Below are 111,753 nucleotides of genomic sequence, written 5' to 3' on the forward strand. Positions count from 1 at the left end.
TTCCCGCTCTGATAATTTCAGAGACGTAAGCGGCTGAATTGAGCGATAATGCGGTGACCGCCGCCCAAAATTGATCGATCTGAAAGCCGAGGAGCTGCGGCATACCAAAATAGATGATCATCAGCTGCAGCACGAGCGGTGTGCCGCGGAATATCGAAGTATAAAAATCCGCAATCCATTTCAGCGGACTGATCGTGCTGATTTTAAATAAGCTGAGCACGATGCCTAATACAAGACCGATGACCGCCGAAACGAGCACAATTTTCAATGTGACCGCAAGGCCTTCCAATATAAAAGGAATTTGGGGGATTGTTGCTGAGAAATCCAAATTCATACGTGTGATCTCCTTTGTCTTTATTCAAGATAAAAAGCTCAACGAAAAGTTGAGCTTTCTTTTATTTCTCGTTGGTGAACCATTTTTTCTTCAGTTTTTCGATTTCTCCGTTTTTCTCCATTTCTTTCAGCGCTTTGTTGAACTTCGCTGTCAGATCACTGTCTTTGCGGAACGCAATCGCGGAGCCCGATTCGTCTGATTTCGCATCTGCTGACGCAAAGCCCTGCAGATCTTGATTTGAACTGAAATAGCCTTGTGCTACGATGTCTTCGATAATCGCGGCATCAAAACGCCCGGATTTGATCTCTTCGGTTAAGTCTGAGATCCGGTTGCGGTCTTCGAGCTGAAAACCGTATTTCGAAGCGAGCTTCTTGCCTTTTTCCTCTTGAATGGAGCCGAGCTGAACACCGACGGTTTTGCCTTTCAGATCATTCAGGGATTTCATGCTGCTTCCCTTTTTCGTAACGATCATATTGTTAGCAGTATAATAAATATCAGAAAAATCAACTTGCTTTTTCCGTTCCGGCGTAGGTGTCATTCCAGATAAAATCATATCTACCTGCTTGGACTTCAAGGCTGTAATCAGGCTGTTGAAGTCCATGTCCTGCACCTCAACGTCATAGCCGGTCTTTTTGCCTAGAGCTTTTGCCAGATCAACGTCAAACCCGGTGATCTGATCGCCGTCTTTATATTCAAATGGTTTATAGTCAGCCGATGTACCCATAATCAGCTTGTTCTTTCCGCCCTCTGAGCCTGAATTGCCTGATCCGCAGGCGGACAGCGCAAAGGTGATACATGCGGCAGCTAATACCAACAGCCATTTCTTCATGATTCATTTCCCCCATATCTACTGATCTCTTAAATTTGAATATTTATTCGTTAACTTGTATTTTAAACACTTTTTAATTGTGATGCAATACTATTTTCGAAAAATATATTTTCCTTTCTGTGTTTATTATAGTCATTGTTTTTCAGATTAGTGACAGCTGAACGCCGATGTATATATATTTATATTTATACAGATTCCATATAAAAAAACCCCGCAAGCGCTTGGCTCCGGGGTTTTTCTTTCACTTATACTTCTTCACAATATTCTTCAAATGCTTCCTGCAGTTTTGTGACGACGGCCATCGGCTCATGGCCTTCAATTTCATGGCGTTCCACCATTTTCATGATTTTCCCGTCTTTTAAAATGGCAAATGACGGAGAGGACGGCGGATAGCCTTCAAAGTATTCTCTCGCTTTGGCTGTCGCTTCTTTATCCTGTCCGGCAAATACCGTCACAAGCTGATCCGGGCGTTTATCGTAATGTACGGAATGGTACGCGGCAGGCCGTGCAATACCGCCTGCGCATCCGCACACAGAGTTGACCATGACGAGTGTCGTTCCTTTTTTCGAAAGCGCATCGTCCACTTCCTCAGGGGTTTTCAGCTCTGTATACCCGGCGGCCGTGATTTCCTGGCGGGCTTGACGCACGACATCATTCATAAATAAATTAAAATCCATATTCAACTGGGACATCTCCTTTTTGATCATCTCTTCTTATGATAGCAAGGAACCTCCCTATCGGCAAATGACACCGCTCATATCCAATTGTTTTTTGTCCCTTTTATGTTCCCGATGTAAGTTTATGACCCTTTAAAAACGGGAAACTTGTTAAGGAGATTGTCTGAAATAAAGGAGCAGTCATATGAGCCAACGGAAAGCAGTTTTAATTTATAACGGAAACGCCGGTCAAAAACAGATTGATAAAACGCTCGGCACGGTCGTCCCCATTTTGGCCCAGTCAGCTGATGAACTTTTGATTAAACCGACCAAACATCAGGATGATGCCCGTCAGTATTGTGAAAATCTCGACAGTTCAGTTGACCATTTATATATTTTAGGCGGAGACGGCACTGTGCATCAATGCATCAACAGCATCAGCAAGCTTGATCACAGACCCGCTGTCGGCATTTTGCCGGGAGGAACGTGCAACGATTTCTCACGGGCGCTCGGCATCCCGCAAAACCTTCAAAAGGCCGCTGAAGCGCTCGCGGCCGGACATAAACGGATGATTGACGTCTGTAAAACGGATGACGGCTATTTTCTGAACTTCTGGGGCATCGGACTGATCACCGAAGCATCAAGCCATATTAATGAAACTGAAAAAGCATGGCTTGGTAAAATCAGCTACTTCACGAGCGCCTTGCGGACGATGACAAGCGCGAACCCGTTTCCTGTCAAATTGACGATTGACGGCGAGGTGAAAGAAGACGAAGCCGTAATGGTGCTTGTCATGAACGGGCATTATATCGGGACAAACAGAGTTCCCCTGCCTGATGCCAGCCTCCAGGACGGCTTAGCCGATGTGTTAATCTGCCGCAACACAAGCCTTGCTGCGCTGCGGGAGCTGATGACGATGGAGCAGGGTTCGTTTGATGATTTCGAAGGGGAGCTGTCCTATATTCAGGCCTCCAGAATTGAAATCGAAACCGGACGTGAGATGGACGCGGATACAGATGGTGAGGTATACGGAACAACACCTTGTACGATCGAAGTGAAAAAACATCATCTCACTATGATTGTTCCCGAGGATTCACAATGAAAATAAAAAAGCTCCTTTTGCCGCCCAGGCAAAAGGAGCTTTTTTTAATAGACGGAAGTATGTTCATCAATGTTTTCTAAGATCTCTTTGACGCGTCCGAGGAATCGGCCGCACACTAGCCCGTCGAGCACTCTGTGATCTAAAGACAGGCAAAGATTAACCATATCACGAACGGCGATCATCCCGTTATTCATGACAACCGGACGTTTGACGATAGATTCTACCTGAAGAATCGCCGCCTGCGGATGGTTGATAATGCCCATAGATTGAACTGAGCCGAAAGATCCCGTGTTATTGACGGTAAATGTGCCGCCCTGCATATCTTCCGCGGTAAGTTTTCCGTTTCTCACTTTTTTCGCAAGGTCTGTTATTTCTCTGGCTATGCCTTTAATCGTTTTTTCATCAGCATGCTTAATAACCGGAACAAACAGCGAATCTTCCGTGGCAACGGCAATGGAGATGTTGATGTCTTTCTTTTGGACGATTTTGTCTCCCGCCCACATGCTGTTCATCTGCGGGAACTCTTTGAGAGCCTGCGCCGCCGCTTTTACAAAGAAAGCGAAAAACGTTAAATTGAAGCCTTCTTTTTGTTTAAATGAGTCTTTAATGCTGTTTCTGTACGCCGTCATGTTCGTGACGTCGACTTCCATCATCGTCCAGGCATGCGGAATTTCTGTTTTGCTTTTATGCATATTGGCGGCGATGGCTTTTCTGACGCCTGTAACCGGAATTTCAATATCACCGGCTGACAGAGCGGGTGCCGGTGCTTGTTTTTGCTGTTGTTTCGGCGCTTGTTGCGTTGTTTGAACGGCAGCCGGCGCCGGTGCTTCCGACTTCTGCTTCATTCCCGAATCAATGATCTTTTGAATATCTTTTCGCGTAATTCTTCCGCCTGCACCCGTTCCTTCAACTTTTTCAAGCTGAATGCCGTGTTCTCCCGCTAATCTGAGCACGGCCGGCGAATAACGCGCTTTATTTGACTGATCTTTACCTTGACGGTTTGCATCAGTGTCTGAAGGGCTATTCTGCTCTTCTTCCCGCTTCGGCGCCTCTTCCGTTTCCGTTTCTTCTGTTTCAATTTTGCAGATGATCTCGCCGACTGCAAGAGTCTGGCCTTCTTCTCCTACAAGTTCTGTAATCGTACCGGTAAAAGAAGACGGCACCTCCGCGTTCACTTTATCCGTCATGACCTCCGCGATGGGGTCATATTTATTCACTTGATCACCGGGGGATACCAGCCACTTGCTGATCGTCCCTTCCGTCACGCTCTCTCCGAGCTGAGGCATAGCCATTTGTTCAATCGCCATGTCAAAAACCTCCTTACGTCTTTAAAACTCCGCTAATTCTCTCATCGCGGCTTCTGCTTTGTCAGGATTCATCATGAAGTATTTTTCCATTGTCGGCGCATAAGGCATTGCCGGAACGTCAGGACCTGCAAGCCGCTTGATCGGCGCGTCTAAATCAAATAAGCAGTTTTCAGAAATAATGGCGGCGACCTCGCTCATAATACCGCCTTCTTTCGTATCTTCTGTGATCAGCAATACTTTTCCCGTTTTAGACGCGGCTTCAATGATGGCTTCTTTATCTAACGGATAAACCGTACGCAAGTCTAATACGTGTGCGGAAATTCCATCTTTTTCAAGGCGCTCGGCAGCCTGCAGAGCAAAATGGACGCATAATCCGTACGTAATAACAGTAATGTCGCTGCCTTCGCGTTTTACATCCGCCTTTCCGATCGGAAGGACGTAATCATCCGCAGGGACTTCGCCTTTAATCAGACGGTACGCTCTCTTATGTTCGAAAAACAGCACCGGATCTTCGTCACGGACTGCAGCTTTCAACAGCCCTTTTGCGTCATAAGGAGTTGAAGGCATGACAATTTTAAGGCCCGGCTGGTTGGCAAAAATGGCCTCCACAGATTGGGAATGATACAACGCGCCGTGCACACCGCCGCCGTAAGGCGCTCTGATGACCATCGGACAGCTCCAATCATTGTTTGAACGGTAGCGTATTTTTGCCGCTTCTGAAATGATTTGGTTGACCGCAGGCAGAATGAAATCGGCAAACTGCATCTCGGCAATCGGGCGCATGCCGTACATCGCGGCGCCGATGCCGACACCGGCAATCGCTGATTCAGCAAGCGGCGTATCCATCACCCGCTCTTCTCCGAACTGTTCATAGAGACCCGCCGTGGCTTTAAACACGCCGCCTTTTCTCCCGACGTCTTCCCCGAGAACAAACACGCGCGGATCTCTTTCCATTTCTTCTTTCATTGCTGCATTAATACTGTCAATATAAGACATTACAGACATAAGTATTCCTCCCTACTTCGCATAAACGTGATCAAGCGTTGATTCAGGAGATGCGTATGGCGCTTTCTCCGCTTCGTCTGTCGCTTCGTTTACGATAGCCATGATGTCATCCAGCATGGTCTTTTCTTCTTCTTCACCTAGAAGCCCGGCTTCTTGCAAGTATGCTTTGTATAAAAGAAGCGGATCTTGTTTCTTTGCTTCTTCTACTTCTTCGCGTTCTCTGTAGCTGCTGTCGTCGTCATCACTGGAATGCGGCGTCAAACGGTAGGAAACCGTTTCTATTAATGTAGGGCCGTCGCCTTTAGACGCCCGTTCGCGCGCTTCTTTTACGGCCCGGTAAACTTCCAGCAGGTCGTTTCCGTCAACAGTGACTCCCGGCATGCCGTAGCCTGCCGCCCGGTCGGATATTTTCTCGCACGCCACCTGTCTGTCATACGGGACAGAAATGGCATACTTATTGTTTTCACACATGAAAATGACCGGCAGTTTATACACGGCGGCAAAGTTTGCCCCTTCGTGAAAATCCCCCTGGTTGGAAGATCCTTCTCCAAAGGTAACGAAAGAGACGATATCCTTTTTATCCATGCGTCCCGCAAGCGCGATTCCGACTGCGTGAGGCACCTGCGTCGTAACAGGGGATGAGCCCGTTACGATTCTGTTTTCCTTTTGCCCGAAGTGGCCCGGCATCTGCCTTCCGCCTGAGTTCGGGTCAGCTGCTTTCGCAAAACCCGACATCATCAAATCCTTTGCAGTCATACCGAATGCAAGCACAACCCCTATATCTCTGTAGTACGGAAGCACATAGTCGGTATCACGGTTTAAGGCATAGGCCGCGCCTACTTGCGCCGCTTCCTGTCCTTGACATGAAACAACGAACGGAATTTTGCCCGAGCGGTTTAAGAGCCACATTCTTTCGTCGATTTTTCTGGCTAACAGCATGGTTCTATACATTTCAACGGCTTCTTCGTCAGAGAGCCCTAATGCTTGATGGCGGTTTGTAGTCATTCAAACCCCTCCTTCTTTCCTTTTAAAAATGAATCGCGTTTCCGTCTGCGGCTAACGCAGCTTCTCCAATCGCTTCTGACAGCGACGGATGCGGATGTATGGACTGGCCGATTTCCCAAGGCGTCGCGTCGAGCACCTTGGCAAGCCCCGCTTCAGAGATCATATCGGTGACGTGCGGACCGATCATATGAACACCGAGAATATCATCTGTATTCCGATCAGCGACGATTTTGACAAAGCCGTCGCTTTCTCCGTATACAAGAGCCTTTCCGATCGCCATGAACGGAAACTTCCCGATCTTCAGTTCATGCCCTTTTCGAAGAGCTTCCTCTTCTGTCAGACCGACGCTCGCCGCTTCCGGATTTGAATAAATACATTTCGGCACAAGAGCGGCATCAAGCGGAGCCGGATTAAGACCCGCCATATGCTCAACGGCAATGATGCCCTCACGGGAGGCCACATGCGCAAGCTGCAGCCCGCCGACAACATCACCGATCGCATAAATGTGCGATTCCTTCGTCTGCCCGGCTTCGTTCACGATGATAGAACCGTTTTCCGCTTCAATATCCGTGTTTTCAAGTCCGATCCCTTCAATGTTCGGCTGGCGGCCGATGGAAACAAGCATTTGTTCCGCGTGATACGTTTCTTTTTTTCCATTCATTTCAGCGGCAATTGAAACGCCGTCCGCTTTTTCCAATGTATCCGGAAGCACTTTCGCACCCGTCACGATCTTAATTCCTTTTTTCGTTAACAGTTTTTCCATCTCGCTTGAAATATCACGGTCTTCCGTCGGCAAAATGCGATCCGCATATTCAATCACAGTGATATTGACGCCGAAATCGTTCAGCATGGATGCCCATTCAATTCCGATGACACCGCCGCCGACGATCATCATGGATTGGGGCAGACGTTCAAGCTCTAACGCTTCATCTGATGTCAGAATATATGTACCGTCTGCTTCTAAACCCGGCAGCATTTTCGGCCTTGAACCGGTTGCGATAATCAATTGTTTCGGTATCAGCATGTCGTTTTCTTCACCATTTGCGTATTCGACGGAAACCGTACCGGGAAGAGGTGAGAAGATGGAAGGGCCGAGCATACGTCCGTACCCGTTGAATACATCAATCTTCCCCTTTTTCATCAAGTGGGCGACACCGCCGGCCAGCCGGTCAACGATTCCCTGCTTTCGTTTTTGCACGCTGTCAAAGCGGAGGGAGACACCTTCCGTTTCAATGCCGAATGCTGCCGCTTCCTTTGCGGTTCGGTACACTTCCGCGCTTCTTAACAGCGCTTTACTCGGGATACATCCTTTATGCAGGCATGTTCCGCCGAGCTTTTCTTTTTCTACAACGGCCGTTTTTAAGCCGAGCTGGGCCGCTCTGATGGCGGCTACATAACCGCCCGTGCCGCCGCCCAGAATGACCACATCATACTCAGTCGCCATTTGTTTTCACTCCTTCGCCGATCTGATATTGCTTTGACTGCTCCTCACCGGCTAAAACCCGAAGCGCGCCTTGCGCGAGAGATTGCAGTTCATTTTCTCCCGGGTACACCAGTACATCCGAAATCCAATCTATGTACGATCTGATGGCGGATACGAAACTTTTCCCGTACGCCAATCCGCCCGTCAGGACGATAATGTCTACTTTTCCTTTTAAAACGGCGCTTGCCGCCCCGATTTCTTTTGCTACTTGATAAGCCATGGCGTCATAAATGAGACGCGCATGCTCATCTCCGGCCTGAATGCGTTTTTCCACCTTCACCGCGTCCGTTGTCCCCAGGTAGCCGGAGAGTCCGCCCGTGCCGACAAGTTTTTTCATCATATCGGCTTTTGAATACTTGCCGGAAAAACACATTTCTACCAAATCACCCGCCGGAACAGTTCCCGCGCGCTCCGGGCTGAAGGGTCCTTCTCCGTGAAGCCCGTTGTTGACATCCGTCACCCGTCCGCAATCATGGACACCGACTGTGGTGCCGCCGCCCATATGAGTGACGATCATCTTCATCTGTTCATACCGTTTGCCCAGGGACGCCGCCGCCTGACGGGCAACAGCTTTTTGGTTCAAAGCATGGAAAATGCTTTTCCGCTTGATCTCAGGCATTCCTGATACTTTAGCGAGCGGAGTCATCTCATCCACCACGACCGGATCGACGATATACGCGGGGATATTTAATCCGTCAGCTATTTCCCTGGCAATAATTCCGCCCAGATTAGAAGCATGCTGGCCGTTGTAGCCGTTTTTCAAATCAGTGATCATGGCGTCATTCACTTCATATGTGCCGCCCTCAATCGGTCTGAGCAGGCCGCCCCTGGCACAAACGGCATCGAACTTTGAAATGTTGATGCCCTGTTCGTGCAAAGACTCAAGAATGCTTATTTTTCGAAATTCGTATTGGTCGATGATGCTGTTAAATGTTTTCAGCTCTTCTTCGGGATGCCGCAGCGTCTTTTCAAAGATACAGCGTTCATTGTGAAAGACACCGATTTTCGTTGATGTTGAGCCTGGATTCAGAATGAGAATGCGTTTTTCCTTTTCGAACATTTTCATACCTCCAGATCAAATTCCTATCGTCTGCTTAATATACTTTGGCCGTTTTGCAGAAACTGGCTTCTTGAACGGCGCATGCGCTCAATTCGTTCCTCAGCCAGACGGTCGGCCGCTAAGTATGTCGGAATGCCGTCACGCGCGGAAATATCGAGCACCCGCTCAATGTTTGCATAGATGCCTTCAACTTTTTTCAAAGCCCGCTCAGCATTGTAGCCGTAAAGCTCATCGGCCACATTGATGACGCCGCCTGCATTGATGACATAATCCGGAGCGTACACGATTCCCATTTCATGAATGGTATCGCCGTGACGTGTTTCTTTCAGCTGGTTATTGGCCGCTCCCGCAATGACTTTCGCCTTCAGCTGTTTAATCGTGTCATCGTTAATGACGGCGCCGAGAGCACATGGGGCATAAATATCGCACGCCTGTGAGTAAATGTCGCCGGGATCAACTGCGCGGGCGCCGAAATCCTCAACGGCACGTTTAACAGATTCTTTATTGATATCCGTTACGATTAAAGAAGCGCCTTCTTCGTGAAGGTGGCGGCATAGATTGTAAGCCACATTTCCCACGCCTTGCACGGCAATTGTTTTACCTTCCAGTGAATCAGTGCCAAACGCCGCTTTCGCTGCGGCTTTCATCCCTTTGTAGACGCCGTACGCCGTAACGGGAGACGGATTTCCTGATGAACCGAATGCCGGAGAAATTCCGGTTACATAGTCTGTTTCATCATGAATGATGTCCATATCTTCAACGGTCGTGCCGACGTCTTCCGCCGTAATATACCTTCCGTTTAAGCCTTGGATGTACCGGCCGAACGCGCGGAACATTTCTTCATTTTTATCTTTGCGCGGGTCTCCGATAATAACGGTTTTCCCGCCGCCTAAGTTTAAACCGGCAGCCGCATTTTTATAAGTCATGCCTTTTGCAAGTCTTAGTGCATCTTCAATCGCCGCTTCTTCACTGTCATATGTCCACATTCTTGTTCCGCCGAGTGCGGGGCCGAGCGTCGTATCATGAATCGCGATGATCGCTTTTAATCCGGATTGTTCATCTTGGCAAAATACCAATTGTTCGTAATCATAAGTCTCCATATATTTAAAAATTTCCATTGGTTCGTTCCTCCTACTGTTCTTGTGATGCGCAAATCGCAAGCGCAATTGAATACAGTTTATTTTCTGCGGTATCCGCTCTGCTCGTTAATGCGATCGGCGCTTTTGCACCGGCGATGACGGCAGCAACACTTGCTTTCGCAAAATAAATCATTGACTTATAAAGCATATTTCCGGCCTCGATTGAAGGAACCAAGAGAATATCCGCCTGGCCCGCTACGCTTCCGGAAATTCCTTTTTGCAGCGTAGCCGCTTGGGATACGGCATTATCCAAAGCAAGCGGTCCGTCCGCAATGCAGCCGGTAATCTGTCCTCTATTGCACATCTGGACGATCGCAGCCGCGTTCAGCGTTGCCTCCATTTTCGGATTAACCGTTTCAATAGCGGCAAGGACTGCGGCTTTCGGCATAGGATTCCCTACTGAATGTGCGACATGAACCGCATTTTGCAGAATATGCCCGAGCTCTTCAAGAGACGGGGCAATGTTCAGCGCTGAATCAGTCACATACATCAGCCGGTCATAGTCCGGCACCTCAAAAACAGCTACATGTGATAACACCCTTTTTGAACGAAGCCCTTCATGGCGGTTTAAAACCGATTTCAGAAGAGTAGAGCTCGGGAGATTCCCTTTCATTAAAACGTCCGCCTCTTGTTCACGCACTGCGCGCACTGCTTTTGCCGCAGATTCTTCGGGTGAATCGGCGTGGATGATTTCAGCATTGAACTTCGGCTCATTTGCCAGAAGCTCTTTCAGCTTTCCGCTGTCACCCGTCAGTAAAAATCGTGCCGACAAGTGTTCTGCCGCCATTTTGACGGCCTGGATCACTTCTTTATCTGCTGCGTGGGCCACTGCAATGGTTTTTGCGTTTTTTGCCGCGGCTTTTTCAACTAGGTCTCTCAGCTTCATTTTTTACCACCTTCCTTGTGCGAATCCGCTTTTAACAATGCAAGTTCCGTGCCAAATATGCGGGAGGGTTTATTCCGGCTTTCTTCAAGAAAACATGCAGCTGTTTGCGCTTTCTCTGCAATTTATTGCATGCCGTCATTTGCAAGGCCGTACTTATCCATTTTGTAGTACAGATTCCGAATACTGACACCAAGCGCTTTTGCCGTTTTGGTTCGGTTGAATTTATGCTTTTCAAGCGTTTTTTGAATGACGTGCGCTTCAAATTTTTCAACAGCCTGAGACAGCTTTTCCCCTTCCACATCCGGAAAATCACTTTGGGTGCCGTTTTTTTCATTCAGCTCTGATTCAAAAACAGGCAGGTGCTGCTGTTCGATCCGTTCCATGTGCGGCTCTAAAAATATCATTGCCCGTCCGAGAACATTTTCAAGCTCCCGGACGTTTCCCGGCCAGCTGTAGGCTGATAAAGCTCGCAGCGCGTTCGGCGTGAGCCCCTTTACATTGCGGCCGTAATCCTGATTGATTTTTTCAATGAGCCGAATGCTCAGCGCTTCAATATCTTCTTTGCGCTGCCGAAGCGGCGGGATTGAGATCGGATAGCGGTTAATCCGGTAATACAGGTCTTCACGGAACGCGCCTTCCGCCATGGCCTTTTCGATGTTGACGTTTGTCGCTGCGATAATTCTGACATTGACAGAAATCGCTTTAGCGCCGCCGACTCTGATAATTTCTTTTTCCTGCAGAACTCTGAGCAGCTTTGCCTGGGTGCTTTGGGTCAGCTCTCCGATTTCATCTAAGAAAATGCTGCCGTTATTCGCTTCCTCAAAAAGTCCTTTTTTGCCCCCGCGCCTCGCGCCCGTAAACGCGCCTTCCTCATAGCCGAAAAGCTCGGATTCTAGCAGTGATTCAGACAGGGCCGCACAATTGACCCGAATGAACTTATTGTATTTTCGGTCGCTTTCATTATGGATGGCGTGGGCGAAAAGTTCTTTTCCTGTGCCGGATTCTCCCCGCAGCAGAATCGTCGCCGGCGTTTTCGCCCCGAGCTTCGCCTGTTCAAGGGCGACCAGCATTTGTTCACTCGTGCCGATAATGTCGTCAAACGTGTATTTCGCTTCAAGCGTGCGGATGATCTGGCGCGCCCGATTCAGCTCAGCAGTCAGCGTTTTAATTTCTGACACGTCGTGGATGACGCCGACGCTGCCTTTTAAAATACCGTCCACAATAACGGGGGCAACATTTACGATAACATCCTTTTTATTGGGGCCGACCTTCATTCTCACACCCCGCACGGGCCGCCTTGTCCCCAATACTTTCAGGTGCATGCTCTCCCCTTCTGAGATATCGGTGGAAGCGGGTTTTCCGATGACTTCGCTTTCTGACAGCCCGGTCATTTTTGTATACGCTTTGTTGATTAACATTCCGATGCCGTTTTCATCAACGACAGAAATGGCCTCGTCTGACGATTGTATAATCGCTTCAAGCATGGTGCGGATTTGTTTTAAGTTCGTGACCTCTTCCGCCAGTTCAACTGCGTCGGTGATGTCTTTAAACACGCATAACGCGCCGAGAAGTTTTCCGCCTTCATCAATGATCGGCAGTCTTGTCGTGACAATCTGCAGGTGCTTTCCGAGAAGCTGCTTCTGGTTATATTCCGGCTCTCTCGTTTCCAGAATTCGCGGCAGCTTTGTGTTCGGCACTACATCTTTAATTTGGCGGCCAATGACATCCTCCCGTTTTTGGCCGACCATTTTTTCTGCCATCTGATTAAATAAAATGATCGTTTCGTTGACGTCTATAAAAATCATGCCGTCGTGCGTTGAATTAAAAATCCGGTCATGCTTATACGTCTGCGACTTCAGCATTTGGATAAGCTGCTGTTTTTCCTCCATCAGCTGAAACACCATGTACGCCAATTTTCCCGGCATGACGATGGTTTGTTCTTTTTTCTCATGGAGCAGCTCATCCATGACCGCTTTATCGCCTGTTGTATGGATGATAATATCTATATCTTCAGTTATGTAGGGTTTCCAATCTGATGAGGTTGCAATTCCATATCTCCGGGCTTCTTGCAGCCCTTGCGCCTCCGGATCTTGATCAACCACCGCAATAATCCGGATCAGCTTTGTTTTCATCAAAATCTGTAGGAGCGCCGTGCCTCCTTTACCAGCACCTATAATCAGCACCTTCTGCATCCCGATACCCCTTTATATGAAAAAATTTGCACACCTGTATTTCCCGTTGCAATAATTTGCACAACCCCTATGTTACCACGTTTTGATCTCTTGACAAAATATTTTTTCGATTGGACAATAAAGGAAAACAAATCGTAAAGGGGTTTTCTGAATATGAGCCGGCTTGTTGCGCTTTTGATTCTGGTCCTCCCCGGCGCTGTCGCGGCGCTCGGCATTAAGCTGATGAGAGATGCATTATTCGGGCATGCGTTTTCCCCGTTTCCGTCCCTTTTTCTTCAGGGGGCGGCCGGATTGGCGTTTTTTTTGTTCGGCCTTTATGTTCTGGCCGGGTTTATTCTGTACAGAGATCGAAAACGCAATCAAGTCAGCCCGCGGTTCAGGAAAAAAAAGCTGTAAAAAAAGCCCTTGCAAAAAAAGGGCTTTTTCAGTCGTCCGGCAGTATCGTTTTGGCAATGGATTGATCCAGTTCTTCATAGTCATCGTAAGCGATCGTTTCATATAGTTCTTTTCTCGTCTGCATATCCGAAAGCCCCTCTTTTTGCGAGCCTTCTTCTTTCAGAAGGCGGAAAATGCGCTCAAAAGCCTTGGCCGCCGTTCTGAGTGACGTGACCGGGTAAATGACTATCTGACAGCCCATATCGGAAAATTCATCAGCACTGTAATACGGCGTTTTTCCGAATTCAGTCATGTTTGCGAGAATCGGCACACTGATTTGTTTGGAAAACGCTCTGAATTCACTTTCGGATTGGAGCGCTTCCGGAAAAACAGCGTCAGCACCCGCTTTTATATAAGCGGACGCCCTTTTTAATGCCCCCTCCAATCCTTCCTGCTGTCTGGCGTCTGTTCTCGCAACAACAAGAAGAGTCGGCGCGGCCCGCTTGACCGCTTGGATTTTTTGCGCCATTTCTTCAATCGGCACGAGCTGCTTCCCATTCAGATGTCCGCATTTTTTCGGCAGGCGCTGATCCTCCATCTGGACGGCGGCCGCGCGCGCTTCATACATTTCTTTCGCCGTCCGGGCGGCATTCAGCACTCCTCCGAAACCCGTGTCAATATCGACAAGGACGGGCAGATCAGACGAGCGGACCAAATCTTTAACCCGTTCAGCCATTTCCGCCGACGTGATGATCCCTAAATCGGGCAGCCCTCTGCTCGCCGTGTAAGCCGCACCTGATAAATAAAGAGCCGAAAACCCCGTTTTCTTGGCGATAAGAGCGGCCATCGCATCGTGAGCGCCGGGGATCTGCAATAGATCCGGCGCTGCCATCAGCGTACGGAACCGCTCTGCAAGCTCCTCTTGAGACGACTGCTTGCTGACGATCCACGTCATGTTTGTCACCCTCCTATTTTATACGAGAAATAAGTCCATAAATTCACTGACGCTGAGCTTCTGCATTCGGCCGCTGTGTTCGCAGGCCTCTTCGATTTTACGCTGCTGCTTCAATGAAAAATGAGTGCTGATGTTTGCTGAAAACTTGGCAAGAATCTTCGGAACGGCTTCTTTTCTGCGGAACCGGTGCCCGAGCGGGTATTCACATTCAATCCGTCCCGTAGCCGTGCCGTCTGTAAAATGCACCTGTACGGCATTTGATATGGATCGCTTATTCGGGTCTAAGTAATCTTTTGAGTACGCTTTGTGTTCCGTCACCTCCATTTTACTCCGCAATGTATCAATTCGCGGGTCAGACGCCGTTTCCTCTTCATAATGATCCGCCGTGATATCTCCGAAAAGCAGCCCGATTGCCGTAATGTACTGGAGGCAGTGATCCCGGTCAGCCGGATTGTGAAGCGGCCCTTTTTTATCGATAATCCGGATTGCCGACTCATGGGTCATAATCGTGATCCTATCAATGTCTTCGATGCGGTCTTTCACCTCCGGATGAAGCCGGACCGCGCATTCCGCCGCTGTCTGGGCGTGAAATTCAGCCGGGTAGGATACTTTAAACAAAACATTCTCCATCACATAGGACCCAAGCGGGCGGGCAAGCTTTATTTCCTGCCGGTTAAATAATACGTCTTGAAATCCCCACCCAGATGCGGTCAGAGCCGTCGGGTACCCCATTTCACCTTTGTGTGCCATAAGGGCCAAATATACCCCTCTGCTCGTCGCGTCGCCGGCCGCCCATGATTTGCGTGATCCGGTATTCGGCGCATGACGGTACGTTCTGAGGCTTGAATTATCAATCCAGGCATGAGATACGGCGTTATTGATTTCCTCTTTTGAGCCGCCCAGCATTTGCGCGCAAACAGCCGCAGTCGCCACTTTCACAAACAGCACATGGTCAAGCCCCACTCTGTTTAAGCTGTTTTCCAAAGCGAGAATTCCTTGAATTTCGTGCGCTTTGATCATTGCGCAAAGCACATCGCGCACGGTAAGCGGTTCTTTCCCTTCTGAAATCCGCACTCTGGATATATAATCCGCACAAGCCAATATGCCTCCGAGATTGTCAGACGGATGACCCCATTCCGCCGCAAGCCACGTATCATTATAATCGAGCCACCTGTTGATACAGCCGATATTAAAAGCAGCCGTGACCGGGTCTAAAACAAAAGGCGTGCCCGGGACTCTGCTGCCGTTGGGGACGGAGGTTCCCGGGACAATCGGGCCGAGCAGCTTTGTACATTCGGGATAACTGAGCGCCAAAATCCCGCAGCCTATCGTATCAAGAAGCACATGTCCTGCCGTAGTAAAAGCTTCTGAACTGTCAATCTCCTGATGGAGCACGTAGTCAGAAATCTCTTCGATTACAGCGTCCATTCGGCGGGGTTCTGTCATGTTTTCATCTTCCTTTCTCATCTGTTTACAGGCGCGCTCCGGTATAGCGGACACGCGGGCGGAAAAGCCGGTTTCGGCTGTGCTGTTCAATGACGTGGGCACACAATCCGACCGTCCGTGCACTGAAGAATATAGGCGTGTACAGCGATATTGGGATGCCGAGCATGTAATAGACCGGCGCTGCGTAGTAATCTAAATTCGGATAAAGGCCTTTTTTCTCCCGCATGACGGTTTCGCCGGCTTCACACATATGATAAAGACGGAAATCACCTGAAAGATCAGACAGCTTTTTTAACGCTTCTTTCATCATGAGCGCCCTCGGGTCCATTTTTTTCATGTAGACACGGTGGCCGAAGCCCATGATTTTTTCTTTGTTTGCGAGTTTTTGAGTTAATAATTGTATAAACCCGTCTGTATCCTTCGCTTCCTCAAGCATGTACATAACCGCTTCGTTCGCTCCGCCGTGAAGATTTCCCTTAAGCGAGGCGACGGCTCCGGTCAGCGCACCGTAAATATCCGATTGCGTCGAAGCGATGACACGGGCCGTAAACGTTGAGTTCGGCAATTCATGCTCACTGTATAAAAGAAGCGACCGGTCGAAGATTTCTTCTTCCAAAGATGACGGTGTTTTTCCGGTAATCATATATAAAAAGTTTGCGCTGTATGATAAGGTTCCGACCGGCGCCAAAGGCTCCAGCCCGTTGATGACTCGATAGCTGTTGACCGTCAGATTCGGCATTTTGCCTATCAGTCCGCGTACGCGGTGCTGATTTACGGAAGATGAACGGTCATCGATGTCCTTGTCAAAGCCTCCAAGCGCGGACAAACCCGTCCTCAGTCCGTCCATCGGGTGAGTATGTTCAGGCAGCAGACGGCATATGTGCAAGATTTCCTCGGGAAGGTGCCCGCTGCGCCGAACGTCTTCTTCAAGCGCCGCCTTCTCTTTCGCATCAGGAAGTCTGTCTTCCAATAAGAGATGAACAATGTCCATATAGCCGGCCGTTTTAGAAAGCTCAATCAGATCGTGGCCTTTGATTAAAATACTGCCCTGCTGTGTATCCAGGAAAGAAATCCCCGTTTCCACCGCAATGACGCCATCTAAACCGGGAGAATAAGATTCCATGGTTTCGCTCCTTTGCCCACTTTTTATTGAAGAAGATACTTAGAAATAATCAGCCTTTGAATCTCATTGGTTCCTTCATAGATTTGCGTGACTTTCGCATCCCGAAATAAACGCTCCGCGGGATACTCTTTCATATAGCCGTAGCCGCCGTGAATCTGCACAGCCTCCACCGCCGCTTTCATCGCCGCATCGGACGCGAATTGCTTCGCCATAGATGCTTCTTTTCCGCACGGAAGCCCTCGCTGATACAGATCAGCAGCATGATAGACCAATAATTTGGCAGCTTCCGCATTCGTCGCCATGTCAGATAATTTAAATGAAACGGCCTGATTCGAAGCGATGGGTCTGCCGAACTGGCTGCGGGTTTTGGCGTACTCCACCGAGCAGCCGAGCGCCGCTTCGATAATCCCGAGCGCCTGAGCCGCTATGCCGATCCGTCCGACGTCAAGGTTTTTCATGGCGATTGAAAAGCCTTCACCCTCTTCGCCGAGCCGGTTTTCAACCGGAATTTCCGCTTGGTCAAACTGCAATTCGACAGTATTGGAACCTAACAGTCCGAGCTTTTTTTCTTTTTTTCCGACAGAAAAACCGGGTGTGTTTTTTTCAACGATAAACGCTGAAATTCCCTTTCTCCCTTTACCCGGATCGGTTATGGCGAATGTCAGATACAGATCTGCCGCTCCGCCGTTTGTAATAAAGATTTTTGAACCGTTCAGAATATATGAACCGCCTTTTCGCACGGCTGTTGTTTTCAGGCTGCCCGCATCAGATCCGGATTGAGGTTCAGTAAGCGCAAAAGCCCCAATATATTCGCCCGCTGCCAGCTTCGGAATATACGTTTGTTTTTGGACTTCTGTCCCAAAATGCAAAATCGGGATTGTCCCTACCGATGTGTGGACGGACAAAATGACGCCGACGGCCGCGCTGACTTTTGATATTTCATGAATCGCTAAAATGTAAGATGTTGTATCAGCACCCGCCCCGCCGTAAGCTTCCGGGACGGGAATGCCCATCAATCCCGCTTCGCCCATTTTTTTAATCAGCCGCTCCGGAAATTCATCTGTTGATTCCATGAGCTCAACCACCGGCGCGATTTCCTTGCGGGCAAAATCACGCACCATTTTTCTCATCATGATGTGCTCTTCTGTAAAATGCATGGCTGCCGTCTCCCCTCATGATCTTTACGTCATCTGCCGTACTCATAAAAACCGCGCCCGCTTTTTTTGCCGAGCCAGCCGGCGCTGACATATTTTCTGAGCAGAGGGCATGGGCGGTATTTCGAATCTCCGAGCCCCGCATAGAGAACCTCCATAATGGAAAGGCACGTATCCAGCCCGATGAAGTCAGCTAATGTTAAAGGCCCCATCGGATGCCGCATGCCGAGCTTCATCACCTCATCAATCGCTTCCTTTGAAGCTGCTCCTTCGTAAAGGCAATAAACGGCTTCGTTAATCATCGGCATTAATATGCGATTAGATATAAAGCCCGGGAAGTCATTGACTTCGACAGGGGTTTTATTCATCCGGACAGCAAGCTTCTTTACTGTTTCCGCCGTTTCTTCCGATGTGGCGAGTCCTCTGATGACTTCGACAAGCTCCATGACAGGAACCGGATTCATAAAATGCATGCCGATTACTTTTTCAGGCCTTTTTGTGGCCGCGGCAAGCTCCGTAATGGGAAGAGAAGACGTATTGCTTGCCAATACGGCATGAGGGGGACAGATTTTATCTAGTGTGTCAAACAATTCTGCTTTTGCTTTTTTGTTTTCGGCAATGGCTTCAATTACAAAATCAGCATCTCCCGCTTCTGTGAGCTCTGCCGGGGAAATACGGCTGAAAACGGCATCTGTCTCCTGCTGTGTCTTCCGTCCTTTTGCCTGCTCTTTCTCCAGGTTTGTCTTTATGCGGTGAAGACCTTTTGTTACCGTTTCCGGCTCCCAATCGTATAACTTGACGGCAAACCCGGCTTCTGCAGCCGTCTGCGCGATGCCTGCTCCCATCTGACCGGCACCTGCGACCATGATTGTTTTCATCTTCATCCGGCGCTCCCTCCTTTAATCAGTACACCTCAAGCAAAACGGCATCTCCTTGAGCCGCTCCGCTGCATATAGCAGCTATGCCTAAACCTCCTCCGCGACGCTTTAATTCGTATATTAAACTCATGATGATTCTCGCTCCGCTTGCGCCGATCGGGTGGCCGAACGCAATCGCCCCTCCGTTTACATTCACTTTTTCCCGGCTGAACCCGGCTATTTTTTCACTCACGAGCACGACGGACGCAAATGCTTCATTTACTTCAAACAAATCAATATCGTCAACGGACAGTCCGGTTTTTGTCAAGAGCCGGCTGATGGCCTCTCCCGGCGCGCTTGCCAGCTCGCACGCTTCCAATCCGACTGACGCAAAGCCAAGTATCGCTGCGAGCGGCCTGACATGCTGCTTCGCGGCTTTTTCCTCTGACATCAGCACAAATGCTCCGGCCCCGTCATTTACACCGGGAGCGTTTCCGGCTGTAACCGTTCCGTCGGCTGTAAAAATTGGCTTGAGCGCTGCAAGCTGCTCAAGGCTCGTATCAGGGCGCAGCCCCTCATCCGCTTCAACGGTATGCTGTTTGCCCTTTTTGCCGGTCCAGGTGACGGGGACAATTTCTTCACGCAATTTGCCCGCCTCGGCCGCCTCAGCCGCGCGTTTCTGACTCAAAAGAGCGTAATGATCCTGTTCATCCCGGGAAATGCCGTACTTTTTGGCCGCAGTGCTTCCGTGGACAGCCATATGCACCTGGTCGAACGCACAGGTCAGCCCGTCATGAACCATTAAATCCTGAAACACCCCGTCCCCCATCCTCACACCCCAGCGGCCGGCCGGAATGGCGTACGGAATGTTGCTCATGCTTTCCATTCCGCCTGCAATCAGCACGTCCGCATCTTTCGCCCGGATCATTTGATCACAGATGGTAACGGCCCTGAGCCCCGATGCACAGACCTTATTAATGGTTTCAGCCGGAACGGACCACGGAAGCCCGGCATACCTTGCAGCCTGCCGTGCCGGAATCTGCCCGGCACCCGCCTGGACGACCATTCCCATCACCGCTCCTTCCGCTTCGCTTTCACTGATAGCGGCGCGCTTGATTGCTTCTTTTATGGCAATGCCGCCAAGCTCGGCTGCCTTTACCTCTTTTAATGCGCCGCCAAATTTTCCGAACGGCGTTCTTGCCGCACTGACGATAACCGTTTTTCCCACAATTTTGCCTCACTTTCAATAAGATAAAAGATAACGCTTACACAAAACGCCCTGTTACAATATATGAACCGGCTGACCGAGTTATGAGTGCACCGCCTTTTTCCAGCCCATAAAAAAAGAAGACTGTCTGAACAGTCTTCTCAGCTGCGGCATTCTTTTTTTATAGAAACGGCCAGCTTTGGATAATCGGTAAAAATTGCGTCTGCTCCCGCTTTCATCAGCTGCTTCATATCCTCAGGACGATTGACGGTGAACGGACGGAGCGCCGCTTGGTGTTTTGCAAGATGTTTGATCACTTCAGCGCTCACCGCCGGCGTACCGAGCTTCGGATGATAACCTGAAGCGGGAATGGCGGCAAGATACCGTTCAGGCCGGTACAGCACATCCATTGTCAGCACCGCCCGTTCAATTTCAGGCGCCAAGGCGTGGCAAACCGCGAGACTCTCATGATTAAATGAAGAAAAAATAACGCGCTTTTCCAGTCCGTAATATCTGACTTTTTTAATCACTTCTTCTTCCATTCCTTCGTAACGGAATACACTGTTTTTCAGCTCAATGTTTATCAGAAAATCAGCACGTTCCGCAAAACGCAGCACATCTGACAAAAGCGGAATTCTGACACCTTTAAAAGCATCTTTCCATTTTCCGGCGGCATCGGCGGTTCTGATTTTGTCATACGCCGTATCTTTCACAAATCCTTTCAAAGACGTCGTGCGGTCGAGGGTTTCATCGTGAATGACCACGATCCGGCCGTCTTTTGTCATCTGTACATCAAGTTCGATTCCGTCAGCCCCGTCCTCAATCGCTTTTTTGAATGCGGGCATCGTATTTTCAGGGCAGTCGCCCGACGCCCCCCGGTGGGCAAAAATATTCGTCATATGTGTCACCTCAGGTGTTTGTCATCGGTTTTCTCTATTATAATCGTTATGCACATAAGGAGGGTGCTATTTACACATATTTTATAATTACCGTCCGCTGTAATAGGTTTCGATTCCGTTTACAACGGCGTCCGCGGCGTGCTCTTGTCCGTTATCGCTTTTCAGCTTGTCCGCATCTTGAGGATTTGTGATAAAACCTAATTCAGCCAGCACACTCGGCATCTTTGAATATGTAATAACATAAAAAGGAGCTTCTTTTACGCCTCTGTCCTTCATCCCTAAAGACGTGACAAGCTGCTGCTGGATGTCGGAAGCAAGCCTTTCGCTGTCTGCTCCTTCATATGTCGAATTAAAATACGTTTCCGTGCCCGATGCCGTTGAGACGGCTGAATTCGTATGGAGGCTGACGAATAAATCGGATTGGCTGGCGCTTGCTTTCGCCACCCGCTCGTCCAAACGTAAAAAAGTATCGTCAGTCCTTGAAGCAACAGGTTTTGCGCCTTCTGTCTCCAATTTGGCGATCACCTTGTTTGACACCGCTAAATTGATGTTTTTCTCAAGCAGTCCATTTCCGCCGGCCCCGCTGTCTTCTCCGCCATGTCCGGCATCGATATAAATGGTTTTCCCTTGCAAAGGTTCAGCTGCATAAGCAGACGGCGCAAGCAGAAGAAGAGCGGCACCGAAGGCAGCAGCGCTTTTTGTCAGTAAACCCACGTTTTTTCCTCCCCGTTTTCACATATCTGTTTCTTTTTTCAGTTCCTCAAGCCGTAATTGTCCGTTGCTCTCTTTTTTATAGGTGATTTGCACCGCCGTATGTTCAGGCAGAGACTGACATTCAAACCGCTTAGCGAAAGGCACCTTCACCTCTTGCCTTTCTCCGTCAATTTCGACCGCGATCGTATCGTTTCCGGCCGCTTTTATAAATGTTCCTTCCTGTGTAAATGACGGCGCCGCATCAGCCTCCGCGGTATACTCGCAGCCTGATAACAGCCATGCGGTGAAGATCAGAAGTATGACAGACTTCACACAGATCACCTCACGTTTTCTCATTCGGCTTTATCTTTGAACAGAATGACCGATTTGTAAAGGGAGCCTCCATTCCTCCAGCGCTTTTCCATATTTGGAATGAAGGCTATCTGACCTGCTGTTTACCTGAACTTAGAAAGAAAACAAGCTAATCAGTCTATGAAAAAAGTTCTGTCTGAAGGCCGAATATGCAGAATTTAACGGAAACGGACGACTTTCTGTTCATTTTGAAAAAATATCAGATCGGCAAAAAAAGAGAGCCGCGTCATGCGCTCTCCCGAATAGAAACATTCATATTTATTTTGAGCTTTTCATAAAATGAACGGGACAACTTAAAAGAGCAGCGTATTGGCGGCAATGATGAGAATAATCACTCCGCTCAGCACCGTGCTGAACTGTCCGACGTGAAAAGAACCGATGCGCAATGACGCGGCTTTTTTTCCAAGCGAGCAGCCGATCCATATGGTCAAAAAGCTTCCGACCGCCGCAGTAATGGAAATGGCAGCGGGAGAAAGCCCGATCAACCCCGCGCTTAATCCGTTGGTCAGCGCATTTGCGGATACGGCCACCCCGAGAACCATGGATTCCAATATACCGATTTCTCCCGAACCGTCGGCATCCGCTGCCTCCGGATTTTGCAGCAGACCGGCAAAACGGCCTTTTTTTCCTGACGCGCCAACACGCGCTGTTTTTCTCGGCACAGCCAGCAGAATGATGCGGATACCGATGACAGATAAAATAAACGCCGCCAGCAATACAGGAAGAAAGCCCGGTAAAACGGCTGAAATCCATTTGCCGAAATAAATTCCGATATAACTGAATACAAAACAGATAAAAGCGATCATCATATTTGACGCATGCGATATTTTGATTTTTCTGATGCCGTATGACATCCCCACTCCTAAATTATCAATGCTCGAGGACACTGCCAAACCTAAAATCAATAACCAAGCCATGTTCGTTTCTCTCCATTCTTTGATGTCTTTTCAACATGTTGTGCCGTTGAATCTACACTATCCTATTCAGCAGCACAGAAAAGGTACCTTTTCTGCAAAAATTATTGATTAATGATCATCATTCCGGCGGAAACGAGGTGACACCCTTGACAGAAAATAAAAATACGACACTGGGGCCCCTTTTAAAATCACTGCTTGATAAGCACTCGCTCTCCATGAGAAAACTCGGCGCCTTAACAAACATTGATACGGCCACCATCTCCCGGATTATAAACGGCAAGCAGAAGGCCAATTTAAAGCATCTTCAGGAATTTTCAAAACATCTCCGCACCCCGCTGGAGGAATTGCTTGAGGCGTCAGGCATAGACATCGGCCATGAAAAAGAAGCTGCGCCGCAAGACCCGATGCACGCGATTCAGGATATGCTGAATATGGCCGAGATGTTTGATCAGCCTTTTTCCCGGGAGCAAATTGAGCGCGAACTGACCAGATATGAACAATATGCCAAAACCCAGCAGGGCCATCGCCTGATTTGCGATGAGTTTCAAAAGAAAATGGACAATGAAGAAAGCGTCGGCCCTTTTATTGATCATTTGAAAAACATGCATCATCAGTATATGGATGAATCAACACCGGCTGAAGACCGCGCGATTCTCGGGAGCGCGCTGCTGTATTATATTTTAGCGACCGACGTCATTCCGGATTACATGTTTCCGATCGGCTACCTGGATGACGCCATCGCCGTTCAAATCGCTTTGAACCGGCTGAAAAAAAAGTAAAGGCGCTTAAAAAAGCGCCCTTTTTGTGTTGAAAAATATGAAACACCGCATTACGGTTTTGTCAAAACAGAGACAGCTGTCATATGATACATCAACCTAACAAAAAGGAGGGTGTCTTCTATGGACAGCAACACAGTTGTGGCAGTGTGCGCTCTGTTAAGTGTTGTGATTCAGATCGGAACGATATTCGCCGCAGGAAAGTGGAAAAAAGAATAAACAAATTGACGGTTTTTTCGCACAAGCGTATGCTTATAAATAACCTTGTAAAAGATAAGAAAGAAGATATGTATATGAAAAAAATCATTCTCCTCTTCGCCGCCGCTGTCATATTCAGCTCGATCGGCCATCAAATTTCAGGAGGATATAAAGATCCTGAAAAGGAACGGAGAAAACCGTTTCATTCGTTTAAATGGTTCAGCCGGTCATAACCTCAGGAAGAAGAACAAGCAAAATAATTGCACACAATTAAAACATAAGCTAGAATACGGACGAGTTAAACTCCTAAGGAAGAAGGCGAAATGATGAAGCAAACTTATAAACCGCTGTTTGAACCTTTTACGTTCGAAAGCGGCGTCACTATACCAAACCGTATTTCAGTCGCACCGATGACACACTATTCATCAAATGATGACGGAACGATTTCCGACCGTGAATTAAACTACATTACTCCCCGTTCAAAAGAAATGGGCATGGTCATTACGGCATGTGCAAACGTAACGCCGGACGGCAAAGCGTTTCCAGGCCAGCCCGGCATCTATGATGATTCTCACATTCCCGGCTTGAAAAAACTCGCTCAGGCGATCCAGTCTCAAGGAGCGAAAGCCGTTGTGCAGATTCACCACGGAGGATTGGAATGCCCTCCTGAACTCGTGCCAAACAACGACGTCGTCAGCCCGAGCGGCTCAGAAGAAGACGGGAGACAAACGTCCCGGGCTCTCACCGAACAAGAAATTGAGCACATCGTGAAAGCATTCGGCGAAGCGACATGCAGAGCGATTGAAGCCGGCTTTGACGGTGTTGAAATTCACGGGGCAAACGGGTACCTGATTCACCAATTTTATTCACCGAAAACAAACCGGCGCACAGACCGCTGGGGCGGAAGCGATGAAAAGCGCCTTGCGTTCCCGCTTGCAGTCGTTGACGCTGTCAAACAGGCAATTGATACACACGCTGAAAATCCATTCGTTCTCGGCTACCGCCTGTCACCGGAAGAGCCGGAAACACCGGGGCTTACAATGAAAGAAACATTCATGCTCGCCGACGCGCTTGCAGAAGAGAACTTGGATTATCTGCATATTTCACTGATGGATGTCAATTCCAAAGCCCGCCGCGGGGCGGATACTTCACGGACGCGGATGGATTTATTAAACGAACGCGTCGGCCATAAAGTGCCGCTGATGGCCGTCGGTTCCATCTATACCGCGGACGAAGCGCTTGCTGTATTAGAAAGCGGAATTCCGCTGGTGGCTCTGGGACGTGTCATTTTGATTAACCCCGAATGGGCGGTGCTGGTCAAAGAAGGCCGCGAACAGGAAATCGAAAAAGCCATTCAAGCATCTGAAATTGAGAAATACCGACTTCCTGAACCGTTATGGGAAATGATTCAGAATACAGGCGGCTGGGTGCCGTTTGAAAAGTAGACTAAAAAACTGCCGGATGTCCGGCAGTTTTTTTGATTCACAAGTTTTTACCGCTTTGTTTACTCCTATTTCTAACACACAGCGTACATATAGTAAATAGATTAATAGAAAGGAGACCGTATATGATGGGTGGTTTTCCTATTACGATTAATAGTCTTTCCGGAAACGGGGTTGTCAATGTCGGCGGTGCGTTTTCGATAAGTCCTTTAACCGTATCAAAAACCGTCTACGGCTCAGGTGGGGGAAATACGGGGATGGTCCTGCAAATGAATCAATCCAGCACATCTCAATCTTCAAGCTCACAATACTCTGATCAAAATGTAACGAAAACATTATGACATCCGTATTTCCCTCCCTTTCCGGCTGGCAGCAGCCGGATTCTTTTTGCCGTTTTGTTTAATCTTATTCCATATCACAGCGTACATATAGTTAGTAGACTGTGAGAGAAAGGAGAAAAAATAGAATGAGCGGTTGCCCGATTACGATAAACAACGTATCAGGAAACGGAGTTGTCAATGTTGGCGGCGCCATATCCATCAGTCCGCTGACTGCATCAAAAACCGTTTTCGGTGCCGGAGGGGGAAATATCGGCATTGTCATTCAAAACAATGCTGTAAGCCAGTCCAAAATGTTTGAACATCAATTTTCAGATCAGAATATTGTAAAGTCAATTTAAGGGCTGCCAAGCAGCCCTTTCAGCATAAATAAAGCAGGCGTACTGATTTCCTGAAACCTTGATTTTTAAACATCAGCGATCACCTTCCCTTGTTTTGAATGATTTCAGTTCAAGGTGAATAGAATGCAGATTGAAAGCATGAGTACTGAAACTCATTAAGGAAAGAAGGAATCGTGATGAAAAAACTTTGCCGGGAAGTTTGGATTGAAGTTGACCTTGATGCGATAAAAAAGAATGTACGGGCGATCCGCCGCCATATTCCGAATACGTCTAAAATTATGGCCGTCGTAAAAGCGAACGCTTATGGCCACGGGTCTGTGGAAGTAGCGCGGCAGGCACTGGAAAGCGGGGCGAGCGAGCTCGCTGTCGCAAGTGTCGAAGAGGGAATTGTGTTACGGAGAGCGGGAATTACGGCACCTATTCTTGTGCTCGGCTTCACAGCTCTCAGCTGTGTGAAAAAATCTGCCGTTTGGAACATAACATTATCAGCGTTTCAAGTCAGCTGGATCAAAAAAGCGAATCGGATATTGGAAAAAGAAGCAGATTCGAAACGGCTGTCCATTCATATCAATGTGGATACGGGAATGGGCCGGCTGGGTGTGCGTACGGAAGAAGATCTTTTAGCAGTGGTGAAAGCGCTCAAGTCGAGTACATATCTGTCATGGGATGGCATCTTTACACATTTTTCAACAGCGGATGAACCGGACACTGAGCTGACGATGCTGCAGCACGAAAAGTTTATCAGCTTTCTCCGCTTTTTAAAAAATCAAGACATTACGCTGCCTACCGTGCATATGTGCAATACAGCCGCCGCTATCGCATTCCCGGAATTCAGCGCCGACATGATCCGTTTAGGCATTGGGTTATATGGTTTATATCCGTCCGCCTCGATAAAGGAACTGAACCTCGTGGATCTCACACCCGCACTAAGTTTAAAGGCGCGTATCGCTTATGTGAAAGCCATGGTGACAGATCCCCGGACCGTCAGTTATGGCGCCACATATATCGCCGAACCTGGTGAAATCATCGCGACGATTCCAATCGGCTATGCTGACGGTTACTCCCGCGCCCTGTCCAACCGCGGGTTTATTCTTCACCGCGGCAGACGGGTGCCGGTGGCGGGGAGAGTGACAATGGATATGATCATGGTCAGTTTAGGTGAGAATGAGGGCAAACAAGGAGAAGAAGTCGTCATCTACGGTAAACAACAAGGAGCCGAGATTTCCGTTGATGAAATTGCCGAAATGCTCGGTACGATCAGCTACGAAGTCTTATCTGTGTTAAGCCGCCGCGTCCCCCGCTTTTATTTCAGAGACGGCAAAATCATTAAAATATCAGCTCCGGTATTATACGTGTAGACGGCATAGATCCCGCATTTATGTATAGAACAAGTACCGGCGTGAGTGATTTCCATTGTTTTCGTCAGCAAAATTTCAAAACGCCTTCTCTTCCGCGTTCATGCACGGAATAGAAGGCGCGAAAAAGACATCTAGCCAAAAGCTTGCGTTACGAAGCTTTATGCTCCAATCTCAGCTTGTCAGCAACCATCGCGATGAACTCTGAATTGGTTGGCTTTGCTTTTGTCATGCTTACCGTATATCCGAACAGTGAAGAAATGGAATCAATATTTCCCCTGCTCCATGCGACTTCAATGGCGTGGCGGATGGCCCGTTCTACACGGCTTGCGGTCGTGTTGAATTTTTTGGCGATGTCGGGATAAAGGACTTTTGTGATGCTGCCGAGGAGTTCAATATCGTTATACACCATGGAAATGGCTTCACGCAAATAAAGATAGCCTTTGATATGGGCAGGCACACCGATCTCATGGATAATGCTTGTAATGCTGGCATCGAGATTTTTCCGCTTCGGCTCAGGCTGGCTGCGGATAATGCTGCTTTGCGCAGACGGCGCACGGTGTGTGACACTGCTGACATTTCCGCTTACCTGGCGGATATGGCCGACAAGGTTTTCCATATCAAACGGCTTCAGGATGAAATAGGACGCGCCTAAATCGACGGCTTTTTTCGTAACGTCTTCCTGACCGAATGCCGTCAGCATGATGACGTTCGGCTGCTTCTCGAGCTCTGATTCCCGCAGACGCTCCAAAACCGCAAGTCCGTCCAGATGCGGCATGATAATGTCTAAAACGAGCACATCTGGATTCTTATCTTTAAACAAAGAAAGACATTCCTGTCCGTTATAAGCAACGCCGATCACTTCCATATCATCCTGTCCCTCTATATATTCACTCAACAGGCTTACAAGCTCTCGATTATCATCAGCAACACAAACTTTAATTTTCTCCACGTTTCTTCCTCCCCCAATGTATTAACAGGACGCAACCCATTTGACTGCTACATGTTACATTCGACAAAACCACTACTTCCCCTTTTAAAAAATCCATATTTACCAATAATAGTGGTATATCTTTGTTTTTCTAGCATTTTCTAGGTTTTTCGACTAAAAATTAAGTTTGACAAATCAGGAAACGTGAATTTGTCGAAAAATCTTCATGTCTTATTTTACATGAATCCAGGAAAGAAGTGAAGAACGCATCACATAAAAAAACTGCCGGATCATCCGGCAGTCAGCTTGCTTTGTCTTTCCCGTAAACATCAACACCCGCTTCAGACAGCATCCATTCGATATGAACGCCGTAGCCGCTTGTCGGATCATTGACAAATACGTGGGTTACGGCTCCGACGACCTTTCCGTTCTGGATGATCGGGCTTCCGCTCATCCCCTGAACGATTCCGCCGGTTCTTTTCAGCAGTTTCGGATCTGTCACTTTCAACACCATTCCCTTTGTCGCCGGGAATTTTTGCGGCGTGGTGCTGACGATTTCAATATCAAATTTCTCTACTTTATCGTTTTCGATAACCGTCAGCATTTGCGCAGGTCCTTTTTTCACTTCATTTGACAAAGCAATCGGAAGCGCTTTGTCGGAAATGTTGTTTTTAATCGGCTGATGCAGTGTCCCGAAGATGCCGAACGGGCTGTTGCGGTTAATATCGCCGATCGTTTTCCGTTCTGACGAAAACCTTGCCAGTTTTTCGCCGGGATTGCCGCCTTTTCCTTTTTCAATCGATGTTACAGTTGAACGGACGATTTCTCCGTCTTCTACAACAATCGGTTTTTTTGTATCCATATCAGAGATGACGTGGCCCAATGCGCCGTATTTTTTTGTTTTCGGTTCAAAAAATGTCATGGTGCCGATGCCGGCTGCCGAATCGCGGATATAAAGGCCGATTCGATATTTCCCCTCGGCTTCGTCCTTTGTCGGAATCAGCTTTGTTTTGATTTTTTGCTTATCGCGTTTCACCAATAAATCCAAAGATTCACCGGTTTTGCCCGCTTTTTGAATAAACGGGGCGATATCGCTCATTTTTTCAATTTTATGTCCGTTCATTTTAATAATGATGTCGCCAGATTCAATTCCCGCTTGTTCTCCCGGAGACTTTTTCCCATCCTTTGTCATCACTTGGTGAAAACCGACCACCAAAACACCGACTGAATGCAGTTTTACACCGATGGACTGTCCGCCCGGAATGACCTTCAATTCTGGAAGGACACGCACTTTCGTTTTTTTAATGGGAAATCCGGCAAGATCATATACTACTTCTGACCGGCCTTGTGTTTGCCCTGTTATGTTTGCATGGCCGTGCTCTTCTTTCAGCGTAAAGGCTTCTGATAATTCGCCCTTTTCAGCGCTTATTGATGCATTAACCGGAACGGCCTGTGTCTGGTTTTCAAAGACGCTCATTTCTGACGGTATCAGTAAATATTCTTTAAATGGCTTAAAAAAGCCTACACTTAGTAAAGAAACAAGGAGAATTACACCTATTGCTTTCCTCATGTTATCGTGCATTCATTCCTTCACTCTCCTCGCTCCTATCCCACACCACTTTCTTTTTCTGCTACATCTATACTTTTGCCTTCCTGCGCTTGATTTATAACCGGCATACGAAGAAAAACATTGGATACACTGTTAGAGAAATGGAACAAAAAAATAAGCTGCCTGTATCAGCAGCTTATCCTGTCGTTTTTACCTGTCCGGCCTGTTTTAAAAGCTCTTGTGCATGCCGTTTTGTCAGATCGGTCACTTCGACGCCCGCAATCATGCGGCCGATTTCCGCTACCTTGTCCTGTTTAGAAAGCGGCGTGACATGCGTTGTCGTCCGGCCGTCTTTGAATTCTTTTGCGATCAGAAGGTGCGTATCCGCCATAGCGGCAACCTGCGGCAGGTGTGTAATGCAGAGCACCTGTGAACCGGTCGATACTTTATGGATTTTTTCCGCGATGGCTTGGGCAACCCGCCCGCTTACACCGGTGTCCACTTCGTCAAAGATGATGGAGGTGACATCCTGCTGGGAAGAAAAAATACTCTTCATCGCCAGCATCACCCTTGAAAGCTCGCCTCCGGAAGCGACCTTTGACAGCGGTTTTAAAGGCTCACCGGTGTTTGTTGAAATTAAAAACTTCACAAGGTCAATCCCCTTTTGGGTAAGCTGCACGGGCTGCCCGTTAACAACCGGTGCTTCACTGGCTGACGGATCGGTTTTCACGAGAAATTCCGTATCAAACGTTGATTTGCCCATATACAGACTTTTTAATTCCTGATGAATCGCTTCCGCCAGTTTCTTAGCCCAAGCTTTTCTGATTTTTGATAAATTGGCGGCTTCTACGGCCACATCTTTGCCGACCGACTCCAATTCCTTCTTCAGCGCTTCAAGGTGGCTGTCGCGGTTCTCGATTTGATCGATTTCCTCTTCTATTTTAGAGCCGTATTCCAAAATGTCTTCTACCGTCGCTCCGTATTTGCGCTTCAGCTGTTTGATCTCATTTAAACGGGTTTCAATAAAATTCAGCCGTTCCGGGTCATATTCCAGATCATCTAACAGATTGCGCATCTGAAAGGTTGCATCCTCCAGCAGATAATAGGAACTTGACACACTTTCTGACAGCTTTTGCAGCGGTTCATTGATATCCGAAATATCTTCAAGCTGGGCAGAGGCCATTCCGACCCAGTCAAGCCCCCCCTGCTCGCTGCGGAGCGCATTATAGGCGTTTTGCAATGATTCATAAATTTTTTCAAAATTGGATATCTGCTTCCGTTCTTCCTGAAGAAGCTCGTCTTCATTCAATTCAAGCTTCGCCGACTCGATTTCTTCAAGCTGAAATTGAATCAGGTCTAACCGATGCGCCATTTCCTGCTCGCTTTCTGACAGCTTCTTCACTTTTTTGAGCAGCTTCATATAACGCTCATAGCCTTCATGGTAAGCCTGAAGCGCGGATTCGGCCTCAGCGCCCGCAAACCTGTCCAACAGCTCTAAGTGTTTATCGTCCTCCATTAACAGCTGGTTATCATGCTGTCCGTGAATATCTAATAAAAGTCTGCCGATTTCCCTCAAAGCCGCAATCGTCACTAATTTTCCGTTGACACGGCAGACGCTTTTTCCTCCGGCATTAATGTCCCTTCTCATGACAATCATGTCGTCAGATGCGTCTATTCCCTGCTCACGGCATACTTCAAAAACGGGATGACCGCTGTCCAAAAGAAACAGTCCTTCAAGCTCGGCCTTTGTTTCACCGTAACGGACAAATTCAGACGAGCCGCGGCCGCCGACTAATAGGGAAACGGCGTCTATAATAATTGACTTGCCGGCCCCTGTTTCTCCCGTCAGGACGGTGAGCCCCCGTTCAAACGAAATCGTCAGTTCCTCTATAATGGCAAAGTTTTTTATTGATAGTTCAGCTAACAAACAGCATTCCACCTTTTATCTGATAATTACGCTACAGCAGCTCCAAAAGACGGCTTTGAACGCCCTCCGTATCTTCAGGCGTCCTGCAGATGATTAAGATCGTGTCATCTCCGCAAATCGTGCCCATGATTTCTTCCCATTCGAGATTATCCATCAGAGCGCCGATTGCCTGAGCATTCCCCGGCATCGTTTTTAATACGATCATATGGCTTGCTGAGTCAATTTTTACGAACGCATCCATTAATGAACGCTTCAGTTTTGACAGCGGATTGAACCGCTGATCCGCCGGCAGGCTGTATTTGTAGGAGCCGTTGTTTGTCGGCACCTTAACGAGATGCAGCTCTTTAATGTCTCTGGAGACAGTCGCCTGAGTTACCTTATATCCTTCTTCTCTCAGCATGTCAACTAAGTCATCCTGCGTTTCAATCTCATGGCTTGTAATAAGCTCTCTGATTTTTATATGCCTTTGGCCTTTTGTCATGTAAGCACCTCTGTTTTCAAGCTGTTCTTGTCATTATGTTAACCGCTTCTTGATAAAAAGTACATGATGGCAGAAAAAAGGAATAATAGCCCCCTATTATTCCGGTACATCTGTCTTTTTGGCTTTTAATGTCTCATGTGCTTCGCGGACGGTACGGAGAATGTCTTCTTCCGGCAGTTCAGCGCCGTTTCCGTCTTCTCCGCCCCATTCCAAATGAAGCAGAAACTCAATATTACCGTCTCCCCCTGTAATCGGTGAGAAGGACAGTCCTTTCACTGTATATCCTTCAGAAGCGGCAAATTGATTCATGCGGCGGAGAACGTCAGTATGAACGCCGGGATCTCTGACAATGCCTTTTTTTCCGACGGATTCCCGTCCGGCTTCAAATTGCGGCTTTACCAGTGCGATACAATCGCTCCCCGGTACAAGCAGCGTTTTTAAAACCGGGAGAATGAGGCGGAGTGAGATGAAAGAAACATCGATTGTCGCAAATTCCGGCAAACCCTCTGTGAAATCGGAAGGCTCGGAATAGCGGAAATTCGTCCGTTCCATGACGACGACCCTCTCGTCCTGTCTGAGCTTCCAGGCAAGCTGATTATAGCCGACATCCACTGCGTAGGACCGCTCGGCTCCGTTTTGGAGGGCGCAATCCGTGAATCCCCCTGTAGACGAGCCGATGTCAATCATCGTTTTGCCTTTTACCGAGACGGGAAACACTTCCAGGGCTTTTTCAAGCTTTAATCCGCCTCTGCTGACGTATTTAAGAGGGTTTCCTTTTACCGTTAACGGAAGATCCCGGGCGATTTTTTCACCCGGTTTGTCCAATCGGTTTTCATTTGAGTATACGATGCCCGCCATAATGGCGCGTTTCGCTTTTTCCCGCGTTTCCGCAAGGCCTTTTTCTACAAGAAGTACATCTAATCGTTCTTTTTTTGCTGTCATGATCCAATTCCTTTATGTGTCTTCGGCGGCATCAGCAGTTTGATCCGGTTCATAACCTCAGCCTTCGTGAGACCGATTTCTTCAAGCAGGGCGGTTACGCTGCCGTGCTCAATAAACCGGTCTGGGATGCCCATTCTGTCAATCGGTGTATGATACATGCCGAGGTCATGAGCGTATTCAAGAATCGTGCTGCCGAATCCGCCTTCAAGCACGGCTTCTTCTATCGTTAAAATCGGCAGACCTTCATTAAGAATGGCCTTCATCATTTGTTTATCAATCGGTTTTATAAACCGCGCATTCACGACACGCACGGACAGGCCTTCTTTTTGCAGTTCTTCAGCCGCTTCCAGCGCCATTTCAATGGTCGTACCGAATGTTAAAATGACCGCGTCTTTTCCGGGACGGAGCACTTCCCATGTTCCGATCTGAATGGTTTTCAGCTCTTTATCCATCTTTACGCCGAGCCCGTTTCCGCGCGGGAAGCGCATCGCGATCGGACCCTCCTCATAATTAAGGGCTGTATTGACCATATGGCGGCCTTCATTTTCATCCTTCGGCATCATTAAAACGAGGTTTGGTATATGCCGCAAAAAGGCGATGTCAAAGACGCCTTGATGCGTCTCCCCGTCGGCGCCGACCAAACCGGCGCGGTCAATGCCGATAAATACATTCGCGTTTTGACGGCAGATGTCATGGACGACCTGATCGTACGCCCGCTGCAAAAAGGTCGAATAAATCGCAAGAAACGGCTTCATGCCTTGGAGCGCCATTCCAGCCGCCATCGTCGCCGCATGCTGTTCTGCGATTCCGACATCAAACATGCGTTCAGGGAATTCTTTCGCAAACCCTTCCAGTTTAGAGCCGACCGGCATGGCCGGTGTAATGGCGACAATTCTGTCATCCTCGCGCGCCAGCTCCTGCACGGTGCCGCTGACAAGTCCGCTCCATGAAGGCGCCGCGGCTTTCGGCTTGACGAAATCACCCGTATTGATTTTATAAGGACCCGTTCCGTGCCATGTGCCGATTGTGTCGGTCTCAGCCGGTTTATAGCCTTTGCCCTTTTTCGTAATGACATGTAAAAGGACAGGGCCTTTCGTTTTTTTGGCGTATTGCAGGTTTTCAAACAGTTCGTGGTAGGAATGACCGTCAACCGGGCCTAAATACGTAAAGCCCAGCTCTTCAAAAAACATGCCTGACACAAGCATATATTTCAAACTGTCTTTTATCCGTTCAGCTGTGGCGGCCAATTTTCCGCCGACGGCCGGGATGCGCTTAAATAAATATTCAAGCTCGTCTTTTACCCATTGATATTTGCCGGCCGTGCGAAGCCGTCCCAGCATAGAATGAATCGCCCCGACATTCGGCGCAATGCTCATCTCATTATCATTCAGGATGACGATCATGTCTTTCTTCTCATCACCGATATGGTTCAGCGCTTCAAGCGCCATTCCTCCGGTTAAAGCGCCGTCTCCGATAATCGGGATGATATATTCTTTCGATCCTTTAATATCACGGGCGGCAGCCATTCCCATCGCGCCTGAGAGCGAGGTTGAGCTGTGGCCTGTTTCCCATACGTCATGTTCGCTTTCGCTGCGTTTCGGGAAACCGCAAAGCCCTTTATATTGGCGCAAGGTTTCAAACTCCTTGCCGCGCCCGGTTAACAGTTTATGAACATAGGACTGATGTCCGACATCCCATAAAAATTTATCTTTCGGACTGTCAAATTCTTTGTGAAGCGCAATTGTCAGCTCGACAACCCCGAGGTTCGGCCCGATATGGCCGCCAGAGGCAGACAGCGATGTGATGAGGAAATTGCGGATCTCCTCACTCAGCTCTTCCAGCTGTTCAATTGACATCTTTTTAAGAAATGACGGGTCCTGTATTGATAAAAGATCCAAAGCGGATCAACTCACTTTCAGAATGAATTTCTGCAAATTAAACAGTGTCTTTTTGAAAAAAGAAAAAGACTCCCTTTGTATTTTCATCGAAACTGCTTACATTTTACCATAGGAGCGGCAGCCCCTTCAAATCAGGACCGTTTTTAATGATCTCTCGCCGCGATTAAATCACAGAGGTCATGCAGCAATTCTTTCTGAAGAGAAAGGCCGCTGATGATCTGTTTCGCCTCGCTGATATGATACGCAAGCTTTTCTTTCGCACCTTCAAGCGTTAAAAGCGACGGATACGTTGATTTTTCATTCGACGTATCTGAGCCGACCGGTTTGCCGATCCTCTCCTCATGCCCTTCAATATCAAGGATGTCGTCTCTGATTTGAAATCCGATGCCGATATGGCTGCTGAACAAACGGAGCTTTTCGACTTCATCCTCCGGCGCATCTGCCAAAATGGCGCCCGCCGTCACGGAAAAACCGAGGAGCTTGGCCGTTTTCCGCTCGTGGATGGATTCCAGCTCCTCAAGCGTTATCCGCTTTTGCTCCGCTTCCATGTCGGCAGCCTGTCCGCCGACCATTCCTTCCGTTCCCGCCGCGCTGATCAGCTCATCGACGAGACGGAGCCGTTTTTCTGCTGAAACCGCCTCAGACACATGAGATGTGATCAATTTAAAGCTTTCTGTCAGAAGCCCGTCTCCGGCCAATACGGCTGCCGCTTCTCCGAAGACTTTATGGTTTGTGGGCTTTCCCCGGCGCAGATCATCATCGTCCATGCAAGGCAGATCATCATGGATTAAAGAATACGTATGAATCATTTCGACAGCGCATCCGACCGGAATCCCGTCTTTTTCATCTTTTCCGTAAGCATTCAGAACGGCTAAGACGACGAGGGGGCGCAGCCTCTTTCCGCCCGCTTCCAAAGAATACAGCATAGATTTTTTGAGGGTTTCCGGCATCGCAAGCCGTTCTGTATACAAAGAAAGCTGCTGTTCAATCAGTTGTTTGCGCGATGCTAAAAATGCGTCCAGTTTATTTGTCACCTTCGTCTTCCTCCTGAACGCTGAAAGGTGCAAGTTCGCCGTTATCTTTTAAAATAAAGTCCATTTGCTTTTCGACATGCTGAAGCTTTTCATGGCACATTTTTGAAAGGGCCATCCCTTCCTGAAAATAATTAATCGCCTGCTCCAGCGGCACGTCCCCTTCTTCAAGCTTTGCCACAATGCCTTCAAGGCCTTTCATCGCCTCTTCAAATGTCAGCTCTTCACTTTTTTTGGTTTCTGTCATTATCGTTCGCCTCTCTTTTGCAATACTTCACACGTCAGAACGCCGTCTGTCATCTTTACTTCAAGCGTATCATTTTGTTCCACTTGATCAACGCTTTTGATCAGCTCTTTGTCTTTATAGGCCAGGCTGTATCCTCTCTCCATCACCTGAAGTGGACTTAATGCATTCAGTTTACCAAGAACCGTCTGAAACTGCGAATGAAGCTGCTTCAGCTGGACATTCATGCTTCGGGCGAGCTGATTTGAGCGCTCCTCGTACCGTTTTTTCGCCTGTTTCAGCTGGGTTTCAGGGTGGAGCGCCGTTAATCTGTACGTATTCCGCTCAAGCTGCCTTTGTTTCCTGTCCGTAAGCCCTGTGAGCTGTGATTGGAACTGCTGATACAAAAGGTCAAACTGCTGTTCTTTTTGGGTATACAATCGTTTCGGAAAACGGAACGCGTAGGATGACTGGAGCGATTGAACCTGTTCTTTTTTCTTGCTGATATGCTGCTGCATCGCTCTTGTCAGGCGGACTTCCGCCGTTTTTGTCCGTTCCATTAAGTCCGTCGTGTGGGGAACGGCAATTTCTGCCGCTCCTGTCGGGGTTGCCGCCCGGATATCCGCGACGAAATCACTGATTGTAAAATCTGTTTCATGTCCGACGGCTGATATAATCGGAATGGCGGAAGCAAAAATCGCCCGGGCCACGATTTCTTCGTTAAATGCCCACAATTCTTCGATCGAGCCCCCTCCCCTTCCGACGATCAGGACGTCACACATTTTTTGTGCATTGGCTTCTTCAATGCGCTTCACAATCGATCTGCTGGCATTTTCACCTTGAACGAGCGCGGGAAGCACAATGACTTTCACAAGGGGGTATCTTCTTTTGAGTGTGGTAATGACGTCTCTGACGGCTGCTCCCGTCGGTGACGTGACGACCCCGATCGTGGCCGGAAAAGCGGGGATGGCCTGCTTATGCCGGTCATCAAACAACCCTTCGCCGGCAAGTTTTTTCTTTAATTCTTCATATGCTAAGTAGAGCGCCCCCACACCGTCCGGCTGCATTTCTTTCGCGTACAGCTGATAGCTTCCGCTCGGTTCATAGACGGAGATGCCGCCTCTTACGATGACCTTCATTCCGTCTTCTGGCTTAAACGCAAGCCTCGAACTTTGCCTCTGAAACATGACGGCCTGCATGCGGGCATGCTCATCTTTTAATGTAAAATAGATGTGGCCTCTCGTATGAATTTTAACATTGGAGAGCTCACCCTTAATCCAAATGTCTTCAAGATGAGGGTCCACATCGAATTTTCGTTTAATGTATTTGGTCAGCGCGGAAACCGTGACATATGCCGCTTCACTCACATCCTGCACTCCTTTCATAAAGGCTTTTTGCCCTAAACTAAGAAAACCCGCTCTGGCTGAAAGGAGCCTTAAGAAGCGGGTATCGTGCTCATTGTCACAATTTTTGTGACTGTCTCCGGTTATCTATGATAACGTACGTCTGGCAGATTTAACAGTATTATGCGCAAGCATTGTGATGGTCATCGGACCTACTCCGCCCGGCACCGGCGTAATGAAAGATGCTTTTTCTTTCGCTTCATCAAACTGAACGTCTCCGCAGAGTTTTCCGCTTTCGAGACGGTTGACGCCGACATCAATGACAATGGCGCCCTCTTTGATTTGATCAGCTTTGATGAAGTTCGCTTTACCGACCGCTACCACAAGAATATCTGCTTTTTTCGTATGCTCAGACATATTTTTCGTGCGGGAATGGCAATATGTGACGGTCGCGTTTTCGTTCAGCAGCAGCTGGCCGACCGGTTTACCGACAATATTGCTTCGTCCGACTACAACAACTTCTTTGCCGGAAAGATCTACGTTCGTCTTTTTCAATAACTCGACAATTCCGTGCGGCGTGCATGGAAGAAATGTATCTTCGCCAAGCAGCATTTTCCCGACGTTGAGAGGGTGGAAACCGTCAACATCCTTATCAGGGGAGATCCGCTCGATTACGGCTTTTTCAGAAATATGATCCGGGAGCGGCAGCTGGACGAGAATGCCGTGGAATTCCGGATTTTGATTATACTGATCAATCACTGTTAAAAGCTCCGCCTCGGTTAAGCTTGAGTCAAAGCGGTCAAGCTTAAATTTCATTCCCATTGTTTCAGCGGCTTTTTTCTTGCCTGTCACATATGAAACAGAAGCGGGATCGTCTCCGATTAAAATGACCGCCAATCCAGGCACTACGCCTTGTGCTTTCAGCTCTTCTACTTCTTTTGCCAATTGTTCGCGTTTTTCTTTAGCCGTTTCTTTTCCGTCGATGATTGTTGCAGTCATTTTCTTTCCTCCTATGATTCGATATCAGTTTTAATGTTAGAAAGAACCCCGTTTACGAATTTTGCAGCTTTATCGTCGCCGAACCGTTTTGCCAGCTCGATTGCTTCGTTTAATGACACGTTAGCAGGAATGTCGTCAGAATAAACCATTTCATACACCGCCAGACGCAGGATCGCGCGGTCTACGTTTGCAATCCGGTCAAGCTTCCAATTGACGAGATGGCCGGAAATCATTTCATCAAGCTGAACCTGATGTTCGATCACTCCGTACACCAGCTGTTCAAAGAAGGCATCTGTTTTTTCACCATCAAGCGCGTGCTCAATGGCATCGTTCGGTGCAATATCGCTGACATCAATCTGAAAAAGTGCCTGCAAAGCTTTTTCTCTAGCTGTTCTTCTTTTCATTTTCTTTCTCCTTCAGATCCGCTTTATCCGCTTGTCGTTAAGCTTAAAGAGATCATAACATATTTTTTTCTCAATCGCATGTCGAAATTTAGGTTTTTTCACCCTAATGCCGAATATTTTCACAAACCGTATTAATTTCATTCGGATTTCACAGCATGAAGAAACTCGGCTGCCGTTTGTAAGCCGGCTTTCTTCATGCCTGAAATGACGGGAAACGTATAAAAAACCAAAGGGCTGCCCATCCCCTTGGTTTTTATACGCTCATTACATTTCTTCGTCGATTTCGACTTCTTGGGCTTTCGTGTCAAATTGAATGCCGACGATATGAATATTGATTTCATTAATGGTCAGAGACGTCATGTTTAATAAGGTTTGGCGGATATTCTCCTGAACGCTTGCCGCCACTTTCGGGATCGAGATCCCGAATTGAACGACGCAATAGACGTCGATGGTAATCCCGTCATCGGCTAAATCGACCTTTACGCCTTTGCCGTGATTGATTTTGCCGAAGCGTTCTACGACGCCCGTGGCGAAATTGCCGCGCATTTCAGCAACTCCTTCAACTTCGGAAGCGGCGATGCCGGCAATGACTTCAATGACCTCAGGAGCAATTTCAACCTTGCCTAAATGAGCCTCATCATGATCCATTTTAAGCACACTGTTGTCTTCCATTCAATTCACCTCCCGCAAAAATTATGAGCCCATTACATCATATGTTTCTAAAAACTTTGTATTAAACTCTCCGCTGACAAATGTTTCGTGTTCAAGCAGTTTCAAATGGAACGGAATCGTCGTTTCAATACCTTCAATCACGAATTCGCTCAGCGCGCGTTTCATCCGTGCGACTGCCTCATCACGCGTTGTTCCGTATGTGATGACTTTAGCAATCATACTGTCATAGTACGGCGGGATCGAGTAGCCGGGATATGCGGCTGAATCCACGCGTACGCCGAGTCCGCCCGGCGGCAGGTACATGTTAATTTTACCGGGTGAAGGCATGAAGTTTTTCGCAGGATTTTCAGCGTTGATGCGGCATTCAATCGCCCAGCCGTTAAATTCAACGTCTTCCTGTCTGAGCGAGAGCTCCTGTCCGGATGCCACTTTAATCTGTTCTTTGATCAGATCCGTTCCCGTCACCATTTCTGTGACAGGGTGCTCTACTTGAATACGCGTGTTCATTTCCATGAAGTAGTAGCGCTGTTCTCTGTAGTCATAGATGAATTCTACTGTGCCGGCTCCCGTGTAACCGACGGCCTTCGCTGCTTTTACCGCTGCTTCACCCATCTGCTCCCTGATTTCAGAATCAAGCGCAGGTGACGGTGACTCTTCAAGAAGTTTTTGCAGACGTCTTTGGATAGAACAGTCACGCTCTCCGAGATGGATTGTGTTTCCGTAATTATCCGCAAGCACCTGAATTTCAACATGGCGGAAATCTTCTATGTACTTCTCGATGTACACACCCGGATTTCCGAATGCCGTAGCGGCTTCCTGCTGGGTAATCTCAATGCCTTTGATCAGTTCTTCTTCTGTGCGTGCGACCCGGATGCCTTTTCCGCCTCCGCCCGCAGTGGCTTTTATAATGACAGGATACCCAATTTCACCTGCAAGCGAAACCGCTTCTTCCGTATTTTTTATGATTCCTTTTGAACCGGGCACAATCGGCACGCCCGCCAGCTGCATCGTGTCGCGTGCGATATCTTTTGTTCCCATTTTTGAAATGGCGTCAGCCGTAGGGCCGACAAACGTTACGTTTAATTCCTCGCACAGCTCGGCAAAGTCGGCGTTTTCAGCTAAAAACCCGTATCCCGGATGAATCGCATCCGTGCCGGTCAGCTTTGCGACGCTGACGATGTTCGTTACATTTAAATAGCTTTCTTTTGATGTTTTCGGCCCGATACAAAAAGCCTCATCGGCCATTTGGACATGCAGGGCGTCTTTATCTGCCTCAGAATAAACGGCTACAGTTTCAATGCCCAGCTCTTTGCAGGCCCGGATGATTCTGACGGCGATTTCTCCTCGGTTGGCGATCAATAGCTTTTTAATCATAATAGCAGGTCTCCTTACTCAGCTTTTACAAGAAATAGAGGTTGTCCGTATTCGACCAGCTGGCCGTTTTCAACTAACACTTCAACGATTTCTCCTTTTACTTCGGCTTCAATCTCGTTAAAGAGTTTCATTGCTTCTACGATACAAACAACTGTATTTTCGCTCACTTTTGAACCTTGGTTTACGTAAGGGCCGGCTTCCGGCGATGAAGAAGCATAAAACGTTCCGACCATCGGAGACGTAATTTTGTGCAGGTTTTCGTCTTGTTTCGGCGCTTCCTGAGCAGGAGCGGCTTCACTCGCTTCCGGTTTTGCAGCCTGCGGAGCAGGTGCGTAAGCGGCGGGAACGGCTTGGGCTTGTCCCGTTACATTCACTGCCGGCGCTTCATTTTTTTTCAGTTTGAGGCTTACGCCTTCAATTTCGTAAACAAATTCGTCGATGGAAGATTCATCGATTCTTTTTATCAGTTCATGAATTTCGTTGATTTTTAACATCAGTTTCCACTCCTATGTATAAAAAATAGAAATTTATGGGTTGCTACTAAAAGTACATACTATGTTTATCTTACAGGAGCGCTTGTGTAAATTCAACACTGATCTAAAATGACATCAGAAAAGCCCGCAGCGGGTGCGGGCGGTTCAGGTCTCTTATTTTGTCGGTTCAAACGTGACGGCGACGTCTTTCATCGTCTTGATTTCTTTTTCCACCAGGTCAATGATAGCGGAAGCTTTTGCGTTTGAATGTTTGTCAGACATGACGGTAATGTTGATTTTGTCTCCTTCAGCATCCACGAGCGCATCTTTGTAGCCTTGTGTTTTAATCAGCGTTTCCAGCTGTTTTTCCGTCCCTTCAGCATTGCTCAGCGCCGTCATTTTATCGTAGGCTTCGCTTTTTTCCTTTGCGGTCGCATCATCGCTTGAAACAATGCTGTTTAACTGTTCCCTTTCTTTGCTTCTCGCGTCTTCAAGTTCCATGCGGTATGCGGTAAATAAGTTTTCATCAGCTGTTTCTGTGGCGACCGATCCGTCTTTGTCCGATGCTTCGGCTGATGTTTCTTTATCCTCTTTTGTGCCTTTAGAATCTTTCGTTCCTTTTGTGCCGTCTTCTTTTTCCGTGCCGCTTCCGCTCTTATCTTTCGTTTCAGGAGCCGGCGTTTTTTCAGTGGCGACTTCTCCGCTGCTTTTTTCGCTTTTCATCTGCACGGCATTTTTGCTTTCCGGCGACATAATATAATAAACACTTAATACCACGACGAGACTGAGCATTGTTAAAAGCCAAACCGTTTGTTTTTTCAGCATGATTTATGAATCCTCCTTGATTTTTTTAGGGGCAACCGCTACACGATAGCTCGGAACATCGAGCACCCTTGTGACGGCATCAATGATGGTTTTTTTTATTTGAACGTTGTCCACTCCCTGAGCGACAACGAGTACACCGCGGATATCGGGCTTTTTCGTCTGGACGACGACCGGGGTTTCCTGGTCCCCGTTTCGAATCATGACAATTTGTTCTTCAGAGGTTTGATCGGTTACGCTTCTTTTGCCGCCTTCTTTATCGGTTTCTTCAGTGGTGGTGTCTTTTTTCGTTTTATTTTTCTCAAACACTTTCAGAGATGTTGCGTCTACGTTTACGACAATTGAGACATCCTCCACGCCGATAATCGTTTCAAGGATTTCTTTCAGCTGGTTTTCATAGTCTCTTTCGTAATCATCGATTGTGGTTTTTGCGCTGCCGTCTTTCGATGCCTTAAAAACGGGTGCGCTTTTTTGCCCGCTTTTGTCTTCCGTTCGGCCGGACATGACGGTCTGCGCCGTTTGGTCCTTCTCGGTTTTCTCCGGTGAAGAGAACAGCTGGCTGACCAGCATAAAAGATACCCCGAGCACAAACACGAACAGAAAGTAATGATATTTTGTCAGTTTTGGTTTTTCTCCGTCTTTCGCCTGTCCGATCATCAGCTGTTTTTTGAGTATGGTCCATAGTCCGTTTTTATTCATGGCCGTTTTTCTCCCCGCCTTCCATATAAACCGTAATTTTCTCACTGCCGATTTCCCATATATCCGCAAGTTTTTCTTTGATGTCTGCGGCCTCTTTTTTGTCGGCTGCGCCTTCCGGTTCGTATTTGCGGTCTGTGCGGATGTCGATCGGTGCGACGGTTTGCACGGTTTTTTCAGAAGATGGGGCCATATACACGCTGATCGTTTTTACATCTTCTTCTGAACGAACCTGTTCTTCCGCTGTAAGGCGGATGTCGTCTATTTTGTATTCGTCATGACTGAACATCTCCTCCGCTTTCTTTTTTAGTTGGACAGCCATTTCTTCTAAAACATATGCGCGGTTTGATGCTTGTATTTCTTTTTTTTCTGATTTAATTTGATTTTTTATATCAGCGGATTGAGATTGCTCTTGTTTTGTCAAATAATCGAAGATGATTTCCGGGTCTGTTTTGAAAAGTTTGAATATCGGGTTGAGCATGACAATGATTAACAGCAGGCTGACAACCATCTTTGCGTATTTTTGCATACTGGAGCTGGGCAGCAGCATGTCGATGACGATGGCGAATAAGATAAATAAAATAATGCTTGTCAGCCATTCTGTTAAAAAGCTCATATCCAATGGGCCTCCTTTATTTCATCATCATGGTGAGGTTGCCTGCTGTAATAATGACTGTGATGCTGAGGAAAAACATGAGAGAGACGATGGCGAGCGCCGCGAAAATATACAGTACGCTTCTGCTGATGACGCCGAGGCACGTAATGACGGGCCCGCCTCCGAGCGGCTGCAGAATAGCGGCCGCGAGCTTATAAATAAAAGCGAGCGAGAGCACTTTGATCGCCGGAAACGCGGAGATGCAGATCAAAATTCCGACTCCGAGGATTCCCACGGTGTTTTTTAATAGGAGCGAGGCGCTGATGACCGTATCCGTCGCATCCGTAAACATCCGGCCGAGCACGGGAATAAAATTGCCTGTTATAAATTTTGCAGTCCTGAGCGTAATCCCGTCCGTCACGGCAGCCGAAGCCCCCTGTACGGAGATGACGCCGAGAAACACGGTGAGAAATACGGCAAGCGCGCCGATTGCGATATTTCTGAGCAGATTGGCAAGCTGCGTGACTTTATATTGATCCGTCATCGTGCTGACGATGCTTAAAATCGCTGACAGGAAGATAAGCGGCATGACGATGTTTTGAATGAGAAGGCCGCTCGTATTCATCAGAAATAAAATAACGGGGTGAAAAAAAGCTGCGGAGACGGCTCCCCCGGAAGACGCCAAAAGCGCGAGTAAAAGCGGGATGAGCGCGAGAATGAAGCTTGTCATCGTCTGGATCGCTTCACTGGCATAATTGACGGCAACATGAAAGCTGTTTAAAGCGAGAATAATCAGCACCATGTAGACGATTGCATAAGCCACTTTGCTGACGGTGCTCTGCTGGAACGCATTTTGCAGGAGCTGCAGAATGACACAAAAAATGGTGAGAAGAATCAAAGTTCCCAGAAGCTTTCCGTTTGCGAGCACTTCATGAAACAAGTATGAAAATAAAGCCTTCAGCCATGCCTCCGGCGAGAACTTTTTTTCTCCGTTAATAAAGTCGATGATGCTTCCCTTTTGGCTTTCAGGCAGAAGACCGCCGTATTCTGTCATGATGTCGTCCCAAAACTTTCCGATGCCTTCTGTTTTCAGCGCTTCGGCCTGCTTTTTCGCCACTTCATCAGCGGATTCTTGGTGAACTGCGGTTTCCTGCGACGCACCGTCTGTTCCGGCAGCTTGTACACATTCAGTCTGAAAAAATAAGAGGATGAACAAAAAAGCTCCCGCCCACCGAAAGCGCTTCATTTTTTGTGCCCCCCTTTCCATTTTATTTATGATCAAGAAGGAATAAGTCCGAGAATCGTTTCAATAATGACGGTGAGTATCGGCACGGCCATTACCAGTATCAAAATTTTTCCGGCCAGCTCTATTTTCGAAGCGATCGCTCCCTGGCCCGCATCCTTTGTAAGCTGCGCTCCGAATTCAGCGATGTAGGCGATGCCGATAATTTTTAAAATGGTTTCCACATAGACCATATTGACATTTGCATTGACGGCTATTTTTTCTATCATTCTGATAATGTCGTAAATCTGGTCGATGAGATAAAGAAAGATCACGCAGCCGCTGAAGACGACAATCATAAACGCGAAAGTCGGTTTCTGTTCTTTTACGATCAGGGAGAGAAATGTGGCGATCAGGCCTAAACCTACAATTTGAACAATCTCAATCTGTAAGCCCCCCTATCCTTGGAATAGAAACACAGCTTTGATCTTTTTGAACAGGTCATCGACAATCGTCGCCACCATAAATAAAATATAGATAAAGCCAAGCAGCGTCACCCACTGGGCGTATTCTTTTTTTCCCATTTGGTCAAGTATGGTGTGCAGAAACGCAACCACGATACCGACTCCGGCGATTTGAAAAATGACATTTACGTCGACTCCCATTTTATGTTTGCTCCCCTCATGTTTACATCAATAGAAGAATGAGTAACAGTCCGGCTAAAAATCCTAAGCTTTTCACCATTTTTTCATTTTTCGCCTGCGCCCGTCCGGCATCCGCTTCCGCCGCTTCCAAATGTGTAAGCGCAAGCTTGATATGTTTCTGCTGAGAAACACGGTCATGGAGCCCGAGCGTCTCTCCGAATTGCTTCAGCACATCATATTCGCTTTTTTTCATCGCCATGGAAGACCAATTATGTTTCAAGCTCTGTTCCCAAGCCGTTTTGGCGGAATCGCTTCCCTGCTCAAGCCTTCTGCTGAAAGCTTGAAACAATAACGATACAGGTTTGGAAAGCTGTGCGGCAATTTGTCCCGAGGCGGTATGCAGCGGTGTATGCCCGAACATGATTTCCGCTTCAAGCGATTGGAGCGCCGCGCGCAGCTGACGGATCTGCCTCGGCCTTTCTATATACATTTTGGCGATCTCAAATCCGGTCCAAGTCGTCGCTGTCAGAATAAACACGGCACCCAAAAGCTTCAGCATGTCATCACGCTTTCAGCATGCGGAACAGGTTCCCCGTCCTTTCCGTACATCCTGCTGATCGTTCCCGGACCGCGGCGCCTTGACAGTTCAACATACCGGTCAAACACGTTTTCCTCCCAAAGCATTTTCAGCGACGGCCTCTTTACCAAGTCTTTCATATTCCACCCGTGCGCAGATACGATAACGGATACGCCCGCATGGAGCGCCTCCAGCAGCGCTTGTGAGTCTTCCATTCTCCCGATTTCATCCACAATTATGACATCAGGACTCATAGAGCGAATCATCATCATCAGCCCTTCCGCCTTCGGACAGGCATCAAGGACATCGATTCTGCGGCCGAAACTGTGCTGGGGAATGCCCCGCAGGCAGCCGGCAATTTCCGAACGTTCATCTACGATACCTGTCTTTTTTGCGGGAATGCGTTTTGATCCGGTGCTGGAAAGCCGGGCCAAATCACGAAGCAAGGTCGTTTTCCCCGTTTGCGGAGGACCGATGATCAGCGTATTCAGCCAGTTTTCTTTCCATAAGAAAGGAATGAGCGGTTCTGCGATTCCCAGCTTCTCCCGGGCGATTCGGATATTAAAAGAAGTAATATCCCGGAGTCCTTTGACGGCTCCGTTTTCGACGATGACTCTTCCGGCCAGCCCCACGCGGTGGCCTCCTCTGATTGTGATATATCCTTTTTTCAGCTCTTCTTCCAGCGTGTACATACTGTAATTGCTGAGCCGGCTGAGGATCAGCTGTGCGTCGCCGGCTGTACAGACATATGACAAATACAAAGGTTGTCCTTTTTGGATCAGTTCAACCGGCCTGTCGACGCGGATTCTGATTTCTTCTGTATCCCGTCTCGCTTCTTCGGGCACAGCGGAGATGGCATCTCTCAATAATTCAGGGAGAACCTCTGTAATCTCATTCAATAGAGTCTCCTCCTTTTTTACCGATTGGCTTCTTTAAAATGTATGATCCGGGACAGACTTTATGACACCCCGGCCCTCTATTTATGCACACCGGCCAAAATCAGCACCACTCCCGCAAAAATCAATATTAATTTTGCATATGAGAGCTGTCCGGCAATCTGATAAATGCCGATCGTCATTGTGATGATAAAGATCAGCGGGCCGACGATTGCCAAAATACTATTCACTACAACCGCTTTTCTGATGTCGTTTGTCAAAAGCATGATAATAGCGGCCGATAATTCAATGAGCGAGGACAAAACTCGTAAACCGGCCATCGTTAAAACAGTAGAATTGATTGAACCAAACAAAAATTTCATTGCAATCCCCCAACTTCAAGCATTTTGTTACACTATATGCTCTAGCTGACAGAAGTAGTCTCACTATTTTCATATAGAAGAAAGATTCTGAGGCAGAACGCAAAAAAAGCCTGCCCCGTAAAAGGAGCAGACTCCGAATTTCTTTAACTACGCTCTTGACACGTAAGAGCCGTCTGATGTATTTACAACCAGCGTATCGCCTTCGTTCACGAAAAACGGTACGTTTACGACAAGACCTGTTTCCGTTTTGGCAGGTTTTGTGCCGCCTGACGCCGTGTCGCCTTTAATTCCCGGCTCTGTTTCAACAACTTTCAGTTCAACTGTGTTCGGCAGTTCAATACCGAGCGTTTCAGACTGATACATCATGATGTGCACAGACATATTTTCCAGAAGATATTTCAATTCTTCTTCGATTTGGTTTTCGTTCAATTCAAGCTGTTCATATGAGCTTGTATCCATGAACACGTGCTGATCGCCGTTGGCATAAAGATACTGCATCGTTTTTGTTTCGATTTGAGCTTTCGCGACTTTTTCACCTGCACGGAATGTTTTCTCCTGAATAGCGCCCGTGCGGAGGTTACGCAATTTAGAACGGACAAATGCCGCTCCTTTTCCTGGCTTTACGTGCTGGAAGTCAACGACGCGCCAAATGCCGCCGTCTACTTCAATCGTTAGTCCTGTACGAAAATCGTTAACTGAAATCATGTTTGATGTCCTCCTATATTCCGATCACAAAATAATTAATTCTTTAGGGGAATGCGTAATTGTCCGGTTGCCGTCGTCAGTGATGATGATATCATCTTCGATTCTTGCGCCCCCAACTTCCGGTATGTATATGCCCGGCTCAACCGTTACCGCCATGCCCGGCTCAAGAATGGCCGATGACCTGAAAGACAGCCCCGGTGATTCATGGACTTCCATTCCGAACCCGTGTCCTGTCGAATGGCCGAAATACTGTCCGTAGCCTTTTGCAGTGATGTGATCCCTCGTCAGGGCGTCCGCTTCTTTTCCCGTCATGCCGGGTTTAATATGCAGGACACCAAGCGCTTGGGCATCGTATACGACCTGATAAATCTCTTTCAGTTTATCACTTGGCTCTCCGACCGCGACGGTGCGTGTGATATCAGAACAATAGCCTTTATAATAAGCGCCGAAATCGAGCGTGACCAAGTCTCCCTTTTCAATCAATTTGCCGCTTGCCACTCCGTGGGGAAGGCTGGATCTGACTCCCGAGGCGACGATCATATCAAAGGAAGAGCCGTCTGCTCCTTGACGTCTCATATAAAATTCAAGCTCGTTTGCAACTGAAATCTCTGAGATGCCCGGTTTGATAAACGTCAGAATATGTTCAAACGCATCATCCGCAATCTTCGCAGCTTCCTCTAATATCTTAATCTCTTCACTTGACTTAATCAAGCGCAACTTTTCAACGGAATCCGCGACGGGAACCATCTCCGCTTCCTGCAGCACAGCTTGGTAGGATGCATATGTTCCGTACGTCATGCTGTTTTGCTCGAAGCCGAGTTTTTTAATGCCGTACTCAAGAATCGTATCCGCAGCCGTTTGGATTAAGCTTCCGCCGTGCTCGATAATGTCAAAACCCTTCACTTGCGTCTTCGCCTGCTCGGTGTAACGGAAATCCGTGATAAATGCCGCACGTTCTTTCGATATGACCGCAAGGCCTGACGAACCCGTAAATCCCGTCATATACTGCAGATTGGCGGAGCTTGTCACCAACATTCCGTCTATATCCAGCTGACCGAAAAGATTTCGCAATTTCTCAAGTTTCATTCCCTTTCTCCTCCTCGCCGATTCTTGACTGCCGCCTGACAACGCGGGAGCATCCCCGCCCGGTTTTCAGCATAAAAAATGTTCACTTCTCGTGAACATTTTACCATACCGGACAGGGATTATACACTTATTCACTTGTTGCCGAGCGCCCTTGCAAGCTTGTCTGACGTAAGTTCATTGTAGTTGAAGGAAATTGAGTAGCCGACAAACAAACCGTACAGAATGTAAAGGCAAAGCGTCGTCACGATTGTATCTGATTTCAATTCAGTGACGGATTTCACATCTTCGAAAATCGGATTGAATAAGAAAAAAACCGCACACCATAAAATGACGCCGTACACCATCCCCGGCCACATGGTTTTAAAACGCTTCAGGCAGACGAAATAAATAAACGCCCCGGCAATTGAAATGAATCCGATGACAACGATGCTGACCATCGTGCCGAGCCATTGTTTTTTCCATTCTCCGATCATAAACGGCTGAAGAATCATGTTGGGGCTGATCTCTGAAAAATGAAAGACATACCCGAGATAGCCGATCAAACTCCAAAATACACCGCCGGCAAATCCGATACCGCAAATTCTGCCGGTAAATGAAACAGGCTGCTGATCATCATCCTGCTTCTTTTTTTCTTCCTGTTCTGAATGTTTTTCGCTTGTCATCATGGCACCTCCAGTCATAGACTGCCCCAAAATTGAAAAGTCATAAAAAACTGCGCCATATTTTCATTCAATGAGTAAAATCTAAAGAAACGGGGTATACTGCATGTAGAAAAAGCATTGATTTTCCGGCTGTCTAACTAGAGGTTTACCGCGGTTTCCTGTACAATAGAGTGAAAGGAAATGGTTAGTAAATCCTAAAAAAACAGGCAGGTTGATAAACAATGTCCAAACAAAAAACGCCCCCTGCTTACGGCGGGCAGGCTGTCGTTGAAGGGGTCATGTTCGGCGGCAGAAAAAATTATGTTACCGCCATCCACAGGAATGACGGAAGCATTGATTTTTTCAAGCTTCCGAGAGTGCCGAACGCAAAGCTTTCGGCTTTAAAAAAGATTCCTTTTTTGCGGGGAATTGTCGCCATCATTGAGGCGAGCGCCAACGGCACAAAGCATTTAAACTTTTCCAGCGAACGTTACGGGCTTGATCCTCAAGATGACGCCAAGCTGGAGCAGGAAGATAAGAAAGGTTCGGGCTTATCGATGTTTTTCAGCCTGGCGGTGATCGGCGTTCTGTCGTTTTTGTTCAGCAAATTCGTTTTTACGCTCGTCCCGGTCTTCTTAGCGGAGCTTGTAAGGCCCGTATTTTCCTCAGACGCCGCGCAGATCGGAATCGAAAGTCTGTTTAAGCTTATTCTGCTTCTCGGCTACATTTATTTTTTATCAATGACGCCGTTAATTAAAAGAGTGTTTCAATATCATGGAGCCGAACATAAGGTCATAAACTGTTATGAACAGAATTTGCCAATTACAATAGAAAATGTTCAGAAGCAGTCACGGCTTCATTACCGTTGCGGTTCAAGCTTTATTTTATTTACGATCATTGTCGGCATGTTCATCTATTTACTCGTTCCGACAGATCCGCTTTGGGTGCGGATTTTAGACAGGATTGCGCTTATACCGGTCGTTCTCGGCATCTCCTTTGAAGTGCTCCAGCTGACGAACAGAGTGCGGAATATCCCCGTTTTGAAAGTGCTCGGTTATCCCGGCCTGTGGCTGCAGCTTTTAACGACAAAGGAACCGGCGGATGACCAGGTCGAGGTTGCCATAGAAAGCTTTAACGAGCTTCTCAGACTGGAAGACATTTCAGAACAGAGCGAAAAACCGTCTCACAACGTAATCTGAACCGTTACCGTTATTATTTTGGAGGTGGGCAGTTATGAATCATCGTGTACAACCTTTTTTTGCTGTATTGATAGCGCTTGGCGCATTCGGTTTCATTTATGCGGCGGTAACCAACCCCGGGCAGATGATTTCAAGAGCGATCACCGTTATTATCGCAGGCATCATTATTTATTTTATCGTGAGGACGGTCCTGAACCGCCGCACCGGCCGTGACGGAACCGCTTTCAGAAAAGCGGCCAGACAATCGCGGCTCCGAATGAAGGAGCAAAAAGCGAAGCACCGCGCCGGACACAGAGGCCGGGTCAGCCATTTGCGGAGCGTGCCGAGCAGCAGCAGACCGAAGCCGATGATTCTTAAGAAAAAAAGCCAGACCCAGCTTACCGTCATAGAAGGCAAAAAGAATAAAAAGAAAAACAGAGCGCTTTTTTAATAACTCCATTGCTTCAAAAATTGCTCTGTTCTGCTTTTTCCTAGCTCAATGAGAGCTAGTTTTTTTTGCGGTGTGAGATGAAACTCCGTCGCCATCACATGTTCCACCGGAATAAAAATAATATTTTGTTCGTACTTTGTCGCGATATGCCTGGCATCATGAGCGTCTTTCATCGTTTCAAACAAAGCCCCGAACAGCTCAAAAGCGTTGCGGATTGTTTTTTTCGGGCGCTCTTTTTCGTTGGGCGAAAGCGAAATTCCGACGACCGGCCGTTTGCGTTCTTTTGAATACAGCCAAATCGGGAAATTGCTTAACACGCCGCCGTCAACAACCGTTGAGGTGCCTTTTTCTGTCTTCAGTTTTATCGGTTCAAAAAAATAAGGAATGCTGCAGCTCATTCTGACGGCTCTGGCAACCGGGAACATCTCCGGATTTAATCCGTAGCGGGGAAGATCGTCAGGAAGCACGATCATCGTTCCGTTCGTCAGATCTGAAGCGATGAGACGGAGCGAGCCTTTTTTCAAATCGCCGAACGCGATGATGCCCTTCGCTTTTAATTTATCCGCAATCCATTTTTCCAGCATATCGCCTCTGTATAGTCCGAGGCGCCAATATATCGACACCCACCGCAGGATTTTCAGCGGGAGGAATGAGTATCTCTGATCAAGCAATTGCCTTCCGTCCACCTCATCTATGATGGAATGAACCTCTCTGCTCGTATAGCCCGCAGCGATAAATGCGGCAATAATTGCGCCGGCGCTTGTTCCGGCGAGCCTTTCAAAGCGAAAGCCCTTTTCTTCCAGCGCTTCATAAGCGCCGGCAAGCGCCACCCCTTTTATCCCCCCGCCCGAAAATACGCCGTCAATCTGCATAGCGCGCCCTCTCCCTTCCATCTCAAGGTGTATTATTATTTTAAGAAACGGCTGGGCGAAATAGACCAAAGAATGAAGACATTAAAAAAAGGGCGCCCCATTTCGGGCTGCCCTTTATTCACCGGGATTTTCGGTTTTTTTCTGTACGGATTTCAATTCTTTTTTCCGGCTTTCGTCATCTTCAAAATACTGAACGAGGTCGCCGATGCGGTCAATGCTGTTCCAGCTCAGATGATGTTCGATTCCTTCAACATCATTGTAAATCTTCTCTTCATCAACACCAATGATTCTTAAAAACTGCTCAAGCAATTCGTGTCTGTATACGAGCCGTTTGCCGATCTTTTTGCCTTTTGACGTCAATACGAGCCCGCGATATTTTTCATAAATCAAATACTCGTCTTTATCTAGTTTTTGAACCATTTTCGTTACAGAGGAGGGGTGGACTGCCAAAGCTTCCGCGATATCAGAAACCCGTGCATATCCTTTTTCTTCTATCAGCATATAAATCTGTTCAATATAATCTTCCATACTTGGTGTTGTCATAAGTAACCCTCCCAAAAAGCACCTTAACTTTATAAACCATTACAAGTTTACACTAACGGTCATGAAAAAACAAGGATGCTTCCGGTCTGTCAAGCCTTATCAGCGCTTATAATTCCATTCATCAGACGCGTATTTCGTCTCAGCCAGCTCATTGACAAATGCAAGCTCTTCAGACGTGAGTGTGTAAGGCTCAAGATGAATGTTCAGCCCTTCCTCAAAACCGGCTTTAAAAGCGATTCTGGCCTCATCCATCGTTACCCGTTTCGGCGCTAAGGCGTTGATGGCTACCGCCTTGTTTTTGAAATTCCGCTGCATGCGCTCACGGACTCTGTCGCTCGGATATAAAAACAGATCAAACAGCTTATCCTCATCAATGTCAAGCAGGATGGAACCGTGCTGAAGAATGACGCCTTTTTGGCGTGTCTGTGCGCTTCCGGCAACTTTCCGTCCTTCGACGACCAGTTCATACCACGAAGGCGCATCAAAGCAGACGGACGAGCGCGGATTTTTCAAGCTTTCTTTTTCTTTCTCCGTTCGCGGAATCGCAAAGCAGGCATCAAGTCCAAGGTTTCTGAATCCCTGCAGAATACCTTCTGAAATCACCCGGTACGCCTCTGTCACCGTGGCCGGCATTTCCGGGTGATCCTCTGAAACGATTACGCTGTATGTCAATTCTTTATCATGCAGAACACCCCGTCCGCCTGTCGGTCTTCTGACAAACCCGAGGCCGTGTTTATGTACTGCGTCAAAGTTAATTTCCTTCTTAATATTTTGAAAATACCCGACAGACAAAGTTGCCGGATTCCAGCCGTAAAAACGGATCACCGGAGGAATTTTTTTTTGGCTGTGCCAATATAAAAGCGCTTCATCCAGCGCCATGTTAAATGCCGGGCTTTCATTCCCTGAGTCAATAAACCGCCATGTTTCTTTTTCCATACACTGAACCCTTCTTTATCGTTTTAATAAAATCAGTTTAACAAACTGCCTTGAAAATGAAAAATATTTCGTTTCATTAAGGATGACAATCGCTTCATGCTTTACTATAATAGTATTTGTCCCAAAACGTCCGGTAAGCCTTGTTTTCAGGAAGCAGGGTTTTGATTTTATAAGTTAAAGGAGTAGAATCGCATTGTCTAATATGATTGCTTTAATTATTGTTGCGGCGTTTATCGTTTATATGATCGTGTCGTATTTTTACCAGCAGCGTTTAATGAAAACACTTACGGAAGAGGAATTCCGCGCGGGCTACAGAAAAGCGCAGCTGATTGACGTCCGTGAACCGAATGAATTTGAAGGCGGCCATATTCTCGGCGCGCGCAACATTCCGCTGTCACAGCTGAAACAGCGCAAAAGTGAAATCCGTCCTGATAAACCCGTTTATCTGTACTGCCAAAACAATGTCCGCAGCGGACGCGCGGCACAGACGCTCCGCAAACACGGCTGCAAAGATATTTACAACCTGAAAGGCGGATTTAAAAAATGGGGCGGAAAAATTAAAGCAAAAAACTAATCATAAAAAAAGAGCTTCCGTATAAAACGGACAGCTCTTTTTTTACACCGTGTCAGCGGCTGCCGTCAAGTGTACGTTCGTATTTTAAAACGGGCTTTCTTGCCGCCTTGGTTTCATCCATTCTTTTGACAACTGTTGTATGCGGCGCTTCCTGAACGATTTCAGGCGATTCCTCCGCTTCCCGCGCAATTTGAATCATGGCATCTATAAACGCATCTAGCGTTTCCTTTGATTCCGTTTCCGTCGGTTCGATCATGATGCTTTCTTCAACATTGAGAGGAAAATACACAGTCGGCGGATGATAGCCGAAATCCAAAAGCCGTTTGGCAATATCAAGCGTTCGTACGCCGAGCTTTTTCTGCCTTCTTCCCGATAACACAAATTCATGCTTGCAATGACGGTCATACGGAAGATCATAATAAGGCGCGAGTCTTCTCATCATATAATTTGCATTTAAAACCGCGTTTTCGGTCACAGCTTTTAAGCCGTCAGGCCCCATGGAACGGATATACGTGTAGGCTCTGACATTAATGCCGAAGTTGCCGTAATAAGGTTTTACACGCCCGATCGACTGCGGCCGGTCATAGTCAAAAGTCAAACGGCCCTCTTTTTTCGTGAGAACGGGTTTCGGCAGATACGGAATGAATTCTTTTTTCACTCCGACCGGACCTGAGCCCGGTCCTCCCCCGCCGTGCGGCCCGGTAAATGTTTTATGCAGATTAAGGTGAACGACGTCAAATCCCATATCTCCCGGTCTAGCTTTACTTAAAACGGCATTTAAATTCGCTCCGTCATAATAAAGCTTTCCGCCGGCCTGATGGACGATTTCAGCCATTTCCGTAATGTTTTCCTCAAATAACCCGAGGGTGTTCGGATTCGTCAGCATCAGCGCCGCTGTTTCTTCGTTTACCGCTCTTTTCAAATCTTCAATGTCAACCAGTCCGTGCTCATTTGACTTGACGGTAATCGTTTCAAAACCGGCGACCGTGGCGGATGCCGGATTCGTACCGTGGGCTGAATCAGGGACAATCACCTTCGTCCGTCCGAAGTCTCCCCGCGCTTCGTGATAGGCGCGGATCATCATCAGGCCGGTCCATTCGCCGTGAGCGCCCGCCGCAGGCTGCAGCGTCACCTCATCCATGCCCGTAATCTCCTCCAAGTGTCCGCTTAAATCGTATAAAAGCTCAAGCGCCCCCTGAACCGTGTCCTCGTCCTGAAGCGGATGAATAGCGGAAAAACCTGCGATCCGGGCAATTTTTTCATTTAATTTCGGATTGTATTTCATCGTACAGGAGCCGAGCGGATAAAAGCCTGAATCAACTCCGTGGTTCCTCTTAGAAAGAGCGGTATAATGCCGCATAATATCGAGCTCTGATACTTCCGGCAGCTTTGCGTCTTCATCGCGGATATAGTCACCGGGAAGAAGGCTTTCAAGCTCTGTTTCCGGCACATCAAGCTCCGGAAGGCTGTAACCGATACGCCCTTCGCGGGACATTTCAAAAATAAGCGCCTGATCTTGATTATTCATGTTGATCCCCCAATCCCGCAATAAGCGAATCGATCTCTTCTTTTGTTCTCAGCTCTGTGACGGCAATGAGCATATGCTGATTCAGTTCCGGATACGCAAGGCCTAAGTCATATCCGCCGATTATGCCGTCTTGCAGGAGCCGCCGGTTTGCTTCCTTGACGGGAAGATTCAGCCTGACGGCAAATTCATTAAATATCGGGCCGTCAAATGCTACGTGCAAGCCGGCTTTTTCCGCTTGGCGTCTCGCGTAATCAGCTTTCAATATATTTTGGCGGGCCATGTCTTTGACGCCGTTTTTTCCGAGCGCCGTCATCGCGACTGAAGCTGCTAAAGCATTCAGCGCCTGATTTGAACAAATGTTAGACGTGGCTTTGTCTCTTCTGATATGCTGCTCACGCGCCTGAAGGGTGAGAACAAAACCTCTTCGCCCGTTTTCATCTTCCGTTTGGCCGACAAGCCGGCCCGGCACCTTTCTCATCAGTTTTTTCGTTACTGCAAAATAGCCGCAGTGCGGGCCGCCGAACGCCGCAGGTATGCCGAAAGGCTGCGCGTCCCCGACAACGATATCAGCTCCGTATGCCCCGGGCGGTGTCAAAATACCGAGCGCGAGCGGGTTTGAAGAAACAATCAGCTGGCTGTTTCCTTTATGTGCGAGCGGCTCAATGTCCTTTAACGGCTCGATTTGTCCGAAGAAGTTCGGATACTGGACGATGACGGCGGCCGTTTCATCACAAACGGCATGTTCCAATGCTTCAAGATCTGTGACGCCGTTTTTCGCGGGCACCTCTACAACCTCAATATATTGGCCCTTTGCGTATGTTTTCAAAACATCCCGCGATTCCGGATGTACGGCTGCGGAAATGACGATTTTTTTCTTTTTCGTATGTCCCGATGCAAGCATCGCCGCTTCCGCCAGCGCCGTTCCCCCGTCGTACATAGAGGAGTTTGCGATATCCATTCCCGTTAATTCACAGATCATCGTTTGAAATTCAAAAATCGCCTGCAGCTCTCCTTGTGAGATTTCAGGCTGATAAGGCGTATATGCCGTGTAAAACTCTGATCGGGATATCACATGATCGACGATAACCGGCTGGTAGTGATCGTACACTCCTGCACCCAGAAAAGATGCATATGTAACAGCGTCTTTATTTTTCGCCGCAAGCTTTGTCAGCTCTATCGTCAGCTCAGTTTCTGACTTTGCTTTTTTAATTTGGTAGTCTTTTTGAAACCTCACATCTTCCGGAATATCGGCAAACAGTTCATCAATTGTTTCTGCGCCGATGGCTTTCAGCATTTCTTTTTTATCCTGTTCTGTCGCGGGCAAATATCGATGCTTCATATGACTCTCCTTTTTTCAGCTCTGTTTTGGACGTTTATAAAACGGTGTGCGGACAATCTTCGCTTTTACCGTTTTTTTACGGATTTCCACTTCTACTTCCGTTCCGACTTCACTGAATTCCGTTTTGATTAAGGCAAGGCCGATATTTTTCTTTAAAGTCGGAGATTGCGTGCCTGTCGTGACTTCACCGATCGGAACACCGTCTTTTTTCACGGCGTACCCGTGTCTCGGAATCCCTTTTTCAATCATCTCAAGTCCGACCAGCTTTCGCGGGGCTCCTTTTTCTTTCTGTTCGCGCAATACAGACTTCCCGAAAAAATCCGAATCTTTCTTGTGTTTCACGGCAAATCCGATTCCGGCTTCAATCGGTGTAATATCTTTCGTCAATTCCTGACCGTATAAAGCAAGCTTCGCTTCAAATCTCAGCGTATCACGGGCGCCGAGGCCGCACGGAACGAGGCCTTCATGCTCTCCCGCTGCAAGTATCTCCTTAAATAGATGAACCGTATCTTCATTGCGGCAATATAACTCAAACCCGTCTTCACCGGTATAGCCTGTTCTCGAAAGCAGGACTTGTCGTCCGGCAACGTCCGCCCCATCAATAAACGTAAACGGCTTTAAGGAGGACAAATCACATTCAGTCAGCTTCGTAAGAACCGACTGAGCATTCGGCCCCTGAACGGCAAGCAGTGAAATCCCGTCAGACTGATTCGTCAGCGTGACATCGCCTTCCGTATGTTCCGTCAGCCAAGCGATGTCTTTTTCAATATTAGACGCGTTAATCACGAGCAGATAGCAGCTCTCGCTTTTCTGATAGATCAGCAAGTCATCGACCGTACCGCCGTCAGGATAACACATGGCGGTATAGAGCGCGTTTCCCGGCTTTAAATCGGCAACGTCATTTGTCATCATTTTTTGCAGAAAAGACAGGGCGTCTTTACCGGATACTTCAACTTCCCCCATATGGGACACATCAAACAGGCCCGCTTTTGTGCGGACGGCTTCATGCTCCTCTTTAATAGAAGAAAATTGAACCGGCAGCTCCCATCCTCCAAAATCAATCGTTTTTCCGCCGTATTCTTTATACACGTCATAAAGCGGTGTTCGTTTCAGCATCATCTTCCCCCTTCAGTCATTGGCGCATTGTAAAAACATATAAAAAAGGACAGAGAAACACCTCATGAAAATGAAGGTTTCTCTGTCCCGGCACCTGAAAGTTTACTTTATGAACATATCATAAAGACGTCCCCTTTGGTGGCCTGCTTCTTCTAAGTGCAGACACTCTCCAGAGTTGCGTCGAGCAAGAGTTCTTTTGCCTGAGAGATTCACTCCGCAGTTTGCTCCTTCGGCGCCCGGACGCCCATCTTTCGTCCGAGTCTCTCCCCTTGCTGTCATTCGCTCATATTTACCAATTTTATGGACATACTAAAGCAATATCTTTTAGTGAAATCATTACTTATATCCTACCACCCTCATTTACGTCCGGCAACAAAAATTATGATAAATCAGTTTTTTAAAAGAAAGGCGGTTTTGTTACATATGACAGCAGAGATCATATTTGATGCAAACTGGCCGGGAGAGTTTTCTGAGCGGCTGAAAACGGACGGTCCCTGGTCAAATTGGGAGATGTACAAACTGTCGGCTGAAGTCCAGCAGACCCTTGCCATTCCTGAATTTGAAGGGTTGAGGGCTCCTTTATACCTGCCCGATTTCACTCCGCTTCCCCATCAGCTTGAGGTCGCGCAGAAAGTCGTTGAAAAAATGAACGGCAAGGCGATTTTGGCTGATGAAGTGGGGCTCGGAAAAACGGTGGAAGCGGGCCTGATTTTAAAAGAATATATGATTCGCGGGCTGGCCAAAAAAATCCTGATTCTTGTGCCGGCATCACTCGTTTCCCAGTGGGTGAAAGAGCTTCAGGAGAAGTTTTTAATACCCGCTGTTGAACAGAAGAAAAGCTATGTGTGGGAACAGTGCGATATCGTCGTTTCTTCTATTGATACGGCCAAACGCTCGCCTCACAAAGACATTGTCCTTTCTATTCCGTATGATCTCGTCATTATTGACGAGGCGCACAAGCTCAAAAACAGCAAAACGAAAAATTATGAATTTGCGAGAAGTCTTGTGAAGAAATACTGCCTGCTTTTGACGGCAACGCCGATTCAAAACCGGATCGAAGAAATCTTCAATTTAGTGTCACTGTTAAAGCCCGGCCATTTAGGAAACGAAAGCGGATTTCAAGAAACCTTCAATCAGAAGGACGGGATTGACGCTCATGAGCATTTGAAAGAACTCGTCAATAAGGTGATGATCCGCAACACGCGGAGCGACACCGGCCTTACATGGACGAAGCGCCACGTGGAAACAGTGCCGATCACCTTTTCACCGACGGAACAGGCGCTTTACGATGACATCGCCGCACTGAAAAACGGCACGGAAAAGCCCGCCAGCGCATTTTCCATTATGACGCTGCAAAGAGAATGCTGTTCAAGCAGGGAAGCCGTGTATATGACGCTCAAAAAAATGCTTGACCAAAAAGACAAACAAGCGCCCGCATTCGATGATCAGACGATCGCTAATTTAATGGACCGCATCAATCAAGTCACGCAAAACTCAAAAGCGATTCAAGTTGTTGACTTGATCCAAAAGATTAATGACAAAGTCATTATTTTTACTGAATACAGGGCGACACAGATTTACCTGCAATGGTTCCTTCAGCAGAACGGCATAAGCTCCGTTCCGTTCAGAGGCGGATTTAAACGCGGAAAAAAAGACTGGATGAAGGATCTCTTCCGCGGCAAAGTGCAGGTGCTGATCGCTACAGAAGCCGGAGGCGAAGGGATCAACCTGCAATTCTGCAACCATATTATCAATTATGACCTCCCGTGGAACCCGATGCGGCTTGAACAAAGAATCGGAAGGATTCACAGACTCGGTCAGGAAAGAGATGTCCATATCTACAATATGGCGACAAAACATACGGTGGAAGAGCATATCTTAAAACTTCTGTATGACAAAATTCAATTATTTGAAAATGTCGTCGGAGAATTAGATGACATCTTAACAAAAATCAAAGTGAGCAATTTTGAAGACCATTTGCATGATATTTTATGCCATTCGCTGACAGAGGAAGAAATGAGAATCAAAATGGACAATCTCACCTCTTTTCTGTCGTACGGTACGGAAAAGCCCGCCAGAAAAAAAGGATCTTAATCTAAAAGGAGGAAGCGCGACATGAGACAGCAGGAGGTTCACGAATTTTTACTGCGCTTTTTTGAAGCGAACCACTGTCCGATTACAGAACACGGGCCGGGTTTTATGACGGTTCAGTTGACGGTCGAGATGGACAAACAAATTATGAACCGCCCGTTTTATTGGCATTGGCGTGAAAAAACGGGCGGCGAACCGAACCCGATGAAGATCACGTTCATCACTGATAAAGAAACGGCTCCGGAGGATATGGACGGCGAATTTATTTACTTTGGAGCCCCGCGCCTCTTTCAAATCTTTCAAGCAGTTAAACAAAATGGGAGATTTACAAGAATATATGAGAAAATTGTATCAGCCGGAGCCAGAGTGCCGCTTCAGCCCTGGCTTGGATTAAATGTAGTGATTTCATACCAATCCGACATGAAAAAAGACAGACTTTTGTCTTTAGGCCTGCATCTTGTATCTGGAACAATTATAGAAGGGTTTCAGCAGAAGCTTGCACCGCTTCCGCTGACCTCGCAAATATCAGACTATTGCTTTACCATATCGCCGATGATTAAGCCGGAAAGCGGAATTAAAAGAATGGAGCATTACTTAAAAGACGCTGCCGCCAAAGAGCCGTCAGACTGGGCTGACAGCGCGATCGCCAGATGGAAAAAGGACCTCAGGCTGCTCGATCAGTTTTATGAGCAGACAGAGGAAAAACCTGAGGAATACCATTTGGAAAAACAAGCGCTGAAAGCCTTATATCAGCCGAACATTCACATTCAGATTGAAAACGGCGGTTTATTTTTCCTGCAAAGTAATTTTTCTGGATAAGCGTTATCCATTCGACACCTTTCCCGTTTTTTCTGGAAATTCTATATTATAATAAAAGTATATAGAAAAAATTTCTGGCGTTTCGCATGCGATGAATCACTTCCAGACATGTAAAGATAAGGTCATGGGCGGATTGGCTGAAATACATAAACAAGTATTTTAGGAGGAGAAAATGCATGAAAAATGCAAAAATGGAATTTTCGCAATTAGATAAGGAATGGGTTGAGCTGATATTAGAAGCCCAAAAAGCAAATATCAGCCTAGAAGAAATACGCAAATACCTGCTTTCGCATAAAAAGTCTTCTCAACATATCCAGGCAGCCAGAAGTCATACCGTAAATCCTTTCTGAATGTGCTATAATATCACAAGGAAGGTGATGACATTGATTGGCCAGCGTATTAAACAATACCGAAAAGAAAAAGGCTACTCACTATCAGAACTAGCTGAAAAAGCTGGGGTAGCGAAGTCTTATTTAAGCTCAATAGAACGAAATTTACAGACGAACCCCTCCATTCAATTTCTCGAAAAAGTCTCCGCTGTTCTGGACGTCTCGGTTCATACTTTACTTGATGAAAAACATGAAACCGAATACGATGGTCAATTAGATAGTGAATGGGAGAAATTAGTTCGCGATGCGATGACATCCGGGGTATCAAAAAAACAATTTCGTGAATTTTTAGATTATCAAAAATGGAGAAAAGCGCAAAAAGAGGAGTAGTGCCGCCATATGTGCACAACTCCTCTTTTAACTGTCCGACTTTCGGATTAGTTTTTATCCTCACTGTGAGCCTTTTCATTTTCCTTGACGTAACCGTCTTTATCCGTATGATCTTTCGTAATGGTCAAGCCGTTCCATTGCGTTGCTTCAAAAGAGAATTGAAGAGAAATCGCATTGCCTTGGAACTTGTTTTGCACACTTAATCCGTCCGCAGTTTTTGCGGTGTCATTTTTAAATTGGATTTCCATTCTCACCTGGTCATAATCAGCAGGCGTTTTCGGAACTCCGTCGTACTCAGGAGCTGTTTTGCCGTTAATGGTTGCTACATTGACTTTTCCGCTCTCACTCAGGAATTTCGGATCAATGTGCTTGCTGATCGCTTCGGCAGCTGCTTTATCCTGTTTTGTTGACATTAAGTATAAGTCTTTCAGGCTGGCCGCCTTCAAAATGATATTTTTAGGATAGCCGTTGCCCCCTTCTTTACCGACTGTCAGAACCGTAATTTCAAACTGGCTGAGGAAATCCTCCGCAGATTCATTTCCTTTCTTTGCTCCTTTAAAGTCAGTAAAATTCAAAGCCATCAGCACTTCTTTAATGGCAAGTGAACCGTTGTTTCTGAATTCAAAATCTTTCGTCAATTTATCACCTGGTTTTAAGTTTGACAAATTGACATTGGCTGATTGTTCTTTAGCCGATAAATCAAGTGTTCCTGACGCAAATGTAGCGTCTGTCGACTTCACATCATTAAATGCGGCCCATGTGCCTCCTCCTACTAATGCTAAACCGAGTGCGGCTGAGGCAACGCCCAAGCTTAATTTCTTTTTCATACCCATGTTTGTACTCTCCCCTTACTTTTTATTTTTGTTATCAAATCCTGTCGCCAGGTTGCAACCGTATTCATGTGGAGATGGTTCCCTTTTTCGCATGTTCTTCCAGCGCTTTCGTTTTCCGCTCAATATCGCGGAGGGCGCTGACAATGACTGTTATTGAGTAAATCAAAAGCATGACGCCGGGAACGATTAACAGAATCGCCGTTCCGATCGGCTGGCTGGCCAAATGGATGACATATCCGGCATACGGAAGCTGATATCCCGTATACTGGGCCGCCACTTTTTCAGCTTGAACGGGTGCGGCATCCGGGGCGGCATTATGGTCCCCTTTTGTCTCAAACAGCAGGTTCCCGTCCTTTTTTGTGATCCCGATTATTCTGTGTGTGACGGCTGTTCCGTCATCTTGCGTAAAGGTGATCACATCCCCTTTTTCTAAGTCATTCACGTCAGAAATTTTCTTTACCGCTATGAGCGAACCCGTCTTAAATTCCGGGTCCATTGAACCCGACAGCACGGATTTCAGCGTATAGCCGAAGATGGCCGGCTCCCCCCCGGAAGCCCGGGTCGAAATCACCGTTAACGTCAGCACAATAATCAAGCTGAAGATGACGGCATACAAAATATTACTGATCAGTTTCAGCGTTTTTTTCATGTTCTTCCCCGCTTTCTTTTACCGGCTCAGCCGGCTCTTTCTCCGTTTTCTTTAGATCGGAAACGGTCGCCTGTTCCCGGCATTTGACGAGTTTCATCGGTTTTGACCACTCAAATTTTTCTTCGTCCGCCGGATACCCTTCAGGCTTGTAAACCTTGAATGCGTATATGCCCGGCTTCAAAGACCGCTTTGACTCAATTTTATAAATCGTTTTGCTTTTTTTATCAGTAATAAGCCCTTTATCCACAACATTGCCGTTTCGTAAAGGCTGCTGCTGAGAAGCAATTTTATGGAGCTCCCATTTCCAGTCAGAAACAGTCCGCTCTTTTCCCTTATTCTCCAGCTCGGCATAGAGCTGAAGCGGCGCACACACGGTGCCTGACGTATCAGTTTGATTTGTTATATGTAAATCACTTTGATCCCAGCGTTCGTCATAACGGCAATCGTCATCCGTATATTGAAAATCTCCGCACGTTTGAACCGGGAGACTGAAGCTTTTCACATCATTGAAGGAGGAACTTGTATCACCTGTGAACTGAGCACATATCGTCACGGACAGGCAAAAAATGAACGAAAGCCGTAACAATAGCATCATCCGCCATCTCACCTTGCCCTTTTTTTCCATTCGCAACAATCGGAACATGCCTTACCCCCTGTAAAACTGTTAATAAATATGACAACCGTTCTCTTTAAAGAACCGTATGAACAAAGTATAATCAAGGATTATCGTCTTGAAAAATGTCAAAATCGGTCAAATTGTTCGTTTTTGAGAATGGTATCTTTTAAAAACAGCGTTTTGCTTCAAATTACACACCTTTTTGGAATTTTTTCTAATAAAACGTGAGAAAATAACGAGGTGCCTAGAACAAAATGGCAAGTATATACAGCGAAAGGACGAAGAATGATGATCAAACAAAGTCTGATTTGCCTTTCTCTTCTTGTTTTCGGGGTTTCAGGAACAGCTCAGGCGGAAACGGTGCCTTATTATGCTGTTCACCATAAATCAAAATGGGAAAAGTTAGCAGAAAAGGAAGCTAAAAAAAGATATCCGCTCGCCCAAACGTTATTTATTCAAAAGGTGTGGGATCGGAAAAGAACGGACGAAGCAGTCAAGCAATACCACTTGACATTGCGGGATGGCGCAAAAGAATTTGGTGTGTTTGTTACGATTTCTTTTAATCCCTACAGCCAAAAGGTAAATAAAATTGCCGTCATTGAGGAATACCAATAAGGCCCTCCTGTATCAGGAGGACCTTTCGTGTGATTCACTTTATTTTTTCCGCTGCATCCACAGCTTAAAACTATACGGCAATATTCCGAACCAGTGCTGAGAAGCCGGCACTTTCTTTTCTTTCCGCACTTCTTTTCGCTCTCTCCGTTCCTGTTTCGGCGTATCGAAATATTTAACGAATTGCTCAGTCATATATTTTACATAATCATTTGTTTTCACGGCTCTCACCTCATAGTGCTGTCTTTACTATGAAGTGTTGTCCCGCCGCCTCTTTTTTATACTTCCGTCCATTGAATCAGCTGTTTCTTCTTCTGATCGAACAAAAGGTGAGCCTCCCGTCTCGTACCTGTCGTGGTTTCCGCCTGAATTGTAACCTGAACCGTTTCCCGGCGATCACTCCCCGTGATGTGAAAAGAAACGGTGCCATACGGAAAACGCTGTGTACCAGTTTGGACCTTTTGTCCCTGTGTCATATGGCGGCTTGACAGCAGCGCGCCGTTTTGGAGCAGGTTCTCTCCGATCCAGTACTCCCCGGCCTCTTTTGCAAATGTTTTTCGGGTGATGAAATCAGAGGAAGTATAGCTGATGACAAGTAAAACTGCGGCAGAAACAAACAGAACCGCGGGATATATAAAACCGTCAGATTTGTACATTTAATCACCTTTAAAAGAGCTGTAAACCGGAATGACCGCCTGATTCTTTTTACCTGTAACGCTTGAGATCTCTAATAAGAGCAGGCCGTTTTTCACATCAGCCGTTAATGATGCCGCGTTTTGCAGGATCGGCACGTGGCCTTTTCCGTTTACTCTTTTCCTTATCATCTTATGATAAATTTCAAAACGCACTTCTTCGTCTCCTGTTTTCCGGCATGCTAACGCCCGTCCGCCGTCCGCCGGCTTCACAGTCTCAGCCTGTTTACATTCGTTCATGATCTGCTGAACGGCAATTTGATGCTCCCGGCTGTCTAATCCGCCGTTATCGGTCCGGTTTGATAAAAACAGATGTAAAATCGGGCCCAAGGTGCCTGATAGGAAAAGACAGACTGCCAAGGAGAACAAAACATTAAGAAGCGTAAAACCAGTCTGTTTTGAGAATGCTGAGGCACATTTCTTTTTCGCCGCGGTCAGCCGTACACACTTTGTAATACTCACCATCCTCCTTCCACTTCACACCGGGAGACGGCGGCTTTTTTCCGGTCATCATATAAGTGCTGATATGTTTCTGAAGAAGCTGGTACGCTTCATAGCGATCTTCTATTTTCGGACCATCTGTCAGCATGCCCGTCCAGACCGGAATGATAGACGTCATAAGGAACAGCCAAATGGCCATTGCTGATAGTGTTTCAATAGTAGAGAACCCCTTATTTCCGTTTAGCATGGACATTTCCGCTCCCTAAGTAAACTGTGATCTCATAGGTGAACCCGGCGCTCTTCAATTGAATCTTTCCTCCCGAATTCGGATGGCCTTTTTCGTTAAATTCAAGGCTCTCCGGTAAAGTCACAAGTGTAATGTGAAGCGAATCAAAAGAACGCTCGACAATCCTTCCGCCTGACTGCAGTTTGTATTTATGCTCTTTTGGAAGAAAAGTGATTTTTGTTCTTTTATGTTCTGCGATAGCCGTTTCCTGAGCAAGCTGAATATCTTTTTGGAGCTGTTCTGTTTTTTGCCGCACGGCAAGGTGGGTGCAGGCCGGCGGAACCGTCGTGAACAAAACCGTCAGCAGGACGGACGCCAGGCTTAACACAATCAGGCTTTCAAGAAGGGTGAACCCATTTTCTGTCCGCCTGTTATTGTTCAACTGTAACTTCTCCGCCACTAATTAAGATCTGTTTACCATTCGGGCAGGCTGTATTCTTTTTGATATACCCTTCTGATTGTAAATCGTTCATATCCGGCATTTTACCTTCATGGTCGATTTCGTACGCCGTCACTTGGGCTTTCACCATATTCTGCAGTCCTTCACAGCCTTTATGCTGAATGCTTTGATTATGTTTTGTAACGTTAGGAATGGTGATTAAAAGCAGAATGGAAACGATAAATAAAACGATCAGCATTTCAATTAAAGTAAATCCATCTTGATTTTTCAGACGAAGCACTCCCTTACATTTGGTTCATCATCTGGTACATCGGCATCAGCATTGACATGTAGACAATTAAAATCATACCGGCCACAACACCGTAAATGACAGGCTGGAGAATGCCGGTATACTTCGCCGCGTTTTGTTCAAGACGCTCCATCATAAACTGGCTGTACGTATAAAGTTCGCGGTGAAGCCGGCCGTTTGCCTGTCCGTGGCTGACTGCAGCCGCAAGATCTTTTTCATAACACGGATGCCCGGAAAGAGCGGATTCTATGGTTTCTCCGGCTTTCAGACGTGTTATGAGCATCTCTGCTTCTTCACGATAAAAAGGCAGAAAAGATTGTTCTTTAAAAGCTGTTAAGCTGTCATAGATAGAAAGGCCGGATTTCAGAAGACTGCTGAGCTGTAAAGAGAAAAAGTAGCTGTTAAAAAGAACGGCCGCTTTTCCTAATAGGGGTATTTTCACAACAATCAGCATTTTATCTTGCGGGGATTTTTTCTTACATAAGAACCAAACGTACAAAAACAAGCAGAAAGCGGCGGACAGCGCCAGTGCGCAGGCTTCATGAAAATGCCGAAAAAACACAAAGATGAAAGCAGTTGCACCGGATGTATTCATATTCATTGATTGATAAATCCCAGAAAACTGCGGAATGATTAAACTTTGCAGGATATAAAACATGACACAGACGGAAAAAATTAAAAACATCGGATACCGGAGCATTTTTTTGATTTGATTCGTCTGCATGAGCTTTCTCTGTAATAATTCGCCGCTTTGTTTCATCGCCCCCGGCAATTCTCCGTGTTTCTCCGCGAAATAGCAGATAGAGACGGCTTCTTTGTGGAAAGACAGTGCCTCAAGCACTTGGTAAAACGCATCACCTTCTCTCAGCCGGCGGATTCCTTCCTTCAGCTCTGCAAGCTGACGTTTATGCAGCTGGAGTTGCAGCAGTCTGAGCCCTTCAATCAGGCTGTATCCTTTTTCCGTCATTTCACCGAGCCTTTTCAAAAAAGCCGCTTGATCCTTCAACGGCCATGTTCGTTTAATCCGCTTCATGATACACCCACCGATCGTAATTGTCGGTCGTGACATAGCCGAGCGCGATTCCTTTTCTGATCAGCCTGCGGAGCGTCTGATATTGAAAATTGGCGTGCTCTCCCTTTGCTTCCTGAAAGCATTGGGTGAGGTTTTTCCCGTAGAGCAGTTCATAAATGCCCGCACGGCGTGTCTGCCTGTACATCCGGCAGTACACGGAACAGTTTTCCTCTTTGCAGAACGGACATGTTAAATCAACCAGACGCTGAGCGGCAATAGCAATGACGGTTTGTTCAATTTCTGTCATGTTCACGCCGAACTCCAGCAGCCTGTATATGGCGCCCTTAGCATCTCTTGTATGCAGGCTTGAAAGAACGAGGTGTCCCGTCATGGCCGCGCGGACTGCGATTTCAGCCGTCTCGGCATCTCTGATTTCCCCTAAAATGATCATATCGGGATCATGTCTTAAAATCGCTTTTAAACCGGCGGAATATGTGACTCCGGCTTTTTCATTCACCTGAACTTGCAACACATCCTCATCTCTTGTTTCTACGGGGTCTTCAAGCGTGACAATACGCCGGTTGAAATGCCTTTTTGCATAGTTGACAAGCGAGTAAAGAGTGGTCGTTTTTCCAGATCCGGTGGGGCCGGTAAACAGAAGCAGGCCGTGCGAATGCTTCAGAAAGGACAATAGTGCGGCGCCCGCCCCCCGAAATAAGGACAGTTTATCCAGAGGGGGAATCTGCCGCTTAGGCAAAAGCCTGATGACAAGACTTTCATCATTCATTGTCGGCAAGGTTGACATTCTCAAATGAACGGTTTCCGTGGGAAGCGGCAGAGACAATGACCCGTTTTGCGGCTTACGTCTTTCTCCTATATCCATGGCCGATAAAAACTTAAAATGAGAAATAAGCCTTACGCATTCCTCTTTTTTTAAGACTCTTTTTTTCACAAGAGCATGGCCGATGCGAAAATGAATGAAAGCATCCTTTTCTCTCGGCACAATGTGTATATCTGAAGCCCTTGCCATATAGGCCTCGTTTATGATGTTCCTGCTGTATGTTTCTATATTTTTCACAAGACTTCCCTCCTTCCGCACGTATTGTAAATCAGATACACAAAAGCCGGCAAAGGAGAGATTATGCGTTTTACAGTGTGTAAAACGTAAAAAAATAAAAAATAAGCCCCCTGACATTGATTTACCGAATGAAATCCGGAACCATTCGGCCATTTTCTGCCATCAAAAAAAGCAGGCGTATGCCTGCTCTTCTTAGCGTTTCTTTTCTTTCCGCAAATATTTTTTTTGATGCTCCCTCAAAATGTCCCCTGTCCAGCCTTTCTGCCGCAGATAAATATAAATCAGCAGGGTTGATACAATAATGAGCACGATGGAACAGATATACGCATATTTCCAATGAAGCTCCGGCATGTTATCAAAGTTCATCCCCCAGAGAGCTCCAAGCGCCGTCATCGGTGTAAAGAGAGTTGTAAAGATCGTCAAGGCTTTCACAATTTCATTTCCTCTTTGGGAGGTAATGACTTCCTCGGCGTGCAGCAGATTGCTCAGTTCCTGATCAAACTCATTGATATATGTAATTCCTCTTTCCATCTTTTGATGAGCTCTGAGGTAATCTTTCTGCCTGTCATTTTTCGGGAGAAAAGCTTCTTTTAAAGCCATTTCCACTTTTTGAGCCCCCAGTGTAAGGCCTTTCCAAATGAACAGCTCATGGCGCAGTTTATGCACATTTTCCAAGATTCCTTTGCTGTTGTCATCATGAATCTGCCATTTCAGCGTCCGCTGCTTGACTTCAAATTCATCCAGTCCGATCAGATAGGAATTCATCAGCTCTCCCAGCAGAACAAAAAAGCCTTCAATCGGATTTTCACAGGTTTGAATCTGCTGTGTGGCATGCTTTTCTTTTACACCGCGCAACAGCGAAAAATCAAAATTAATTGTAAAAAAGAAGTCTCTCGTAATATAAAAGTGAAATACGGTATGGTTTTTTTCATCATCTAATCCTTGATGATAGATTAAAGAACCGAAAACCGCTTCATTATTCTGATCATTTGTATCTGAGCGCAGAAAGTTTATATGATTTTCATGTTCAAACCACTTTTCGCATTGCGGCCAGTGATTGTGATGGATCATTTTTTTCGCTTCTGTCTTTTCATGCGGACCGAGCTGGTACCACAGCCAGTCCGCACCCGAATGTACCTTCATCTCTTGTCATCCTCCAGTATCGCTTTCTTGTTTTATTACCGTAAATGAAGAAGGCTAAACCAGGTTCGATGTTTGAGCAGCTTTCTACAGTGGTATTATTCCGAAAAAAGGGAGGTGCAAGCCTTCCTTCGCGGAAGGCGTTACATTGTATATCATCAAACTATCTGCCATCGTACTATTTATTTTATTAACGGCATGTTTTGTCGCCATAGAGTTTTCAATCGTTAAAGCAAGGCGCTCCCGCATTAATCAGCTCATTGAGGAAGATGTAAAAGGAGCAAAAGCAGCCAAGCATGTCATTACACACCTCGATGAATATTTATCGGCATGCCAATTGGGCATCACCGTCACCGCTTTGGGAATCGGCTGGCTGGGTGAACCGACAGTCAAAGCGATGCTTCAGCCGTTATTTTTAAAGACCGGAGTTCACGAAGCGGTTGCCCAAGTCCTGTCATTGATCATCGCCTTTCTGCTGGTTACATATGTGAATGTCGTTATCGGCGAACTCGCCCCGAAAAGTTTTGCTATCCAAAAAGCCGAGCGGATTACACTTTTGTCTGCCAGACCGATGATTTTGTTTTATAAGTTAATGTTTCCGTTCATCTGGCTGCTCAATCATTCCGCCCGCCTGATTACAGCCATGTTCGGCTTGAAGCCTGCTTCCGAACATGAAATGGCTTATACGGAAGAGGAATTGCGGGTGCTCCTTGCCGAAAGCTATCGAAGCGGCATGATTAAAAAAAGCGAGCTGCATTACGTAAATAACATTTTTACATTTGATAAGCGCACTGCCAAAGAAATTATGGTGCCCCGGAATGAAATGGTGAGCCTGCCGTTAGACAGCGGATCGGGACATATGCTCCGGGACATTATCAAAACAAATAAATATACCCGGTATCCCGTAGTAAAAGGAGATAAAGATCATGTAGTCGGCATCATCAATATAAAAGAAGTTTTATTCAGATTCCTGTCAGAAGGAGCGGCGTTTACAAAACACGAACTCAGCCCTTACATCCAGCCGGCGATCCATGTGATTGAGACGATTCCGATTTATCAATTATTCGTTAAAATGCAGCGGGAACACGCCCATATGGCCATTCTCATTGATGAGTACGGCGGAACCGCGGGATTAGTAACGGCGGAAGACATCATTGAAGAGATCGTCGGCGAAATCCGCGACGAATTTGATACGGATGAAACACCTTCCGTTCAAAAGCTTGGGAAGAACCGCTATCTCCTGAACGCCAAATTGCTGATCAGTGACGTCAATGATGTACTCGGAACAGAGATTACGGCTGATCAAGTCGATACACTCGGGGGCTGGTTTCTTACTCAGCATATTGACGCGAAGCCCGGGAGCACCATTGATTTTGAAGGCTACACATTTACGGTAAAAGAAATCGACAGCCATCATATCATTACGATTGAAGCTGAAAAAGCTGAATAGCTGAGGGAGACATCCCTCCCGGCCATTCAGCTTTTTATCATCTTAATGATTCTTTTACGATAAATCCGTTTTTTTCCAGCGCTTTCGCCAGACTCTGCTCCGTTTTCACCTGAGAAAAATCGATGCCGAGCTTCACGACGGTCTGCGCGATTTCCGGCCTGATGCCTGAGATTGTCGTTTCTATGCCAAGAAGTTTTGTGCTGTCAATCACTTTAAAAATCTGATAAGCGACCATCGTATCCACAATCGGCACACCTGATATATCTAAAAATAAATAAGAAAGACGGAGTGAAGAACATTGGTCAAGCACCGATTCCAAAATCATTTTTGCCCGGTAGGTGTCAATTTCGCCGACGAGCGGCAAAATTCCAATACCGTCGGCAATCGGCATAATCGGCGCACTTAGTTCGTTAATCATTTCTTTTTGGGCGTTTAATTGTGTAACCGTCACTTTATAATATTCCTCTGTAAATACTTCAATCATATGGTCAATTGCTTTGTTCAGCTTCTCTCCCCAATGGAATACCGCATTCGCCCCAGGCTTCTCAGACATTGTTTCACAGCACGTCTGTATGCGGTTCCAGACCAATCTTCGGAATTCTTTAAAGCTCGTGACGCTTTCATAGACCGGTACTTCATGGACGGCCCGGTCCCTTGCGAACTGAAGCGCCCATTTCGTCAGCTCCTCTTCCCCGCCGTCTTTTTCCGATAAAATGCCGGCAACGATTTCAATTAACAGACGGTGCTGCATTTCCGCTTTCTGATCATCTGTAGGCCGCCCCGATTTTGGTATGAGCAGCCACTGGCGTGTGATTTCACCTGATTCTTCAATTAAGGTTCGAGATAATGCTTCACTCAAATGTTTCACGGGTCTCCTCCATTCAAATTCCTTTGTATGTATAAATCGGCGCCGGACGCACATACTGTAATTACATCCGATGGGCTATAGCCAAGCGGTAAGGCAATGGACTTTGACTCCGTGATCGTTGGTTCGAATCCAGCTAGCCCAGTCCCGCAACCGCAAAAAACGAAGATTAGCTGATAAATTTTGATCAGCGGATCTTCGTTTTTCTCTTATGATACAGATTGATGTACCGTTTTTTTCTTCGTCAGCTTCATCAGTTCTCCCGGATTGTATCCGATAACGAGTTTATTGCGATCGATCAGAATCGGACGCCGCAGCAGTTTCGGCTTCTCAGTCAAAAGCTTCAGCACTTCATTTACAGTCATTTCTTCAATGTTCAGGTTGAGATTTTTAAATGTTTGACTTCTCGTCGCCAATATTTCATCAATTCCTTCAGTCGTTAATGATAAGATCTGCTTCAATTCATCAATTGTCGGTGTCTCCCTGAATAGATGGCGCTCTTGAAAGTCAACATTGTGGGCTTTTAACCAATGTTTCGTTTTTCGGCATGATGTGCAGCTCGGGTATGAATAAAAAATAACTTCTTTCATTTTTAAAAATTCCTCCCTCGGATAATCCGTCTCTTTGTTAACATAAGTACCCTGAACTTTTTTTCATTAAACATATTTCAAAAAGATTTTTCGGATCTTTTTCAGAGAGCGGCATAAGATATAAAACACAGGGAAAGACATAAATTCCACAATAAATATAATCATGAAAATGTTTACATTTTGAGTGCCGATCTATTATAATAAACTTCAGATAGACTCTCGGGAGGGGATAAGGAATGAATCGCATGTTCCGGGTGTTAGGATTTTGGACGGGGATATTTGCAGTCATGTTTTTTTTAGGGGGCATGAAAGACGCTTCACTTTTGTTTTTTGGACAGACGATCTTTTTCGTATTTCTTTCTTATTTGAATCTGACTGAGCGGATGTATATTTATATTTTCGGAGCTTACTTAACCGTATTTTTCGCCGGATTTACATATTACTCTATTTTTATTATGACACCGGGCGGCGGAACCCACTGACAGAAAAAGACAGACCGATTATGGTCTGTCTTTTTTCATTTACAGTGAAAAACCATTGATAAACGGGTTTCGCTCCTGCTCTGTCTGAATATCCGTTTCCGGCCCGTGCCCGCTTAACACAAGTGTATGTCCGGGAAGCGTGAGCAGTTTTTGATGAATGGAATCAAGCAATACGTCCTGACTTCCGCCGTGTAAATCAGTTCGGCCGATGCCTCCCTGAAAGAGCACATCACCTGAAATCACCAGATCCGCGTCCTTCACATAATAAGAAACGCTTCCCGGTGAATGTCCCGGCGTAAACAATGTCTCCAAATGGAAAGGCCCGATGTCCAATATGCCGTCGCCTTCAATCAGCCGTTCGGCGGGCCGTGCCGTTACGGCGATGCCCCGCAATATGCCTGATCCGTTTAAGGAAGAGTCCTCCAGCCACTTTTCTTCATTTTTGTGAAGATATACGGGAACATCCCATCTGTCTCTTACTTCGTCAAGCGCGCCGATATGGTCAAAATGGGCGTGCGTCAGTAAGATGGCCAGCGGCTTCAGATTGTTTTCTTTTATGTAATTGTTGATTTTGTCCGCTTCTCCGCCCGGATCAAAAATAAGACAGGACTGATCCTCACTGACAAGAAAATACGCGTTTGCCTGAATCGGACCGGCCGGCATTCGTCTCCATTTCACTTTCATCACCTCTTTATGTATATGCCCTTATTATGAAGGTTTTCTGCGGAAGATTCAATGAATGCGGCCGGGAAAACGCTATCGACAAACAAAATGAAAACGGTTAAAATGAAATGGAAAGATTTTCAGGTTCCAATGACAAAGGAGGAGCATGATGTTACTTGTTGTAATCTTCGGCCTTGTCGCATTATTAGCTGTATTAGGAGTCCTGCGGGCTGTCAGACAGAGAAATATCCTGGGATTTTTGTTAGCCGCCGCCACGCTGGGCGTGTTTGGCTGGTTTACCGTAATGACCGTTGTAACCAGCGGCTATCCGACTGCACATTAAAAGCCTGTATCCATTGGATACAGGCTTATTTTTTATTGCTGCAAATGTTTGCTGACACTTTTGATTTTGCTCTCCAGCGTCGTTTCTTTATCACGTCTGTCATCAATGCGGATATTTGTCGCCACTCTGTGCAGCCCTTTTTGGAACGGGGCTTCGTGAATGTCCTGAATGACTGCGAATAAGTCGCTCAGCTCACCTTCAATCAAAGTGTTCATCGGCGTGAGCTGAAATTTGATTTTGCCGGCAGCTTTGTAACCCTCCAAAATGTTTTGCACATCCGCTACATACTCACTGACGCTCGGTGTTTTTGTTCCGATCGGAATGATTGTCACATCTGCAATTGCCATTTGATTCAAACTCCTTTTTCATTTGTTATGATTGGTTCTGTCATGCCTGTTTTCAGTGAAATCAGACGGTCATACGTAAAGCCGTATAAAGCGTATTCCCCGTTCGGAGAGATCTGAATCGGCTCCATTTCCGTGTTTTTGAGCACCGTCCGCTCCCGTTCATCTCCTAAGTCAAAGCTGATCAGATTGTAAGAGCGGCCTTCAGGCTTAAATATGTAAAACCGCTTGTGTGTCTGATCGTAATCATATTCCATCGGCGCAAAGCTCTCATACTTTTCTTGGAGAGGAAAGCGGTGCGTCACGGATGCCGGCTTTTGGAAAAGGAACTCGCCGTCTCCGTCCGATTGATCCGTTTGTCTGACGGCAATCGTCATGCCCGGGCGGGAATCGGCCCAGATGACGTGATGAAGCACTCTTTTTTCTTTTTTCGTCTGCAAGTCATAAGAATATAAAGGACCCTCTTCCTCCGTTTTTCCTTGCTTGATATATTGGAATTCATCAGTGGAGGTCCAATGGACAAAAGGGGCCTGAACGGGACTCTTTTTTAAAATGCCGTTGTTCATATCGGCCGTATAGGCAGTGAAGTCCCATGTTTCAGTAAAAACGGTAATCATCATTTGATACGGGTCATACGGATTCCAAGCCGTCTCAAGCTCATAAGAGTTAAAGGCTTTGTGATAAAGTCTTTTCCCCTGCTTGTTCATAAGCACAAGCTCAGTCTGACCGCTGCTTGTCACCTGTACGAGAATCAGCTGTTTTTTCCGGCTGATCTTTACATTGACAATATGGCCCTTTGTTTCATAGAGCCGTTCGGATTTTCCGCTGAAAAGATCATATTTCATCAGCTGATGATGTGCTGTATACAGAATCGTTCTGTTATCCAGCCATCCTTCCGTTTTCTCCGCTTCCTTTTTACTGAGCGGAACGATTTTCTGTTCTGCCGATTTTGCCGAAACGCCTGTGTCTTGCTGCTGATGAGATGGTTCACAGGACGCTAAACACAGAACGAATGCGGACAGCAGAACACAAACCAAGTATCTCACCAGCCTTCCCTCCATTCTTTTCTATTGTCCCATATTTGTTTATGTAAACAAATGAGAAATTTCACAGATGTCTCAAAAAACAAGCGACCTCCACAAAATACCTTCCGTCGCTTGATAAATATCAGCAAACTGATGAAAAGGCAAAGGGTTTTTTCCCTTCCCGAGCTCAATGGTATAGCCCTCTTTTCCATACTGCTGTATAAACCAATCCCTAAAACCGGCATGGCTGTCAATGGTTTTAACGCCTTGATAGCGGTTTCCGCTTATCGCTTCAAACTCCCGAATCATCCGGGATGATTGCTCCGGTTCACATCCTTCGTACCCCCAATAAATCTCTTCTCCCTGCGTATGAAGAGCGATCAGCCGGTCAGGCGGCTGTTCCGTTATCAGCCGGTGCATCGCCTGCGCCTCCGGTTCAGTGAGCGGCGCCGTCCCCGGAAAATCACGGTGTGAAGGGGCTTTCGGTTTGCGCCTCTGTTCAATATCCCAATTGGATGGGAAATGTTTATTTAAATCCACACCGTTTATATTCGCCTTCCATTCGCGGAAATCCGGGCGGTGTTCATTTAATCGATTAAGAAATTCATTTTTTTCTGATAAATCTTCACATCCGTAAAGTACGAGATCAACACCGTCGGGATTTACGAGCGGAACGAATGACAATGATGTCAGGCTGAATATATCAAGCGCAGAGTGCCCGAAAACGGTTTTATTTTCGCATAATCCCGCGCAATATTCTTTACACCATTTAAGCGCGACCGAGGTGGTGATCCATTCATTGGCATGAAATGAGGCGTTTACATGGACTTTTCTTTCGGCCGTATCCGCACCTATTTTCAGCTCATAAAGCGGCTTTCCCAATACGGAACTGCCGATTTTACGGCACGTGACAAACGGAAAGACATCCGTTATTTTCTCAATTTCTTCATAAACCGATTGGGACCCGTACACCTTTTCTTCCTTCACCCATTGATCAGTGGAAAGAGTCCTTTCACAGTGCCGGATGTATCGCGAAAGCCCGCTCAGCGTCTCAAGCGGCGGACCCTCTGACTGCCCGCTCACGGCAAAGCCGGGGCAAAATAATTCATCGTTTTCCGCCGTTTTATCAGCGGCTTTCAACAGTTTTTCATCAATTGAAAGCACCTTTGCAATATCTTTCATATGCTGTTTCAATTCAGGTTTGACACGAATTCCCGCCATGTTCATCCCCCTTTTTTAAAAACTATATGACAGGGGAGATAAAAAAAGAAAGCCGCCCGCGATATGGGCAGGCAGACTTTCTTCAGCAGTTTTGATGTTTGAGCCATTCATTTTTGGCAATCCACGCCCCGCCGATGACTCCGGCGTCATTTCCAAGTGCCGCAATCGAAATATCCGCCGCTTCCGCAGAACGCGGGAATGCGGTGATTTTGAAAGTCTCTTCCACTTTTGACCGCAGGATTTCACCCGCTTTAGACACGCCTCCGCCGAGCACGATTTTCGTCGGATTCATGGCGCTTGCCAGATTTCCGAGCACGAGGCCTAAATGTTTTGCGACATAATCGACGACTTCAAGCGCTGTCTTATCCTGCTGTTTAGCCGCTTCGAACACGTCACGTGCCGTCAGATCATCCACTTGTAAGAGCGAAGAGTCGGAAACCGCCGCAAGCTTTTCTTTCGCGATGCGGACGATGCCGGTTGCGGACGCAATCGTTTCGATGCAGCCGGATTTTCCGCAGTTGCACGGAGCTCCTCCTTCCGGAATACTGCAAATATGACCGATTTCTCCGCCGGCCCCGTTTTTACCGTGAACGATTTCTCCGTTGACGATGATGCCTCCGCCGACTCCGGTTCCGAGCGTCACTAAAATGACATCTTTGGCCCCGTCACCTGCACCCTTCCACATTTCTCCGAGCGCCGCGATATTGGCATCGTTTTCAATGACGGCCGGAATACCCGTTTCCGCCTCGAGATGGTCTTTCAGCGGATAGTTTTTCCACCCCATATTTGTCGTCTCATAGACCACTCCCGTCGCCATTTCCACGGGTCCGGGCGCTCCCATTCCGATCCATTTTACGATCCGTTTCGGCTTGTTCAGTTCTTCCAGCTTCTGATCAAGCGCTTTGGCGATCGTGACCGTAATTGTGTTTCCTGATTTATCGGTCGGAACTTCCCATTTATGCTGAATTTCACCGTACATGTTGATGAAGGCCAGCTTGATGGTTGTCCCGCCAAGATCAATCCCCGCAAACCATGTATCTTCCATAATAATCTCCTTTTCTTATTAAAATCCTGCTTTGTTATCTGCCTTTGATCCGCTCCGATTCTCTCTGAAGAACACCGGCGGCTTTTTGCCATAATTCTCTTTCAATCACGTTTGACAAGTACATTTCCTTTAATTCATCTTTCATAAAGTCTATTTCGGCTTGTCTGTCACCGAAATAAACGATATGTCCGAATGACTTAAACAGCTGCTGCACGTCATAAAATGAATTCATCTGCTTCACCATTTCTATTCTTCTTAGTATAAGCGTATTTCATCACTGATCCGGGCGTCAAGCAAAAAACGATTGGAGAAAATATCCTTGTATTATTTTCATAAATTGTATATTCACAATTGTAAAAAAACACTCATTTAAGCGTTTTTCTGTTACAATACTTTCGTGCCCAAAAGCACAAAAGGATTAAAGTTTGATGGGGTGTTGTTTTGAAACAAGAAAAAAGGCTGACGTTCATCTCAGCCATCAGTTTATTTGTCTTGATGTTAGCAGTCATTATGTCCTGCCTGTTTTTCTTTCATACAGAGCCGCATATGCCGCTGTTCTTTTGCGTCATTATTCTGTCTCTGGCAGGTTTGTGGCTCGGTTTCTCGTGGGACAGTCTTGAAAAAGGAATTGTCAGCGGATTGAAAAACGGTGTGCAGCCGATTATCGTACTGGCTTTGATCGGTATGCTGATCGGCGCCTGGATGTACAGCGGCGCCATTCCCACCGTCACCGTTTACGCTTTGTCAATTATACAGCCGAGTCAGCTGCTTTTGACCGCATTATTTTCCTGCATGATTATCAGCACGCTTGTCGGCTCAAGTCTGACAACTGTCAGTACAATCGGCGTCGCGCTGTTAGGGGTAGCAAGCGCGGCGGGAGTTCCGCTCGAATGGACGGCGGGAGCAGTCATTTGCGGGGCTTGTTTCGGTGATAAAATGTCACCGATGTCCGACACGACGAATTTTGCCGCCGGAATCGGCGAAATTCCGATTTTTAAGCATATTCGCCATATGATGGGCACTACCGTTCCGGCACTGCTGATCACGATTGTTCTTTTTTATATTCTCGGTTCATCGGTTTCAATAAATGCCGCTTCAACGCAAAATATTGAGGCGGTCATTTCCGGAATGAAAGAGGCCGTGCACATTACGCCTTGGTCGCTTCTTTCACCTCTGTTGGTGATCATTTTAGCTGTGAGACGGATTTCCGTGATTCCGGTGCTTACCGCCGGTATTATTTCCGCAGGGCTTCTGACTGCTGTTTTTATTCCTGACAGCAGCATTCAAGGATTTATATCCGCCCTGCAAAGCGGGACGGCGTTTAAAACCGGCGACCAGGCTGTGGCCAGCATTATCAACAGAGGCGGGCTCCAATCGATGATGGGATCAGTCTCTCTGATCATGATCGCCTTTGCGCTCGGCGGCCTGATGGAAAAAACGGGCCTTATCGCGGCGCTGCTTCAAGGATTGATAAAAGGCGTGCATACGAAAGGACGTCTTGTCATGGCGACCGTCTTCTCAAGTATAGGCGTAAACCTTGCGACAGGTGAGCAGTATTTGTCGATCTTAATTCCGGGTCAATCTTATAAACCTTTATATGACAAGCTCAGCATTAAGCGGATTCACCTTGCGCGGTCGCTTGAGGACGGCGGAACATTGATCAACCCGCTGATTCCCTGGGGAGTAAGCGGCGCTTTTATGGCAAGCGCACTAGGGGTTTCCGTCATCGACTACCTGCCGTTTACCTTTTTCCTGTACATTTCTCCTATGATCTCAATTCTGCTCGGTTTCCTGAAAAAAAGCTGACAATACGAGAAAACCTGCCGTTTTTTACCGGCAGGTTTTCTTATGCAAAAAATCCCGCTGAAAAACGGGATTTGTTTAAAATGCCTGCTGAATGAATTTGTTTCTGATAAACGGTATTTTTAAAAAGAAATGAATGAATGACCGTCTAATCCCCGGCTGGCTGAGCACGCTGTTCATCAGACGGTAGCGGTTTTGGTAAACGGCTAAAACAGATACGGCGCATAATGAGTAGATCAACAATTTTTTCATCTTATCCCTCCTGCCCCTATCGTTTGTCAAACAGCGAGAATTATTCCGGTGCAAGAAGTTTTTATGCGATTAAGCGATGGTTTCAGATTCAGTCACGATCATATCGACCGGAATATCGTGGGGCATGCGGGGAATGCGGTCTGTCAGCTGGCAGTCAAAGAGAAGCGACACGGTACGGCCTTTATAACCGGAGAGGTACCGATCATAATATCCTCCGCCGTATCCGATTCTGAAGCCTTCCCGGTCAAAAGCCACGCCGGGCACAATCACAAGGTCAATGTCATTTGGGGCGGCTTTTTCCGTCTGGCTCTCGATCGGTTCACTGAGGCCCGCATATACGGTTTCCAGCTGATCATACGCAGAAAATGTACGGAACTCCATCGCTCCCGTCTGCGGAAAGCATTTTGGGATACAGACTTGTTTTTTCTCTTTCCAGGCCTGTTCAATAATCGGCCGTGTCGGAATTTCCAGGCGTGTCGAGATGGTAACGGCGATCACGCGGGCCTGTTTCCATTCTTTTAAAGAAAACAGCGTTTCACGCATGCTGCGGCATTTTTTCTCCCATTCACTTTCTGTCATGTCAGAAAGCTTTGCTTTGATAGCGGTTCTGATTTGTGCTTTCACGTTTCTCAAACCTCCCTGAAAGACAAAAAAGCCAGAACTTTATTGAAAGCTCCAGCTTTTTCCGCTGTTTTAAACAGCTTATTTTGTTTCACGGTGTAACGTAGATTTTTTATCACGTGGGCAATATTTTTTAAATTCAACGCGGTCCGGATTGTTGCGTTTGTTCTTTTTAGAAATATAGTTACGCTCACCACATTCAGTGCAAGCCAAAGTAATATTAACGCGCATTATTTTCCCTCCAAACTAAATATCATTTACTTATTCAGACTTATATATAATACCACTATAATGGACGGAATGCTAGAGTGATTTACATGAAATGTTGTTTAAGTGCAGAAAACATCAGTTTATGCTTCTGATCCTCTGAATGAGCTTGCGCCAGGTGAAGGGAAAATATGACGAAACAGGACAAAAAAGGACTTTCTGATGCGAAATCTATAGAGAAATAACCGTTTGCTCCCCGAATAAAAAAGATTTCCCGACAAAATTCCGTTTTTTTCTCTATTTCCTTTAGAATGGCGGCGTTTTATGGTATAAAAAAGAAGGGCAAATTAATAATAGAAGGTGATGAAACGTGGAAATTGCTATTATTGCGTTGTTTATCGTCAGTATAGCGCTTATTGCATTCTCATATTCTCAAAGAGATCCGATGAAAGACGTGGAACAGGAGCTTGAAACGCTTCAGCTTTCCGCCATGCAGGAAATTTACAAGTTGAAAAAGAAAATGACGGTGCTTGAAGAAGAATTGCTGGAAACCAACCTCGTGATCCGCAAAGCCAAAAGCAGCGGCATTAACCAAAAAATCGCCAAACAAATCATTTCAAAATATAACAACGGAATGTCTGCGGAAGCCATCGCAAAAGCGGAGCACGTGTCTGTCGAGGACGTCAATACCATTATTAAAGATAATGAGAAGGTGCTCGTATGACAAAACGGGGCATTCAGGCTTTTGCAGCAGGCATGATTTTAGCGACGGCCGTTCTCGCCGCTGTCTTCTATTTGACTGACCATGACCAGGCAGCCGCCGTTAAAACCGAAAAAACAGCATTGACAGAAAAAGAAGTAAACAGCTACCTCGACGATCAGCAAAAAGTCTCCGTCAACCGGGATGACTATCAAAAACTGCTTGATTCTAAAGAAAAATCGTTAAACAACGACCAAAACACAGACGCCAAAAAGAAAAAAGTAACATACAAACTGACGATTAAAGACGGAATGAGCACTGCTGATGTGTCATCCATTCTTGAAAAAGAAGGGATTATTCCTTCAGCGAAGGACTTTAATGATTACGTCATTGACGCAGGCTACCATAAAGAAATCCGCGCCGGCCATTTCAAAGTCGACTCAGATATGAGCTTTAAAAAAATCGTCAAAACATTAACCCGCTAAAAAAGCTTGCAGGCATCGTCCATTCAGATGGATACGGCCGGCAGGCTTTTTTAATAGGGAGTATAAAACGGACCCGGTCAATGGCCGGGTCCGTTTTTTTCATCCGAATTTTCCGGTGATATAATCATGTGTTTTTTGATGATCCGGCTGAGAAAATATTTTGCCCGTATCGCCCCACTCTACCAGTTCGCCCATATAGAAAAACGCGGTTTGATCAGAGACCCTCGCAGCCTGCTGCATGTTGTGCGTCACAATGACGATTGTATACTTTTCTTTCAATGTCAAAATCAGCTCTTCTATTTTCCGCGTGGACACGGGATCAAGAGCGGACGTCGGTTCATCCATCAGAAGGACGTCCGGTTTTGTGGCGAGCGCCCTTGCGATGCACAGCCGCTGCTGCTGACCGCCTGACAGTGAAAGCGCCTGCTGGTGAAGGCGATCTTTCACTTCATCCCAGAGCGCAGCTGCCTTTAAAGATTCCTCGGCGATTTCAAGCAGTTTCTTTTTATTTTTTTCGCCGTGAATTCTCGGACCATACACGACATTCTCAAATATTGACTGGGGAAACGGATTGCCTTTTTGAAACACCATACCGATCTGTTTTCTTAATTCTGCCGCATCCGTCTTTTCTTTCAGCAGATTGCGCCCGTTATAGATCATGTCGCCTGTCACTTTGACATTCGGGGCCATTTGCAGCATTAAGTTTAATGTTTTAATAAAAGTGGATTTCCCGCAGCCGGACGGACCGATGATCGCAGTTACCTTCCGCTCCTCAAAACCGATCGTAATGTCCTTTAAAGCCTGATGGGCTCCGTACCATACGTTCATGCCGTGAATATCAAATAAATTCTGTGTGTGCACCGCTTCCTTCACAAGGCTCACAGTCCTTCCCCCTATCCGAACTTTCCGTTAATGTAGTCATCTGTCTTTTGCACTTTAGGACTCGTGAAAATTTGTTCTGTCTGCCCGTATTCCACCACTTCCCCGTTTAAAAAGAAAGCCGTTCGGTCAGACACCCTAAGTGCCTGCTGCATGTTATGCGTAACGATAATAATCGAATAATCTTTTTTCAGTTCTGTCAAAAGCGTCTCGATTCTGGCGTTTGAAATAGGGTCCAGAGCTGAGGCCGGTTCATCTAAAAGTAGCACGGCAGGTTTCATCGCAAGCGTACGGGCGATACAAAGACGCTGCTGCTGGCCGCCTGATAACGAAAGAGCCGATGAATGAAGCCGGTCTTTGACTTCATCCCAAAGCGCCGCCTTCGTTAAGCTTTCCTCGACCGCATCATCCAAAACGGCTTTCCTGCGTTCCCCCGCATACTTCAGCGCATGTGTGATGTTATTGTAAATGGATTTCGGGAACGGATTCGGTTTTTGAAACACCATACCGATCTCCCGTCTGAGAGACACGACATTAATCGCTTCCCCCAAAATATTCAGCCCTTCATAAAGGATCTCTCCCTCGCTTCTTGCAAAAGGAATGGCATCGTTCATTCTGTTAATCTGTCTCAAAAATGTTGATTTCCCGCAGCCGGAGGGACCGATCAGAGCCGTCACCGCATGTTTTTCAATATCCATGTTTACATCTTTAACCGCTTGTTTGTCACCGTAATAAATTGATAAATGCTTCACTTCCAAAATTGAAGACTCCGGCGAACGCTTTGTCTGTTCCGCTTGTTCCCTGATGATGTGATCAATCATGTTTTCGCCTCTTTCCGATTAATTTGCCGTAAGCTTTTTATAAATGACAGATCCGAGCCATCTTGCACAAAGGTTAAACAAGAGCACCGAAATCACCAGCACCGCCGAGCCGCCGTTTGCAATCGCTTCGGCGTCAGGGATGATTCCCTGCGTATTGACACTCCATATATGAACCGCCAGCGTCTCAGCCGGCCTGAAAATGTTGAAAGGAGATGATTCAGAAAACGGGTTCAAATCCGTAAAATTCAGCCGCGGCGTTGTCAGTCCCGCTGTAAATAACAATGCGGCCGCTTCTCCGAATACTCTTCCTGATGCGAGAATGGCTCCGGTTAAAATCGAAGGAATCGCACTCGGAATCAGCACCGTTTTGACGGTATGCCATCTCGATACGCCTAAAGCGAGAGAAGCTTCTTTCAGCTCCTTAGGAACTGCAGTGAGCGCGCCTTCCGTCACCCGGACCATAACGGGAAGGTTAAAGACCGTTAATGCGAGCGCGCCCCCGATAATCGTGTAACCCCATCCGGTCAGGTTTACAAACATCAGCATGCCGAACATCCCGATGACAATGGACGGAAGCGAAGACAGCACCTCAATACACGTTCTGATAAAATCAGTGATTTTATTTTGGGGCGCATATTCAGCCATAAAGACGCCGCCCCCCACTCCAAGCGGTATCGTGATCAGCATGGTGATAAACAGAATGTAAAAGGAGTTAAAAAGCTGATCCCGTATTCCGCCGCCTGACGCAATGGCGCTCGATTTTGACGTAAGAAAATGCAAGGAGATTTCAGAGACGCCGTGAATAAGAATGTACAAAAACAATCCTGCCAAAATCGCCGCAATTACAGCGGCGCATAACCCGAATACACCGGTGGCCAATTTATCCGTTATTTTCCGGTTCATTACACTTTCCTCCTAGACGACAAGTAGCGTATGAGCAATATAAACAGAAACGACATGATGAGTAGAACAAGCCCCATAGACCATAACGTATTATTTTCAATACTGCCGTATGTGGTATGGCCCATGTTTAACGTAATAATCGTCGTTAATGTTCCCGCCGTATCAAGCAGGCTTTCCGGCAGAAGCTTTGTATTTCCGATAACCATCTGTACGGCGAGTGCTTCTCCGAACGCTCTTGCCATCCCGAGCACGACAGCGGTCAGCAATGTCGGAAACGCCGCCGGGATAAGCACCTTTCTGATTGTCTGCCACCTCGTCGCACCAAGCGCATATGAACCGTCGCGAAGGTGTTTCGGAAGTGACGCAAGCGCATCAGCGGAAATCGATGTAACAGTCGGCAGAATCATTACCGAGAGTACGATCGTCCCCGCCAGAAGGCTGTGACCCGTTCCGCTTGATTTAAAAGAGCCGATAAACGGAACCAATACTGTAAGACCTATGAATCCATAAACGACGGACGGAATGCCGACAAGCAGCTCAATTACCGGCTGCAGCACCTTTTTTCCCCAAGTCGGCGCAATTTCCGTCATAAACACGGCACCCGCAATACCGAGGGGCGCTGCGATCAGAGCGGACAGAACCGTGACCGCAAATGATCCGAAAATAAAAGGCAGCGCGCCGAACTCAGGTTTTGCCTGGGTTGGATTCCAATTCAGACTTGTTAAGAACTCAATCGGGCTTACACCATTTACAAAAAAAGATTGCAGCCCCTTTATGCCGAGAAAAATTGTGATCGCCGCTGATGCCGCAATGATAATCGCGGCACACACAGACACAATCACCCTTCCGCGGACTTCATCCATTTGCCTGTTTTGTTTTGAGCTTATTAAGCGTTCGCTTACAGACTCTTTTTCTCTGTGATTTATCATTTGTTTACACTCCTATAAGGAAGAAGAGGCGGGGAGCCCGCCCTCCCCTCAGCTTTGCTTGCCGTTTGCGTCACGTGTGACTTTCATATCAGAGATCGGAATGTAACCTTGATCTTTTACGATACTTTTCTGTACTTCATCGCTGTTCATATAGTCAAGAAACGTTTTTGTAAGGCCTGACGCTTCACCTTTCGTATAAGAGTGCTCGTAAGCCCAAATCGGATACTCGCCTGTGACGACGTTTTTCTCTTCCGGTTTGATGCCTCCGATCGATAAAGGCGTTACTTTGTCATCGTTTATATAAGAGAATGCCAGATAACCGATTGCTCCCGGCGTTTCCGCAATGATTTTTTTGACTGTATTGGAGGAATCCTCTGTAATGCCCTCAGCAGGATCTGCTCCGTCAAGCGCGTATTTGACGAACGTAGCGCGTGTTCCTGATGAATCAGGACGGTTCACGAGTGTAATTTTTTGATCTTTACCGCCAAGATCTTTCCAGTTTTTAATTTTTCCTGTAAAGACGTCTGTCAGCTGTTTTTTGGTTATATCCTTTACGCCCGCACCGGGGTTGACCGCAGCCGCCATCGCCACTACCGCTACTCGGTGGTCTTTTAGGGCTTTCGCATCAATGCCTTCTTTTTCTTCAGCAAAGACATCTGAGTTGCCGATTTGCACTGCCCCTTCAGACACTTGCGAAAGACCTGTTCCTGAACCCCCCGCTTGCACCTGCACATCAGCATCCGGATGTTTTTCCATAAACTTTTCCGCCGCTGCCAGTACTAACGGCTGCATGGCTGATGAACCAGAAATGGTTAAAGAACCTGATGCTTTTTTATCCTCACTTGCAGATTGACTGTCTGTCTTGCCGCTTTCCTTTGCATTTCCGCATGCTGCAGCAACAATCATAACAGCAGCCATCAGAAGCATAAGCATCCATTTGTTTTTTTTCATTTCCTGAATTCCCCCTGCATTTAATGTGTAATTTGTCCTACAGGTCTAGAGTAAAGGGTTCTTGTAAAATGCGTATAAATCAAGTGTTAAGGTTTTGTAAATCCGGATGTTTTTTTGTATAAAAAAAACGCTCACAAGTTGTGAGCGTTTTTCTGTTAGTGATTTGTATTGCCGTTTTCAGCGTCTTCCTGAATTTTATCTTCGTTTTTCTGCTTCGTATTATTATCTTCTTGTTTCTTTTTCAGCTCAAAGTATTTGTCCAGAGCTGCTTCCCCGATGTCATTAGTTATTGAATACCTGTCATTGTAATTTTCATAAGCCCATGGAACCACTACCGAAATAGCAACTTCAGGATGATCTGCAGGAGCATAAGCCACCAAAGTTGTGTTATAAGTAGAAGCACCAGTTCTTGATTTTATAGGCCCATCATAGAAAGCTTGTGCTGTTCCAGTTTTACCGGCAGGGTGATAACTTTTATTAGCAAAATTTGCTCTCGCAGTCCCTTGAGCTCCATTCATAACAAGTTTAAAACCTTGCTGAACACGTTTAATTTCACTTTCCGTCATATCAAGACGGTTCATCACTTCCGGATTAACAGATTCAACGACGGCCCCGATACCTTTTTTTGAAGGTTTTCTTACTTCTTTCACGACTTGGGGCTTCATACGATAGCCGCCATTAGCAATGGTCGATACATACTGAGCCATTTGAAGCGGAGTGTATGTGTCATATTGGCCGATCGCAAAATCAAGCAAGAAACCTGACTGTCTTTTAGTTCCCACATATCCTGTAGCTTCGTTAGGCAGATCAATTCCTGTTTTTACCCCTAAACCGAATTCACTGAAGTAATAACGAAATTTATCAAATGCGCTGTAATCAAGCGGAAGTGAATGTCCTGATATATATTTACCCTTACCAATTGCAATCGCAGTTTTGAACATATAAACGTTAGATGAACGCTCAAGTGCAGTTAAATCATTTATCGGCCCCATTACACTTACCGATTTTTTAGGAGGGGAGCCTTTAATATTTAAAACTTCATCCGTAAATATATTTCCGATTTTAATAGCACCTGTTTGATAACCTGTTAACAATGTTGCCCCTTTTACAGCTGAGCCCATGTTATAAGAGGAAGTCATTGTTCCTAGTGCATAATCATCAATTTTATATTTGCCGCCTGCTTGTTTAATCTGTTTACCCGCCATTGTAAGCACTTCTCCATTACGGGGATCCATCATTACGACAAATGCTCTGTCAAGCAACTGTGTACTCGGTCTTGCCTTTGCAGCCCTTAAATTTTTCTCAATAATTTTTTCAACGTCTTTTTGCAATTCGGTATCTATAGTGAGCACTAAATCATCCCCGGCTTTACCTTTTGAAACCGTTTCTGTATCTGTTACGTTTCCAGAGGAATCTGTCACATTTCTCACTTTCTCTTTTTGGCCCTGCAGCAGATTTTCATATTGATACTCTAAATAACTTTTTCCTACTCTGTCATTCCTGCTGTAGCCGAGTGACAAATAATGCTCAAGAAGATTTGAAGGGAGTCCCTCATTGGAGCTCGAGACACTGCCGAGAACTGATTTTAACAACCCTTTATTTGGATAAGACCGTTCCCAGTCAGACGTCACGTCAACTCCCGGCAGTTCATCTAAATGTTCGCTGACGACGGCCATTTCTTTTGCCGACACCCCTTCATTTTTGATGTATTGAGGCGTCAGTGAGTAGCCTGAATCCATCTGCCTTTTGATCGCAAGGATCTGCATGTCTTTTGAAGTGAGCTCATTCAGCTGTTTGTCTGTGATGCGTTTCAGCTGAAGCTGATATAAATCATCGTCAGACAGTTTTTTGTCTTCAGCTTTTTGCTTTTCTTCGGCCGTAATCAGTTTTTTCGCTTCATCAGGCCTCGTTAACATCCAATAGTCTTTTTTATCCCGCTCAGTCACCTTTTTGGTGCTTACCTTAATCATACCCGACAGTTTTTTTGCGATTTTTAAACGCTGCGCCTGGGTGGTTGAGGCTGAACGTGTATATGTAATCGCATTTAATGCTTTATTCGTTACGATGGGATTTAGGTTCCGGTCGTATATTTTCCCTCTCGGAACCGCCGTGCTGACATCAGACTCCTCCTGCTTATTAGCGGCGTTTTTATAATCATCACCCTGAACGATCTGCTTGATGCCAAGCTCGACGATAATCCAAGTGAAAATAAGAAACGCGGCCAAAAACAAAAAATTAAGCCGGATCGGCAGTGATTTTTTCTTTTCTTTGTTTACAGCTATTTTCTTTTTATTTCTCCTCATGACATCACCTTTTCTTATTTACAGAAAGAAATGACACCTTCTGTTCAGGTGCCATTTTTCATTCTAAAGGTTTTTTCGATATTTTTCTACAGATAACCCTTTTATCTTTCTCCTTTTATAAAATTCGGTTCCGCCGCCTGTTTTTGTCGGTCTTCTTCTACTGTTTCATCAGAAGTTTCCGTATCCAGTTTGATGTCTTTTATAAAGTAATAAATCAGCGGATGGCCGGCTCCGAGCAGCACGAGCGCCGCCGGTATTCCCACTTTTTCCTTGAACAATGTAACGATTACAAGGAAACAAAGGATGGAAACGATCCGGCCCGCATTTAAAAATAACTCCCTGAGCACAATGTATTCAATTCTGGCTTTTCTGGCAAGCCGCGCCCGGCCTATCACATCATATGTAAGCGAGACATACGGCACGAGCAGAACTGGATAGCCGATCGCAATAAACACTCCGTACAAAAGGAGCGTCGTGAAGCTCATTTTAAAAATGATGAGAAACAGGGCGCCGTACAAGATCAATCCGCCGATAAGAATCGCCTTTTTCCGCGCTCTTTTTTTGATGAGCCTTGATGCAAAATAATAGGCAAAAAAAGAAACCGCGGAATTGACGAGACCGAATGTTCCGAGCGCCAGCTCACTGTTTGTCGCAATGAATACAAATACGCTGATTAAAAAAACAAAAATCCCTTCTCTCAAGCCTTGAAAAAAGTGCGCGTTGGTAATCCGGCGCCAATTCTGATTCGTGTGGCGCTCATCAAAAACTTTTTTCAGCATAAACCGGCCTTTCGACTCCCTCCGCTTCAGAAAAAAGCTCATGACCACGGCAAGGGCAAATAAGCCGAGCGACAGGCTGAAAATGATTGTATAACCCGTATTGTTTTCAAGTCTTGAAATGACATATCCGGCCACAATCGGACCGATCATGCCCGCCGATGAAGACAAAATGCCTAAAAACCCGTTAAAAAAATCTCTCGTTTCCGGTTCCGTGATTTCGAAAGTCAGCACATTAAAAGCCAGCCAGTAAAAGCCGTATCCAACTCCGAGCACGGCCCCTATCAAAACGAGACGGGAAGCCGCAGTTTCTCCGGCAAGCAGCACACTTAAATAAAAAGCGGCCAAAAAGATAACGCCGAACCTTAGAATAAACACCCTGTCAATTTTTTTAGCCAGCCGGCCCGCCAGCAGAAAGGTAACCGGCTGCATCGTTACGACCGACAAATTGTATATGGCCAAATCAATAAATTTTCCCGACTGCTTCCACAAATACACGTTGACAAATGTATTTGACAGCGCGATGCCCAATGAGTAAAGGCCGCCAATCGTCAATAACAGCAGCAGCCCTTTATTTATTTCGATGTCGCCGATAATTTTTTTTATTTTGCTCATCATTGACTCCCCTTTACTACACATTAGTTTGTCTCACTCAAACTGAGATATGTAAAAGGAATCAAAGTCAATAAAAAAACAAGGCCTCCCGCGGGAGACCTTGTGATCATTCAACTCAATTATTTTGCTTCGCTGTAAAGACGGGCAACTTCATCCCAGTTCACAACATTCCAGAAAGCTGAAATGTAATCAGGACGGCGGTTTTGGTAGTTCAGGTAGTACGCGTGCTCCCAAACATCAAGACCGAGAACAGGTGTTTTACCTTCTGAAAGCGGTGAATCTTGGTTTGGCGTGCTTGTAATTTCAAGTTTGCCGTTGTTTACAACGAGCCAAGCCCAGCCTGAACCGAAACGGCCTGCAGCTGCTGCGGCGAATTTTTCTTTAAATTGATCGAAGCTTCCGAACGTGCTTTTGATCTCTTCAGCAAGCTCACCAGTCGGTTCGCCTCCGCCGTTCGGAGATAAAAGAGTCCAGAATAAAGAGTGGTTTGCATGTCCGCCGCCATTGTTGCGGACTGCCGTGCGGATGTCCTCCGGCACTGCGTTCAAATCAGCAACAAGCTCATCTACAGATTTCTCTGCAAGCGCAGATCCTTCGATCGCTTTGTTGAGGTTTGTCACGTATGTGTTATGGTGCTTCGTATGGTGAATCGTCATCGTTTCCTTATCGATATGAGGTTCTAAAGCATCATAAGCGTAAGGCAATTCTGGAAGTTTGTAAGCCATAATTTTTTCCTCCTTTAAATATATGTACTGAAATGCCGCTTAACGCGAACTTTTCTAATCTCAATGTAACAAAAGAAAGCGTGGTAATCAATGAAAAAGCTCACAATCCGGCGATTCCAGCAGACATATTACACTTTATCCGTTCACGGCCGAAATTAAACCTTTCTAAAGCACCGTCCATAAGAAATACCCGATCATAAAGAGCTGAATGACGCCTTTTGCCGCCACGCTTGTTAAAAAGCCGATTAACGAGCCGAGCCCCACTTTTGCCGCGGACTTGATATCCTTTTGATGAACAAACACCTCAGCGCAGAGAGCACCGATAAACGGGCCTAATATAATGCCTGCCACGGGAATAACGAAGGGCCCGATCAATAATCCGATCGTGCTTCCCCAGATTGCCGCCCTGCTTCCTCCGTACCTTTTAACGCCAAGTAAATTTGACACATAGTCAGCTGCGAATAAAACGGCCGCAAATACCGCCTCAATGAGCCAAAACAGGTAAGAATAAGGACTGAAGGAAAACAAAAATCCGTAGAGAAGAAAACCGGCCACAATAAAAATAACGCTTGGAATCACCGGATATACAAGCCCGATAAAAGCAATGACGAAGACCGCAATGATCATCAGCCAATACAAAACACTCATGACAAAAACACCCTCCTTTGTTTTGCGGGCGATCACCGCTTCCCGCTTTATCTTATTATGTATGATTCCTTATCACCGCTTTAAATACTCTCACTTGTGTTCATCCCCTGTGAACGATACAATAAGCAACATATACCAGTTTAGGCTAGGAAGTGAAGATGTTGAACATATTTACGGCTTTATTGAAAAGTACATACTCTCCGGCAGATATTGCAAAAACACGGTTTCAGGGGATAGGAAAAGCGATCCTTTATGTATTTTTGCTGTCTGTCCTTTTTACGCTGCCAAGCGCTTATTACCTTTGCTCCGGCACCGTAAACTCAATGAACGGTTTCAAAACCGTGTTAAAGAAAGATTTCCCTGATTTCAGCATTTCAAACGGAGAATTGCAGACGAAAGCGTCCGCCTCTAAGGAAACGGAAGCGAACGGGTTCGTTATCGTGTTTGATCCGACAGATGCTTACGGCGCTAAACAAATAGCGGCGAAACAAAATGCGATCGGCATTTTGAAAAATAAAATGGTGCTTGCTGTAGACGGACAGGCGACAGAAATGAATTATTCGCTGATGCCTGCTGATATCACAAAAAAAGAAATCATATCAGCATTAAACCAAAATAAAACGATGATCGTCACCGTCCTGTCCGTTTTGCTGTTCATCATGACAGCGGCCGGAAAATTCATTGAAGTATCATTTCTCGCCGTCATCGGCCTCATATTGAAAAATGCGCAAAGAAAGACATTGAATTACCAGCAGCTCTGGAAGCTTTCGGCTTATTCCATTACACTTTCGACCATATTCTTTACGATCATGCGCGCGCTTGTTATTACGGTGCCGAGTGAATTTTTAGTGAATTGGTTTGTAAACTTTATCATCCTTTTCCTCGTCTTAAAAGAGATACCGCCAAGAAAAACAGCTGTGTAACAAAGACTGCCCCCGGCGGTCTTCTTTTTTGTCATGAACAAAATGGGACAAGCATACAATGAAGTAAAAATGTATGCGGGAGGCGGTTGGAATGAAGCGGCTTACTTTTGTATTCGGCAGTTTATTTGTGATATTCATTATCTTTTACGATCTTAAAATCGGCACGATCCCTTCTCAAGACCTTCCAGCATACGCAGCGGCGGCGCAGCCAGCCCAACAGGAAACTTCATACAGAACGGTTACGGTCAAAAAAGGCGATACGGTGATGTCGATAGTCGGCGCACATAAAGCGCCTGATGATATTGTACAAGATTTTGAAGCGCTGAATCCGAATGTAAAAGCAAACGCCATTCAGGCAGGCACCGCTTATAAATTCCCCGTCTACCGCAATTAAACGTTAATTTCTTGTCAGTTCGGCAAATACACTGTTACAATATAACATGTAAATAGAAGTTGCCTGACATGTAAAAGGCTCAGCCTGCAAAAGCGGTAACTACAATTAAGGAGCGATTGACAAGTGAGTGAAATCACACATCGTACAAAAACGCGTCCCGTCAAAGTGGGACCTTTAACAATAGGCGGAAATAACGAAGTCGTCATTCAGAGTATGACGACGACCAAAACACACGACGTAGAAGCAACAGTTGCGGAAATCAACCGTTTAGCCGAAGCCGGCTGCCAAATTGTCCGGGTGGCATGTCCGGACGAACGCGCCGCTAACGCGATTGCCGACATCAAAAAACAAATTTCCATCCCTCTCGTTGTCGATATTCATTTTGACTACAAGCTTGCATTAAAAGCAATTGAGGGCGGGGCCGACAAAATCAGAATCAACCCGGGAAACATCGGCCGCCGCGAAAAAGTGGAAGCCGTCGTAAAAGCAGCGAAAGAAAAAGGAATTCCGATCCGGATCGGCGTAAACGCGGGTTCTTTGGAAAAACGCATTTTAGAAAAATACGGCTATCCGACTGCTGACGGAATGGTTGAGAGTGCGCTTCATCATATCAAAATCCTGGAAGACCTTGACTTTCACGACATCATCGTCAGCATGAAAGCGTCTGACGTCAATCTAGCCATAGAAGCATACGAAAAAGCATCAAAAGCATTTGATTATCCGCTCCACCTCGGAATTACAGAATCGGGCACGCTGTTTGCCGGAACGGTAAAAAGCGCGGCCGGACTCGGAGCGATTTTAAGCAAAGGAATCGGAAACACGCTCCGGATCTCTCTGAGCGCCGACCCGGTTGAAGAAGTAAAAGTAGCCAGAGAACTGCTGAAATCATTCGGTCTTGCTTCAAACGCGGCTACGCTTATTTCATGCCCGACATGCGGACGGATCGAAATTGATCTCATCAGCATCGCAAATGAAGTGGAAGAATACATTTCTAAAGTCAAAGCGCCGATTAAAGTAGCCGTTCTCGGATGTGCCGTTAACGGACCGGGCGAAGCAAGAGAAGCTGATATCGGGATTGCCGGCGCGCGCGGCGAAGGACTTCTTTTCCGCAAAGGCCAAATTGTCCGCAAAGTCCCTGAAGAAACCATGGTCGAAGAGCTGAAAAAAGAAATCGATAAGCTGGCAGAAGAACACTACGCAAAGCTTGAAGCGGAAAAAGCAAAAGCAGAACAAGAAACAAAAAAAGCTTGACGGATATTCCGCCAAGCTTTTTTTTGCGTTGTGTTAAAAAAACGGTGTAATGAAGATGCCGAGCACAAGGGAAACAATACCGATTCCCATCGCCCATCCGCCTAAAGCGCCTGCTCCTCTTCTTCTGGCGATATAGCCGACGATAATGCCGCATGCCCCTAATAAAACAGGGAGCACAAACAGGGAAATGATAGAAATAGCCAATGCTGCATACCCTATCCCCCTGCCTTCACTTACTCCGTCCCGATTATCATCACGGTCTGCTGCCCGGTCAGAAGCACGATATGGCTCTGAGATTTCGGCCGCTGTTTCTTCTGAATAAACATCACGCGTGATATCGGTTCCTTCCGATCCATGATCCACGTAGTAGTCGTTGCCTTTTCGATTTTCGTAATCGTATGCCACCTTCAATTCCCCCTTTTTCTTTTATGAAAGGAGCTTTTTTAGTTTCCGCGTTTTTTACGGATTCATGTTTGCTAAACTTTTCTGGTATTGTTAATTGTTTATGTTACACTTGAAGGGATGAATTTATAGGAGTGTGGACATGTTACGGTTAGGTATAGATATTGACGGCACAGTTACGGCACAGGATACATTTGTCCCTTATTTAAACCGCTCATTTCATCTTTCCATTACCTTGGATGATATGACTGATTATGATCTGACGAAGCTTTTGAACATTACAGACGAGGAATTTTGGGAATGGATGAACGTTCATGAAGCAGCCATATATAAAGAAGCGAAGCTCGCGCAATTTGCCAAGCAGGCACTGGACGGACTGAAAGAAGAGCACCGTCTGATCTACATTACGGCAAGACGCGGCCACTTAGAAGATGTTACGCTGGACTGGTTTGCAAACCGGGACATTCATTACGATCACATTGAGCTTGTCGGAGGCCATCACAAAGTGGAAGCCGTCAAAAAACACGGCATTGATTTATTTTTCGAAGATCACCACGGCAATGCGACAATGATCGCAAAAGAAGCAGGCATTCCGGTTATCCTTTTTAACTCCCCATATAATCAGCTCCCCATCGATTCCAATATTATCAGGGTGCAGAATTGGCTTGAAGCCGTCGCCTGGATTAATAAAAACAAACATAGCTTTCAGCATGTCAAAAGCTGAAAAAACCTCCTGTATAAGCAGGAGGTTTTTTATCGGCACGCCGGACAGGTGCCGTAAATTTCAAACTTATGGCCGCTGATTTCATACCCTTCCAAATCATCGTGCAGCTTATCCATCGGACAGGACTCAATTTCCTTCGTTTTCCCGCAGGTTAAACAGATAAAATGGTGATGATGATGGGTATAAGAGCATGTAAAACGGAACAGTTTTTCTCCGGAAAGCTCCGTCGTTTCCAAAATGCCGAGTTCTTCATATAACGAAAGATTTCTGTATATGGTATCAAAGCTCAGACCCGGATAGTCGTCATTTAATGCGGCAAGCACGTTTTTGGCGGTCAGATATTTATCAGAATCAGCAAAAAGCTGCAGCATGTCTTCTCGCTTACTCGTATATTTATACCCTTTTTCTTTCAGCAGGTTCAACGCTTCTTGTACGTTCATGAGGACCTCCCCTTTACAACACGGTATCGCTCCAAAAAGAAAATGGCAGCTGTCTGAACAGCAGGCCATTTTCTTATGATGTATCAAATTATACCTATAAAATGATGAAAAGTAAATGAAAGCCTAGTGAATCGCGGTTTTGAACTTACCGCCCCTCGTTTCATGGGTATTCATGATCGTAATAAAGGCGTTTTTATCAATTTCAAACACAATGGATTTCAATTTAGTCACTTCAAGCCTTGTCACGACCGCGTAAATGACTTCTTTGGTTTCATCCGTATATCCGCCTTTTCCCTGAAGCTTAGTGGTTCCCCGTCCAAGCCGGTGCAATATAGCATCTGAGATCTCAGCATATTGCTCTGCAACAATAATGACCGCTTTTGTTTCATCAAGCCCCTGGATGACGGCGTCAATCGTTTTCATGGCAATATAATAAGTCATGAAAGAATACATTGCCTGCTCCGGACCGAACACAAAACCGGCCCAAATGAAAATAAACACATTGATGAGCATAACGAATTCCCCGACTGAAAAGGGCAGCTTTTTCGTGAGAAGGATACCGAGGATTTCAGTACCGTCCATCGAGCCTCCGTTTCGGATGACAAGGCCTACCCCGAAACCGAGCAAAAGCCCCCCGAATACCGTCGCCAAAATAGGCTGGGTCGTAATGGCCTCCACATGGTGCAATGAGGATTCAATCAGCGCTAAACCGACGATTCCGATAACAGTAGAGATGAGAAATGTTTTTCCGATATATTTATATCCGAAAATCATAAATGGAATGTTGAGTAACACAACGAATAAGGCAAAATTGAGGAGGGGATTGGACATAAAGAGGTGGTCTAAAATTAATGAAACACCGATAATGCCTCCGTCGATAAAATTATTAGGGACCAGAAACAATTCAATACTTACGGCGGCTGAACCCGCCCCGATCAGAATCATAATGACCCTGAAGATAAAGTGTAAAAATGATTCTCTTTTATGCTGTTTATTTGGGGTCATAAAATCTCCTTTCCTATAATAACTATTTTAAACAGTAAGCAACTTTATTTTACCATTAAAAGCTGTAACATTTTAATGATCTGCTCAATACATTATGTCTAAAGAGGTGAAAGTATCGATGATTTTAATACAAAGAATTATTTTGCAGCGACTCAATCAAGTCACTGCGGACGATCTGCTGAAATATTCCAAGCAATACGGGATCAGCATTACAAGAAGTCAAGCGGCTGAGGTAGCGGCTCTGATGCACGGAAAAAACATCAATATTTTTGATGAACAGGAGCGGCTGCGCCTGCTGAAAAAAGTGGAAACGATAACTTCAAAAGAAACGGCGCGAAAAGTTGACGAACTTTTCAATCAATTCTCAGGGTAAAAAAGGAGGGACACCCGCCCCTCCTTTCTTATTGAGCTGATATTTTTTCAAGAAGCTCCTTATCAAACTGCTTTTCTTTCAGCATTTCGATTTCAAAACGGTACGGCGGCTTCTTATTTTTCTTGTCTTCGCCTACATACGGTGTTTCGAGGATTTTCGGGATATCGGCAAGCTGCTCGTGATGAACGATGTACTGCAGAGCGTCAAAACCGATCTCTCCGAACCCGATATTTTCATGGCGGTCTTTCCGGGCGCCTTTAATATTTTTACTGTCGTTAACATGAAGGACTTTTATCCGATCGATGCCGACGATTTTATCAAACTCGTTAAGAACACCGTCAAAATCATTAGCGACATCATACCCGGCGTCATGGGTGTGGCAAGTGTCAAAGCAGACGGATAGATGTTCATTATGCGTGACTCCCGCAATGATCTCGGCCAGCTCTTCAAAGCTTCTTCCGCATTCTGATCCTTTGCCCGCCATTGTCTCCAGCGCAATCTGCACGTTTTGCCCGGGAACAATCACTTCGTTTAAACCTTCAATGATTTTTTTGATGCCCGTCTCAGCCCCGGCTCCGACATGCGCCCCTGGATGAAGCACGATCTGTCTCGCGCCGATCGCTGCCGTTCTTTCAATTTCAGAACGCAGAAAATCAACGCCCAGCTCAAATGTTGCCGGATTTGTCGTATTTCCGATGTTAATGATGTACGGCGCATGCACGACAATCTCGTCGATGCCGTTTTCCTTCATATGGACGCGGCCCGCTTCAATATTCAAGTCCTCAATTTTTTTGCGGCGCGTGTTTTGGGGAGCGCCCGTATAGATCATAAATGTGTTCGCCCCGTACGAAACGGCTTCCTTGCTTGCGGCAAGGAGCATATGTTTTCCGCTCATTGAGACGTGTGAACCTATTTTCAGCAACCCGATTCCCCTACTTTCCTTTGTTAGATTTGTTTCTTCTCTGCTTTCTTTTTATCTTTTCCATTTCGTAGCCCATTTTCTTTTTATAGCCCGGCTTCACTTTTTTCGGTTTTTTCACGAGGCTCTTCGCCATTTGGTCGGCCTCATTCTCCGATTTTTTGCGTTTTTTGCGGCGGTGGCGGTCATCGCCTTTCTTCCATTCGCCGTTTACAAGCTCCGCATAGTCAAATACAATGCCCATCTTTTCGAGTCTTACGAGCGCATCTTCGTCAGAAAGCTCATAAATGGTCAGTGCTTGGCCTGATGAACCTGCGCGTGCAGTTCTTCCGACACGGTGAACATAAAAATCCAGATCATCCGGAAGCTCATAGTTGATGACGTGGCTTACGCCTTTAATGTCAATTCCTCTTGCCGCAAGGTCTGTCGCAATGACATAAGTGAATTCCAGATCATTAATCTGCTTCATTACCTTCTTACGCTCACGCGGCGTTAATCCCCCGTGCAGAAGACCGACCCTCATTCCTTTTTCAGTCAGGTATTTCGCAATATGGTCAGCCGTGTTTTTCGTATTTGCAAACACAATGCCCAGATAAGGGTTCAGATGAGACATCATATCAAAAAGCAGTTTGTCTTTATCACGCTGTTTAGAAGGAATCAACACATGTTCAATCTTTTCGGCTGTGATTCTTTTCGGCTCAACATGCGCGTACTTCGGATTTTCCATATACTTTTTCAAAAACGGCTTCAGCTTTTCCGGAATCGTAGCTGAGAACACAAGCATCTGAAGTTCTTCCGGCATACGCGATCCGATGTAATCAACGTCTTCTAAAAAGCCCATGTCAAGCATCAGATCAGCTTCGTCAATGACGAGAGACTGCGCTTTATAGACGTTCAATGCCTGCGCCTTAATCAGATCCGCGATCCGGCCCGGCGTTCCGACGACGAGATGAGGCTGTGTTTTCAGCTTATCAATTGATTTTTGCTTGTCCGTCCCGCCGATGAAGCATTTTGTCCGGATCGGCTCATCTTCCGCACCCTGTGTGATTTTGAGCGCTTCCTGATGAATCTGATTGGCAAGCTCTCTCGTCGGCGCCGTGATAACAGCCTGTACCGTATCAGAACCCGGATCAATCCGATTCAAAATTGGCAATAAATAGGCGTGGGTTTTCCCCGTCCCCGTCTGGGACTGCCCGATCACGCTTTCGTTTTTCAGTACGGCAGGTATCAGACGCTTTTGAATATCTGTCGGTTCATAAAAACCAAGGCGGTGAACTGCATCTATAATAAACGGTTTTAAGTTGTATCCATCAAATTTAGTTTCTTTCATTTTTCCCAGCTCCTTAAAGCGGCACATTCTGTGTCCATCATCACATTATAACCGATTTCACTTAAAAACACCATGTCTTGGGGGAATCCTGTTTTCGAGACAGAAAAGCAAATGCCCCCTCCGATGCATATTGTAATAGCAGAGAGACAGAAAGGAGGTACAAGTATGTTTCCACAGCAGCCGATGAGAAATATGGCGCAGCAGGGCCGGCCGTTTATGAATCCGCGTATGATGATGGGAGGAAGACCGTCATTGCCGGGCCGGCAGCTGATGCAGCAGGGCCGGCAGCTTTTCCCTCAGCAGCAGATTGCCGGAGCGGGCCTGAGAAACGCAGGCACGGGCGGCGGAGGGGGCTTAAAAGGGATGCTTTCCCGTTTTTTACCCGGTTCAGGAGGAGGAAGCGCTGCCGCGTCGGCACCGGCGGCGGCCAGCGGAGGAGCAGGTGCAGGACTGCAGGGAATACAGAACCTGGCAAGTCCGGCATCCCTGTCGAGCATGCTCGGCAACGTTCAGAAGGTGCTCGGCGTGGCGCAGCAGGTTACGCCGATGATCCAGCAGTACGGTCCTTTAGTACGGAGTCTGCCCGCAATGATGAAGCTTTACAGCCAATTAAGCAGCAGTGATGACGAGAATGAATCTGACGAGACGAAAGAAACAGACGAACAGGACAAAAAGGATGAAGCTGAAAAAACAGATGAAACAGAAGATGAAAACAAATCAGACGCCTCATCCAAAACATCAAAGAAGACGTCTGAAAAAGCATCCGCTTCAAAAGAAAAAGACGCCGCACAGGCGGACTCAGCGGAACAGCCGCGTCCAAAAAGAACATCGGGCAGATCAAAGCCGAAATTATATATTTAACATTCTTTGATATCTCACGAAAGATTAGCTATAATGAGATCAGAAGAATGCAAGATTTGAGCCGTTTAACTACGGCTTTTTATATTGCCTCTACACTCACTTTTGATAGGAGGACATCTACATTGGACGTTATCAAAATATCGCCGCGCGGCTACTGTTACGGCGTTGTTGATGCCATGGTCATAGCCAAAAACGCGTCACTCGATAAAACACTGCCAAGACCTATATATATACTGGGAATGATTGTTCATAATAAGCATGTCACAGATGCGTTTGAGGAAGACGGCATTTACACGCTTGACGGCACAAACCGTCTGGAGATTTTAAAGCAGGTGGAAAAAGGAACCGTTATTTTCACGGCTCACGGGGTATCTCCGGAAGTAAGAAAAGCCGCTGAGGAAAAAGGGCTTGTTACGATTGACGCCACATGCCCGGACGTCACGAAAACACATGACTTAATCCGAAAAGTAAAAGCTGAAGGTTATCACGTCATATACATCGGTAAAAAAGGCCACCCCGAGCCTGAAGGAGCCGTCGGCGTCGCTCCTGAAATCGTTCATCTCGTTGAAACAGAGGAAGACGTGAGAAATCTCGATATTCAGGCTGAGAAATTAATCGTTACAAACCAAACGACAATGTCCCAGTGGGACGTCCACGATATTATGGAATCAGTCAAAGAAAAGTACCCGTACGTGGAATACCATCAGGAAATCTGCCTGGCCACACAGGTTCGTCAAGAAGCTGTATCAGAGCAGGCAAAAAAAGCGGACTTAACCATTGTTGTCGGTGACCCGAAAAGCAATAACTCCAACAGACTGGCGCAAGTGTCAGAAGAAATCGCCGGAACAAAAGCCTACCGAATCGGAGACATCAGTGAACTGAAGCTCGAATGGCTGAAAGACGTCAATACCGTCGCCGTTACCGCAGGCGCATCAACACCGACACCGATTACAAAGGAAGTCATCCGCTTTTTAGAGCAGTTTGACCACAACGATGAATCGACATGGCAGCTTGAACACAGTGTGCCGCTTAAAAAAATCCTTCCGAAAGTAAAAATAAAAAACTGAGGCCCGGGGCCTCAGTTTTTTTATAAGAAAGTAAATGGGTTTGTATCTGTTTCAGAAGCGAAAATGCGCACATCATAGTTTTTCTCCCCGGCCATTGCCGTAAGCTTCTCAGCCGTGCCTTTTCTCATGATCTTTTCAGCATAATGCCCCGGGTCCACGACGTTTAACCCCATCATCATCGCATCATGCGCTACATGGAAATAAAGATCGCCCGTCACGTAAACATCTGCACCTTTCCGCTTTGCCTGATAAATATATTTATTTCCGTCACCGCCAAGAACCGCGACTTTTTTCACCTTGCTGTTTCGCTCTCCGACCATCCGGACTCCGTTAACGTCAAACTTTTCTTTCACAAACAGCGCAAACTCTTCAAGCGTCATGTCTTGCTGAAGTTTTCCGATGCGGCCGAGCCCTTTTTCAAGCGGAGACTGCTCCACTGGATAAATATCATATGCCACCTCTTCATACGGATGGCTTTTTTTCAGCGCTTTTACGACGGTTTTCTCCATACTTGCCGGAAAAACGGTCTCAAGTCTCACTTCATGGACGAGTTCCAGCTCTCCCGTCTGTCCGATAAACGGTTCTGCCCCGTCCAGCGGCTTAAAGCTGCCGATTCCCTCAGAGGAGAACGCGCAATGGCTGTAATTACCGATATGTCCCGCTCCGGCGTTGCCAAGTGCGGTTCTTACAGCTTCTTCATAGTCTTTCGGAACATAGACGGCAAGCTTTTTCATCGGGTCCGAATATGTCGGGACGAGCACTTCTGTGTCTGTCAGGCCGAGAGCTTCGGCAAGCAGATCATTCACACCGCCGTCCGCCACATCAAGATTCGTATGAGCCGCATATACGGCAATATCATGCTTTATACATTTCTCAATCAGTCTTCCGCCAGGCTGATCAGTGGTGATCTGTTTAAGCGGCCGAAAAATCGGCGGATGGTGGGCGATAATTAAGTCAACTTTTTTCTCAATGGCTTCATCTACCGTTTGTTCCAGAACATCCAGTGTCACCATGACATTTTTCACCGGCTTATTCAATGTACCGATCTGCAGGCCGATTTTATCTCCTTCCACCGCAAAAGCCTTCGGTGAAAATTGTTCAAACAGCTGGATGATTTCCTGTCCGTTCACATGTTTAGGCATGTCCGATTACCTCCTTCAGCAGAGAAATCCGCTCTTTCAATTCAGCTAATTTTTCATGACTTTCATGCTTTGCGCTGCGGCTGATCTGTTCATAAATTTGTTCAGTATGCTTAAGTTCCTGGCTCCATTTCCGAAGAAACACTTCATTCCTCTCTTTTAATAAAAACGGACCCGCAAGCATTCCGGCAGCCATCGGCACGTCCCGATACGGCGCATCACGGTCGCCAGTTTCCGCAACGAGGATTTCATAACACTTTCCGTCTTCTTCGAGAATCACTTCATCAATCAGTTCATAGCCTTCCTGATACAGCCACTCTCTTATATGAACGGCATGAATATTCGGCTGCAGAATCAGCCGTTCACGCCCCGTCAATTTCGTTTTTCCGGACTCCAAAATATGAGCGATCAGCGCTCCGCCCATGCCAGCGATTGTAATGGCGCCGGCTTCTCCTTTTTCAAGGACGCTCAGCCCGTCACCTTTCCTTACGGAGATAAGAGTGCTTAAGTCAAGTTTTTCCACCTGCTGTTTGGCGGATAGAAACGGTCCGTCTGTAATTTCACCGGCGATTGCCCGGCTTGCCAAATGATTCAAAACGGCATAGCAAGGAAGATACGCGTGGTCCGACCCGATATCAGCAACCAGGGCACCCGGAGGGATATATTCCGCCACAGACTGCAATCTTTTAGATAACTTCATTTCATTCACAATATCACAACTTTTCTCAGGTTCTTTTTCCTTTACTATCATATAAAAAAACCGCCCGGAATCCAAGCGGCGGATAGAGTTTTTCATATGTCTTTTATATAGGGACCGGTAAAGCTTTATTTAATGTCAGAAACCCATTTTGCCATGTCATCCAGCTTTTCGGCCGGCACAAGGCCTGCGGGCATCCCGTTGCCGCCTTTTTCAATTTTTGTTTTAATCTCAGCGACATCTTTTCTTTTGCCGACACCTTTTAAGTTCGGCCCTGATACACCTTCATAGTTTTCCCCGTGACAGGTGATGCAGTTCGCTTTATAAATCTCTTCAGGTGAAGCGTTTGCAGTTTCCTTCTCGGCATTTTTACTTTCACCGCCGCTTGCGATCTGATGCGCATCTCCATTGCCTTTTACAGCTAAAAAGAAAGTCAGCCCTATTCCCAGCACTGCAATGAGCAAAAAAGGAATCAGCGGATTCCACTTCATATCTCCATCCCCCTTTTTCATTCTCCCCCTATGTAAACACTTCTAATTCTAACTTATTTTTACAAAAAGTAAATGGTCTTGTTCAGCAATTTCTTTGATTTCACAATTTATACAAAAAGCAAAAATAACTGTTTTGTTTATCACAAAATTATCTTTATTCTATTGTATAATGAATTGTATACGCTTACAATAAAGAATATAAATAAACTTATCTCATTTTCCCCCTTTCAGGACATGCCGCATTTTTTCCAAACTCATTTGCAAAACATATGCTTATCCAGTAAAATAAAGGTATATTATCCATATATCTTATACATAAAAAAGAACGGATCAAAAAGACCCGTTCCATTCTATTCGAGAAAATCCTTCAGACGTTTGCTTCTGCTCGGATGTCTCAATTTGCGAAGCGCTTTTGCTTCAATTTGGCGAATACGCTCTCTCGTTACTCCAAACACTTTGCCTACTTCTTCCAAAGTTCTTGTGCGTCCGTCATCCAGACCGAAACGGAGACGCAGCACGTTTTCTTCACGATCTGTCAACGTATCCAGCACATCTTCCAGCTGTTCTTTTAAAAGCTCATATGCCGCATGATCCGACGGAGATGTCGCTTCCTGGTCTTCGATGAAATCACCGAGATGTGAGTCGTCTTCTTCACCGATCGGCGTTTCTAAAGAAACAGGCTCTTGAGCAATTTTTAATATTTCACGGACTTTTTCAGGTGTAAGATCCATGTCTTCAGCAATCTCTTCCGGTGTCGGCTCTCTGCCAAGATCCTGAAGAAGCTGACGCTGCACCCGGATTAATTTGTTGATGGTTTCCACCATGTGAACCGGGATACGGATTGTTCTCGCCTGGTCAGCGATGGCGCGTGTAATCGCCTGTCTGATCCACCAAGTCGCATACGTACTGAATTTATATCCTTTACGGTAGTCAAACTTCTCGACGGCTTTCATGAGACCCATGTTTCCTTCTTGGATCAAGTCTAAGAAAAGCATGCCGCGGCCGACATACCGTTTAGCAATGCTGACAACTAAACGAAGGTTTGCTTCAGCCAGTCTGCGTTTAGATTCCTCGTCACCCTCTTCAATTTTTTGAGCGTAGGTGATTTCTTCTTTAGCAGAAAGAAGATTTACCCGTCCGATTTCCTTAAGGTACATGCGGACTGGATCATTGATCTTTACGCCAGGCGGTACGCTGAGGTCATTAAGGTCAAATTCTTCTTCGGCTTTGGCAAGCTGTTGAATATTAGGATCTTCCGTTTCTTCATTTTCACTAATTAATTCAACACCTTGTTCTCCTAAAAATTCATAATACTCATCCATTTGGTCTGATTCAATTTCAAAGCTGGACATGCGTTCAGCAATTTCTTCATATGTTAAAACGCCACGTTTTTTTCCAGTTTCAGTAAGCTGTTCTTTTACCTGGTCTAATGTAAGTTCTGTTTCTGTTTCGTGGGTTTGTTTATCAGCCATTATGGATCCCTCCTTCCAAAGCTTGCAACGAATTCTAAAAGCGGTATGTTTCTTATCCGACCCGGAAGCCTTCTCTCTTTTTCAGCATGCAGGGCTGCGGATAATAAATGACAATTCATGATGAGGTTAAGCGATCTATTTGCTCCTCCGCAAGGAATCATTGCCAATCAGAACGCAAGCCTCTTTTTGGTGTTACTTTAATGATCGGTTCAATGCAACAATTTCTTGAGCCAGAGACGCAGCTTTCACGAAGTCTTTCTGCCTCTCCGCATCCGCTCTTTCTGCTTCTTTTTCCTTTATCATTGACCATTTTCGGTGATCCAACACTTTTTTTACGTAATCGGATAACTCGGCCTCTGAGAGCTCCTCGTTTACTTGGAGCATCCCTATATCTGAAAGCAGCTGGCTGATTTCCTCATCCTGCATTCTCGCCATAAGATGCTGCGGCGTCATGTCAGCGCCCTCTTCATAAACAGCGTACAGGTATGCTGCCAGCGCACGATGTCCGTCAATGTTAAATTCAAAGCCGACACGCTCAATCACTTTCTTTATGACGTTTCGGTCTCTCAGCATATGAGCGAGCAGAAGTCTTTCCGCGTTCTCATAGGCGGGACGGAGACGGCGCCGTTTCGCTTTTGTCGTCACCCGGGCCCGTCTTGTCTGCGGTTCGGCGTTTTTGTCGCCGGGGGCGTTTTGTCTGGCGTAGATGGAAAGCTGTTCCGTCAAAGATTCTACCGAAAGAGAAAACTCTGAGGCGAGCTGCTTCACATACATTTCCTGCTCAAGCGACCCGGAAAGAGCGCTGATTTCTTTCAGCACTTCTTTCATGTAAGCGAGCCGGTCTCCTTCGTCAGATAAGTTTTTCCCTTTGCGGAAATACTGCATTTTAAAAGCCATGACCGTAACGCTTGCATCAATGATATCGGTCCGAAATTTTTCTCCGCCCCGGGTTCTGATATAATCATCAGGATCAAGTCCGTCAGGCAGCATGCTTACTCTTACCTTACAATCGGCTTTCTGGAGCAGGCCGGCCGCTTTCAGCGTAGCTTCGTACCCGGCTTTATCCGAATCGTAGCAGAGAATGACCTCCTGAACATTTCTTCTGAGGATTTTCACATGTTCTTCGGTGAGCGACGTCCCCATTGTGGCGATACTTTCTTTTACGCCTGAGCTGACGGCGGATATGACGTCAGCGAAGCCTTCAAACAGAACGGCTCTCTCCTCTTTCCTGATCGGCAGGCGCGCCTTATGAAAGTTATACAGCAGCTTAGATTTATGAAACAGCGGCGTTTCCGGGCTGTTCATATATTTCGGCTGCTGGCTTCCGAGCGCCCTTCCTGAAAAAGCCGCCACGGCTCCGTGGTGATCATGAATGGGAAACATAATTCTGTTTCTGAAACGGTCAAAATACCCGCTGCCGTCTTCCCTTCTGATCAGCAGACCCGCTTTTTCCATCAGTTCTTCCTCAAAACCGCGCTTTTTCAAGAATTTCGTCATGAAATCCCAGGAATCCAGCGCGTAGCCGATTTCAAACTCATCTATGAGCTCTTTCGTAAAACCCCTTGATAAAAGGTAATCTAACGCTTCCTGGCCTTCCTTTGTATTTATTAGCAAATGATGGTAAAATTTCTTCAGAAGCTCGTGGGCTTCCGCCATCTTCTGCTCTCCGGAAGATTCCGGCCTGGATGCAGAGTGAATCGTTATATCATCAGGGAAATCAATCTGATATTTATCCGCAAGGTGAGAAACAGCTTCCGTAAATGAATAACCTTCCATCTGCCGTAAGAAAGAGAAAACGTTCCCGCCCGCACCGCATCCGAAGCAATGAAAGATCTGCTTATCGCTGGAGACGGAAAACGAGGGCGTGTTTTCCCCGTGAAACGGACAGAGCCCAAAGTAGTTGCGGCCTTGCTTTTTCAATTGGACATAATCACCTATGACTTCAACAATGTCTGCTGACTGCTGCACCTGATTAACTACTTCATCTGGTATGCGGTTTCCCATCTTATAACACTCCGTCGTACATTATTCGATGTTTTGATTTGAAATCCCTTCATCATTCGACAGGATTTTTTTAAGCAGGGTAACAAATCGATTCCGATCTTCTTTATTTAATTTTTTAGGTCCTTTGGAATGAATGCCGCTTCTTCTCATTTTGCCTGACATATGACGGCTCATCAGAGCGAAGTCAATCGTGTCTTCAGTATAAGAACGGCCCCTTTCCGATAAGACGGCAATATTTCTGTTCAGCAAAAGAGAGGCTAAACCGATATCCTGCGTGACTACGACGTCTCCCGATCTCACATGGTTTGCGATATATAAGTCTGCCGCTTCTTTATGAGGATCAACGTATACCCAGTTCTCGTCTTTGCTTCTGGAAAGCTGGTAGTGTTCAAATGATGCGACGAAAATAACCCGAACGCTGTATTGCGATGCAATGAGCATTATTTCCTCTTTTACGGGGCATGCGTCTGCATCGACAAAAATCGTCTTTTCTTTTTCATTTAGAAGACTAATTCTCCATCCCTCCATCAATCTCCTGCATAAAAACAAGCGAAATCGCATATGCTCCATGACTGCGGATCTATTTTGAGCTTTGTCGAAAAATTTCCGGGAGTTATTCTTGACATCTTACCCATAATAGTTTATTCGTATCACACGAAGCTTAAACCTAAAAATAAACATTTTATCACAATTTTTTATTATAATACAAACTTCGCGAAGATGCCATCCTTTTTGTTTATTCCCTATTTGCATACCCAAAAACCCAGGATAAAGCGTCCTGAGTTATCGGCCCTTTGTTTTGAGGTGATGAATGATGTTCGCTGTTTCCTCGACCGCTTTATTCGAAACGTCAACGACTTGGCAGCCGATCCGGTCCACGATTTTCTCAAAATACTCCAGCTCTTCTTTAATTCTGTTGATATTGGCGTAAATGGCTTTGTCATTTAAGCCGAGAGATTTTAACCGTTCTTTTCGTATATGGTTCAGTTTATCAGGGCTGATTTTTAAGCCGATGCATTTTTTCGGATCAACGCTGAACAGTTCTTCCGGCGGATCGACCTCAGGAACGATCGGCACATTGGCCACTTTCAGACGCTTATGGGCAAGATATTGTGATAATGGGGTTTTAGACGTTCTGGATACTCCGAGCAGGATGATATCGGCTTTTAAAATGCCTCTTGGATCTCTGCCATCGTCATATTTGACGGCAAACTCGATCGCCTCGACCTTTTTGAAATAATCTTCATCAAGCTGGCGGACGCGGCCCGGTTCATATTTAGCGGTCAGACCGTAAGCCGATTCCATTTTATCGATGAGCGGACCGATAATATCGTAATACAGCACATTCGCTTTTTCCGCTTGTTCAACCAGGTATTTGCGCATTTCAGGAACAACGAGCGTAAAACAAATAATGCCGCCGTCCGCTTTGGCGAGAGACACGACTTCATTAATGGTGCCGATATCTTCCACATAAGGTATTCTTCTGATATGCGTATCATCTGCTGAGCCGTTAAACTGGCTGAGCGAGGCTTTTACAACGAGTTCGGCGGTTTCTCCGACTGAGTCTGATACTACATAAATGATGCGATTGTCCATGTTATCCCCCCGTTAGTTTTCAAGCTTATATGATTTCATTTTCTGATAAACTGACAAGTATCCTAGTCATATTCGTTTTGGTAAACCGGCCGATGACCTCAAAGCCTTTATCCGTATCTTTAATAACGGGCAGGGCATCGATCTGTTTTTCAATTAAATACTTGGCGATGTCCATCACATAATCGTCACGCCGGCAGACGGCGATATTCGGCATTCTTGTCATGATAATATGAACCGGTATTGAGACAAGTTCCTGCTGGCCGATGCTCGCCCGCAGCAAATCTTTGCGTGACAGCACACCGACTAAGACAGCATCACGATCTACGACAAATAACGTGCCGACATCTTCTAAAAACATTGTGCAGATGGCATCGTATACCGAGACATTCTCATTGATGACAACAGGGATCGATTGAAAATCTTTCACTTGCAGCTTTTTCAGTTTATCCGCAAGCAGCTGATTTCCCGTTTTCCCCGTATAAAAATAACCGACCCGCGGACGGGCCTCTAAGAAGCCTGACATGGTGAGTATGGCCAAGTCCGGCCGCAGCGTGGCCCTCGTTAAATTGAGCTGTTCTGCGATATGCTCTCCGGTAATCGGGCCGTTTTCCTTTACAATCTGTAAAATTTGTTCTTGCCGTTTATTTAATTCGATCGTACTCACCACCTTTATGGAAGGGTTTCTTTATCTATGTTTTCATTCTGTGATGTTTATGTAAAAGGGGAAAAGACGATTGCCGATCACACAGCAACCGTCTTTTTCTTTATTTTACAATAAGATGATTCATATTAGCAAAAGACTTGATCACATCTGCAAGAGCGGTCATTTGCGCTAAACGGTTGGTTTTTAATGCTTCATCGTCCGCATTTACCATCGTGTGATTAAAGTAGTCTTCAATCGGCTCCTTTAATCCGCTGAGCACGGCAAGCGCCTGTTCATAGTTTTTGGAGGCAAAGCTTTCCGCGACACTGTCTTTTGTTTTTTGATAAGCGTCAAACAGCTTTTTCTCCTGTTCATTTTCAAACAGATCCGGATTGATATCGCGGCTCTCGCCTTTTTTGCTGATGGAGATGACCCGGCCGAGTGATTCAGCCGTTTCTTTAAATCCGGGTGTGCCGAGGTGCTTCTCAAGCACTCTTGCTTTATGAACGGCTGCATACGGCTCAAGCTCTGTGCTGTCCAGAACGGCTTCGATAACGTCATGACGGATGTCTTCAGCGTTTAAGACGTATTTCAGACGCTGTGTAAAGAAATCGAGGAGCTCATTTTCTTTTTCCGTTTCTGTCAATGACAGCAGCTCTTTAAAAGAAATGCCCCAGTTGCGGTCGATCAGAATGGAAACGATGCCGCTTGCCTGACGACGCAATCCGTACGGGTCCTGAGAACCTGTCGGAATCACGTCAATGCTGAAGAAGGAAGCAATCGTGTCCAGTTTATCAGCTAACGCTACAACCGCGCCGGTGAAGGTTGAAGGCACTTCTCCCCCGGCCGCTCTCGGCATATAGTGCTCATTGACAGCGGCAGCGACGGCTTCATCTTCACCGAGCATGCGCGCATATTTTTCTCCCATCACGCCCTGAAGCTCAGGGAACTCATAGATCATATGTGTAACCAGGTCAAATTTAGAAATCTCTGCGGCGCGCTTCACAAGGTTTTGCGTCTGTTCATCCGCTTTCAGGCGGACGGCAAGTTTGCCCGCAATGGCGGCCACTCTTCTTACTTTATCTCCAAGGGAGCCGAGCTCTTCATGGAAAACGATATTTTCCAGTTTCTTCACGTTTTCATCAATGTTGAGCTTTTGGTCTTCTTTGTAGAAGAACGCAGCATCTGAAAGCCTTGCTCTCAGCACTTTCTCGTTTCCGCGGGCAACATTTTCAATTGCATGGCTGTTCCCGTTTCTTACCGTAATAAAATGAGGAAGCAGATTCCCGTTTTCATCTTTTACCGGGAAGTAGCGCTGATGCTCTTTCATTGTTGTTACAAGCACTTCTTCAGGAATAGAAAGAAACTCGGATTCAAAAGATCCGTAAAGCGCCGTCGGGTATTCCACCAGATGGTTGACTTCGTTCAGCAGGTCCTCATCGATCGGAATGTTCCATTTCTTCTCGGCTGCAAGCGCGTCCAGCTGGCTTTGGATCATTTGTTTGCGTTCTTTCGGGTCAGCAATGACGCTTTGTTCTTTCAGCAGCTTTTCATATGATGACGGCGCATCAACAGATACTTCTTGGCCGAGAAAGCGGTGTCCCTGTGTGTTCCGGCCCGTCTCGACATTTGTGATTTCAAACGAAATGACGTCTTTTCCAAAGAGAGCGATAATCCATTTGATCGGACGGATATAGCGCAGATCCTGCGTGCCCCAGCGCATGTTTTTCGGAAAATGCATTCCGGCAATCAAATTTTCCAGCTGCGGTAAAAGTGTCTTCGTCTCTTGTCCCGCCTGGAATTTTTGAACGAAGACATATTCCGTGCCGTTTACATCTTTTATATACAGATCATCCACTCCGGCGCCTTGGCCTTTTGAAAATCCGATAGCGGCTTTTGTCCAGTTTCCGTCAGCATCCAGAGCAATTTTTTTCGCAGGGCCTTTTGCTTCTTCCTGAATATCAGCCTGTTTTTCTGCTACGTCTTTTATATATACTGCCAGACGTCTCGGCGTATTAAAAAGTTTCACTTCGCCATGGGCGATATTTTTTTCAGCCAGCCAGCCGGTCAGCTTTTCACCGAGCTGCACCATGCTGTCATGTAAAAACCGCGCCGGCATTTCCTCGAGTCCGATCTCTAAAAGCAAGTCTTGTTTACTCATGGGAAGAGCCCTCCTCTTTAAGCATTGGGAACCCTAATTTTTCCCGTTCTTCATAATACGTT

At 46.4% G+C, this 111,753-nt stretch carries 129 protein-coding genes, 1 tRNA gene and 1 riboswitch (2 of these 131 cut by a window edge); of the genes, 30 read left to right on the plus strand and 100 right to left on the minus strand.

The window, feature by feature from the left end:
* The 3 genes from NYE42_RS12390 to brxB all read right to left on the minus strand — a co-directional run.
* On the minus strand, positions 1 to 334 hold the 5' portion of the coding sequence (locus tag NYE42_RS12390) for an amino acid ABC transporter permease (protein WP_003153227.1). It extends 326 nt beyond the left edge of the window; only the first 334 of its 660 coding nucleotides appear in the window; the start codon lies at positions 332 to 334; the stop codon falls past the left edge of the window.
* Positions 335 to 395: 61 nt separating this feature from the next.
* The gene (locus tag NYE42_RS12395; protein WP_007408386.1) at positions 396 to 1,163 is read right to left on the minus strand and encodes a transporter substrate-binding domain-containing protein; all 768 of its coding nucleotides are present in this window, start codon (positions 1,161 to 1,163) and stop codon (positions 396 to 398) included.
* A gap of 245 nt (positions 1,164 to 1,408) precedes the next feature.
* On the minus strand, positions 1,409 to 1,846 hold the full coding sequence (gene brxB / locus NYE42_RS12400) for a bacilliredoxin BrxB (protein ID WP_064115408.1): 438 nt from the start codon (positions 1,844 to 1,846) through the stop codon (positions 1,409 to 1,411).
* Positions 1,847 to 2,024: 178 nt separating this feature from the next.
* Between brxB and NYE42_RS12405 the strand changes: the two genes are divergently transcribed.
* Positions 2,025 to 2,921, plus strand: coding sequence for a YegS/Rv2252/BmrU family lipid kinase (locus NYE42_RS12405; protein ID WP_144664006.1), 897 nt, complete (start codon positions 2,025 to 2,027; stop codon positions 2,919 to 2,921).
* Positions 2,922 to 2,965: 44 nt separating this feature from the next.
* Here the strand turns inward: NYE42_RS12405 and NYE42_RS12410 are convergent, their stop codons facing one another.
* From NYE42_RS12410 to NYE42_RS12445, 8 genes are all read right to left on the minus strand, one after another.
* On the minus strand, positions 2,966 to 4,228 hold the full coding sequence (locus NYE42_RS12410; protein WP_144664005.1) for a dihydrolipoamide acetyltransferase family protein: 1,263 nt from the start codon (positions 4,226 to 4,228) through the stop codon (positions 2,966 to 2,968).
* 21 nt (positions 4,229 to 4,249) lie between these two features.
* Positions 4,250 to 5,233 carry a 3-methyl-2-oxobutanoate dehydrogenase subunit beta gene (gene bfmBAB / locus NYE42_RS12415; RefSeq protein WP_003153216.1) on the minus strand — a complete coding sequence of 328 codons (984 nt, stop codon included), beginning with the start codon at positions 5,231 to 5,233 and terminating at the stop codon, positions 4,250 to 4,252.
* A 12-nt stretch (positions 5,234 to 5,245) separates the two neighbouring features.
* On the minus strand, positions 5,246 to 6,238 hold the full coding sequence (locus NYE42_RS12420) for a thiamine pyrophosphate-dependent dehydrogenase E1 component subunit alpha (RefSeq protein ID WP_144664004.1): 993 nt from the start codon (positions 6,236 to 6,238) through the stop codon (positions 5,246 to 5,248).
* Between the two features lie 22 nt (positions 6,239 to 6,260).
* On the minus strand, positions 6,261 to 7,682 hold the full coding sequence (lpdA, locus tag NYE42_RS12425) for a dihydrolipoyl dehydrogenase (protein ID WP_352426497.1): 1,422 nt from the start codon (positions 7,680 to 7,682) through the stop codon (positions 6,261 to 6,263).
* The gene (gene buk, locus NYE42_RS12430) at positions 7,672 to 8,787 is read right to left on the minus strand and encodes a butyrate kinase (RefSeq protein ID WP_094032254.1); all 1,116 of its coding nucleotides are present in this window, start codon (positions 8,785 to 8,787) and stop codon (positions 7,672 to 7,674) included. Before buk ends, lpdA begins: the two co-directional genes overlap by 11 nt.
* 17 nt (positions 8,788 to 8,804) lie before the next feature.
* On the minus strand, positions 8,805 to 9,899 hold the full coding sequence (gene bcd / locus NYE42_RS12435; RefSeq protein ID WP_003153209.1) for a branched-chain amino acid dehydrogenase: 1,095 nt from the start codon (positions 9,897 to 9,899) through the stop codon (positions 8,805 to 8,807).
* Between the two features lie 13 nt (positions 9,900 to 9,912).
* Positions 9,913 to 10,806, minus strand: coding sequence for a phosphate butyryltransferase (gene yqiS, locus NYE42_RS12440; protein WP_094032253.1), 894 nt, complete (start codon positions 10,804 to 10,806; stop codon positions 9,913 to 9,915).
* 122 nt (positions 10,807 to 10,928) lie between these two features.
* Positions 10,929 to 12,998, minus strand: a complete 2,070-nt coding sequence (locus NYE42_RS12445; RefSeq protein ID WP_007408379.1) for a sigma-54-dependent Fis family transcriptional regulator — start codon at positions 12,996 to 12,998, stop codon at positions 10,929 to 10,931.
* Positions 12,999 to 13,151: 153 nt separating this feature from the next.
* Between NYE42_RS12445 and NYE42_RS12450 the strand changes: the two genes are divergently transcribed.
* The gene (locus tag NYE42_RS12450; RefSeq protein ID WP_007408378.1) at positions 13,152 to 13,394 is read left to right on the plus strand and encodes a DUF2627 domain-containing protein; all 243 of its coding nucleotides are present in this window, start codon (positions 13,152 to 13,154) and stop codon (positions 13,392 to 13,394) included.
* A gap of 28 nt (positions 13,395 to 13,422) precedes the next feature.
* On the opposite strand, the gene prpB is transcribed toward NYE42_RS12450, so the two are convergent.
* The 10 genes from prpB to ytaF form a co-directional block, all read right to left on the minus strand.
* A complete protein-coding gene (gene prpB, locus NYE42_RS12455) occupies positions 13,423 to 14,328 on the minus strand; it encodes a methylisocitrate lyase (protein WP_342496977.1) in 906 nt (301 codons plus the stop codon).
* Between the two features lie 18 nt (positions 14,329 to 14,346).
* Positions 14,347 to 15,774 carry a bifunctional 2-methylcitrate dehydratase/aconitate hydratase gene (locus NYE42_RS12460; RefSeq protein ID WP_162262649.1) on the minus strand — a complete coding sequence of 476 codons (1,428 nt, stop codon included), beginning with the start codon at positions 15,772 to 15,774 and terminating at the stop codon, positions 14,347 to 14,349.
* Between the two features lie 25 nt (positions 15,775 to 15,799).
* Positions 15,800 to 16,897: a citrate synthase gene (mmgD, locus tag NYE42_RS12465; protein ID WP_342496978.1), complete on the minus strand. Its 1,098-nt coding sequence runs from the start codon at positions 16,895 to 16,897 to the stop codon at positions 15,800 to 15,802.
* A 23-nt stretch (positions 16,898 to 16,920) separates the two neighbouring features.
* Positions 16,921 to 18,054: an acyl-CoA dehydrogenase gene (locus tag NYE42_RS12470; protein ID WP_144664000.1), complete on the minus strand. Its 1,134-nt coding sequence runs from the start codon at positions 18,052 to 18,054 to the stop codon at positions 16,921 to 16,923.
* A gap of 29 nt (positions 18,055 to 18,083) precedes the next feature.
* Positions 18,084 to 18,935 (minus strand): 3-hydroxybutyryl-CoA dehydrogenase, encoded by an 852-nt coding sequence (locus tag NYE42_RS12475; RefSeq protein ID WP_039254529.1) that lies wholly within the window; start codon positions 18,933 to 18,935, stop codon positions 18,084 to 18,086.
* Positions 18,936 to 18,954: 19 nt separating this feature from the next.
* On the minus strand, positions 18,955 to 20,136 hold the full coding sequence (locus NYE42_RS12480) for an acetyl-CoA C-acetyltransferase (RefSeq protein WP_032866408.1): 1,182 nt from the start codon (positions 20,134 to 20,136) through the stop codon (positions 18,955 to 18,957).
* Between the two features lie 140 nt (positions 20,137 to 20,276).
* Entirely contained in the window at positions 20,277 to 21,014 is a 738-nt protein-coding gene (locus tag NYE42_RS12485) for a glycerophosphodiester phosphodiesterase (RefSeq protein WP_053573207.1), read from the minus strand.
* Between the two features lie 87 nt (positions 21,015 to 21,101).
* Positions 21,102 to 21,728, minus strand: a complete 627-nt coding sequence (locus NYE42_RS12490; protein ID WP_017418119.1) for an N-acetylmuramoyl-L-alanine amidase — start codon at positions 21,726 to 21,728, stop codon at positions 21,102 to 21,104.
* 18 nt (positions 21,729 to 21,746) lie between these two features.
* Positions 21,747 to 22,064, minus strand: coding sequence for a hypothetical protein (locus NYE42_RS12495; protein WP_014721488.1), 318 nt, complete (start codon positions 22,062 to 22,064; stop codon positions 21,747 to 21,749).
* 308 nt (positions 22,065 to 22,372) lie between these two features.
* A complete protein-coding gene (ytaF, locus tag NYE42_RS12500) occupies positions 22,373 to 22,996 on the minus strand; it encodes a sporulation membrane protein YtaF (protein WP_007408366.1) in 624 nt (207 codons plus the stop codon).
* A gap of 146 nt (positions 22,997 to 23,142) precedes the next feature.
* Between ytaF and NYE42_RS12505 the strand changes: the two genes are divergently transcribed.
* The 6 genes from NYE42_RS12505 to alr all read left to right on the plus strand — a co-directional run bounded on the left by NYE42_RS12505 (position 23,143) and on the right by alr (position 27,449).
* On the plus strand, positions 23,143 to 23,775 hold the full coding sequence (locus tag NYE42_RS12505) for a helix-turn-helix domain-containing protein (RefSeq protein ID WP_007408365.1): 633 nt from the start codon (positions 23,143 to 23,145) through the stop codon (positions 23,773 to 23,775).
* A gap of 290 nt (positions 23,776 to 24,065) precedes the next feature.
* Complete coding sequence (locus tag NYE42_RS12510; RefSeq protein WP_014470646.1) at positions 24,066 to 24,203, plus strand: hypothetical protein; 138 nt, start codon at positions 24,066 to 24,068, stop codon at positions 24,201 to 24,203.
* A gap of 93 nt (positions 24,204 to 24,296) precedes the next feature.
* Positions 24,297 to 25,415: an NADH-dependent flavin oxidoreductase gene (locus NYE42_RS12515; RefSeq protein WP_199022654.1), complete on the plus strand. Its 1,119-nt coding sequence runs from the start codon at positions 24,297 to 24,299 to the stop codon at positions 25,413 to 25,415.
* A 125-nt stretch (positions 25,416 to 25,540) separates the two neighbouring features.
* Entirely contained in the window at positions 25,541 to 25,753 is a 213-nt protein-coding gene (locus NYE42_RS12520) for a spore germination protein (protein WP_186314433.1), read from the plus strand.
* 125 nt (positions 25,754 to 25,878) lie between these two features.
* The gene (locus NYE42_RS12525; protein WP_003153181.1) at positions 25,879 to 26,091 is read left to right on the plus strand and encodes a spore germination protein; all 213 of its coding nucleotides are present in this window, start codon (positions 25,879 to 25,881) and stop codon (positions 26,089 to 26,091) included.
* Positions 26,092 to 26,267: 176 nt separating this feature from the next.
* Entirely contained in the window at positions 26,268 to 27,449 is a 1,182-nt protein-coding gene (gene alr, locus NYE42_RS12530) for an alanine racemase (RefSeq protein ID WP_007408361.1), read from the plus strand.
* A gap of 148 nt (positions 27,450 to 27,597) precedes the next feature.
* On the opposite strand, the gene spo0A is transcribed toward alr, so the two are convergent.
* The 26 genes from spo0A to NYE42_RS12660 form a co-directional block, all read right to left on the minus strand.
* Positions 27,598 to 28,398, minus strand: a complete 801-nt coding sequence (gene spo0A, locus NYE42_RS12535) for a sporulation transcription factor Spo0A (protein ID WP_003153177.1) — start codon at positions 28,396 to 28,398, stop codon at positions 27,598 to 27,600.
* Between the two features lie 280 nt (positions 28,399 to 28,678).
* Positions 28,679 to 29,959, minus strand: coding sequence for a SpoIVB peptidase (gene spoIVB / locus NYE42_RS12540; protein WP_007408360.1), 1,281 nt, complete (start codon positions 29,957 to 29,959; stop codon positions 28,679 to 28,681).
* 163 nt (positions 29,960 to 30,122) lie between these two features.
* Positions 30,123 to 31,853, minus strand: a complete 1,731-nt coding sequence (gene recN, locus NYE42_RS12545; protein ID WP_007408359.1) for a DNA repair protein RecN — start codon at positions 31,851 to 31,853, stop codon at positions 30,123 to 30,125.
* A 31-nt stretch (positions 31,854 to 31,884) separates the two neighbouring features.
* The gene (gene argR, locus NYE42_RS12550; RefSeq protein ID WP_003153173.1) at positions 31,885 to 32,334 is read right to left on the minus strand and encodes a transcriptional regulator ArgR; all 450 of its coding nucleotides are present in this window, start codon (positions 32,332 to 32,334) and stop codon (positions 31,885 to 31,887) included.
* Positions 32,335 to 32,430: 96 nt separating this feature from the next.
* On the minus strand, positions 32,431 to 33,276 hold the full coding sequence (locus NYE42_RS12555) for a TlyA family RNA methyltransferase (RefSeq protein WP_007612503.1): 846 nt from the start codon (positions 33,274 to 33,276) through the stop codon (positions 32,431 to 32,433).
* Entirely contained in the window at positions 33,273 to 35,174 is a 1,902-nt protein-coding gene (gene dxs / locus NYE42_RS12560) for a 1-deoxy-D-xylulose-5-phosphate synthase (RefSeq protein ID WP_144464123.1), read from the minus strand. Before dxs ends, NYE42_RS12555 begins: the two co-directional genes overlap by 4 nt.
* 143 nt (positions 35,175 to 35,317) lie before the next feature.
* On the minus strand, positions 35,318 to 36,208 hold the full coding sequence (locus NYE42_RS12565) for a polyprenyl synthetase family protein (protein ID WP_007408353.1): 891 nt from the start codon (positions 36,206 to 36,208) through the stop codon (positions 35,318 to 35,320).
* Positions 36,198 to 36,452, minus strand: a complete 255-nt coding sequence (locus NYE42_RS12570) for an exodeoxyribonuclease VII small subunit (protein ID WP_007408352.1) — start codon at positions 36,450 to 36,452, stop codon at positions 36,198 to 36,200. The genes NYE42_RS12565 and NYE42_RS12570 overlap by 11 nt, the downstream gene beginning before the upstream one ends.
* Positions 36,452 to 37,795, minus strand: a complete 1,344-nt coding sequence (gene xseA, locus NYE42_RS12575) for an exodeoxyribonuclease VII large subunit (protein WP_064107140.1) — start codon at positions 37,793 to 37,795, stop codon at positions 36,452 to 36,454. Before xseA ends, NYE42_RS12570 begins: the two co-directional genes overlap by 1 nt.
* A 123-nt stretch (positions 37,796 to 37,918) precedes the next feature.
* Positions 37,919 to 38,770, minus strand: coding sequence for a bifunctional methylenetetrahydrofolate dehydrogenase/methenyltetrahydrofolate cyclohydrolase FolD (folD, locus tag NYE42_RS12580; protein WP_007408350.1), 852 nt, complete (start codon positions 38,768 to 38,770; stop codon positions 37,919 to 37,921).
* 11 nt (positions 38,771 to 38,781) lie between these two features.
* Positions 38,782 to 39,174: a transcription antitermination factor NusB gene (gene nusB, locus NYE42_RS12585; protein WP_007408349.1), complete on the minus strand. Its 393-nt coding sequence runs from the start codon at positions 39,172 to 39,174 to the stop codon at positions 38,782 to 38,784.
* A 264-nt stretch (positions 39,175 to 39,438) separates the two neighbouring features.
* Positions 39,439 to 39,846 (minus strand): Asp23/Gls24 family envelope stress response protein, encoded by a 408-nt coding sequence (locus NYE42_RS12590; protein WP_003153156.1) that lies wholly within the window; start codon positions 39,844 to 39,846, stop codon positions 39,439 to 39,441.
* A 21-nt stretch (positions 39,847 to 39,867) separates the two neighbouring features.
* Positions 39,868 to 41,220 carry an acetyl-CoA carboxylase biotin carboxylase subunit gene (gene accC, locus NYE42_RS12595; protein ID WP_007408348.1) on the minus strand — a complete coding sequence of 451 codons (1,353 nt, stop codon included), beginning with the start codon at positions 41,218 to 41,220 and terminating at the stop codon, positions 39,868 to 39,870.
* Positions 41,221 to 41,234: 14 nt separating this feature from the next.
* The gene (gene accB / locus NYE42_RS12600; protein ID WP_007408347.1) at positions 41,235 to 41,714 is read right to left on the minus strand and encodes an acetyl-CoA carboxylase biotin carboxyl carrier protein; all 480 of its coding nucleotides are present in this window, start codon (positions 41,712 to 41,714) and stop codon (positions 41,235 to 41,237) included.
* Positions 41,715 to 41,867: 153 nt separating this feature from the next.
* Positions 41,868 to 42,518: a SpoIIIAH-like family protein gene (locus NYE42_RS12605; protein WP_007408346.1), complete on the minus strand. Its 651-nt coding sequence runs from the start codon at positions 42,516 to 42,518 to the stop codon at positions 41,868 to 41,870.
* Between the two features lie 3 nt (positions 42,519 to 42,521).
* Positions 42,522 to 43,214 (minus strand): stage III sporulation protein AG, encoded by a 693-nt coding sequence (gene spoIIIAG, locus NYE42_RS12610; protein WP_015417802.1) that lies wholly within the window; start codon positions 43,212 to 43,214, stop codon positions 42,522 to 42,524.
* Positions 43,207 to 43,827, minus strand: a complete 621-nt coding sequence (gene spoIIIAF / locus NYE42_RS12615) for a stage III sporulation protein AF (RefSeq protein ID WP_003153146.1) — start codon at positions 43,825 to 43,827, stop codon at positions 43,207 to 43,209. The genes spoIIIAG and spoIIIAF overlap by 8 nt, the downstream gene beginning before the upstream one ends.
* 16 nt (positions 43,828 to 43,843) lie before the next feature.
* Positions 43,844 to 45,052, minus strand: coding sequence for a stage III sporulation protein AE (gene spoIIIAE / locus NYE42_RS12620; protein ID WP_039254509.1), 1,209 nt, complete (start codon positions 45,050 to 45,052; stop codon positions 43,844 to 43,846).
* A gap of 32 nt (positions 45,053 to 45,084) precedes the next feature.
* Positions 45,085 to 45,474 (minus strand): stage III sporulation protein AD, encoded by a 390-nt coding sequence (gene spoIIIAD, locus NYE42_RS12625; protein WP_071392571.1) that lies wholly within the window; start codon positions 45,472 to 45,474, stop codon positions 45,085 to 45,087.
* 12 nt (positions 45,475 to 45,486) lie between these two features.
* Complete coding sequence (gene spoIIIAC / locus NYE42_RS12630; protein WP_003153142.1) at positions 45,487 to 45,693, minus strand: stage III sporulation protein AC; 207 nt, start codon at positions 45,691 to 45,693, stop codon at positions 45,487 to 45,489.
* Positions 45,694 to 45,715: 22 nt separating this feature from the next.
* On the minus strand, positions 45,716 to 46,231 hold the full coding sequence (gene spoIIIAB, locus NYE42_RS12635) for a stage III sporulation protein SpoIIIAB (protein ID WP_007408343.1): 516 nt from the start codon (positions 46,229 to 46,231) through the stop codon (positions 45,716 to 45,718).
* Positions 46,225 to 47,148 (minus strand): stage III sporulation protein AA, encoded by a 924-nt coding sequence (gene spoIIIAA, locus NYE42_RS12640; protein WP_007408342.1) that lies wholly within the window; start codon positions 47,146 to 47,148, stop codon positions 46,225 to 46,227. The genes spoIIIAB and spoIIIAA overlap by 7 nt, the downstream gene beginning before the upstream one ends.
* A 77-nt stretch (positions 47,149 to 47,225) precedes the next feature.
* The gene (locus NYE42_RS12645) at positions 47,226 to 47,507 is read right to left on the minus strand and encodes a YqhV family protein (protein WP_003153124.1); all 282 of its coding nucleotides are present in this window, start codon (positions 47,505 to 47,507) and stop codon (positions 47,226 to 47,228) included.
* A gap of 147 nt (positions 47,508 to 47,654) precedes the next feature.
* Positions 47,655 to 48,212, minus strand: coding sequence for an elongation factor P (efp, locus tag NYE42_RS12650; RefSeq protein WP_003153123.1), 558 nt, complete (start codon positions 48,210 to 48,212; stop codon positions 47,655 to 47,657).
* 24 nt (positions 48,213 to 48,236) lie between these two features.
* The gene (locus NYE42_RS12655; RefSeq protein ID WP_199022039.1) at positions 48,237 to 49,298 is read right to left on the minus strand and encodes a Xaa-Pro peptidase family protein; all 1,062 of its coding nucleotides are present in this window, start codon (positions 49,296 to 49,298) and stop codon (positions 48,237 to 48,239) included.
* 131 nt (positions 49,299 to 49,429) lie between these two features.
* Positions 49,430 to 49,960: a YqhR family membrane protein gene (locus NYE42_RS12660; protein WP_003153121.1), complete on the minus strand. Its 531-nt coding sequence runs from the start codon at positions 49,958 to 49,960 to the stop codon at positions 49,430 to 49,432.
* Between the two features lie 221 nt (positions 49,961 to 50,181).
* Between NYE42_RS12660 and NYE42_RS12665 the strand changes: the two genes are divergently transcribed.
* The gene (locus NYE42_RS12665; RefSeq protein WP_352426498.1) at positions 50,182 to 51,138 is read left to right on the plus strand and encodes a DUF1385 domain-containing protein; all 957 of its coding nucleotides are present in this window, start codon (positions 50,182 to 50,184) and stop codon (positions 51,136 to 51,138) included.
* Between the two features lie 34 nt (positions 51,139 to 51,172).
* The gene (locus NYE42_RS12670) at positions 51,173 to 51,568 is read left to right on the plus strand and encodes an SA1362 family protein (protein WP_007408340.1); all 396 of its coding nucleotides are present in this window, start codon (positions 51,173 to 51,175) and stop codon (positions 51,566 to 51,568) included.
* Here the strand turns inward: NYE42_RS12670 and NYE42_RS12675 are convergent.
* The 3 genes from NYE42_RS12675 to NYE42_RS12685 form a co-directional block, all read right to left on the minus strand.
* A complete protein-coding gene (locus tag NYE42_RS12675) occupies positions 51,565 to 52,440 on the minus strand; it encodes a patatin-like phospholipase family protein (protein ID WP_342496984.1) in 876 nt (291 codons plus the stop codon). The two genes, NYE42_RS12670 and NYE42_RS12675, sit on opposite strands and share 4 nt — an antisense overlap.
* A 114-nt stretch (positions 52,441 to 52,554) precedes the next feature.
* Complete coding sequence (mntR, locus tag NYE42_RS12680; protein WP_007408338.1) at positions 52,555 to 52,983, minus strand: transcriptional regulator MntR; 429 nt, start codon at positions 52,981 to 52,983, stop codon at positions 52,555 to 52,557.
* 99 nt (positions 52,984 to 53,082) lie between these two features.
* Positions 53,083 to 53,919: a biotin/lipoate A/B protein ligase family protein gene (locus tag NYE42_RS12685; protein WP_003153114.1), complete on the minus strand. Its 837-nt coding sequence runs from the start codon at positions 53,917 to 53,919 to the stop codon at positions 53,083 to 53,085.
* Positions 53,920 to 54,112: 193 nt separating this feature from the next.
* Between NYE42_RS12685 and NYE42_RS12690 the strand changes: the two genes are divergently transcribed.
* Entirely contained in the window at positions 54,113 to 54,493 is a 381-nt protein-coding gene (locus NYE42_RS12690; protein WP_007408335.1) for a rhodanese-like domain-containing protein, read from the plus strand.
* Between the two features lie 52 nt (positions 54,494 to 54,545).
* Here the strand turns inward: NYE42_RS12690 and gcvPB are convergent, their stop codons facing one another.
* The 3 genes from gcvPB to gcvT are packed head-to-tail and all read right to left on the minus strand — an operon-like array spanning position 54,546 to position 58,476.
* Positions 54,546 to 56,021, minus strand: coding sequence for an aminomethyl-transferring glycine dehydrogenase subunit GcvPB (gcvPB, locus tag NYE42_RS12695; RefSeq protein ID WP_007408334.1), 1,476 nt, complete (start codon positions 56,019 to 56,021; stop codon positions 54,546 to 54,548).
* Positions 56,014 to 57,360 carry an aminomethyl-transferring glycine dehydrogenase subunit GcvPA gene (gcvPA, locus tag NYE42_RS12700; protein ID WP_352426499.1) on the minus strand — a complete coding sequence of 449 codons (1,347 nt, stop codon included), beginning with the start codon at positions 57,358 to 57,360 and terminating at the stop codon, positions 56,014 to 56,016. Before gcvPA ends, gcvPB begins: the two co-directional genes overlap by 8 nt.
* A 15-nt stretch (positions 57,361 to 57,375) precedes the next feature.
* A complete protein-coding gene (gene gcvT, locus NYE42_RS12705) occupies positions 57,376 to 58,476 on the minus strand; it encodes a glycine cleavage system aminomethyltransferase GcvT (RefSeq protein ID WP_332275795.1) in 1,101 nt (366 codons plus the stop codon).
* Between the two features lie 178 nt (positions 58,477 to 58,654).
* Positions 58,655 to 58,755: riboswitch (glycine riboswitch) on the minus strand.
* Between the two features lie 144 nt (positions 58,756 to 58,899).
* Between gcvT and NYE42_RS12710 the strand changes: the two genes are divergently transcribed.
* From NYE42_RS12710 to sinR, 4 genes are all read left to right on the plus strand, one after another.
* A complete protein-coding gene (locus NYE42_RS12710; RefSeq protein ID WP_063094778.1) occupies positions 58,900 to 60,570 on the plus strand; it encodes an SNF2-related protein in 1,671 nt (556 codons plus the stop codon).
* Between the two features lie 21 nt (positions 60,571 to 60,591).
* A complete protein-coding gene (locus NYE42_RS12715) occupies positions 60,592 to 61,386 on the plus strand; it encodes a YqhG family protein (protein WP_007408330.1) in 795 nt (264 codons plus the stop codon).
* Between the two features lie 176 nt (positions 61,387 to 61,562).
* A complete protein-coding gene (gene sinI, locus NYE42_RS12720; RefSeq protein ID WP_003153105.1) occupies positions 61,563 to 61,736 on the plus strand; it encodes an anti-repressor SinI in 174 nt (57 codons plus the stop codon).
* Positions 61,737 to 61,769: 33 nt separating this feature from the next.
* Positions 61,770 to 62,105 (plus strand): transcriptional regulator SinR, encoded by a 336-nt coding sequence (gene sinR, locus NYE42_RS12725; protein WP_003153104.1) that lies wholly within the window; start codon positions 61,770 to 61,772, stop codon positions 62,103 to 62,105.
* 47 nt (positions 62,106 to 62,152) lie between these two features.
* Here sinR and tasA read toward each other — a convergent pair whose 3' ends face one another.
* The 3 genes from tasA to tapA form a co-directional block, all read right to left on the minus strand.
* Complete coding sequence (tasA, locus tag NYE42_RS12730) at positions 62,153 to 62,938, minus strand: biofilm matrix protein TasA (RefSeq protein WP_007408329.1); 786 nt, start codon at positions 62,936 to 62,938, stop codon at positions 62,153 to 62,155.
* A 64-nt stretch (positions 62,939 to 63,002) separates the two neighbouring features.
* Positions 63,003 to 63,587 carry a signal peptidase I SipW gene (sipW, locus tag NYE42_RS12735; RefSeq protein WP_015240205.1) on the minus strand — a complete coding sequence of 195 codons (585 nt, stop codon included), beginning with the start codon at positions 63,585 to 63,587 and terminating at the stop codon, positions 63,003 to 63,005.
* Positions 63,559 to 64,230 carry an amyloid fiber anchoring/assembly protein TapA gene (tapA, locus tag NYE42_RS12740; protein WP_095352946.1) on the minus strand — a complete coding sequence of 224 codons (672 nt, stop codon included), beginning with the start codon at positions 64,228 to 64,230 and terminating at the stop codon, positions 63,559 to 63,561. Before tapA ends, sipW begins: the two co-directional genes overlap by 29 nt.
* 258 nt (positions 64,231 to 64,488) lie before the next feature.
* Between tapA and NYE42_RS12745 the strand changes: the two genes are divergently transcribed.
* Complete coding sequence (locus NYE42_RS12745) at positions 64,489 to 64,818, plus strand: DUF3889 domain-containing protein (protein WP_012117979.1); 330 nt, start codon at positions 64,489 to 64,491, stop codon at positions 64,816 to 64,818.
* A 39-nt stretch (positions 64,819 to 64,857) separates the two neighbouring features.
* Here the strand turns inward: NYE42_RS12745 and NYE42_RS12750 are convergent, their stop codons facing one another.
* From NYE42_RS12750 to NYE42_RS12790, 9 genes are all read right to left on the minus strand, one after another.
* Positions 64,858 to 65,037, minus strand: coding sequence for a YqzE family protein (locus NYE42_RS12750; RefSeq protein ID WP_003153093.1), 180 nt, complete (start codon positions 65,035 to 65,037; stop codon positions 64,858 to 64,860).
* Positions 65,038 to 65,093: 56 nt separating this feature from the next.
* Positions 65,094 to 65,471, minus strand: a complete 378-nt coding sequence (gene comGG / locus NYE42_RS12755) for a competence type IV pilus minor pilin ComGG (protein ID WP_015417814.1) — start codon at positions 65,469 to 65,471, stop codon at positions 65,094 to 65,096.
* Positions 65,472 to 65,972 (minus strand): competence type IV pilus minor pilin ComGF, encoded by a 501-nt coding sequence (gene comGF / locus NYE42_RS12760; protein ID WP_260854721.1) that lies wholly within the window; start codon positions 65,970 to 65,972, stop codon positions 65,472 to 65,474. It abuts the gene before it with no gap.
* Positions 65,881 to 66,195 (minus strand): competence type IV pilus minor pilin ComGE, encoded by a 315-nt coding sequence (comGE, locus tag NYE42_RS12765; RefSeq protein ID WP_352426500.1) that lies wholly within the window; start codon positions 66,193 to 66,195, stop codon positions 65,881 to 65,883. Before comGE ends, comGF begins: the two co-directional genes overlap by 92 nt.
* Positions 66,179 to 66,616: a competence type IV pilus minor pilin ComGD gene (comGD, locus tag NYE42_RS12770; protein WP_015417817.1), complete on the minus strand. Its 438-nt coding sequence runs from the start codon at positions 66,614 to 66,616 to the stop codon at positions 66,179 to 66,181. The genes comGE and comGD overlap by 17 nt, the downstream gene beginning before the upstream one ends.
* Positions 66,606 to 66,914, minus strand: coding sequence for a competence type IV pilus major pilin ComGC (gene comGC, locus NYE42_RS12775; RefSeq protein WP_003153087.1), 309 nt, complete (start codon positions 66,912 to 66,914; stop codon positions 66,606 to 66,608). The genes comGD and comGC overlap by 11 nt, the downstream gene beginning before the upstream one ends.
* Before the next feature lie 4 nt (positions 66,915 to 66,918).
* A complete protein-coding gene (gene comGB / locus NYE42_RS12780) occupies positions 66,919 to 67,956 on the minus strand; it encodes a competence type IV pilus assembly protein ComGB (protein WP_342496985.1) in 1,038 nt (345 codons plus the stop codon).
* On the minus strand, positions 67,943 to 69,013 hold the full coding sequence (gene comGA, locus NYE42_RS12785) for a competence type IV pilus ATPase ComGA (protein WP_342496986.1): 1,071 nt from the start codon (positions 69,011 to 69,013) through the stop codon (positions 67,943 to 67,945). The genes comGB and comGA overlap by 14 nt, the downstream gene beginning before the upstream one ends.
* Positions 69,014 to 69,205: 192 nt before the next feature.
* A complete protein-coding gene (locus NYE42_RS12790) occupies positions 69,206 to 70,156 on the minus strand; it encodes a magnesium transporter CorA family protein (RefSeq protein WP_015417820.1) in 951 nt (316 codons plus the stop codon).
* Positions 70,157 to 70,301: 145 nt separating this feature from the next.
* On the opposite strand from NYE42_RS12790, the gene NYE42_RS12795 reads away from it, so the two are divergent.
* A complete protein-coding gene (locus NYE42_RS12795; protein ID WP_012117986.1) occupies positions 70,302 to 71,603 on the plus strand; it encodes a hemolysin family protein in 1,302 nt (433 codons plus the stop codon).
* A 37-nt stretch (positions 71,604 to 71,640) separates the two neighbouring features.
* Here NYE42_RS12795 and NYE42_RS12800 read toward each other — a convergent pair whose 3' ends face one another.
* Positions 71,641 to 72,471 (minus strand): STAS domain-containing protein, encoded by an 831-nt coding sequence (locus tag NYE42_RS12800; protein WP_352426501.1) that lies wholly within the window; start codon positions 72,469 to 72,471, stop codon positions 71,641 to 71,643.
* 71 nt (positions 72,472 to 72,542) lie between these two features.
* Here NYE42_RS12800 and NYE42_RS12805 point away from each other — a divergent pair.
* Positions 72,543 to 72,613, plus strand: a tRNA-Gln gene (locus NYE42_RS12805).
* A 64-nt stretch (positions 72,614 to 72,677) separates the two neighbouring features.
* Here NYE42_RS12805 and NYE42_RS12810 read toward each other — a convergent pair.
* Entirely contained in the window at positions 72,678 to 73,058 is a 381-nt protein-coding gene (locus tag NYE42_RS12810) for a Spx/MgsR family RNA polymerase-binding regulatory protein (RefSeq protein ID WP_064115382.1), read from the minus strand.
* Between the two features lie 236 nt (positions 73,059 to 73,294).
* On the opposite strand from NYE42_RS12810, the gene NYE42_RS12815 reads away from it, so the two are divergent.
* Entirely contained in the window at positions 73,295 to 73,540 is a 246-nt protein-coding gene (locus NYE42_RS12815; protein ID WP_003153078.1) for a DUF2626 domain-containing protein, read from the plus strand.
* A gap of 39 nt (positions 73,541 to 73,579) precedes the next feature.
* Here the strand turns inward: NYE42_RS12815 and NYE42_RS12820 are convergent, their stop codons facing one another.
* A complete protein-coding gene (locus NYE42_RS12820) occupies positions 73,580 to 74,218 on the minus strand; it encodes an MBL fold metallo-hydrolase (RefSeq protein WP_003153077.1) in 639 nt (212 codons plus the stop codon).
* 154 nt (positions 74,219 to 74,372) lie between these two features.
* Here NYE42_RS12820 and NYE42_RS12825 point away from each other — a divergent pair, with 154 nt between their 5' ends.
* Positions 74,373 to 74,546, plus strand: coding sequence for a DUF2759 domain-containing protein (locus tag NYE42_RS12825; RefSeq protein WP_003153076.1), 174 nt, complete (start codon positions 74,373 to 74,375; stop codon positions 74,544 to 74,546).
* A gap of 32 nt (positions 74,547 to 74,578) precedes the next feature.
* On the opposite strand, the gene NYE42_RS12830 is transcribed toward NYE42_RS12825, so the two are convergent.
* The 5 genes from NYE42_RS12830 to NYE42_RS12850 form a co-directional block, all read right to left on the minus strand.
* Positions 74,579 to 74,893, minus strand: coding sequence for an MTH1187 family thiamine-binding protein (locus tag NYE42_RS12830; protein WP_003153073.1), 315 nt, complete (start codon positions 74,891 to 74,893; stop codon positions 74,579 to 74,581).
* A 5-nt stretch (positions 74,894 to 74,898) separates the two neighbouring features.
* The gene (locus NYE42_RS12835; RefSeq protein WP_352426502.1) at positions 74,899 to 75,936 is read right to left on the minus strand and encodes a hypothetical protein; all 1,038 of its coding nucleotides are present in this window, start codon (positions 75,934 to 75,936) and stop codon (positions 74,899 to 74,901) included.
* Positions 75,937 to 76,008: 72 nt separating this feature from the next.
* Positions 76,009 to 77,136 carry a M14 family metallocarboxypeptidase gene (locus NYE42_RS12840; protein ID WP_144663987.1) on the minus strand — a complete coding sequence of 376 codons (1,128 nt, stop codon included), beginning with the start codon at positions 77,134 to 77,136 and terminating at the stop codon, positions 76,009 to 76,011.
* 82 nt (positions 77,137 to 77,218) lie between these two features.
* Positions 77,219 to 78,181 (minus strand): glucose kinase GlcK, encoded by a 963-nt coding sequence (glcK, locus tag NYE42_RS12845; RefSeq protein ID WP_045208253.1) that lies wholly within the window; start codon positions 78,179 to 78,181, stop codon positions 77,219 to 77,221.
* Positions 78,182 to 78,215: 34 nt separating this feature from the next.
* The gene (locus tag NYE42_RS12850) at positions 78,216 to 78,425 is read right to left on the minus strand and encodes a YqgQ family protein (RefSeq protein WP_007612586.1); all 210 of its coding nucleotides are present in this window, start codon (positions 78,423 to 78,425) and stop codon (positions 78,216 to 78,218) included.
* Positions 78,426 to 78,622: 197 nt separating this feature from the next.
* Here NYE42_RS12850 and nhaC point away from each other — a divergent pair, with 197 nt between their 5' ends.
* Positions 78,623 to 79,987: a Na+/H+ antiporter NhaC gene (gene nhaC / locus NYE42_RS12855; protein ID WP_352426503.1), complete on the plus strand. Its 1,365-nt coding sequence runs from the start codon at positions 78,623 to 78,625 to the stop codon at positions 79,985 to 79,987.
* A gap of 75 nt (positions 79,988 to 80,062) precedes the next feature.
* Here nhaC and NYE42_RS12860 read toward each other — a convergent pair whose 3' ends face one another.
* The 3 genes from NYE42_RS12860 to rpmG all read right to left on the minus strand — a co-directional run bounded on the left by NYE42_RS12860 (position 80,063) and on the right by rpmG (position 81,088).
* Positions 80,063 to 80,236 carry a hypothetical protein gene (locus NYE42_RS12860; protein WP_007408311.1) on the minus strand — a complete coding sequence of 58 codons (174 nt, stop codon included), beginning with the start codon at positions 80,234 to 80,236 and terminating at the stop codon, positions 80,063 to 80,065.
* A 69-nt stretch (positions 80,237 to 80,305) separates the two neighbouring features.
* Positions 80,306 to 80,860 (minus strand): 5-formyltetrahydrofolate cyclo-ligase, encoded by a 555-nt coding sequence (locus NYE42_RS12865; protein WP_007408310.1) that lies wholly within the window; start codon positions 80,858 to 80,860, stop codon positions 80,306 to 80,308.
* A gap of 78 nt (positions 80,861 to 80,938) precedes the next feature.
* Positions 80,939 to 81,088: a 50S ribosomal protein L33 gene (gene rpmG / locus NYE42_RS12870; RefSeq protein WP_003153056.1), complete on the minus strand. Its 150-nt coding sequence runs from the start codon at positions 81,086 to 81,088 to the stop codon at positions 80,939 to 80,941.
* Positions 81,089 to 81,434: 346 nt separating this feature from the next.
* Between rpmG and NYE42_RS12875 the strand changes: the two genes are divergently transcribed.
* Both NYE42_RS12875 and NYE42_RS12880 read left to right on the plus strand, forming a co-directional pair.
* Positions 81,435 to 81,788: a hypothetical protein gene (locus NYE42_RS12875; RefSeq protein WP_003153047.1), complete on the plus strand. Its 354-nt coding sequence runs from the start codon at positions 81,435 to 81,437 to the stop codon at positions 81,786 to 81,788.
* Positions 81,785 to 82,249: an endolytic transglycosylase MltG gene (locus NYE42_RS12880; protein WP_007408308.1), complete on the plus strand. Its 465-nt coding sequence runs from the start codon at positions 81,785 to 81,787 to the stop codon at positions 82,247 to 82,249. Before NYE42_RS12875 ends, NYE42_RS12880 begins: the two co-directional genes overlap by 4 nt.
* 99 nt (positions 82,250 to 82,348) lie before the next feature.
* Here the strand turns inward: NYE42_RS12880 and pstB (NYE42_RS12885) are convergent, their stop codons facing one another.
* The 9 genes from pstB (NYE42_RS12885) to NYE42_RS12925 all read right to left on the minus strand — a co-directional run bounded on the left by pstB (NYE42_RS12885) (position 82,349) and on the right by NYE42_RS12925 (position 91,799).
* Positions 82,349 to 83,131 carry a phosphate ABC transporter ATP-binding protein PstB gene (gene pstB, locus NYE42_RS12885; RefSeq protein WP_003153040.1) on the minus strand — a complete coding sequence of 261 codons (783 nt, stop codon included), beginning with the start codon at positions 83,129 to 83,131 and terminating at the stop codon, positions 82,349 to 82,351.
* 11 nt (positions 83,132 to 83,142) lie between these two features.
* On the minus strand, positions 83,143 to 83,949 hold the full coding sequence (gene pstB / locus NYE42_RS12890; RefSeq protein ID WP_060674618.1) for a phosphate ABC transporter ATP-binding protein PstB: 807 nt from the start codon (positions 83,947 to 83,949) through the stop codon (positions 83,143 to 83,145).
* Positions 83,950 to 83,967: 18 nt separating this feature from the next.
* The gene (gene pstA, locus NYE42_RS12895; protein WP_007408306.1) at positions 83,968 to 84,852 is read right to left on the minus strand and encodes a phosphate ABC transporter permease PstA; all 885 of its coding nucleotides are present in this window, start codon (positions 84,850 to 84,852) and stop codon (positions 83,968 to 83,970) included.
* Positions 84,852 to 85,781, minus strand: a complete 930-nt coding sequence (gene pstC, locus NYE42_RS12900; RefSeq protein ID WP_012117997.1) for a phosphate ABC transporter permease subunit PstC — start codon at positions 85,779 to 85,781, stop codon at positions 84,852 to 84,854. Before pstC ends, pstA begins: the two co-directional genes overlap by 1 nt.
* Positions 85,782 to 85,829: 48 nt before the next feature.
* The gene (locus NYE42_RS12905) at positions 85,830 to 86,732 is read right to left on the minus strand and encodes a phosphate ABC transporter substrate-binding protein (protein ID WP_095352943.1); all 903 of its coding nucleotides are present in this window, start codon (positions 86,730 to 86,732) and stop codon (positions 85,830 to 85,832) included.
* A 155-nt stretch (positions 86,733 to 86,887) separates the two neighbouring features.
* Positions 86,888 to 89,035, minus strand: coding sequence for a penicillin-binding protein 2 (locus NYE42_RS12910; protein WP_206584197.1), 2,148 nt, complete (start codon positions 89,033 to 89,035; stop codon positions 86,888 to 86,890).
* A gap of 101 nt (positions 89,036 to 89,136) precedes the next feature.
* Positions 89,137 to 90,426 (minus strand): MFS transporter, encoded by a 1,290-nt coding sequence (locus tag NYE42_RS12915; RefSeq protein WP_352426504.1) that lies wholly within the window; start codon positions 90,424 to 90,426, stop codon positions 89,137 to 89,139.
* Positions 90,427 to 90,545: 119 nt separating this feature from the next.
* A complete protein-coding gene (gene sodA, locus NYE42_RS12920) occupies positions 90,546 to 91,151 on the minus strand; it encodes a superoxide dismutase SodA (RefSeq protein ID WP_003153025.1) in 606 nt (201 codons plus the stop codon).
* A 165-nt stretch (positions 91,152 to 91,316) separates the two neighbouring features.
* Positions 91,317 to 91,799, minus strand: coding sequence for a DUF456 domain-containing protein (locus NYE42_RS12925; protein ID WP_007408301.1), 483 nt, complete (start codon positions 91,797 to 91,799; stop codon positions 91,317 to 91,319).
* Between the two features lie 161 nt (positions 91,800 to 91,960).
* Here NYE42_RS12925 and NYE42_RS12930 point away from each other — a divergent pair, with 161 nt between their 5' ends.
* The 3 genes from NYE42_RS12930 (at position 91,961) to ispG (ending at position 94,367) form a co-directional block, all read left to right on the plus strand.
* Positions 91,961 to 92,722 carry a DUF1189 domain-containing protein gene (locus NYE42_RS12930; protein WP_012118003.1) on the plus strand — a complete coding sequence of 254 codons (762 nt, stop codon included), beginning with the start codon at positions 91,961 to 91,963 and terminating at the stop codon, positions 92,720 to 92,722.
* A 91-nt stretch (positions 92,723 to 92,813) separates the two neighbouring features.
* Positions 92,814 to 93,116 (plus strand): LysM domain-containing protein, encoded by a 303-nt coding sequence (locus tag NYE42_RS12935; protein WP_094032241.1) that lies wholly within the window; start codon positions 92,814 to 92,816, stop codon positions 93,114 to 93,116.
* A 132-nt stretch (positions 93,117 to 93,248) separates the two neighbouring features.
* Positions 93,249 to 94,367 (plus strand): flavodoxin-dependent (E)-4-hydroxy-3-methylbut-2-enyl-diphosphate synthase, encoded by a 1,119-nt coding sequence (gene ispG, locus NYE42_RS12940; protein ID WP_179288775.1) that lies wholly within the window; start codon positions 93,249 to 93,251, stop codon positions 94,365 to 94,367.
* A gap of 33 nt (positions 94,368 to 94,400) precedes the next feature.
* On the opposite strand, the gene NYE42_RS12945 is transcribed toward ispG, so the two are convergent.
* The gene (locus tag NYE42_RS12945; RefSeq protein ID WP_087920773.1) at positions 94,401 to 94,778 is read right to left on the minus strand and encodes a DUF308 domain-containing protein; all 378 of its coding nucleotides are present in this window, start codon (positions 94,776 to 94,778) and stop codon (positions 94,401 to 94,403) included.
* A 133-nt stretch (positions 94,779 to 94,911) separates the two neighbouring features.
* Here NYE42_RS12945 and NYE42_RS12950 point away from each other — a divergent pair, with 133 nt between their 5' ends.
* Complete coding sequence (locus NYE42_RS12950; RefSeq protein ID WP_094032239.1) at positions 94,912 to 95,493, plus strand: hypothetical protein; 582 nt, start codon at positions 94,912 to 94,914, stop codon at positions 95,491 to 95,493.
* A 29-nt stretch (positions 95,494 to 95,522) separates the two neighbouring features.
* Here the strand turns inward: NYE42_RS12950 and NYE42_RS12955 are convergent, their stop codons facing one another.
* Both NYE42_RS12955 and NYE42_RS12960 read right to left on the minus strand, forming a co-directional pair.
* Positions 95,523 to 95,933 carry a Fur family transcriptional regulator gene (locus tag NYE42_RS12955; protein ID WP_003153018.1) on the minus strand — a complete coding sequence of 137 codons (411 nt, stop codon included), beginning with the start codon at positions 95,931 to 95,933 and terminating at the stop codon, positions 95,523 to 95,525.
* A 123-nt stretch (positions 95,934 to 96,056) separates the two neighbouring features.
* On the minus strand, positions 96,057 to 96,938 hold the full coding sequence (locus NYE42_RS12960) for a YitT family protein (RefSeq protein WP_007408296.1): 882 nt from the start codon (positions 96,936 to 96,938) through the stop codon (positions 96,057 to 96,059).
* A gap of 118 nt (positions 96,939 to 97,056) precedes the next feature.
* Here NYE42_RS12960 and NYE42_RS12965 point away from each other — a divergent pair, with 118 nt between their 5' ends.
* A complete protein-coding gene (locus NYE42_RS12965) occupies positions 97,057 to 97,311 on the plus strand; it encodes a DUF2624 domain-containing protein (protein WP_003153013.1) in 255 nt (84 codons plus the stop codon).
* 28 nt (positions 97,312 to 97,339) lie between these two features.
* Here the strand turns inward: NYE42_RS12965 and NYE42_RS12970 are convergent, their stop codons facing one another.
* Positions 97,340 to 98,233, minus strand: coding sequence for a deoxyribonuclease IV (locus NYE42_RS12970; protein WP_095352942.1), 894 nt, complete (start codon positions 98,231 to 98,233; stop codon positions 97,340 to 97,342).
* Positions 98,234 to 98,243: 10 nt separating this feature from the next.
* Entirely contained in the window at positions 98,244 to 99,560 is a 1,317-nt protein-coding gene (locus tag NYE42_RS12975; RefSeq protein WP_352426505.1) for a DEAD/DEAH box helicase, read from the minus strand.
* A 165-nt stretch (positions 99,561 to 99,725) separates the two neighbouring features.
* On the opposite strand from NYE42_RS12975, the gene vrrA reads away from it, so the two are divergent.
* The gene (vrrA, locus tag NYE42_RS12980) at positions 99,726 to 100,421 is read left to right on the plus strand and encodes a VrrA/YqfQ family protein (protein WP_012118006.1); all 696 of its coding nucleotides are present in this window, start codon (positions 99,726 to 99,728) and stop codon (positions 100,419 to 100,421) included.
* Positions 100,422 to 100,543: 122 nt separating this feature from the next.
* On the plus strand, positions 100,544 to 101,488 hold the full coding sequence (locus NYE42_RS12985) for a 4-hydroxy-3-methylbut-2-enyl diphosphate reductase (protein WP_012118007.1): 945 nt from the start codon (positions 100,544 to 100,546) through the stop codon (positions 101,486 to 101,488).
* A gap of 20 nt (positions 101,489 to 101,508) precedes the next feature.
* On the opposite strand, the gene NYE42_RS12990 is transcribed toward NYE42_RS12985, so the two are convergent.
* The 10 genes from NYE42_RS12990 to glyQ form a co-directional block, all read right to left on the minus strand.
* Positions 101,509 to 102,630 (minus strand): Nif3-like dinuclear metal center hexameric protein, encoded by a 1,122-nt coding sequence (locus NYE42_RS12990; RefSeq protein ID WP_007408292.1) that lies wholly within the window; start codon positions 102,628 to 102,630, stop codon positions 101,509 to 101,511.
* Entirely contained in the window at positions 102,623 to 103,327 is a 705-nt protein-coding gene (locus NYE42_RS12995) for a tRNA (adenine(22)-N(1))-methyltransferase TrmK (protein ID WP_032866478.1), read from the minus strand. The genes NYE42_RS12990 and NYE42_RS12995 overlap by 8 nt, the downstream gene beginning before the upstream one ends.
* Positions 103,328 to 103,452: 125 nt before the next feature.
* The gene (gene cccA, locus NYE42_RS13000; RefSeq protein WP_003152999.1) at positions 103,453 to 103,815 is read right to left on the minus strand and encodes a cytochrome c550; all 363 of its coding nucleotides are present in this window, start codon (positions 103,813 to 103,815) and stop codon (positions 103,453 to 103,455) included.
* Positions 103,816 to 104,165: 350 nt separating this feature from the next.
* The gene (gene rpoD / locus NYE42_RS13005) at positions 104,166 to 105,287 is read right to left on the minus strand and encodes an RNA polymerase sigma factor RpoD (protein WP_003152998.1); all 1,122 of its coding nucleotides are present in this window, start codon (positions 105,285 to 105,287) and stop codon (positions 104,166 to 104,168) included.
* 192 nt (positions 105,288 to 105,479) lie between these two features.
* A complete protein-coding gene (dnaG, locus tag NYE42_RS13010) occupies positions 105,480 to 107,291 on the minus strand; it encodes a DNA primase (protein ID WP_007408290.1) in 1,812 nt (603 codons plus the stop codon).
* 21 nt (positions 107,292 to 107,312) lie between these two features.
* Positions 107,313 to 107,819 (minus strand): YaiI/YqxD family protein, encoded by a 507-nt coding sequence (locus NYE42_RS13015; RefSeq protein ID WP_007408289.1) that lies wholly within the window; start codon positions 107,817 to 107,819, stop codon positions 107,313 to 107,315.
* A 255-nt stretch (positions 107,820 to 108,074) separates the two neighbouring features.
* A complete protein-coding gene (locus NYE42_RS13020) occupies positions 108,075 to 108,887 on the minus strand; it encodes a pyruvate, water dikinase regulatory protein (protein WP_003152991.1) in 813 nt (270 codons plus the stop codon).
* Between the two features lie 25 nt (positions 108,888 to 108,912).
* Entirely contained in the window at positions 108,913 to 109,551 is a 639-nt protein-coding gene (ccpN, locus tag NYE42_RS13025) for a transcriptional regulator CcpN (RefSeq protein WP_144663978.1), read from the minus strand.
* 100 nt (positions 109,552 to 109,651) lie between these two features.
* The gene (glyS, locus tag NYE42_RS13030) at positions 109,652 to 111,691 is read right to left on the minus strand and encodes a glycine--tRNA ligase subunit beta (RefSeq protein WP_144663977.1); all 2,040 of its coding nucleotides are present in this window, start codon (positions 111,689 to 111,691) and stop codon (positions 109,652 to 109,654) included.
* Positions 111,684 to 111,753 carry the 3' end of a glycine--tRNA ligase subunit alpha gene (gene glyQ / locus NYE42_RS13035; RefSeq protein WP_003152984.1) on the minus strand. It continues 818 nt past the right edge of the window, so 70 of the gene's 888 nt are visible here — the last part of the coding sequence; its start codon lies off the right edge, out of view; its stop codon occupies positions 111,684 to 111,686. Before glyQ ends, glyS begins: the two co-directional genes overlap by 8 nt.

It is taken from the genome of Bacillus sp. FSL K6-2865 (genome assembly GCF_040311405.1).
Classification (GTDB): domain Bacteria; phylum Bacillota; class Bacilli; order Bacillales; family Bacillaceae; genus Bacillus; species Bacillus velezensis.

What these genes read in the sequence shown, in the direction of transcription:
- NYE42_RS12395 (WP_007408386.1), bottom strand. Translation starts at nt 1,163, where the DNA reads ATGAAGAAATGGCTGTTGGTATTAGCTGCCGCATGTATCACCTTTGCG.
- NYE42_RS12405 (WP_144664006.1), top strand. Translation starts at nt 2,025, where the DNA reads ATGAGCCAACGGAAAGCAGTTTTAATTTATAACGGAAACGCCGGTCAA.
- NYE42_RS12410 (WP_144664005.1), bottom strand. Translation starts at nt 4,228, where the DNA reads ATGGCGATTGAACAAATGGCTATGCCTCAGCTCGGAGAGAGCGTGACG.
- bfmBAB (WP_003153216.1), bottom strand. Translation starts at nt 5,233, where the DNA reads ATGTCTGTAATGTCTTATATTGACAGTATTAATGCAGCAATGAAAGAA.
- NYE42_RS12420 (WP_144664004.1), bottom strand. Translation starts at nt 6,238, where the DNA reads ATGACTACAAACCGCCATCAAGCATTAGGGCTCTCTGACGAAGAAGCC.
- lpdA (WP_352426497.1), bottom strand. Translation starts at nt 7,682, where the DNA reads ATGGCGACTGAGTATGATGTGGTCATTCTGGGCGGCGGCACGGGCGGT.
- buk (WP_094032254.1), bottom strand. Translation starts at nt 8,787, where the DNA reads ATGAAAATGTTCGAAAAGGAAAAACGCATTCTCATTCTGAATCCAGGC.
- bcd (WP_003153209.1), bottom strand. Translation starts at nt 9,899, where the DNA reads ATGGAAATTTTTAAATATATGGAGACTTATGATTACGAACAATTGGTA.
- yqiS (WP_094032253.1), bottom strand. Translation starts at nt 10,806, where the DNA reads ATGAAGCTGAGAGACCTAGTTGAAAAAGCCGCGGCAAAAAACGCAAAA.
- NYE42_RS12445 (WP_007408379.1), bottom strand. Translation starts at nt 12,998, where the DNA reads ATGCAGAAGGTGCTGATTATAGGTGCTGGTAAAGGAGGCACGGCGCTC.
- NYE42_RS12450 (WP_007408378.1), top strand. Translation starts at nt 13,152, where the DNA reads ATGAGCCGGCTTGTTGCGCTTTTGATTCTGGTCCTCCCCGGCGCTGTC.
- prpB (WP_342496977.1), bottom strand. Translation starts at nt 14,328, where the DNA reads ATGACGTGGATCGTCAGCAAGCAGTCGTCTCAAGAGGAGCTTGCAGAG.
- NYE42_RS12460 (WP_162262649.1), bottom strand. Translation starts at nt 15,774, where the DNA reads ATGACAGAACCCCGCCGAATGGACGCTGTAATCGAAGAGATTTCTGAC.
- mmgD (WP_342496978.1), bottom strand. Translation starts at nt 16,897, where the DNA reads ATGGAATCTTATTCTCCCGGTTTAGATGGCGTCATTGCGGTGGAAACG.
- NYE42_RS12470 (WP_144664000.1), bottom strand. Translation starts at nt 18,054, where the DNA reads ATGCATTTTACAGAAGAGCACATCATGATGAGAAAAATGGTGCGTGAT.
- NYE42_RS12475 (WP_039254529.1), bottom strand. Translation starts at nt 18,935, where the DNA reads ATGAAGATGAAAACAATCATGGTCGCAGGTGCCGGTCAGATGGGAGCA.
- NYE42_RS12485 (WP_053573207.1), bottom strand. Translation starts at nt 21,014, where the DNA reads ATGACGAATATTTTTGCCCACCGGGGGGCGTCGGGCGACTGCCCTGAA.
- NYE42_RS12495 (WP_014721488.1), bottom strand. Translation starts at nt 22,064, where the DNA reads ATGAGAAAACGTGAGGTGATCTGTGTGAAGTCTGTCATACTTCTGATC.
- ytaF (WP_007408366.1), bottom strand. Translation starts at nt 22,996, where the DNA reads ATGGCTTGGTTATTGATTTTAGGTTTGGCAGTGTCCTCGAGCATTGAT.
- NYE42_RS12510 (WP_014470646.1), top strand. Translation starts at nt 24,066, where the DNA reads ATGAAAAAAATCATTCTCCTCTTCGCCGCCGCTGTCATATTCAGCTCG.
- NYE42_RS12515 (WP_199022654.1), top strand. Translation starts at nt 24,297, where the DNA reads ATGAAGCAAACTTATAAACCGCTGTTTGAACCTTTTACGTTCGAAAGC.
- NYE42_RS12520 (WP_186314433.1), top strand. Translation starts at nt 25,541, where the DNA reads ATGGGTGGTTTTCCTATTACGATTAATAGTCTTTCCGGAAACGGGGTT.
- NYE42_RS12525 (WP_003153181.1), top strand. Translation starts at nt 25,879, where the DNA reads ATGAGCGGTTGCCCGATTACGATAAACAACGTATCAGGAAACGGAGTT.
- alr (WP_007408361.1), top strand. Translation starts at nt 26,268, where the DNA reads ATGAAAAAACTTTGCCGGGAAGTTTGGATTGAAGTTGACCTTGATGCG.
- spoIVB (WP_007408360.1), bottom strand. Translation starts at nt 29,959, where the DNA reads ATGCACGATAACATGAGGAAAGCAATAGGTGTAATTCTCCTTGTTTCT.
- argR (WP_003153173.1), bottom strand. Translation starts at nt 32,334, where the DNA reads ATGACAAAAGGCCAAAGGCATATAAAAATCAGAGAGCTTATTACAAGC.
- NYE42_RS12555 (WP_007612503.1), bottom strand. Translation starts at nt 33,276, where the DNA reads ATGACAGCAAAAAAAGAACGATTAGATGTACTTCTTGTAGAAAAAGGC.
- NYE42_RS12570 (WP_007408352.1), bottom strand. Translation starts at nt 36,452, where the DNA reads ATGACAGAAACCAAAAAAAGTGAAGAGCTGACATTTGAAGAGGCGATG.
- folD (WP_007408350.1), bottom strand. Translation starts at nt 38,770, where the DNA reads ATGACTGCAACAATCATCGACGGAAAAGAAACGGCTAAAGAAAAACGC.
- nusB (WP_007408349.1), bottom strand. Translation starts at nt 39,174, where the DNA reads ATGAAAAGAAGAACAGCTAGAGAAAAAGCTTTGCAGGCACTTTTTCAG.
- NYE42_RS12590 (WP_003153156.1), bottom strand. Translation starts at nt 39,846, where the DNA reads ATGGAAGACAACAGTGTGCTTAAAATGGATCATGATGAGGCTCATTTA.
- accC (WP_007408348.1), bottom strand. Translation starts at nt 41,220, where the DNA reads ATGATTAAAAAGCTATTGATCGCCAACCGAGGAGAAATCGCCGTCAGA.
- accB (WP_007408347.1), bottom strand. Translation starts at nt 41,714, where the DNA reads ATGTTAAAAATCAACGAAATTCATGAACTGATAAAAAGAATCGATGAA.
- NYE42_RS12605 (WP_007408346.1), bottom strand. Translation starts at nt 42,518, where the DNA reads ATGCTGAAAAAACAAACGGTTTGGCTTTTAACAATGCTCAGTCTCGTC.
- spoIIIAG (WP_015417802.1), bottom strand. Translation starts at nt 43,214, where the DNA reads ATGAATAAAAACGGACTATGGACCATACTCAAAAAACAGCTGATGATC.
- spoIIIAF (WP_003153146.1), bottom strand. Translation starts at nt 43,827, where the DNA reads ATGAGCTTTTTAACAGAATGGCTGACAAGCATTATTTTATTTATCTTA.
- spoIIIAE (WP_039254509.1), bottom strand. Translation starts at nt 45,052, where the DNA reads ATGAAGCGCTTTCGGTGGGCGGGAGCTTTTTTGTTCATCCTCTTATTT.
- spoIIIAC (WP_003153142.1), bottom strand. Translation starts at nt 45,693, where the DNA reads ATGGGAGTCGACGTAAATGTCATTTTTCAAATCGCCGGAGTCGGTATC.
- spoIIIAB (WP_007408343.1), bottom strand. Translation starts at nt 46,231, where the DNA reads ATGCTGAAGCTTTTGGGTGCCGTGTTTATTCTGACAGCGACGACTTGG.
- NYE42_RS12645 (WP_003153124.1), bottom strand. Translation starts at nt 47,507, where the DNA reads ATGAAATTTTTGTTTGGTTCAATCAATTCTACTGTTTTAACGATGGCC.
- efp (WP_003153123.1), bottom strand. Translation starts at nt 48,212, where the DNA reads ATGATTTCAGTTAACGATTTTCGTACAGGACTAACGATTGAAGTAGAC.
- NYE42_RS12655 (WP_199022039.1), bottom strand. Translation starts at nt 49,298, where the DNA reads ATGAAACTTGAGAAATTGCGAAATCTTTTCGGTCAGCTGGATATAGAC.
- NYE42_RS12660 (WP_003153121.1), bottom strand. Translation starts at nt 49,960, where the DNA reads ATGACAAGCGAAAAACATTCAGAACAGGAAGAAAAAAAGAAGCAGGAT.
- NYE42_RS12665 (WP_352426498.1), top strand. Translation starts at nt 50,182, where the DNA reads ATGTCCAAACAAAAAACGCCCCCTGCTTACGGCGGGCAGGCTGTCGTT.
- NYE42_RS12670 (WP_007408340.1), top strand. Translation starts at nt 51,173, where the DNA reads ATGAATCATCGTGTACAACCTTTTTTTGCTGTATTGATAGCGCTTGGC.
- NYE42_RS12675 (WP_342496984.1), bottom strand. Translation starts at nt 52,440, where the DNA reads ATGCAGATTGACGGCGTATTTTCGGGCGGGGGGATAAAAGGGGTGGCG.
- mntR (WP_007408338.1), bottom strand. Translation starts at nt 52,983, where the DNA reads ATGACAACACCAAGTATGGAAGATTATATTGAACAGATTTATATGCTG.
- NYE42_RS12685 (WP_003153114.1), bottom strand. Translation starts at nt 53,919, where the DNA reads ATGGAAAAAGAAACATGGCGGTTTATTGACTCAGGGAATGAAAGCCCG.
- gcvPB (WP_007408334.1), bottom strand. Translation starts at nt 56,021, where the DNA reads ATGAATAATCAAGATCAGGCGCTTATTTTTGAAATGTCCCGCGAAGGG.
- gcvPA (WP_352426499.1), bottom strand. Translation starts at nt 57,360, where the DNA reads ATGAAGCATCGATATTTGCCCGCGACAGAACAGGATAAAAAAGAAATG.
- gcvT (WP_332275795.1), bottom strand. Translation starts at nt 58,476, where the DNA reads ATGCTGAAACGAACACCGCTTTATGACGTGTATAAAGAATACGGCGGA.
- NYE42_RS12710 (WP_063094778.1), top strand. Translation starts at nt 58,900, where the DNA reads ATGACAGCAGAGATCATATTTGATGCAAACTGGCCGGGAGAGTTTTCT.
- NYE42_RS12715 (WP_007408330.1), top strand. Translation starts at nt 60,592, where the DNA reads ATGAGACAGCAGGAGGTTCACGAATTTTTACTGCGCTTTTTTGAAGCG.
- sinI (WP_003153105.1), top strand. Translation starts at nt 61,563, where the DNA reads ATGAAAAATGCAAAAATGGAATTTTCGCAATTAGATAAGGAATGGGTT.
- tasA (WP_007408329.1), bottom strand. Translation starts at nt 62,938, where the DNA reads ATGGGTATGAAAAAGAAATTAAGCTTGGGCGTTGCCTCAGCCGCACTC.
- sipW (WP_015240205.1), bottom strand. Translation starts at nt 63,587, where the DNA reads ATGAAAAAAACGCTGAAACTGATCAGTAATATTTTGTATGCCGTCATC.
- tapA (WP_095352946.1), bottom strand. Translation starts at nt 64,230, where the DNA reads ATGTTCCGATTGTTGCGAATGGAAAAAAAGGGCAAGGTGAGATGGCGG.
- NYE42_RS12745 (WP_012117979.1), top strand. Translation starts at nt 64,489, where the DNA reads ATGATGATCAAACAAAGTCTGATTTGCCTTTCTCTTCTTGTTTTCGGG.
- comGG (WP_015417814.1), bottom strand. Translation starts at nt 65,471, where the DNA reads ATGTACAAATCTGACGGTTTTATATATCCCGCGGTTCTGTTTGTTTCT.
- comGF (WP_260854721.1), bottom strand. Translation starts at nt 65,972, where the DNA reads ATGGTGAGTATTACAAAGTGTGTACGGCTGACCGCGGCGAAAAAGAAA.
- comGE (WP_352426500.1), bottom strand. Translation starts at nt 66,195, where the DNA reads ATGCTAAACGGAAATAAGGGGTTCTCTACTATTGAAACACTATCAGCA.
- comGB (WP_342496985.1), bottom strand. Translation starts at nt 67,956, where the DNA reads ATGAAGCGGATTAAACGAACATGGCCGTTGAAGGATCAAGCGGCTTTT.
- NYE42_RS12790 (WP_015417820.1), bottom strand. Translation starts at nt 70,156, where the DNA reads ATGAAGGTACATTCGGGTGCGGACTGGCTGTGGTACCAGCTCGGTCCG.
- NYE42_RS12810 (WP_064115382.1), bottom strand. Translation starts at nt 73,058, where the DNA reads ATGAAAGAAGTTATTTTTTATTCATACCCGAGCTGCACATCATGCCGA.
- NYE42_RS12815 (WP_003153078.1), top strand. Translation starts at nt 73,295, where the DNA reads ATGAATCGCATGTTCCGGGTGTTAGGATTTTGGACGGGGATATTTGCA.
- NYE42_RS12825 (WP_003153076.1), top strand. Translation starts at nt 74,373, where the DNA reads ATGTTACTTGTTGTAATCTTCGGCCTTGTCGCATTATTAGCTGTATTA.
- NYE42_RS12830 (WP_003153073.1), bottom strand. Translation starts at nt 74,893, where the DNA reads ATGGCAATTGCAGATGTGACAATCATTCCGATCGGAACAAAAACACCG.
- NYE42_RS12840 (WP_144663987.1), bottom strand. Translation starts at nt 77,136, where the DNA reads ATGGCGGGAATTCGTGTCAAACCTGAATTGAAACAGCATATGAAAGAT.
- glcK (WP_045208253.1), bottom strand. Translation starts at nt 78,181, where the DNA reads ATGGAAGATACATGGTTTGCGGGGATTGATCTTGGCGGGACAACCATC.
- NYE42_RS12850 (WP_007612586.1), bottom strand. Translation starts at nt 78,425, where the DNA reads ATGGTGAAGCAGATGAATTCATTTTATGACGTGCAGCAGCTGTTTAAG.
- NYE42_RS12860 (WP_007408311.1), bottom strand. Translation starts at nt 80,236, where the DNA reads ATGAAAAAATTGTTGATCTACTCATTATGCGCCGTATCTGTTTTAGCC.
- rpmG (WP_003153056.1), bottom strand. Translation starts at nt 81,088, where the DNA reads ATGCGCGTTAATATTACTTTGGCTTGCACTGAATGTGGTGAGCGTAAC.
- NYE42_RS12880 (WP_007408308.1), top strand. Translation starts at nt 81,785, where the DNA reads ATGACAAAACGGGGCATTCAGGCTTTTGCAGCAGGCATGATTTTAGCG.
- pstB (WP_060674618.1), bottom strand. Translation starts at nt 83,949, where the DNA reads ATGATTGATCACATCATCAGGGAACAAGCGGAACAGACAAAGCGTTCG.
- pstA (WP_007408306.1), bottom strand. Translation starts at nt 84,852, where the DNA reads ATGAACCGGAAAATAACGGATAAATTGGCCACCGGTGTATTCGGGTTA.
- pstC (WP_012117997.1), bottom strand. Translation starts at nt 85,781, where the DNA reads ATGATAAATCACAGAGAAAAAGAGTCTGTAAGCGAACGCTTAATAAGC.
- NYE42_RS12905 (WP_095352943.1), bottom strand. Translation starts at nt 86,732, where the DNA reads ATGAAAAAAAACAAATGGATGCTTATGCTTCTGATGGCTGCTGTTATG.
- NYE42_RS12910 (WP_206584197.1), bottom strand. Translation starts at nt 89,035, where the DNA reads ATGAGGAGAAATAAAAAGAAAATAGCTGTAAACAAAGAAAAGAAAAAA.
- NYE42_RS12915 (WP_352426504.1), bottom strand. Translation starts at nt 90,426, where the DNA reads ATGAGCAAAATAAAAAAAATTATCGGCGACATCGAAATAAATAAAGGG.
- sodA (WP_003153025.1), bottom strand. Translation starts at nt 91,151, where the DNA reads ATGGCTTACAAACTTCCAGAATTGCCTTACGCTTATGATGCTTTAGAA.
- NYE42_RS12925 (WP_007408301.1), bottom strand. Translation starts at nt 91,799, where the DNA reads ATGAGTGTTTTGTATTGGCTGATGATCATTGCGGTCTTCGTCATTGCT.
- NYE42_RS12935 (WP_094032241.1), top strand. Translation starts at nt 92,814, where the DNA reads ATGAAGCGGCTTACTTTTGTATTCGGCAGTTTATTTGTGATATTCATT.
- NYE42_RS12950 (WP_094032239.1), top strand. Translation starts at nt 94,912, where the DNA reads ATGTTACGGTTAGGTATAGATATTGACGGCACAGTTACGGCACAGGAT.
- NYE42_RS12955 (WP_003153018.1), bottom strand. Translation starts at nt 95,933, where the DNA reads ATGAACGTACAAGAAGCGTTGAACCTGCTGAAAGAAAAAGGGTATAAA.
- NYE42_RS12960 (WP_007408296.1), bottom strand. Translation starts at nt 96,938, where the DNA reads ATGACCCCAAATAAACAGCATAAAAGAGAATCATTTTTACACTTTATC.
- NYE42_RS12965 (WP_003153013.1), top strand. Translation starts at nt 97,057, where the DNA reads ATGATTTTAATACAAAGAATTATTTTGCAGCGACTCAATCAAGTCACT.
- NYE42_RS12975 (WP_352426505.1), bottom strand. Translation starts at nt 99,560, where the DNA reads ATGAAAGAAACTAAATTTGATGGATACAACTTAAAACCGTTTATTATA.
- vrrA (WP_012118006.1), top strand. Translation starts at nt 99,726, where the DNA reads ATGTTTCCACAGCAGCCGATGAGAAATATGGCGCAGCAGGGCCGGCCG.
- NYE42_RS12990 (WP_007408292.1), bottom strand. Translation starts at nt 102,630, where the DNA reads ATGCCTAAACATGTGAACGGACAGGAAATCATCCAGCTGTTTGAACAA.
- NYE42_RS12995 (WP_032866478.1), bottom strand. Translation starts at nt 103,327, where the DNA reads ATGAAGTTATCTAAAAGATTGCAGTCTGTGGCGGAATATATCCCTCCG.
- cccA (WP_003152999.1), bottom strand. Translation starts at nt 103,815, where the DNA reads ATGAAGTGGAATCCGCTGATTCCTTTTTTGCTCATTGCAGTGCTGGGA.
- rpoD (WP_003152998.1), bottom strand. Translation starts at nt 105,287, where the DNA reads ATGGCTGATAAACAAACCCACGAAACAGAAACAGAACTTACATTAGAC.
- dnaG (WP_007408290.1), bottom strand. Translation starts at nt 107,291, where the DNA reads ATGGGAAACCGCATACCAGATGAAGTAGTTAATCAGGTGCAGCAGTCA.
- NYE42_RS13015 (WP_007408289.1), bottom strand. Translation starts at nt 107,819, where the DNA reads ATGGAGGGATGGAGAATTAGTCTTCTAAATGAAAAAGAAAAGACGATT.
- NYE42_RS13020 (WP_003152991.1), bottom strand. Translation starts at nt 108,887, where the DNA reads ATGGACAATCGCATCATTTATGTAGTATCAGACTCAGTCGGAGAAACC.
- glyS (WP_144663977.1), bottom strand. Translation starts at nt 111,691, where the DNA reads ATGAGTAAACAAGACTTGCTTTTAGAGATCGGACTCGAGGAAATGCCG.